Origin of the sequence: Pseudomonas sp. TR47 (assembly GCF_044143025.1) — a bacterium.
GTDB classification, from domain to species: Bacteria; Pseudomonadota; Gammaproteobacteria; order Pseudomonadales; family Pseudomonadaceae; genus Aquipseudomonas; species Aquipseudomonas putida_E.
Map to the genome: position 1 here is coordinate 1 of NZ_JBHFCS010000008.1, position 115343 is coordinate 115343.

Genomic DNA, 115343 nt, shown 5'->3' on the forward strand with positions numbered 1-115343 from the left:
TTAGCGGAATGCGACACAATGAAGCCAGGCACCTACCCGCCGATAGCTTAACAACAATATCAGCTGGCGGGACCGCGATTAGCATCTTACGTGGATACACTTCAAAAATCGGCAGTCAAATCCATACTGATACATTCTGGGTTACATCCAAGATAATTCAAATAGGCATAAACTCTGCCCTGAAGATTGGTGAACTCTGCGCAAAACTCTTCAAGTACGACAGAACAAAAATCAATAGCTATCCTCTTTTTCCAGCCTTAAAGAAAGTCCAACAGATAACTCGAGCATATGATGGCGCACCAGTAATATCTCCTGCCTGCCATGCACGCACTCTCAAACGCTTGCTTGCGCGATGGCCCGACATGCTCGTGCGTGAATCTGATATCAGAGAACTAGAACAATTTGACGGTTTTCGGGACTGGCGTAACGATTCAGATGTGCTTTTAGCAGAGCCTTGGCCGCTTGCAACTCATCAATGCAGGCGTTCATTAGCTGTTTACTGCGCGCGATCAAAACTCGTTTCAGTGGGCTCCCTGGCTGTGCAATTTAAACAATTCACAGAAATGATGGCTTCATATTACCGGCGCGGCAGCGCTTTTGCTGTTAACTTCATCAAAACTGATGACTCGTTGCAACTGATGGATGAATTGGAAACCGAACGCCAAATGGCGCAATTCCTTGACTACGACGCTGACATAATCAACTCCAACAACCTCTTATGGGGAGGTGAGGGCAATCGAATTCAAGTCGCTAGAAACAAAGGGCGCCCTCTCATCATTACAACTGACAGAGCCGTTACTGAGCAAAAATTCAGAACTGGACTAATGGTATACAAACCAGGCCCTCTTGGCCACTGCACAAACATTGAGCCATGTGACAAGATTTCTTTTACAAATATCCTTCGCGCTTGTGCCGGATGCGAAAAATCAATTCTTGATGATCACAGTTTAAGGAAAATTAAAACAGGCATTACAACACTCAAGCGGGGGCAAAAAATGTATGAATCAGGCTCCCCACAATACATCCAATTACAAAATGAAATTGACGCCACCTACGAAAGTGTAAAGGGATATGGTCTACTGAAAAAAATGGAGGATTTATGAGCAGCAATGAAGATTATTTTTCGGCATTGAAACGAATTATCGAAGGCAAGACCCGTATTCTTCCAGCAAAATCTTCTATAAACAAGGACACCGTTGCTCTGGAAGCGGGGCGAAAGCGAGGATCCATAAAAAAAAGCAGAACCGAACATAGTTCAATAATTGCAGCGATCGAAGCTGCTGCAGCCCAATCACTTAACGCCTCCAAACAAACCCTCAACCCCGACAGCTTAAAGCAAAAAAACAAGACAAACCATGATGAAATCAAGAAACTAAAAAAAGACTATGAACAAGCCCTATGCCAAATTGTTTCACTTATACATCAGAACCACTCGCTCAGAGCAAAACTTCTAGCACTTACTGGAGATTCCAGTGAAACATAATGACTCAATCCTGACAAATGCCAAATCAGACTAACCAACCGGAGGCTTTGGCGAATGCGAAATCCCCCACCATAGGTAGGCTGCAACGGAATGCTTTTGTACTAGCGCAGATTCCCGTAGCGAGTGACCACTGCTCTGAGCGAGGCAGAGCCCCTATGGACAATTCTGTAAAAAATGTCCATATTTGAGCTAGTCCATATGGACTAGCTGTGATTTCGACGGAAACGCTGCATTTTCTAGCTTCCAGTTGCTGTCCATACTCCTCAGGCTTCCGACTGAGACGCCCACGACATCACCGATGACTGGAACCTCTCGGCGCAGTGGGAAGAAACAGCCTACGGCCATCCATTTTCGCGACGAATCATCGGCAATGCCCTGCTTGGCTACCTGCTGTGCCAGGCCTGGGGCAACGACCCGCAAGGCTGCAAGGCTATGGTCGGGCAGTGCCAGGCGCTGGCCAGCCCACAACTGGACAGCGAGCAACAGGACCATCTGATCGGTGAACTGCTGCGCTTTCAGGGCTGGCAGTTCAGCCTGCCCAGCAACCCGCCCCTGCTGGTGCTGGACACCCGCACACGCCGCTGGCGCAGCGAAAGCGACCTGGCCAAGCCTTCCGGCCTGCTCGACTGGGAGGCGTTGTGCGAACTGCAGCAAGCGTTGCTGGACCACCCTTCGGCGATCATCGTGTCACCGGCACCGATCTTCGGGGTAAAGCTGATCGAGACGGTGCAGAAAGTGTTCAGCTGGCTGGGCCACCCGCTGCTGGTAGATGCCGAGAACTGGATGGCACACCGCGGTGCCGCCCGGGTGATCCTGAATATCTTCCGCCACTCGCGCACGCCGGGGCATTACGTGATCCTGTCAGGGGACGTGCATTATTCGTTCGTGTACGAGGTGCTGATCCGCCATCGCCAGCGCAGCCCGCACCTGTGGCAGATAACCAGCAGCGGGATCAAGAACGAGTTTCCCCGCCGCTTGCTGGACGTGCTGGACCGGCTCAACCGTTGGCTTTATTCACCGCGCTCGCCGCTGAACTGGTTTACCCGGCGGCGGGAGATGGAAGTGGTGCCGCGTACGCCCAGCCACAGCAAGGCCGGGGAACGTCTGTGGAATGGGGCGGGGCTGGGGCAAGTCTTTTTCGATGAACAGGGGCGGCCGGCACGAGTGCTTCAGTTGGATGCCCAGGGGGGTGAAGCTACGGAGTTTGCGCGGCCGGATTAATCGATAGGGTTGCCGTTGCGGGCCGCTTCGCGGGTTTAACCACCAAGAGGCCCAGGGAGGCGGTAGATCAGGACCGCTCCAGCGCGTTCACCAGGTCATGGAACGCTTCACGGTTGGAGTCATTCAGGCCCATGAGGATCTTGTGCGCCTCCAGCACCTTGGAGCGCACCACCTCTTCGTTCTGGTCCTGGGATGGCAGGTCGGTCAGGCATTCCGGGCACGGCACCGGGCGATCGACGATATTGAACACCTGATCGAAGCCCATCGATTGCAGCAGGCGCGAAATATCCGGGTTGGTGGTGACCACGGTCGGCAGCAGGCCGACCTTTTGCCGCGACAGGATCGACAGCTTGGCCAGCAGGCCCAGGGTGGTGCTGTCGATGCTCTCGGTTTCGGTCAGGTCGATGACGATGGCCGAGAAATTCAGCGCGGTGAAGATTTTCTCGATCGTCGCATCCAGCGCCGAACACAAGGTCAGGCGCACTTCACCGACGAATTTCAGCACGAAGGTACCACTTTGCTCGGCGAACTGGATTCTACCGGTACTCATTGAAGGTTCCTGCTTAACACCAATAGGGCGATATCATCCGGCATCTCCCCAAGCGTAGCCAATCCAAATCGTTGGCGCAGCCCATCCAGGCTACCACCCGCTGCCTTGACGATGTCCGGCAAGGCGGCCTCTTTATCTTTGAGCGTGTCCCCTGGCAAAAGATCCAGGATGCCGTCTGACATCAGGGTCAGGCTGAACTGCGGTGGCAGTTCCATCACCAGGTCCTGGTAGGTTGCCTCATCGAACAGGCCCACCGGAAGGCCGCGGCCTTCCAGGTAGCGGGCCTGGCCTGGGGTATACAGCACCGGCAGTGGCAAGTGGCCGCCCACGGCATAAGTCAGCAGGCCGGTTTCTTCATCGATCACACCACCGACCATGGTCACGTGTTTACCCAGCTTGCAGTTGATCAGGCCACGGTTGATGTGGCTGAGCACTTCCGAAGGCTTGAATTCGCGCAGCTTGCTGCTGCGCTTGAATTCGAACATCAGCCGGGTGGTCATGAACTTCAGCAGCACGGTGACGAAAGCCGACGACGCGCCATGCCCGGAGACGTCGGCAAGGTAGAAGGCAATGCGCCGCTCATCCACGCGGAAATAGTCGGCGAAGTCGCCCGAAAGGTACAGCGACGGGATGATCTGGTGCTCGAAGGCAAACTCCCCGGCAACCCAGGGGCTCTCTGGCAGCATGTTCATCTGCACCTGGCGACCGGCAGTCTGGTCCTCCTGCAACAGCTGCAGGCTGGCCTCCAGTTCCCGGTTGGCTGCCTCGAGCTTGTCGCGGTAACGCTGGTTTTCCACCACCAGGCGCGAACGGTCAAGCGCACGGCGCACCGAATGTTCGAGCACGGCAAGGTCTTCCAGCGGCTTGATCAGGTAGTCGGCGGCGCCCAGGCGCAAGGCCTCGACTGCATCGCTCATCACGCCGGCACCCGATACCACGATCACCGGCAACTGCGGCGCGCGCTCACTGACCTGGCGGATCAATTCCAGGCCGCCCATCTGCGGCATGCGCAGATCGCAGATCACGAGGTCGGGCTGGTGTTCTTCAAAGACCTGGAGCCCCTGCTGGCCATTACCGGCCTGGAGGACGCTGAAGCCACTGTCTTCCAGATAGGCGGCGAGGCTCGCACGGACCACGTCGTCATCATCGATGATCAGCAGCGTTGCACTGATTTTCTGCATGTGGGCGAACGGCGCCGATTTGGGTTGGTGCAGGGGCGTCTGCAAGGCTGACATCCAACTGCTGGAATACTCTGTGGTAACACTCTACTTGAGTTGTAGGCCAAGAACACGGCCCAGGCAACCGGCAGAGGTACTGTGTAAGGCGCAGACGGTACTCCCATCCGCCAGGCGTTTCAAGCATGCATGGGTCGAGTCTGGTGCTCTTTACAGGCTAAATCACCGAGAGTTATAAGAATGCGACCTGTGCAACCCGATGAGAAGGATGCAGCATGCCAAACACGCCCTCCAACCACAGTGAGAAACGCGACTTCATTCGCATGCGCATCGACACCGACGCCAGCCTGCTGCATGCCGGCCAGGTGATCGCAGCGGTATGCCTGGACCTGTCCAGTAGCGGCATGCAGGTGCAGGCGCCGCAGCGCTTTCAGGTAGGCGACACCTTGGAGGTACGGATCGACTCCGACCACCCTGCCCTCAAAGGCCTGCATGCCAGCACCGAAGTGGTCTGGATCGCCGACCAACCCGGTGGGCAGCAGAAATTTGGCCTGCGCATCCTGGCCATGCATTGATCTGTTACGAAAAAGGCGACCCGAAGGTCGCCTTTTTCGTGCACGCATGAATCAAAAGTCGTCTTCGACCTCGCCATCCTTGACCTTGAACTCGCGGTTCTGCAGGTAGGCGTTGCGAATGAAGATGTACTTGTCGCCCTGAATCAGCTTTTCTGCCGACAACAGGCTGGCACGGGTATCGACCACATCCAGGGCGAAGATAGAGTTGCGGGTCGGCACATGGTCGATGTAGCGGTACGGCTTGGTGTAGCCGTCCGGGTACTTCGCCAGGCCGTCGCGCACGGTGCTCGGGCCCAGCAGCGGAATGACTACGTACGGGCCGCTGGGCAAGCCCCAGTAACCGAGCGTCTGGCCGAAGTCTTCGTCGCTGCGCTGCAGGCCCATCTTGGTGCCCACATCGAAGAAGCCGCCCAGGCCGAAGGTGGTATTGACGATCAGCCGCGCCGTATCAACACCCGCCGCATGCGGCTTGAGCTGCAGCACATTGTTGGCCAGGTTGGTGACGTCGCCCAGGTTACGGAAGATATTGTGAATACCGTCTTCGAGGAACTGGGGGGTGACAGCCTGATAGCCCTGGGCCAATGGCTTGAGGGCATAGGTGTCGAGGACATCGTTGAAGCGGAAGATCGGCCGGTTGACCGCCTCCCAGGGATCATCCTCGGTGGCAGCCTGGGTAGCCGCCACAGGTGCCAGCAGCAAGCTGGCACAGACACAGGCCTGGGTGACTCGCTCGATCACACCGGCACCGATCCTACGCATAGATGTTTCTCCATCGAATTTCTCGGCCGCTGGCGCAACGCATGCGCCGCAGGTAAGGCGGCAGTATAGAGGCTTGCGAGCTGATAAACACCTTTACACATTTTTCCTAAATATTTGTGAGCAGCTATTACAAGTCACAGAGACGTAACAATCGCCCAATAACCTGCGGTGTATTTAGGGACGCTGCCATGCATGATGCACCTGCCTTCACCGCTGTGCTGTTCGGCCTGCGCGGTTGCCTGGTCCAGGCTGCCAACGGCAGCCCCTTGCCCGCCCCCGGCGCCCTCGAAACCCTGGCCGGCCTGCGCCGCCGACAGGTGCCATGTATCTGGCTCGATGACCTTAGCAGCCCCCAGGGCAAACGCCTGGCCAGCGTGCTGCCGGAGTGGTTGCCGGGGCACACCGCCAATGGCGTGCGATTGCCCGCGCCCAACGCCTGCTGGCAGGCACTGATGGCGCTGGACAGCCAACGCCTGGACGGCTGCGTGCTGGTCAGCGGCGAGCCGCGGCTGTTGCAATCAGGCCTCAACGCCGGGCTATGGACCATCGGCCTGGCCGCCTGCAGCCCGTCCTGCGACCTCGGCTCACAGCAATGGCAAGCCATGACCCCGCAGGAGCAGGAGCTGGCACGGGGCAAGGCCACGCTGGACCTGTTTCGCCTGGGCGTGCACTCGGTGATCGACCACCTCGAAGCGCTGGACACCTGCCTGACCGACATCGCCCTGCGCCGGCGCAAAGGCGAAAAACCCTGACACAGCAGCGTTGATACGGATCATGCAAAGCAACGGCGAGTGGATTACGCTAGAAGACAGGTGCGAACCTTTGCCGCTTCGCTGAGGTCCATGCCTTGCCAAGCCATTGATGGAGAACAGCCAATGCCTGCCCGCGAATTGCAAGAGCGCCTGAACAGCTTGCGCGAGCAACTGGATCGAAACATACCGCTTACGGATGAGGAGCTGGCCGCGCTGCATGAGGAAGCCAGACAGATCGAGGCGCAACTGAAGCTTGAGGAAGCTACGCCAGACAACAACCTGGTCGATGGTGTGAACCTGGCCATAGAGCGTTTCGAGGCCGACCATCCCGACCTCACCGCCACCCTGCGCAGCATTGCCAACTCGCTGCACAGTATGGGTATTTAGTAATAGCTGGGGCCGCTTCGCGCCCCTTTCGCGACACAAGGCCGCTCCTACAGAAGCGCGAGTCCTGTTGGAGCGGCCTTGTGTCGCGAAAGGGGCGCGAAGCGGCCCCAATCACTCGAACCTTACTGACGCACCAGCCGCACGTTTTCAGGGCTGATCGCCCCAGTACTACGGTACGGATTGATATCCAGCCCACCCCGGCGCACATAACGCGCGTACACGGTCAGATGCTCCGGCTGCAGCAGGCTCTTCAAATCCAGGTAGATCCGCTCCACGCACTGCTCATGAAAGTCTGCATGCTGGCGGAAGCTGATCAGGTAGGTCAGCAGGCTGGCATGGTCCAACGCCCTACCCTTGTACTCAACCACAACACTGCCCCAGTCCGGCTGGCCGGTCACCGGGCAGTTCGACTTGAGCAGGTGACTGTGCAGGGTTTCCTCCAACACCCGCTCGGGGTTGCAGCGCAGCAACTCTGGCTGCGGCTGCTCGTAGTTGCTGATGGTCACATCCAATGCATCAATGCACTGCCCCGGCAGCGCAACCACACCTTGCGCCTCCACTTCTGCCAACGTGCGCACCTGCACGCTCACAGGCTTGCCAGCGGCAGCCGACAGGTCTTTCTCAAGGCATGCCTGCAACTCGCAGATGGTGGCGAACACCGTCTGGTTCAGTGAGTTCAGGTAGAGCTTGAACGACTTCGACTCGATGATGTTCGGCGAATCGGCAGGGATGGCGAACTCCCCTATCGCCACCACAGGTTTGCCGGACGGCAACAGCCAGGACAGCTCGAAGCAGTTCCAGTAATCCACGCCGTACCAAGGCAGGGTCTGGGCGGTCACACCCAGTTCGGCCCACTTGGCCGTGCGCGGGATGGGGAATAGCAACGAAGGCGTGTAGGTGGCAATGTATTCGCTGGATTTGCCCAGCGGGGAATGTTCGGCGGCGGGATGCATGGAAACTGACCTGAAGGTTCGGAAATACCCTTAGTCTACCGGTTTTACATCCCGCCTTGGAGCGCCAGTCACTCGATGGTCAATGCCCCGACCATGCCAGCCTGGTAGTGCCCAGGTACGTTGCAGGCGAATTCGATGGGCGCCGACTGGCGGAAGGTCCAGGTCAGCTCGGCGCGCTGGCCGGGCTGCAACAGCACCGTATTGCCAGCATCATGGCCATGGGCACCGTGGTCCATCTGGCCATGGCCCATACCCTCGTGGCTCATGCCGGCGGTGAACAGCTTGCCTTGCATGGCGATCATTTCTTTCTGGTGCTGGGCGTGCATGGCCTTGTCACCCAGGTTGAACTCATGGGGCAGCTTGCCTTCGTTGATCAGGACAAACCGTACGGTCTCGCCCGCCTTGACCTGCAGGTTCCCGGGCTCGAAGGCGATGTCCTTGAGCACGACCTCGACAGTGCGCGTGGCCTTGGCCGCCGGGGCCGGCTCGCCGAAAGCGAAGCTTTTGCCGGTGCCCGCGAGGGTGGGCAGGCTCAACAGGGCAAGCGTAGCGGCGACGAACAGGTGTTTCATGATGACTCCAGTACTTGCAACGGATATGAGGCCACTTTAGAAAGGGCTGACTGGCAGCTACCTGACGGCAAGATTACAACTTTGTCAGCTTGGGTGGAGGCCGGGATAGTCACGTATCATTTCAGCCATTACAGCGCCCATTCTGGACACCGCATGAAACTGCTGATCGTCGAAGACCAGGCCCGCACTGGCCAGTACCTGAGCCAAGGCCTCAGCGAGGCCGGCTTCGCCACTGAGCTGGTCGCTGATGGCGAAACCGGCCAGCACCTGGCCCTGAGCGGCGATCACGACCTGCTGATCCTTGATGTGATGCTCCCAGGCCGCGACGGCTGGCAGATCCTCCAGGCGGTGCGCCAGGCCGGCCTGGACACGCCGGTACTGTTCCTCACTGCTCGCGATGCAGTGGAGGACCGCGTGCGCGGCCTGGAATTGGGTGCCGACGATTACCTGGTCAAGCCTTTCGCCTTTTCCGAACTGCTGGCCCGGGTGCGCAGCCTGCTACGCCGCGGTGCCAGCCCCAGCCAAGAGACGCAGCTGGCCTTGGCCGACCTGCGCCTGGACTTGTTCCGCCGCCGGGCAGAGCGTGCAGGCCAACGCATCGACCTGACCGCCAAGGAGTTCGCCCTGCTTGAATTGCTGCTGCGCCGCCAAGGCGAAGTGTTGCCAAAATCGTTGATCGCCTCGCAGGTTTGGGACATGAATTTCGACAGCGACACCAACGTCATCGAGGTCGCCATCCGCCGCCTGCGCCTGAAAATCGACGACCCGCACCGCAACAAGCTGATTCACACCGTGCGCGGCATGGGCTATGTGCTCGAGGAGCGCCACGACTGATGCGCAGGCTTTCCCTTGGCAGCCGCCTGGCCCTGTTGTTCGCCGCATGTACCGCTGCCGTTTCGCTGGGGGCGGGGCTGCTGTTCAACCGCGCCAGCGAGCAACATTTCGTCGAGCTGGACCAGCAACTGCTCGAATCACGCGTGTCGCTTTTACGCACCCGGCTTTGCGGCCTGCAACGCCCTGCCGACCTGCAAGCACAGCTGGCAGCCCTGCGCAACGAGCTCAGCCACCAGGCCGACCTGGCCTTGCGCATCAATGGCAGCGATGGCAGCCCTTGGTACGCCAGCCGCTACGCGCTGCCAGACGCGCCGGCCGGCCCAGGACTGGCAACGGTGCATGCCGACGGTGTCGATTACCGCAGCCTGGCCGTGCAACTGAACGACAGCGCCCGACTGACGCTGTTTCTCGACATCACCCATCACCAGCACTTTCTGCAGGGCATGCAACGCCTCATCTGGCTCACCGTCGGCCTGTCCGCGCTGGCCACGGCACTGCTCGGCGCCTGGGCCGCGCGCCGTGGGCTAAAGCCGTTACGGCAGATGGGCCAGGTGGCCGCCAGCGTGTCGGCGCGCTCGCTGACCACCCGCCTGCCGGTGGCGCAGCTGCCGGAAGAACTGGCGGAACTGGGCAGCACCGTGAACGCCATGCTGCAGCGCCTGGATGACGCCTTCCAGCGCCTGTCGGCGTTCTCGGCCGATATCGCCCACGAGCTGCGCACGCCGCTGTCAAACCTGCTGACCCACACCCAGGTCACCCTCACCCGCCCCCGTAGCCTCGAGGAATACCGCGAAGCACTGCACGGCAACCTTGAGGAGCTGCAGTGGATGGCACAGATGATCAACGACATGCTTTTCCTGGCCAAGGCCGACCATGGGCTGCTGGCACCAGGGCAGGCGATGCTGGCGTTGCATGAAGAGGTGGACGCGCTGCTGGAGTATTACGCTCCCCTCGCCGAGGACAACGAAGTGCAGCTGCTGCGTGAGGGTGAGGCGACGTTGAAGGGCGACCGGCATATGCTGCGCCGGGCACTGTCCAACCTGCTCGACAATGCACTGCGGTTTACGCCGGCAGGCGGGCAAATACGCGTGACGCTGGAGCCTGGGGGGAAGGTTTGCGTGGCCAATACCGGCAAGCCGATCGAAGCTGCTTCATTGCCTAGGCTGTTTGACCGGTTTTATCGGGTGGACCCGGCGCGGCGCGAGGGCAGTAGCGAACATGCGGGGCTGGGCCTGGCAATCACCCGGTCGATCATCCAGGCCCATGGCGGGAGCATCCGGGCACAGTGCAAGGACGGCTGGACGCGGTTTGTAATCGAGTTCAGCGAGCCGCTTTAGATCGCGTGGGCTGATTTGCAGCCCCTTCGCGACACAAGGCCGCTCACAAAGCTGACGTGATCGCGGTAGGAGCGGCCTTGTGTCGCGAAAGGGGCGCAAAGCGCCCCCACAGTGCAATCAACCAGCCAGCCCGATCGCCGGCTGCACCTGCGAAGCGCGGTATGCCGGGTAGATGGTCGCCAGGAAGCTCATCACCAGCCCGGCGGTGCAGATGATCGCCACATCACCCCACTGCAGCTCGGACGGCAAACTGCTGATGAAGTAAACATCCGAGGTAAAGATGTGCTGCCCGCTCACCCGCTCCAGCCAGCCGACGATCTGGCTGACATTGAACGCAGCAATCACACCGAGCACGCCACCGATCAATGTGCCGACGATACCGATCAGGCTGCCCTGGACCATGAAGGTGCCCATGATCTGTGCCGGGGTGGCGCCCAGGGTACGCAGGATGGCGATGTCCGGCCCCTTGTCGTTCACCACCATCACCAGGGTGGCGATGATGTTGAACGCCGCCACGGCGATGATCATCAGCAGCAGCAGGCCGATCATGGTCTTTTCCATCTTCATGGCACTGAACAGGCTGCCCTGGGTGTGCGACCAGTCATCGGCGCGGTAGGCATCGCCCAGGCTGGCAGCAATGGCCTTGGACACCTGCGGTGCGGCATACAGGTCGTGCAGTTTCAGGCGCACGCCCTGCACCTGGCCTGGCGCCCAGCGCTGCATCTCGCCGGCATCGGCCACGTGCATGTAAGCCTGCGAACCGTCCAGCTCGGCACCCACCTTGAAGATGCCGACCACCGTCAGGCGCTGCATGCTCGGGGTGATGCCGCCCGGCTCCTTGCTGATTTCCGGCACGATCAGGGTCAGTTTGTCGCCGGTATTGAGGCGGAACCGGCGCGCAGTCAGCTCGCCGATCACCACGCCGTACTCACCCGGCTGCAGGGCCTGCAGGCGCCCCTGCACGATGTGCTGGCCGACGATCGAGACCTTGCCCTCTTCGGCCGGGTCGATACCGCTGACCTGGATGGGCTGCATCGCACCTTTGTAGGAGAGCATGCCCTCCATCTCGGTGATCGGCGCAGCGGCCATCACTGCCGGGTTCTGCAGTGCCGCGTCGGCAGCCTTGCGCCAGTCGTCCAGCGGCTGCACGCCGAGGATGCTGGCGTGTGGCACCAGGCCGAGGATGCGCGAGCTCATTTCGCGCTGGAAGCCATTCATCACCGACAGCACCACGATCATCGCCAGCACACCCAGGGACAGGCCGATCATCGAAGTCATCGAGATGAACGAGATGAAATGGTTGCGGCGCTTGGCACGGGTGTAGCGCGCACCGATGAACAAGGGCAAGGGTCTGAACATGTAAAACACCCACTGAAAAAGTTGCGGGGTGGCTCAGGCCACCCCGTGCAAGCGGCTCAGATTGCCACCAGATGACCGTCGTCGAGTTTCAGCACGCGGTCCATCTGGCGCGCCAGGTTGAGGTCGTGGGTCACCACCAGGAATGCCGTGCGCGATGCGCTGGACAGTTCCTGCATCAATTCCTGGATGCCTTGGGCGGTGTGGTGGTCGAGGTTGCCGGTCGGCTCATCGAGCATCACCAGGCCCGGCCGGTTTACCAGCGCCCGGGCAATGGCCACCCGCTGACGCTCACCACCGGACAGCTCGGCCGGCTTGTGGTGCAGGCGGTGGCCCAGGCCGACACGCTTGAGCAGTGCCTCGGCGCGCTCACGCGCCTCGGGGATCGCGGTGCGGCCGATCAGCAGCGGCATGCACACGTTCTCCATGGCGGTGAACTCGGGCAGCAGGTGGTGGAACTGATAGACAAAGCCCAGCTCGCGATTGCGCAGCAGGCCGCGGGCGCGCTCGCCAAGCGCCGACAGCTCTTCGCCGGCCAGCCAGACGCTGCCCTGGGTCGGCCGATCGAGGCCGCCCAGCAGGTTGAGCAAGGTGCTCTTGCCCGAACCCGAACTGCCGACAATGGCCACCCGCTCCCCGGCGTGCAGTTCGAGGTTGAGCCCGGCCAACACTTGTACCGACTCCGGGCCCTCGTCGTAGGACTTGCCCAGGTTGCGGCAACTCAGAACGGCTTTATCACTCATGCGCGAATCACTCATAACGTAGCGCCTCTGCAGGCTGGGTGCGGGCCGCACGCCAGGCCGGGTACAGGGTGGCGAAGAAACTCAGGACCAGCGCCGCACCGCAGACCATGTACACGTCCTGGGCCTGGATCTGCGAGGGCAGGTAATCGATGAAATACACGTCAGCGTTGAGGAACTTGTGCCCGATCAGTTTCTCGATGCCGGCGATCGCCGCGCTGACGTTGAGCGCAGCGAGGATACCAACCACTGCACCGATCAGGGTGCCAATCACCCCGATCACCGTACCCTGGACCATGAAAATGGCCATGATCTGCCCGGGCGTGGTGCCCAGGGTACGGAGGATGGCGATGTCACCGCGCTTGTCGTTGACCACCATCACCAGGGTGGAAATGATGTTGAACGCCGCCACCGCAACGATCAGCAACAGCAGCAGGCCGATCATGGCTTTTTCCATGCGGATCGCCTGGTACAGGTTGCCGTGGGTACGGGTCCAGTCGCGGCTGTAGTACTCCTGCTCACCCAAATGCTGGGCGATGCTCCAGGCCACGCGTGGTGCCTGGAACAGGTCGTCGAACTTCAGGCGCAGGCCCTGCACCTGGTCCGGCTTCCAGCGGTGCAGGCGTGACAGGTCAGCGATGTTGGTCAGGCCCAGGTAACCGTCGATCTCGCCGGCACCGACGTGGAAGGTGCCGACCACGGTGAAGCGCTTCATGCGCGGGAACATGCCGGCCGGCGTCACGCTGACCTCAGGGGCGACGAAGGTCAGCTTGTCGCCGATGGCCACCCCTAGCTTGGCGGCCGCCTTGTCACCGATCATGATGCCCCACTCGCCCGGCGCCAGCTGGTCGAGGCGCCCTTGCTGAATGAAGTTGTCGATGATCGACACCTCACGCTCGCGGCCTGGGTCGATACCGTTGAGCAGCACCTTCTGCACCTTGCCATCATGGGTCAGCAGGCCCTGCATCTGGGTATAGGGCGCAACGGCCAGCACCTGCGGATTCTGCTTTACTTGTTGGGCAAGGGCAGGCCAGTCGTTGATCGGCTGGCCGCTCTCGAGCGTGGCGTGAGGGACCATGCCCAGCACGCGGGTACGCATCTCGTGGTCGAAACCGTTCATTACCGAGAGCACCACGATCATCACTACCACGCCCAGGGCGAGGCCGATCATCGAGGTCAGGGAAATGAACGAGACGAAGTGATTACGGCGCTTGGCACGGGTGTAGCGCGTACCAATGAATGCGAAAAGAGGTCTGAACATGTCGGGGCTTGTTCGGATGAAAGGGAACGTCCTTGTGGCGAGGCGCCTGCGGCGGCTTTACACTCGGACCACCGCCGCTACCATGGGTTCGCCATGACGACATTAGACGAAGAAGATCGCCGCGAATACTACCGCATCGAAGATCGGATCGCACTGGAAATCAGCCCCCTGAGCGCGGCCGAAGCCCTTGAGCCAGAACTGTTGCAGGATGATTCACCACTGTTCAACCTGCTCAGCGAGCTGCACCTGTCCGACTTCGAGTCCCAGCACCTGTTGCGTCAGCTGAGCGAAAAGGACCGCACCCTGGCGGCATTCCTGCGGGCGCAGAACAAGCGCCTGGACCTGCTCAGCGCGGTGGTCGCGCAAACCCTGATCGGCGAAATCGGCCAGCCCCAGCGGGTGATCATCTCCGAAGGCGGCATTGAATTCGCCCAAACTCAGCAAATCGCCCCGGGCACCCGGGTCAAAGTGAAGATGGTGTTGATGCCCCGCGCCCACGGCCTGCTGCTGCGCGGCAAGGTTACCCACTGCGACCCGTGTGCCGATGGCAGCTTCGAACTCGGCACCGAATTCACCGACATGACCGATGCCCAGCGCCAGTTGCTGGCCCGCTACATCCTGCAGCGCCAACAGCAGCAGCGGCGCCAGCAGCTGGAACAGGGCGACCCTGCCTCCTGAGCCTTTTCATTTTTGACCTGAAGGAACGAACGTGACCCTCATCTATGGCCACCGCGGCGCCAAGGGCGAAGCGCCCGAGAACACTCTGCACAGCTTCCGTCAGTGCCTGTCCCACGGCGTGACCCGCTGCGAACTGGACCTGCACCTGTCGGCCGACAATGAGCTGATGGTCATCCACGACCCTACCCTCAAGCGCACAACAGGCCGGCGCGGCAAGGTGGTCGAACACCCGGCAGCCGACCTGGTCACCTACGACGCACGCAAGGGCGGCCCGGGCCATGTGCAGCCCTGCCCTATCCCACGGCTGGAAGAACTGTTCGAAAAATGCCCCTTCGAGCACTGGCAACTGGAGGTCAAGAGCGCCTCGCGGACCCGTGCCGCCACCACGGTGCTGGCGATTCGGGAACTGGCACAGCAGTACGGCCTGCTGGACAAGGTGACCATCACCTCGAGCTCGCGGGAAGTACTGGGTGCTGCGCTGGAACTGGTACCTGACGTGAAGCGCGGCCTGGTCGCCGAGTACGCCTGGCTCGACCCGCTGAAGGTCGCGCAGAACTATGGCTGCGATCTGCTGGCATTGAACTGGACACTGTGCACTCCCGAGCGCCTGCTCAAAGCACAGGGCCAGGGTTTGCATGTGTCGGTGTGGACGGTCAACGAGCCGGCACTGATGCGCCGGCTCGCTGATTTTGGCGTGGACAGCCTGATTACAGACTTTCCCGGTTTGGCCAAGACCACCCTCGGGTAGGGCTGAAATCGGTCTCCCCGACCGGCTCAGGCCACCGGCCGGAGCCGCTCAAAAAAGCCGGTTCAGGCCGTCATAGGCAGCTACCCGATAGGCTTCGGCCATGGTCGGGTAGTTGAACGTGGTGTTGACGAAGTACTTCAGGTTATTCAGTTCGCCCGGCTGGTTCATCACCGCCTGGCCGATGTGGACGATTTCCGAAGCCTGGTAGCCGAAGCAATGCACGCCGAGGATTTCCAGGGTCTCGCGGTGGAACAGGATCTTCAGCATGCCTTGCGGCTCGCCGGCGATCTGTGCACGCGCCATGCTCTTGAAGAACGCCTTGCCCACTTCGTACGGCACCTTGGCCTGGGTCAGCTCCTGCTCGTTCTTGCCGATCGAGCTGATCTCCGGAATGGTGTAGATGCCGGTCGGCACGTCGTTGACGAAACGCCAGCTGCCGTTGTCGACGATACTGCCTGCCGCCGAGCGGCCCTGGTCATGGGCGGCACTGGCCAGGCTCGGCCAGCCGATCACGTCACCGGCACCGTAGATGTTCGGCACGCTGGTGCGGTAAGCCTCGTCGACTTCGATCTGGCCACGGCTGTTGACCTTGATGCCGATGTTCTCAAGGCCCAGCTTGTCGGTATTGCCGGTGCGGCCGTTGCACCACAGCAAGGCGTCGGCCTTGATCTTCTTGCCAGACTTCAGGTGCAGGATCACACCATTGTCCAGGCCCTCGACCCGCTCGTAATCTTCGTTGTGGCGCACGGTGATATTGTTGTTGCTGAAGTGGTAGCTCAGCGCCTGGGAAATTTCCGAATCCAGGAAGCTCAGCAACTGGCCGCGGTTGTCGACCAGTTCGACCAGCACGCCCAGGCCACTGAAGATCGAGGCGTATTCGCAGCCAATTACGCCGGCGCCGTAAACGATGAGTTTGCGCGGGGTGTGGCTGAGGCTCAGGATGGTGTCACTGTCATAGACACGCGGGTGATGGAAGTCGATGTCGGCCGGGCGATACGGACGCGAGCCGGTGGCGATGATGATGTGCTTGGCGTTGAGCTTTTCCACCACGCCATTGGGGCAGACCACTTCGACGGTCTGCTCATCGGCGAAGCTGCCGGTACCGAAGAACAGGTCGACGCGGTTGCGGGCATAGTAGCCGGTACGCGAAGCGACCTGCTTGGAAATCACCTTCTCGGCGCTCTTGAGCACGTCCGGGAAGGAGAACCAGCGCGGCTCACCGATGGCTCGGAACATCGGGTTGGTGTTGAACTGCATGATCTGCCGCACCGAGTGACGCAGTGCCTTGGACGGGATGGTGCCCAGGTGGGTGCAGTTGCCACCGACCTGGCGACGGCTGTCGACCATCGCCACCTTGCGCCCTGCTTTGGCGGCGTTCATTGCCGCACCTTCTCCGGCCGGGCCGGAACCCAACACCACTACGTCGTAGTTGTAGACAGCCATGCGTACTCCTTCAGAACTGGCCCGCTGGCCACGGTCGCCGCGGGACTCGATCATGCCGCCGGGGCGCCATGAGAAAATTCGGGTGCAGTCTAATCAAGCGTGAACGCCGCGCACATTAACCCTTGGTCGCGTCGTAGGCCAATTTTGCCTGCACTACATGTGCATCCACCGATTCCCTGGCAGCTACCGTCCCTGCTTGCGCTTTCACTTGCCTGTGAGCGCCCGCTCGAAAGCGGGCGTAGCTCGGGAGACGAAGCCACCCTCTGCCCGAGTCACCAATACCGCCGCCAGGTCATGAGCGATGGCAAAATCCCAGCCGCGCTCAGGCCCAAGGATCAGCAACAGGGTCGAGTAGCCGTCGGCCTGCAGCGCCGAGGCATCGAGCACGGTGACGGCAGCCAGGTCATGATCGACCGGGCGCCCGAGACGGGCATCGAAGGTGTGCGAATAGCGCCGGCCATTCTGCTCGAAATAGTGCCGATAGTCACCCGAGGTCGACACACCCAGGCCGTTGACCGGTATTACCTGGCGGGCGATCTGACGGTCTTCGCGGGGCAATTCCAGGGCGATGCGCCATGGGCTGCCATCGGGTTTGCCGCCCACCGCCTTGAGCTCGCCGGTAACTTCGGCAATGAAGCTGGCGATACCCATGGCACGCAGGCGTGCAGCAATCAGGTCCACGGCGTGGCCAGCGGCGATGCTGTTGAAGTCCAGTTGCACCGGGGCGTCCTTGCACAATGCCTGGCCCTCGATGCGCAAGTGCTGGTAGCCCACACGCAGGCGGGCATTGGCCAGCGCCTGCGGTTCTGGCACCTGCTCATGGCGGGCCTGGGGGCCGAAACCCCAGAGGTCGAGCAGCGGCTCGACAGTGAGGTCAAAGGCACCATCGCTCTGTTCGGCGAAGTGCTGGCCGAAGGTGACCAGTTCGAGCATGTCTGACGGCAAGGCCAGGCACTGGTTGCCGGGGAGCTGATTGAACAGGCTCACCGCAGAGTCGCCGCGGTAGGTCGAGTAGTGCTGATCTATGCCCTGCAGGATCGTTTCCACCGCCGCCTGTACCTGGACAGGCGCCGGCCCGCCTGGCTCGCGGACGTACTGGATGCTGTAGCTGCTACCCATGGCAGGGCCACCGAGGCGCTCCAGGGTGGGGCCTTGGTTGCAGGCGGTCAGCAGCATGAGGATGAACAGGAGGGCTGTGCGCAAAAGTTGAGTTCTCGGTTGCCAGCACCGGCCTCATCGCCGGCAAGCCGACTCCCACAGGGTCACCACATACCTTGGAGCCACTGTTTCACCTGTGGGGGCCGGCTTGCCGGCGATGAGGCCATTACAGACACAGTAGCGGCCAGATCGGTTCATCAGACCATAAAAAACGGGAACCCGAAGGTTCCCGTTTTTTCATTGCCTTACAAGCGAATTAGCGTGGAAACGCTGGCGGGTTCACACCGGCCATGTCTTCCATCACGCGAACCACCTGGCAGCTGTAACCGAATTCGTTGTCGTACCAGACGTACAGGACAACGCGGTTATCGTTGGCGATGGTCGCTTCGGCGTCAACCACACCCGCGTGGCGCGAGCCTACGAAGTCGGTGGAAACCACTTCCTGCGAGCTGACGTAATCGATCTGCTTGTGCAGCTCCGAGTGCATGGCGGTCTGGCGCAGGTACTCGTTGATTTCTTCGCGGTTGGTGGCCTTTTCCAGGTTCAGGTTCAGGATGGCCATCGACACGTTCGGCGTCGGTACGCGAATGGCGTTGCCGGTCAGCTTGCCCTTGAGCACCGGCAGCGCCTTGGCGGCAGCAGTGGCAGCACCGGTTTCGGTGATGACCATGTTCAGCGGCGCGGCGCGACCACGACGGCTGCCCTTGTGGAAGTTGTCGATCAGGTTCTGGTCGTTGGTGAACGAGTGAACGGTTTCGACGTGACCATTGACGATGCCGTACTGGTCGTTGATGGCCTTGAGCACCGGCACGATGGCGTTGGTGGTGCACGAAGCTGCCGAGATGATCTTGTCCTCGGCGGTGATGTCACCGTGGTTGATGCCGTGCACGATGTTCTTCAGCGCGCCCTTGCCAGGTGCGGTGAGGATCACGCGGGCAGCGCCCGGGCAGACCAGGTGCTGGCCCAGGCCGTCGGCATCACGCCATACGCCGGTGTTGTCGACGATCAGGGCGTTGTCGATGCCGTACTGGGTGTAGTCGACTTCGCTCGGGCTCTTGGCGTAGATGATCTGGATCAGGTTGCCGTTGGCAGTGATGGTGTTGTTGGCTTCGTCGATGGTGATGGTGCCATCGAACGGGCCGTGCACCGAGTCACGGCGCAGCAGGCTGGCGCGCTTGACCAGGTCGTTTTCGGCACCCTTGCGCACAACGATTGCACGCAGGCGCAGGCCGTCGCCACCACCGGTCTTCTCGATCAGGATACGCGCCAGCAGGCGGCCGATGCGGCCGAAACCGTACAGGACAACGTCGGTGCCCTTGCGCGCCGAAGCGTTCTGCTGGCCAACCACGTCGGCCAGTTCTTCACGCACGAACTGCTCGGCGGTCTTGCCGTTGCCTTCCTGCTTGAACTTGTTGGCCAGCTTGCCCAGGTCGACCGAAGCGGCGCCCAGTTTCAGCTCGCTCATGGCTTTGAGCAGGGGGAATGTCTCGTGGACGGACAGTTCGGTTTCGTCGGTCTGACGGTGACGCGCAAAGCGGTGGGCCTTGAGGATCGAGATAACCGAACGGTTGATCAGGCTGCGGCCATAGATCGAGCTCACCACGTTGTTGTTGCGGTAGAGCTGACCGATAAGCGGGATCATCGCTTCAGCCAGAGCTTCACGATCGATCCACTCACCAAGACACTGGTCGGGCTTCTGAGTCACGGGAACCTTCCACATGTAGGGGGAGAAAAAAGGGGCTACATTATGACGCCCCAACGCGTAACCGGCAATGAGCGCCTGTCGTGGGAGCCAAAGCCCGTGCTCATGCCCTTTCCGAGCCTGACAGCACGCACCGGCACCGGTACAATCGGTCTCTTTGCCGCAACGCTTGGAGTGCAATCTCCCGTGTCAGTTCTGCGCCTACCGCAAATGTCGGCCACGGCCGGCAAACAAACCTGGGGCAACCTGCCCGGTGCCGCCCTCAGCCTTGCCATCGCCGAGGCCGCCAGCAGTGCTGGCCGCTTCACCCTGCTGCTGACCGCCGACAGCCAGGCTGCCGACCGTCTGGAGCAGGAGCTGCGCTTCTTCGCCCCCGGCCTTCCGGTGCTGCCGTTCCCAGACTGGGAAACCCTGCCCTACGACCTGTTCTCGCCACACCAGGACATCATTTCCCAGCGCATCGCCAGCCTCTACCGGCTGCCGGAATTGAGCCATGGCATCCTCGTGGTGCCGATCACCACGGCCCTGCACCGCCTGGCCCCCACGCGCTTTATGCTCGGCAGCAGCCTGGTGCTGGACGTCGGCCAGACCATCGACGTAGAGCAGATGCGCTCACGCCTGGAGGCCACTGGCTACCGCTGCGTCGACACGGTCTACGAACATGGCGAGTTCGCCGTACGCGGCGCGCTGATCGACCTGTTCCCGATGGGCAGCAAGCTGCCCTACCGCATCGACCTGTTCGACGACGAGATCGAGACCCTGCGCACCTTCGACCCGGAGACCCAGCGCTCGATCGACAAGGTCGACTCGATCCGCCTGCTGCCGGCACGCGAATTCCCCATGCAGAAAGAGGAAGTGACGCGCTTCAAGGCACGCTTCCGTGAGCGTTTCGATGTCGACTTCCGCCGCAGCGCGATCTTCCAGGACCTGGCCAGCGGCATCATCCCCGCCGGCATCGAGTACTACCTGCCGCTGTTCTTCGAAGAAACCTCGACCCTGTTCGACTACCTGCCAAGCGACACCCAGGTGTTCTCGCTGCCGGGCGTCGAGCAGGCTGCCGAGCACTTCTGGAACGACGTGCGCGGGCGCTACGAAGACCGCCGCGGCGACTTGAGCCGCCCATTGCTGCCGCCTTCTGAACTGTTCCTGCCGGTGGAAGACTGCTTCGCCCAGCTCAAGCAGTGGCCGCGCGTGGTGGTCAGTGCCGATGATGTCGAGCCTGGTACCGGCCGTGAGCGCTTCCCCGCCCGCACCCTGCCCAACCTGGCCATCGAAGCCAAGGCCAACCAGCCGCTGGCGGCATTGTCCGACTTCCTCGACCAGTTCAGCGGCCGGGTGTTGTTCACCGCCGAATCGGCGGGCCGTCGCGAGGTGCTGCTGGAGTTGCTCGAGCGCCTCAAGCTGAGGCCGCAGACAGTCGAGGGCTGGGCTGACTTCATCACTGGCAGCCAGCGCCTTGCGATCACCATCGCCCCGCTGGACGAAGGCCTGCTGCTCGAAGACCCTGCCATCGCCCTGGTTGCCGAAAGCCCGCTGTTCGGCCAGCGCGTGATGCAGCGCCGGCGCCGCGACAAGCGCGGCGAGGCCGCCAATGATGCGGTGATCAAGAACCTTACCGAGCTGCGCGAAGGTGCCCCGGTGGTGCACATCGACCATGGCGTGGGCCGCTACCTGGGCCTGGCCACGCTGGAGATCGACGGCCAGGCCGCCGAGTTCCTGACCCTGGAGTACGCCGAGGGCGCCAAGCTCTACGTCCCAGTGGCCAACCTGCACCTGATTGCCCGCTACACCGGCAGCGATGACGCCCTGGCGCCGTTGCACCGGCTGGGCTCGGAAGCCTGGCAGAAGGCCAAGCGCAAAGCCGCCGAACAGGTACGCGACGTGGCCGCCGAGCTGCTCGACATCTACGCCCGCCGCGCCGCCCGCAAAGGGTACGCCTTCGCCGACCCGGCCGCCGACTATGCCACCTTCAGCGCAGGCTTCCCCTTCGAGGAAACCCCCGACCAGCAGAATGCCATCGAAGCGGTACGCGCCGACATGCTCGCCGCCAAGCCGATGGACCGCCTGGTGTGCGGCGACGTCGGCTTCGGCAAGACCGAGGTCGCCATGCGCGCAGCCTTCATCGCCGTGCACAGTGGCCGCCAGGTAGCGGTGCTGGTGCCTACCACCCTGCTTGCACAGCAGCACTACAACAGCTTCCGCGACCGCTTCGCAGACTGGCCGGTGACGGTCGAGGTGATGAGCCGTTTCAAATCGGCCAAGGAAGTGGCCAGCGCTGCAGCGGACCTGGCCGAAGGCAAGATTGACATCCTGATCGGCACGCACAAGCTGCTGCAGGACGATGTGCGCTTCAAGGACCTGGGCCTGGTAGTGATCGACGAAGAGCACCGCTTTGGCGTACGCCAGAAGGAACAGCTCAAGGCCCTGCGCAGCGAGGTGGACATCCTCACCCTGACCGCGACACCGATTCCGCGAACGCTGAACATGGCCGTAGCCGGCATGCGCGACCTGTCCATCATCGCCACGCCGCCGGCTCGGCGCCTGTCGGTGCGCACCTTCGTCATGGAGCACAACAACAGCACGGTGAAAGAAGCGCTGCTGCGTGAACTGCTGCGCGGCGGCCAGGTGTACTACCTGCACAACGATGTGAAAACCATCGAAAAATGCGCCGCCGACCTTGCCGAACTGGTCCCCGAAGCGCGTATCGGCATCGGCCACGGGCAGATGCGCGAGCGCGAGCTGGAACAGGTGATGAGCGACTTCTACCACAAGCGCTTCAACGTGCTGATCGCCTCGACCATCATCGAGACCGGCATCGACGTGCCCAGCGCCAACACCATCGTCATCGAGCGCGCCGACAAGTTCGGCCTGGCCCAGCTGCACCAGTTGCGTGGCCGGGTCGGCCGCAGCCACCACCAGGCCTACGCCTACCTGCTGACACCGGCGCGGCAAAAAGTGAGCGCCGACGCCGAGAAACGCCTGGAAGCCATTGCCAACACCCAGGACCTGGGCGCCGGCTTCGTGCTGGCCACCAACGACCTGGAAATCCGCGGCGCCGGCGAGCTGCTGGGCGAAGGCCAGAGCGGGCAGATCCAGGCCGTGGGCTTTACCCTTTACATGGAAATGCTCGAACGGGCGGTCAAGGCCATTCGCAAGGGCACCCAGCCGAACCTGGAACAGCCGCTGGGCGGCGGCCCGGAAATCAACCTGCGCCTGCCGGCACTGATCCCCGAGGACTACTTGCCCGACGTGCATGCGCGGCTGATCCTCTACAAGCGCATCGCCTCGGCGGCTGACGAAGAGGGCCTCAAGGACCTGCAGGTGGAGATGATCGACCGCTTCGGCCTGCTGCCCGAGCCGACCAAGAACCTGATGCGCCTGACCCAGCTCAAGCTGCAGGCGGAAAAGCTCGGCATCAAGAAAGTCGATGCCGGCCCGAACGGCGGCAAGCTCGAGTTCGAGGCCGAAACCCCAGTCGACCCGCTGACCCTGATCAAGCTGATCCAGGGCCAACCCAAACGCTACAAGTTCGAAGGCGCAACCCAGTTCCGCTTCCTGGTACCGATGGAACGGCCCGACGAACGCTTCAACACTCTGGAGGCGCTGTTCGAGCGCCTGACCCCACAGACAGCCTAAGGAAGATCCATGCGTGCCATCCGTTGCCTGACCTTGTTGCTTGCGCTGTTCGCGCCGGCCGCCTTCGCTGAAGGTCTTTATCAGGTGGAAATGATCCTTGTGCGGCAGAACAGCGTGCCGGCCTTCACCAGCCCGTACGCCCCTGAGGACTGGAGCGCCGGCGCCCTGCGCCTGGAAAAGAGCGCCGAACGCCCACTGGCGCTGGAAGATGAAGCCACCCGCCTGCAAGCCACGGCCGACTACACCGTGCTGCTGCACAAGGCCTGGCAGCAGCAGGTCGGCAGCACGCCAAGCCGCATCGCCCTGGGTGATGGCCAGGAGCAGTTCGGCCACTTCCCGATCGAAGGCAACCTGAGCATCACCGAAGGGCGCTTCATTGCCGTGGAGGCCAATTTCTGGGTCAACCAGCTCGACAGCAACGGCAATGTGCTCAAGAGCGAGCAGTTCAAACAGAGCAACAGCACCATCAAGGGCGGCCAGCTGACCTTCCTCGATGGCGGCCACCTGGCGGTGCTGCTGAAGGTCACCCCGCCAGGTACACGGAAGATGCCGGTGATGGACCCGGAGATGATGGAGCAGTGATGTGACTGAGGGCGACGCACGGCAACTGCTCAGAGCCCATCCGGACTGGGTCGATTTTATCGACGCGGGCGCACTGGCCCGAGGCCGTAAATATGCAGCACAGGAACGAACGCGCATCCTTTCGCTGCAGGGCCATTCCATCGAGGCGAGGTGCGAGGGCTCGGCGGGCCAGATTTACCATCAGGATATCAAGCTGGTATTGAATTACGGCGACCTGCGCGTCTTTGGGAGCTGCTCCTGCCCGGTAGGATTGAATTGCAAGCACTGCGTCGCTGCGTTGCTGCAACTGGAGCTCGAAGGTGGAAACCTTGAGGCAGCCGCAACTCAGGAGCAAGCCGCGCTGTCGCTGCCGCCCGACCTGAACCTGTGGGTGCAGGGGCTCGAATCGCCCTCCAAGGCTGCAGCCAGTAGCGAACCGGCACGCAAAGGTCCGGCCATCTACTACCGCATTCACAGCGATAGCGAACACTTTCAGCTCGAGCCAATCAAGGGCACGCTACAAACCGACGGTACGCTGAAAATCGGCCGCATCACCTCAATGCCGGAGATGATCTACTACACCCCACGTTACGTTACGGAAGATGACGCTCGGCTGTTGCGCCTGATCGATGCCCGCAGCAAAACGCTGACGCCCGTGGCGCAGCTGGAAGGCAAGCAAGGGGCGGAGCTTTTGAGCTACGCCTTGGCGACCGGGCGCCTGCTGTATGAAGACGACCCCACGCCTTTGCATGCCGGGCCGCAACTGCATGCCGAGTTCCGCTGGGTCAGGCTGGACAACGGCAGCTACAGGGGCGCCTGGCACCATGACCAGCACCTGCAGCTGCAGGTCCTGCCCATCGAGCCTTTGCACTACATCGACCGGCATTCGCATCAGACCGGCGAGCTGCAGCATGATCTCGACCCCTTCATCGCCAGCCAGCTCGCACGCGCGCCAACCGTACCTGAACACCTGGTAGTACCTTTGAGTCATCGACTGAACGCCTTGAACCGGCAAGTCCCGACCCCTACCGCCGTGGTCACCGAGCAGGTCGAAAACATCCAGCCCAAGGGCCGGCTGATCCTTGGCAGTCTCGAATTCAGCGCCTACATGCCCAAGACCGGGCGTATGCAGCGCCAGATGCAACACCGCGCCGCCCTTTCCTTCGACTACGATGGGCTGCGCGCCAGTGGCAGCGACGACAAGCCATTGACCCGACTGGTGGACACCACCAGCCAGCGCATCCGCCGCCAGCCCCCGGCCGAGCAGGCACTGCGCAAGGCACTGCGCGAACTGGGTTTCAAGCCCGCCACCCGGCAGAGCAAGGCGCTGCCAGACAGCGCGGGCGAGATGCTTCAGCTGCCCGACGACGAAGCCTGGCTACGTTTCGCCCGCGACGGCCTGCCGCGCCTGCGCGAGGCAGGTTGGGAAGTCGACATCCACCGCGACTTCGCCTTCAACCTGCATGAGGTGGACGACTGGTACGCCAGCATCGAGGAAGCACCAGGCCATGAATGGTTCGACCTGGAGCTGGGCATCGTCGTCGAAGGCCAGCGCCATAGCCTGCTGCCCATCGTGCTGCAGCTGTTGCGCAGCAACCCCGAGCTGCTGCGGCCCAGCGAGCTGGCCCGGCGCAGCGACGACGAACACCTGCTGATCGACCTCAACCGCGGCCGGCTGGACGCCCCCGCGCTGCGCGTCGCCCTGCCCTACGGGCGAATCAAGTCGGTCATGGGCACCCTGGGTGAACTGTACCTGCACGAGGACAACGTCGGCCCCACCCTGCGCATGGACCGCGCCGACGCGGCACGCCTGAACGACATCGAACATTTGCCCCTGCACTGGGAAGGTGGCGCCCATGTGCGCGACCTGGGCCGGCGCCTGCGCGATGCACGCGACCTGCAGGTCGCGCCGCCCGCAGCGCTCAACGCCACCCTGCGCCCCTATCAGCAGCAGGGCCTGAACTGGTTGCAGGCCCTGCGCGAAATGGGCACCGGCGGCATCCTTGGCGACGACATGGGCCTGGGCAAGACCTTGCAGGCCCTGGCCCACCTGCTGCTGGAAAAGCAGAACGGGCGCCTCGCCCACCCTGCCCTGGCAGTGATGCCGACCAGCCTGGTGCCAAACTGGCTCGACGAAGCCCAACGCTTCGCCCCCGACCTGCGCGTCCTGGCCCTGCACGGCCCCGGCCGCAGCAAGCATTTCGCCAAGCTGCACGAATACGACCTGGTACTGACCACCTACGCCCTGGTGCCGCGCGACCTCGAGCACCTGCGCGCGCAGCAGTGGAGCGTACTGGTGCTGGACGAGGCGCAGAACATCAAGAGCAGCACCAGCAAGGCCGCCCAGGCTGTCTGCGAGCTGCAGGCCAACCAGCGTCTGTGCCTGACCGGCACGCCAATGGAGAACAACCTGGGCGAGCTGTGGTCGATCTTCCACTTTCTCATGCCCGGCTGGCTGGGCGAGCTCAAACGCTTCAATCAGGATTACCGTACGCCTATCGAACGCCATGGCGACGCGGAACGTCTGGCGCACCTGGTCACCCGCATCCGCCCGTTCCTGCTGCGCCGCACCAAGGAGCAGGTAGCGACCGAATTGCCTCCCAAGACCGAAATGGTCCATTGGGTCGAGCTCAGCGACGCCCAGCGTGATACCTACGAGGCCGTACGCGTGGCGATGGACAAGAAAGTGCGCGACGAAATCGCGCGCAATGGCACGGCACGCAGCCAGATCGTGATCCTCGATGCCCTGCTCAAGCTGCGCCAGGTATGTTGCGATTTACGCCTGGTCAAAGGGGTCGAGACCAAGGGCAATCAGGCTGACAAGGGCAAGCTCGGCGCGCTGCTGGACATGCTCGAAGAACTGCTCAGTGAAGGGCGCCGGGTGCTGTTGTTCTCGCAGTTCACCTCGATGCTGGCATTGATCGAACAAGAGCTGGAAAAGCGCAAGATCCGCTACAGCCTGCTCACCGGCGACACCCGTGACCGGCGCACACCGGTGCAGCAGTTCCAGCAGGGCGAGAGCGAAGTGTTTCTGATCAGCCTCAAGGCCGGCGGCGTGGGGCTGAACCTGACGGCTGCCGACACCGTGATTCACTTCGACCCGTGGTGGAACCCGGCCAGCGAGAACCAGGCCACCGACCGCGCGTACCGCATCGGCCAGGACAAGCCGGTGTTCGTGTTCAAGCTGATCACGCGCGGTACCGTTGAAGAGAAGATTCAGCAGCTGCAGCAGGAAAAAGCAGCGCTGGCAGCAAGCTTGCTCGACGGGGCAGAGGCTGGGCAGTGGCGTCTGGGGGATGAGGAAATCGAAGCGTTGTTTGCTCCGCTACCCGGAAAGCGGGCGCGCTAGCAGTCAGTCCCGGCTACTTCGCTGGCAAGCCCCCACAGGACTTTCACTGCCTTGGACAGCAGCGAGATACCTGTGGGGGCCGGCACAGTCAATCGACCAATTGCGCCTCGCGCAACGCCCCTAGCGCCTCCAGCCAACGCGGCTGCTGGCGATAATCGGTCCGCGCAAAACCCTGCCCGCGCATGCGTGCAATCCGCGGCGATGGCTTTACCTTCAGCCGCTGCGCCGCGCTCAAAGCCAGCTCTGCTGCCGCCCGGTCATTGCACACCAGGCCCATGTCACAACCCGCACTCAGCGCCGCCTCGATCCGATTGGCCGCATCGCCGACCACATGCGCACCGGCCATCGACAGGTCGTCACTGAAGATCACCCCGTCAAAGCCCAGTTCGCCACGCAGGATGTCCTGCAACCAACGGCGCGAGAACCCGGCCGGCTGGTTGTCTACCTGCGGATAGATGACATGCGCCGGCATCACTGCCGCCAGCTGCCCGCTGAGGCGGGAGAACGGCACCAGATCTGCCTGGCGCAGTTGCTCGAGGCTGCGCTCGTCCGTCGGAATGGCCACGTGGGAGTCCGCCTCCGCCCAGCCATGCCCCGGGAAATGCTTGCCACAGGCAGCCATGCCCGCTGCATTCATCCCGCGGATGAAGGCGCCGGCCAGCTGCGTGGCACGTTGCGGGTCGCCTTCGAACGCGCGGCTGCCGACCACAGCGCTACGCTGGTGATCCAGGTCGAGCACAGGGGCGAAGCTCAGGTCCAGGCCAACCGCCAGCACCTCAGTGGCCATCAACCAACCGCACTGCTCGGCGAGGTACTCGGCATTGGCGTTATCGGCGATCGCGCGCATGGCTGGCAGGCGCACGAAGCCCTGACGCAAACGCTGCACACGCCCACCTTCCTGGTCGACGGCCAGAATCAGATCGGGACGAATGGCGCGAATGGACGCGCACAGTTCACGCACCTGGCGCGGGCTGTCGATGTTGCGGGCAAAGATGATCAGGCCAGCCACTTCCGGCTGGCGCAGGAGCTGGCGGTCTTCGGCGGCCAGCCATTTACCGGCGATATCCACCATCAGGGAGCCTTGCAGGCTGACGGTCATAGGCAATCCTTCATTACAGACTTAAAGAAGCCCACTGGGGGCATGCGGCCTCCTCGATACGCACCGGGCAATGCGCCGGTACGCGCTCGAACAGGCCAAGCAGATCGGTGTTGCGCAGGCGAATACAGCCATGGGACAGCGGTATGCCCAAGGGTTCCGTGTCGGGCGTGCCATGCAGATAGATATAGCGGCGGAACGTGTCCACGGCGCCCAGACGGTTGACCCCGGCCTCGCAACCGCTGAGCCAGAGGATGCGGGTAAGCACCCAGTCACGCCCGGGATGCTGTGCGTGCAACGCCGGCGACCAGACCTCACCGGTCCAGCGCCGGCCACGCAGCACGGCATTGAGCGGCAAGCCCGCCCCGATCCTCGCTCGCACCTGGTGCAGGCCGCGTGGCGTGCAGCCGGAGCCATTGCGCTCACCGGCGCCATTGCGGGCAGTCGACACCGCCAGGCGCAGGCACAACTGCCCATTGGCAAAGCCATAGAGGCGCTGGTCAGCGAGGGAAATGTGCAGGAGATCGAGGTCGGGCATGGGCGCTAGCTTAGCCCAAGCGCCCTGCCCCGCCCAGCCTTCAGGCCTTGGCGGTGGTGCTGGCGGTTTTACTGCGCGGGCGCAACTGTGCGGTGGCCATCGCCTCGTCGGTGACACCGCTGTCGGCGCGCATGCCAGCGGCCAGGAACGGCACCATCAGGCGCATGACCTGCTCTATGGAGGTGTTGATACCAAAGTCGGTTTCGGCAATGGCGCGCAATGCCTTGATGCCGGACATGCTGAACGCCGCGGCACCGAGCATGAAGTGCACGCGCCAGAACAGTTCGAGGGGAGGGATGCGTGGCGCGGCTTCATTGACCAGCAACATGTAGCGGCGGAACACCTTGCCATACATGTCTTCCAGGTAGCGCCGCAGGTGCCCTTGGCTCTGGCTGAAGGCCAGGCCCAGCAGGCGCATGAAGATCGACAGGTCGTTGTTGCTGCGTGGCTGCACCACCAGTGCCTGTTCCACGAGCATTTCCAGCAGTTCTTCGAGGCTGGGCTTTTGTTCCGGCTTGGCCTGGCGACGCTCCAGCTCACGTTCGAGGCTGGCGCAGAACGGCCCGAGGAAACGGGAAAAGACCGCCTGGATCAGCGCCTTCTTGGAGCCGAAATGGTAATTGACCGCCGCCAGGTTGACCCCGGCCTTGCTGGTAATCAGCCGCAACGAGGTTTCCGCGAACCCCCTTTCCGCGAACAGTTGCTCGGCAGCATCGAGAATGCGTTCAACGGTTTCCGATTGGGCCATGACTACTCCGCCAGACAGACAAACAGGTGTTTGAAACATACGTTTCAGGCCTGCGGATGTCAAGGCTCGGTGACTGTGCGGTCGCCATTAGAAAGCCCCGAGCTGCAAGCTGCAAGCCGCAAGAGGGGTGCGCGCCGCTTTTTCTTGTCGCGTGGAGCTTGCAGCTCATCCAGTACTGTATATAATCCCAGTCACTGTATAAAAAGACAGAGCGCCCGCCATGTTGAAACTGACGCCCCGCCAAGCCGAAATCCTGGCCTTCATCAAACGTTGCCTTGAAGACAACGGCTTCCCGCCGACGCGCGCAGAGATCGCTCAGGAGCTGGGCTTCAAGTCGCCCAACGCCGCCGAGGAGCACCTCAAGGCCCTCGCGCGCAAAGGCGCGATCGAGATGACCCCAGGCGCATCCCGCGGCATCCGCATCCCCGGCTTTGAAGCCAAGGCCGAAGAAAACGGCCTGCCGATCATCGGCCGGGTAGCAGCCGGTGCACCGATCCTTGCCGAGCAGCACATCGAACAATCTTGCAACATCAATCCATCCTTCTTCCACCCCCGCGCCGACTACCTGCTGCGCGTACACGGCATGAGCATGAAGGACGTCGGCATCTTCGACGGCGACCTGCTGGCCGTGCACACCTGCCGCGAGGCCCGTAACGGGCAGATCGTCGTCGCCCGTATCGGCGACGAAGTGACCGTCAAACGTTTCAAACGCGAAGGCAGCAAGGTCTGGCTGATCGCCGAAAACCCCGATTTCGCCCCCATCGAAGTCGACCTGAAAGAGCAGGAAATGGTGATCGAAGGTTTGAGTGTCGGCGTAATTCGCCGCTGAACCAGGAGGCGTCATGCAACAGTTCGTCCAAGCACAACAGCAGGTACAGCTTCCTTTGTTCGAAGCCTTCCTCGCCCAACCTGTACTGCCAGGCCTGAAGGCCAGCGAGCAGGCACGCAAGAGCAGCGAACCGGACCTGTTCAGTGAACTGTCCCTGCGTGGCGCACCCGAACATTGCCAGACCTTGCTGGCACCGGTACTACGCGAACTGAGCGAAGAGCAAGAGGCCCGCTGGCTGACGCTTATCGCACCGCCGGGCAGCCTGACCCAGGCCTGGTTGCGCGATGCCGGCCTCAACCGCGAGCGCATTCTGCTGCTGCAGCCGCGCGGCAATCAGAGCGCACTGCAACTGGCCTGTAACGCCCTGCGCCTTGGCCGTAGCCACACGGTTGTCAGCTGGCTTGGCAGCGTAAATGCCACCGCGCGACAGCAACTGTTGCGTGCAGCCAGTGCCGGAAACGCACAAAGCCTGAACATCCGCCTCGGCTGATGTTCAGGCTTTGCCTGTAACCCGAAACAACCTGGGTGTCAGTGAAGTACGCGCGGCCCTTCGTCGCGCTCGAGTTCGCCATCCATGAGGCGCCCCGCCATCTGCACGCCCACGCTCAGCATGGCCTTGGCAACCTCAACGTGTTGCCCCTGCAGGAATACCTTGGCGTCTTCCGAAAAATCCAGGGTTACCAGGGAGCCTTCGTCCTCGGCACGACGCAGTTCGATTCGGCCATCAGGCAACTCGACAATTTCCAGAAAAGACGTAGACATAAAGGGCTGTTCTCCGCGAAAGGCCAGCATTGTACCAGCCAAGGCGAAGATCAGCACTCACTCAACGCGTCACGGAATCGTCTCACCAGGCCTTTGAGGTTGTTGCGCCAGCTTTCCAGCTCTTCACGCGACAGCGCAGCCTGCTCGGGTTCGTCGAGGTTGACGGCCTGGATGAGTGGCTGAGTGACATCGGTTTTCGCGGTTTTTTTCGCGACCGGTGGTCGGAACAAATCGGCATAAGCGGTGAGCAATTGTGCCAGCCAGGTTTCCCGCTGCCTGGCCAGTTCCAGCAACTCAGCCACCTCGGGAATGGCGATGTCATTCAGGGCGTCATCGGTGAGCAATTGCTCGACACTGGGCGCGGCCGGCAGGCGGTAGAAGCCGCCAATCTCGTGACACAAGCCCAGTAGCGCGCCATACAGGTGGAACAGCGCAGATTCGCGCTCGGCCTGCACCAGGCCTTGTGCATTCATGGCCTGACTGTCGACAGCCTTGGCCATGGACTCAAGGGCAAGGCCGGCGAAGAAGAGCTTCTGGTTGGTGCGGGTGTAGAGTTCCTGGGCCATCTTGAGTGACCTCCCTAAGGCTGCAAGGCGAATACCTGCAGTTTCAGGGATCGGCGTGTACTTGTCACCAATGAATTGGGGCCGCTAAGCGGCCCCAATTACATCACTGAAACGATCAGCGCTTGTCTTCAACCTTCCAGGCATTACCGTCGTAGAACGCCTTCCACCCGGTAGGCTTGCCATCGACCTCGGACTGCACGTATTGCTCTTTGGTCTTGCGGCTGTAGCGGATCACTGCCGGGCGACCCTCGGGGTCTTTCTGCGGCGCATCGCACAGGAAGTGGTACTTGGGGTCGATCTCATGCTTGTGCGGCACGATCTCCAGCACCAGCGGCGCACGGGTCTCGCGATTCTTGGGGAACTGGCTGGCTGCCAGGAACAACCCAGAAGCACCGTCACGCAGCACGTAGGTGTCGTCGACCTTCTCGCACTTGAGCTCTGGCATGTCCACCTTGTCCATCTTCGGTGGTGCCGCCTCGCCACTCTTGAGCAGCTTGCGGGTGTTCTTGCACGCAGGGTTGGTGCAACCGAAGAACTTGCCGAACCGGCCGGTCTTGAGCTGCATCTCGCTGCCGCACTTGTCACACTCCAGGCTCGGCCCTTCGTAACCCTTGATGCGGTAACTGCCCTCTTCGATCTCGTAGCCGACGCAATCAGGGTTGTTACCGCAGATATGCAGCTTGTGCTTCTCGTCGAGCAGGTAGGCATCCATGGCCGTGGCGCAGATCGGGCAGCGGTGCTTGCCCAACAGCACGCGCGACTCCGATTCACCTTCGTCGTCCGCAGCGATTTCATCGCCCGGCACCAGGTTGACCGTGGCCTTGCAGCGCTCTTTGGGCGGCAGGCTGTAACCCGAGCAACCCAGGAACACGCCGGTGGAGGCCGTCCGGATCATCATCGGCCGCCCACATTCCTTGCACGGAATGTTGGTCATGGTCGGCTGGTTGGCACGCATGCCGCCTTCGGCTGATTCTGCCGTCAGCAGTTTCTTGCTGAAGTCGCCGTAGAACTCGTCCAGAACGTTCTTCCAGTCACGCTCGCCCTGCGCCACGTCATCCAGGCTCTCCTCCATGACGGCGGTGAAACCGTAGTCCATCAGGTTGGCGAAGCTTTCCGACAAGCGCTCGGTAACGATGTCGCCCATCTTCTCGGAGTAGAAGCGGCGATTGTGCAGTGTTACGTAACCGCGATCCTGGATGGTGGAAATGATGGCTGCGTAGGTCGACGGGCGGCCAATACCGCGCTTTTCCATTTCCTTGACCAGGCTGGCTTCGGTAAAGCGCGCAGGTGGCTTGGTGAAGTGCTGACTGGGGTCGATCTGGATCAGCTTGAGCGCTTCACCCTGGACCATCTCCGGCAACACGTCATCTTCGCCCGGCTTGCTCTGCTGGGGCAGCACACGGGTATAACCGTCGAACTTGAGGATGCGACCTTTGGCACGCAGCTCGAAATCACCGGCAGCCACGGTCACACTGGTGGACAGGTACTGGGCAGGCGGCATCTGGCAGGCGAGGAACTGGCGCCAGATCAGCTCGTACAGGCGCTCGGCGTCACGCTCCATGCCGCTGAGCTTGGTTGGGTGCGTGTTGACGTCGGAAGGACGAATCGCTTCGTGGGCCTCCTGAGCGCCTTCTTTGCTGCCGTACACCAGCGGTGCTTCGGGCAGGTACTGCTTGCCGAACTCACGCTCGATGTAGCTGCGCGCCATGTCCAGCGCGTCGACCGACAGGTTGGTCGAGTCGGTACGCATGTAGGTGATGTAGCCCGCTTCGTATAGCCGCTGAGCCATCATCATGGTCTTCTTCACGCCGAAGCCCAGGCGGTTGCTTGCAGCCTGTTGCAGGGTGGAGGTGATGAACGGTGCCGACGGCTTGCTGCTGGTCGGGCGGTCTTCACGCTTGAGCACGCTGTAGCTGGACGCCTTGAGCTTGCTCAGTGCAGCCATGGCCTGCGCTTCGTTCAGCGGCTTGAAGGCCTCGCCTTTCTCGCGGGTCACCTCGAAACGCACCTTGGCGTCCTTGGCAGTGCCAAGGTCGGCGTGCACCTCCCAGTACTCTTCGGGGATGAAGGCACGGATCTCGCGCTCACGCTCGACCACCAGCTTCACGGCCACCGACTGAACACGCCCGGCCGACAGGCCACGGGCGATCTTGGCCCACAGCAGTGGCGAGACCATGTAGCCCACCACGCGGTCAAGGAAACGGCGCGCCTGCTGGGCATTGACACGATCGATATCCAGCTCGCCGGGCTTCGAGAACGCATCCTGGATGGCTTTTTTGGTGATTTCGTTGAACACCACACGCTTGTAGCGGGTGTCGTCGCCACCGATGGCCTCGCGCAGGTGCCAGGCGATGGCTTCCCCTTCGCGGTCCAAGTCGGTCGCGAGATAGATGGTGTCAGCATCCTTGGCCAGGCGGCGCAACTCTTCGATCACCTTTTCCTTGCCAGGCAGGATCTCGTACTTGGCCTTCCAGCCGTGCTCGGGGTCGACGCCCATGCGCGCCACCAGCTGGCGACGGGCCTTCTCTTTCGGCGACAGGGCCGGCGCCTCACCCGCAGCCTTGCCACGCTTGGCGGCCGGCTCTTTGCTGGCGCTGGCCGAACCGCTGGTGGGGAGGTCACGGATGTGGCCGATACTCGACTTCACCACGTACTGGTTGCCCAGGTACTTGTTGATGGTCTTGGCCTTGGCCGGGGATTCCACAATGACCAGCGATTTGCCCATGGATCGGAGTATTCCTGAATCTGAAGATGAAAAACGCGTCAGGTGCCGGACGCGGCACCGCTATATATAGTGGCAATAGAGTGAGGTCAAGCGCGGTCGTTCACTCGTGCGCCTTGCCAAGCAGTTCAGGCAACCCTTCTTCGGCCTTGACCAAAGCAAAGCGTGGCACCTGCTCGCCGTCAACCTCGACCGACTCCTGGAACATCGAAAGTGGTCGTACCCAGAAGCTGTGGTCACCATACAGGCATTGGTAGAAAACCATCCACTCTTCGCTTTCGGAGTGCCGTGCGACACTGAAGACACGGTACTCAGGCCCTTTGTAATGCCGGTATACGCCTGGTTGTATCTGCATGTCGCCTTCCCTCTTGAAACAAATTCTGTAAAAAACAAAAGCCGGGGCACAAGGCCCCGGCTGCTGTCCCGCTACGCGATCAGACGCGTTCGAAGACAGTGGTGATGCCCTGACCGAGGCCGACGCACATGGTGGCCACGCCCAACGTACCGCCATTTTGCTTCATGACGTTGAGCAGGGTGCCGGAAATGCGTGCCCCGGAGCAACCGAACGGGTGGCCCAAGGCAATGGCGCCGCCGTGCAGGTTAACCTTCTCATCCATCTTGTCGAGCACTTTCAAATCTTTGAGCACTGGCAGGGCCTGTGCAGCAAAGGCTTCATTGAGCTCGATGAAGTCGATATCGGCCATGGACAGCCCGGCACGCTTCAGGGCTTTCTGGGTCGACGGTACAGGGCCGTAGCCCATGATTGCCGGGTCCACACCAGCCACTGCCATGGAGCGGATCACCGCCAACGGCTGGATACCGAGGTCCATCGCACGCTGGCCAGACATGACGATCATGCACGAAGCGCCATCGGTAATCTGCGACGAAGTACCGGCTGTTACCGTACCACCTTTGGGGTTGAACGCAGGCTTGAGCGATGCCAGGCCTTCAAGGGTGGTTTCCGGGCGAATGGTCTCGTCGAAGTCGAAGACCTTCAGGAAACCGTTCTCGTCATAGCCCTGCATCGGGATGATCTCGTCCTTGAACTTGCCTTCGACCGTCGCCTTGTGTGCGAGCTGGTGCGAACGCAGGCCGAACAGGTCCTGTTGCTCACGGGTGATGCCGTGCATCTTGCCGAGCATCTCGGCAGTCAGGCCCATCATCCCGGAAGCCTTGGCAGCGTGCAAGGACAGGTGCGGGTTGGGGTCCACGCCATGCATCATGCTGACGTGCCCCATGTGCTCGACACCACCGACCACGAACACGTCGCCGTTGCCGGTCATGATCGCCTGGGCGGCGGTGTGCAGCGCGCTCATCGACGAGCCGCACAGGCGGCTGACGGTCTGGGCGGCCGAGGTGTGCGGGATCTGGGTCATCAGCGACGCCATGCGGGCGATGTTCCAGCCCTGCTCCAGGGTCTGGTTGACGCAGCCCCAGATCACGTCCTCGACTTCTTTGGGGTCGACCTTGCCGTTGCGCTCCAGCAGCTTGCTGATCAGGTGCGCAGACATGTCTTCAGCACGGGTGTTGCGGTGCATGCCACCCTTGGAGCGGCCCATCGGGGTGCGACCGAAGTCGACAATCACCACGTCTCTTGGATTGAGGCTCATATCAATAATCTCGCTCTACTCTCTCAAAGGCGTTGGCTGCTCAGCTGAAGAAGCGCTGGCCGTTCTTGGCCATTTCGCGCAGCTTCGCGGTCGGGTGGTACAGCGGCCCCAGATCGGCGTACCGATCAGCCAGGGCAACGAATTCGGCCACACCGATCGAATCGATGTAACGCAGCGCACCACCACGGAACGGAGGGAAACCAATGCCGTATACCAGGCCCATGTCCGCTTCGGCAGCGGTTTCGACGATGCCGTCTTCCAGGCAGCGCACGGTCTCCAGGCACAGCGGGACCATCATCCAGTTGATGATGTCTTCGTCGGTGACTTCACGCTGCTCGAAGACGATCGGCTTGAGCACATCGAGCACGGTGGCGTCGAAGACCTTCTTCGGCTTGCCACGCTTGTCGGTTTCGTAGGCATAGAAACCCTTGCCGTTCTTCTGGCCCAGGCGATTGGCCTCATACAGGGCGTCGACGGCCGAGCGGCGCTCGTCCTTCATGCGGTCCGGGAAGCCTTCGGCCATCACATCGCGGCCGTGGTGGCCGGTGTCGATGCCGACCACGTCCATCAGGTAGGCCGGGCCCATAGGCCAGCCGAACTTCTCCATGACCTTGTCGATGCGCACGAAGTCGACACCAGCGCTGACCAGCTTGGCGAAGCCGCCGAAGTACGGGAACAGCACGCGGTTGACCAAGAAGCCCGGGCAATCGTTGACCACGATCGGGTTCTTGCCCATCTTCTTGGCGTAGGCCACGGTGGTGGCGACCGCCACTTCACTGGACTTCTCGCCACGGATGACTTCGACCAGCGGCATCATGTGCACCGGGTTGAAGAAGTGCATGCCGACGAAGTTCTCGGGGCGCTTGAGCGCCTTGGCCAGCAGGTTGATGGAGATGGTCGAGGTGTTGGACGCAAGGATCGCATCCTCTTTCACCTGGCCTTCCACTTCAGCCAGCACTGCCTGCTTGACCTTCGGGTTCTCGACCACGGCTTCGACGACGATGTCGACGTTGGCGAAATCACCGTAGGACAGTGTCGGGCGAATGGCATTGAGTGCCTCGGCCATTTTCGCCGGAGTCAGGCGGCCTTTTTCGACGCGGTTGCCGAGCAGCTTGGACGCCTCGTTCAGGCCCAGCTGGATGGCTTCCTCGCGGATGTCCTTCATCAGGATCGGGGTGCCCTTGACCGCCGACTGGTAAGCGATGCCGCCACCCATGATGCCGGCGCCGAGCACGGCAGCCTGCTTCACATCGTGAGCGATTTCGTCATGGGCCTTGGCTTTGCGCTTGAGCTCCTGATCATTCAGGAACAGGCCGATCAGGCTTTGGGCAACCGAAGTCTTGGCCAGCTTGGCAAAGCCTGCTGCCTCCACTTCCAACGCCTTGTCGCGACCGAAGTTGGCGGCCTTCTGGATCGACTTGATGGCTTCGACCGGCGCCGGATAGTTCGGGCCGGCCTGGCCAGCGACGAAGCCCTTGGCAGTCTCGAAGGCCATCATTTGCTCGATGGCATTGAGCTTGAGCTTTTCCAGCTTGGGCTGGCGCTTGGCCTTGTAGTCCAGCTCACCGCTGATGGCGCGCTTGACCAGGTCGAGGGCACCGGCCTGCAGCAGTTCAGGGGCGACGACGGCGTCGACCGCACCGACTTTCAGGGCGTCTTCAGCGCGGTTTTCCTTGCCGGCGGCAATCCACTCGATGGCGTTGTCCGAGCCGATCAGACGCGGCAGGCGCACGGTACCGCCGAAGCCTGGGTAGATACCCAGCTTGACTTCCGGCAAGCCGATCTTGGCAGAGGTGGACATGACCCGATAGTCGGCCGCCAGGCACATTTCCAGGCCGCCGCCCAGGGCGATGCCGTTGATCGCGGCAACGGTCGGCACGTCGAGATCTTCGAACGCGTTGAAGATGCGGTTGGCTTCCAGATTGCCGGCAACCAGTTCGGCCTCGGGCAGCTTGAAGTTGTCGACGAACTCGGTGATGTCGGCGCCGACGATGAACACGTCCTTGCCACTGCTGACGATCACGCCCTTCACCGAGGCGTCGGCCTTTATGGCATCGACGGCCTGGCGCAGCTCGTCCAGGGTCAGGCGATTGAACTTGTTGACGGACTCACCCTTGAGGTCGAACTTCAGTTCGACGATGCCGCTTTCAAGAGCCTTAACCGTGATGGCTTTACCTTCGTAAATCATCAACTGATCTCCACGATATGGAAGCTGAACTGTACACGCCGATCGCTGGTGGAAAAGCAGCGCTTCGCTGCTCTTGCCCAGGCACACCCGTCAGCGCGCTAGTCGGGATTCTGGATGAGCGCTGTGACATACAAACGCTCAATTCATACGCCCGTTTGATTTGGGTATGCACACATTCTCCGAAAAGGTCGGCGTTGTCAAATGCTCACAGGCATGGTGAAAACGCGACTTTCCGGTCATTTTCTAGCGTCTGGGTATAAATCATGATGACAGTGATTGCTGATCATTCATGTCAGCGATTGACCACAAGAAGTAGACCGCAGCATTTTTCGATGCACACCGCTGCAGGTTGGCTACACTGCGACTGGCTTCAAGAATTTCCCGGCCTGCCTGGCCTTTTCTGCTCTGCAGAAACGACAAAGCGGCAACGTGGCATCTGCCCCTGATGGGGTCCTGCCACGTTGCCGCTTTGTCGTTGAAACGATGTCAGGCGAGGGTTTCGAAGGCGTAGGCAATATCCTGCAACACAGATTTGTCACCCCGCTCGCTCCAGTACAGCGCGAGCATGCGCTTGTCGGCTTCGACCTTGTAAACAGTCCCCGGCAGCCGTGAGAAAACATCATTCAGGCGCGGTTCCTCACACACTTCACGCCATTGGTTCCACCACACACCGGGGCTGACCTGCCAGTAGCACCAGCTGTCTTCACGCCCACGCCGGCGCGCCCGGTGGTACTGCGGGCAGGGGCTGGGCGGCTCTTTTTCCAGCCAGTGAGGCCACTGCTGCGGTGCCAGTTGCATGGCCAGCCCCATGCGCCGCGCCTCCAGGCGCAGGCTCATCTGCTCGCCTTGCTTGCGCGACTGGCGCAGCCAGGCAAACGGGCTGAGAATCAGCGCAAGGATTGACACCACCAGCAATACCGTCATATCTGTAGATCCCATAAAGCGTTGCAAATGAGCGGGTTACTCGGTTTCACGCAAGACCCGCCCGAAGCGACCATACTTCTACTATCGCGATTGTCAGGAGTACAGCTCATGCCTTACGAACATCTTCTGGTCGCCGTCGACCTCACCGAAGAGTGCGACCCGGTGATCAAGCGAGCCATGAAGCTCGCCGAGCCCACAGGCGCCAAGGTCTCGCTGGTGCATATCGTCGAACCCATGGCCATGGCATTTGGCGGTGACGTGCCAATGGACCTGTCGCAACTGCAACAGCAACAGTTCGACCAAGCCAAGGAGCGCATGGAACGCCTGTTCAACAAATACCCCGAGATCAACCGCGGTGATTCTCACCTGACCTATGGCCAACCGCGCCAGGAAATCCACCAGCTGGCCAAGGAGCAGAACTGCGACCTGATCGTGGTTGGCAGCCATGGCCGCCATGGCCTGGCGTTGCTGCTGGGTTCAACGGCCAATGACGTGTTGCATGGCGCGCCGTGCGATGTACTGGCGGTGCGGTTGCAGAAGAAAGAATGATCCAGGCTGCCCGGCCTCATCGCCGGCAAGTCGGCTCCCACAGAGATCCTGGGGGAGCCGACTTGCCGGCGATGAGGCCAGGACTGACTTAGCCTTCCAGCTCGGCCCAGCGCTCTACCAAGGCATCCAGCTCGCCCTGCATCTGCTCCAGCTTGGCCAGCACCGCCGAGGTCTCTTCGATCGGCCGCTGATAGAAGCCCGGCGCGTTGACCTCTTCCTGGGCCGCCGCCATACGCTGCTCGACCGCATCGATCTGCCCAGGCAGCATCTCCAGCTCGCGCTGCAGTTTGTAGCTGAGCTTCTTCTTCGAGGCATCCGCTGCGGCTGCGGCTGGCGCCGGCGCCACCTGCTCGTCCTGCTTCTCCACCACCGCACTGTTGAGCTCGGATTTGCCGCCCTTGCTCTCGGTCACGCCCAACAGCTTCGGCGAACCGCCCTGGCGGATCCAGTCCTCGTAGCCGCCAACATATTCACGCACCTTGCCCTCGCCCTCGAACACCAGCGTGCTGGTGACAACGTTGTCGAGGAAGGCCCGGTCGTGGCTGACCATCAGCACGGTGCCCTTGTAATTGCACAGCACCTCTTCAAGCAGCTCGAGGGTTTCGACGTCCAGGTCGTTGGTCGGTTCGTCCAGCACCAGCAGGTTGGCCGGTTTGCTGAACAGCTTGGCCAGCAGCAGGCGCGCACGCTCACCGCCCGACAACGCCTTGACCGGCGTGCGCGCACGCTGGGGGCTGAACAGGAAATCGCCCAGGTAGCTGAGCACGTGACGGTTCTGGCCGTCGATTTCAATGAAATCGCGGCCCTCGGCCAGGTTGTCGATCACGGTTTTTTCCAGATCGAGCTGGTGGCGCATCTGATCGAAATAGGCGACTTCCAGTTTGGTGCCGCGCTCGACCTTGCCCGAGGTAGGCTCCAGGTCACCGAGCATCAGCTTGAGCAGCGTGGTCTTGCCGGTACCGTTGGCGCCCAGCAGGCCGATGCGGTCCTGACGCTGCAGGACCATGGAGAAGTCCTTGACCAGCATCGGCCCTCCAGCGTGGTGGAAGCTGACATTCTCCAGCACCATCACCTGCTTGCCGGATTTCTCGGCGGCCTCGATCTGGATGTTCGCCTTGCCCTGGCGATCCCGCCGCTCGCTGCGCTCGACACGCAAGGCCTTGAGTGCGCGCACGCGGCCTTCGTTACGGGTACGGCGGGCCTTGATGCCCTGGCGAATCCACACTTCTTCCTGGGCAAGACGCTTGTCAAACAGCGCGTTGGCCGTCTCTTCGGCGGCCAGCGCCGCTTCCTTGTGCACCAGGAAACTGGCGTAGTCACCGTTCCAGTCGATCAGCCCGCCGCGATCCAGCTCAAGGATGCGGGTTGCCAGGTTCTGCAGGAAGGAACGGTCGTGGGTAATGAACAGCACCGCCCCGTTGAAACCGCGCAGGGCCTCTTCGAGCCAGGCGATGGCACCGATGTCCAGGTGGTTGGTCGGCTCGTCGAGCAACAGCAGATCGGGTTCTGACACCAGCGCCTGCGCCAGCAGCACGCGGCGGCGCCAGCCACCGGACAGCTCGGCCAGGGTTTTGTCGGCAGGCAGTTGCAGGCGGCTCAAGGTGCTCTCCACCACCTGCTGCAGGCGCCAGCCGTCACGGGCTTCGAGCTCGTGCTGAACATGCATGAGTTTTTCCAGGTCATCGTCGCCCTGGATGTTCTGGCTCAGGTGGTGGAATTGGGCAAGCAGTTCGCCAACGCCATCCAGGCCTGCGGCCACCACGTCGAACACTGTCCGCTCGTCAGCCACTGGCAGTTCTTGCGGCAGTTCGCCGATCTTCAGGCCAGGTGCGCGCCAGATCTCTCCGTCGTCGCCCTTCTGCTCGCCCTTGACCAGGCGCAGCATGCTCGACTTGCCGGTGCCGTTACGGCCGATGATGCACACCCGCTCGCCACGGGCGATCTGCCAGGACACTTTGTCCAGCAGCGGCATCGCGCCGAATGCGAGGGACACATCGCTGAATTTGAGCAGGGTCATGTTCGTCTCCAGAAAGCGGGCGCGCATTCTACCTGAGTTGGCCCGTTCCGGCATTAAGTTGACCGCGCTGCCAGGGCATTGCGACATCCGGTCGAACTTAATGCCTTGATACAAGCACAGCGCTTTCACCCGCTGCCGGCAAACAGCTAAGCTAGAACAATAGCTTCCAACAGTGCTGGCTCCGCCGTCACTTTCCCATGGTTCAACTGCCCGGACGTATCATGCGCAGCCGCCTGTTACAGATTGCTTCCTGCCTGCTGCTTACCGCCGCCACCGCCAGCGCGGCGCAGGCCATCGACCTCTCCCAGCAGCGTCAGTACTACGACGAGGCCAAGCGTGCATTGGCCAAGGGCGACAAGGGCCCGTACCTGCGCTATGCCCAGGCCCTGCGCGACTACCCGCTGACGCCCTACCTGGCCTACGACGAACTGACCGCTCGGCTGAAAAGCGCCAGCAACCAGGAAATCGAAGCGTTCCTGGCCAAACATGGCGACCTTCCCCAGGCCAACTGGATGAAACTGCGCTGGTTGCGCTGGCTGGCCGAACGCGGCGAGTGGAACACCTTCGTCAAATATTATGACCCCAAGCTCAACTTCACCGAACTGGACTGCCTCAACGGCCAGTACCAGCTGAGCCATGGCCTGCGCGCCGAAGGTTATGCCAGCGCCGAAAAGCTGTGGAATGTGGGCAAGTCGCAACCGGCCGCCTGCGACACCCTGTTCGGCATGTGGGCCGCCGAAGGTCAGCTGACCGAGGCCAAGCGCTGGAACCGCGCCAAACTGGCAGCCCAGGCGCGTAACTACTCCCTGGCCAACAGCCTGGTCAAATCGCTGACCACGCTTGGCCCGCAAGGCCGCCTGTTAATCGATGTGGCGCAAAAGCCCGAACTGCTCAACCAGCCGTCGCGCTTCACACCAGTCAACGAGGCCATGTCCGATGTCGTCAGCCTGGGCCTGCGCCGCCTGGCTCGCCAGGACCCACAGCGTGCCATGGCGCTGCTCGACGACTATGCACAGCGCATGCACTTTTCCTCGGACGAAAAAGTCGCGATCGCCCGCGAAATCGGTTTGACACTGGCACGCCGCTACGACCCACGTGCCCTTGACCTGATGACGCGCTACGACCCGCAACTGCGGGACAATACGGTCAGCGAATGGCGTCTGCGCCTGCTGCTGCGCCTGGGCCGCTGGGAAGATGCCTACGAACTGACCAAGCGCCTGCCGCAGGACCTGGCCAGTACCAGCCGCTGGCAATACTGGCAAGCACGCAGCCTGGAACTGGCCCAGCCAAACAACCCGCAAAGCCTTCTGCTGTACAGGAACGTGGCACGCGAACGGGACTTCTATGGCTTTCTCGCCGCCGACCGGGCGCAAACGCCCTACCAGCTCAACAACCGGCCACTGGTGCTGAGCCCGCAACTGGTCAGCAAGGTGCGTAACACTCCTGGAATCCAGCGTGCCCTGGAATTCCATGCCCGCGGCCAGATCGTCGACGGTCGCCGCGAGTGGTATCACGTCAGCCGACACTTCAGCCGCGACGAAATGGTTGCCCAGGCGCGCCTGGCCTATGACCTGCGCTGGTATTTCCCGGCCATTCGCACCATCAGCCTGGCCAAGTACTGGGACGACCTCGATATCCGCTTCCCGATGGCCCACCGCGACACGCTGGTGCGTGAAGCCAAGGTGCGTGGGTTGCATTCAAGCTGGGTGTTCGCAATCACACGCCAGGAGAGTGCCTTCATGGAGGATGCGCGCTCCAGTGTAGGTGCCAGCGGCCTCATGCAGTTGATGCCGGCTACAGCCAAGGAAACCGCGCGCAAGTTCAGCATTCCGCTGGCGTCACCGCGCCAGGTGCTCAACCCGGACACGAACATTCGGCTGGGCGCAGCCTATCTGAGCCAGGTACACGGCCAGTTCAACGGCAATCGGGTGCTGGCGTCGGCGGCGTACAACGCCGGCCCCGGGCGCGTGCGCCAATGGCTCAAAGGTGCCAAGCACCTGAGCTTTGACGTGTGGGTGGAGTCGATTCCGTTCGACGAGACGCGTCAGTATGTACAGAACGTGCTGTCTTACTCGGTGATCTACGGGCAGAAGCTCAATGCACCCCAGCCGCTGGTAGATTGGCACGAGCGGTATTTCGACGACATGTGAAGCAATGCCGCCTCTTCGCGGGCCAGCTCGCGAAGAGGCAGGTACTTGCTACCACTACTCCAGCACTTCGACTTCCATCCCCACCTCAAGCCGACCACGGCCATCCACCGCCAGGTTCTGCCCGAACAGGATGTCACCTTCGCGCTCGCGAAAGGTCTTGAGCGTGGCCAACGGCTCCCGGTCCGGGCTGCGCTCTCCGGTTTCAGGGTCCAGCGTGGTGAAGATGCACCGCACGCTCGGCTTGAGCACGCGAAACTCAAGCCCGCCAATACGAATGCGCTTCCAGCCATCTTCGGCAAACGGCTCTGCACCCTGCACCACCAGGTTCGGTCGAAAACGCAGCATCTCCATGGGCCGGCCAATGCGCCGGTTCAACTCCTGCAGCGACCCCTGGCCAATCAGCAATAACGGGAAACCATCGGGGAAAGCCGCCCTGTCGCTGTTCAAGCCATAGCCGCTGGGCAGGTAGCGCGCCCGATGCTCAGGGCAGTGGACCAGTCGCACTGGCTTGCCGAGCAATTGCGATAGCCAGGCTGCGGCCTCATCGCCGGCATCCGGCACACGCAACGTGTCACGCCAGATGGTCACACCGCACAGGCCGTCATCTGCAGGCGGCACCGCCACCTGTAGAGCTGGCAGGCCCGGGGCCTCCAGCAGCAGCGTACCTGCCGCCCCTTCGCCAGCCTTGAGCTGGCTGAGCTGCGGCCAGGCGCGCTGGGTGAGAAAGCGTCCGTTGTCTTGCTCGACCACCAGCCAGCGCCGGTCACCCGACAAACCCAGATTATCGACCAGTGAAGACTGCAGACATTGCGCCTGCCCCGACTTCACCGGATACCGATACAGCTCGCTCAGAAACATCCCTGCCTGCCTCGTGCCATGCCAAATGCCAGATTATACCCGGCAGCCGCAAGGATCACGCAGTGGTCGAATCCAGTAGCAAACGCTGCTTGACCACTTCGACCAAACGATCAGGCTGGAACTTGGAAAGGAAATTGTCGCAGCCGACTTTCTTGACCATGGATTCGTTGAAGCTGCCTGACAGCGAGGTGTGCAACACCACGTACAGCTTGCGCAGGCGCGCATCACTGCGGATTTCGGTGGTCAGCCGATAACCGTCCATTTCAGGCATTTCCGCGTCAGTGAACACCATCAGCAGTTTTTCGCACACATCTTCGCCTGCATCGGCCCAGCCCTTGAGCATGCGCAAGGCCTTCAGGCCGTCGCTGGCAACATGCAGTTTCATCCCCAGTTGCGAAAGGGTGTCACGCAGCTGCGCCAGCGCCACGCTGGAATCATCCACCAGTAGCACTTCGCGGCCACGGGCGCGAGCCAATATCGGGTCAGCGAGCTTGTCGTTGGAGACCTTCGCGTTGTAAGGCACGATCTCGGCCAGCACCTTCTCGACGTCAATGACCTCCACCAGCTTTTCGTCCACCTTGGTGATCGCCGTCAGGTAATGCTGACGGCCGGCACTGGAAGGCGGCGGCATGATGGCCTCCCAGTTCATATTGACGATGCGATCGACCCCACCCACCAGGAACGCCTGCACCGAGCGGTTGTACTCGGTGACGATGATGGTGCTGTCTGGCCCCGGCTGCAGCGGGCGCATGCCGATTGCCTGGGACAGGTCGATGACCGGCAAGGTCTGCCCACGCAGGTTGACCACGCCACAGACAAACGCGTGGCGCTGCGGCATCAAGGTCAACTTGGGCAATTGCAGCACTTCCTGCACCTTGAACACGTTGATGGCGAACAACTGGCGCCCGGCCAGGCGGAACATCAGGATTTCCAGGCGGTTCTCACCCACCAGTTGCGTTCGTTGGTCTACCGTGTCGAGAATGCCAGCCATTGGAAAACCCCCAGGCTCAAGTCGGAATAATGTGAGTTCATCCACCCTATATCGGCGGCTGCGTACGCAGCTTGACCCTTGAGCGAAAATGCTTCGCGGGCCAATTGATATCACATTAACATCATGCTTTACTGCAGCCAGTCAGCCTTGGGCCCGTTGCCTGGAGCAGCTGTCGCCCCCTAGAGCAATATCAGGGAAACCCTTAGCGTCAACCGGGTGCAACCTGATGTTCGCGCTATCCTTTAGCCATTAATGTGACGCCATTCTCACTGCATGAATGGAGTCAGGCTTTTGCTAGCGAACGACACGGCTTGGCCATCACCCGCTCCCGCGCTGCGGCCCGGGACCTCATGATGGACAGTTCAGCTTTCGACAGCAGCGCCCTGCAGGACTTTCTGCTGGATGCACAAGTGTTGCTGACTCAGTCCCAGGAGTGCCTTCAGCACCTGGAACTGATCGCCAATGACCCCGACGCCTGCCATTGCCTCATCAACACCCTCGATACTCTTGCCCGGCGCGCCAGCGGCCTGGGGCTGCTTGAAGTCGCCCAATACGCCTCTGCCTTGCAGCAACTGCTCGCTCCAGCCTGCAGGCAGTTGCACCTGCACAATCATGCTTTGCCTGCATTGGCGGCCTGCCTGACCCTGCTGGCTTGGCAACTGGAGCTTGTCGATGCGCACACCGGGCGGCTCGCCCTTGATGCCAGCGAACAAACCAACTTGCTTGCCGAACTGGCAAACGCACTGGGCCAGCCATTGCCGCAAACGTGTGCGCCTTGACAGGAAACCCGTAGCGAATGTGCTGGCACGCACCAGGCCGGCCCCATGGCCAGTCGCCCAACTTGCGCAGATAAACGCACTAGCAGTCATTGACGGTTTGCAACTAAGGCGACGGTGCTTTACCGAATCAGGATCCAACTTGTGAAGGGCTGAAAGTTGCCACACCCTGTTCTACCGGGATTCGCGCAAGTTGAACCGAGCAGGCCAATCGATGGTGGCTATTTGCTGCTCGAATCAGGCATCGCTCCCCCCTGATCGCCCCGCAAACCTTGAGGTTTCAAAGCATTCCCCGCTCGCGACCAAACCGGCCTGAAGTGATACCATGCGCACTAACAAATACCGGTCACCCGTATATGGATCGCCTCAACGCGCACTTGGCAAATATTGAAAGCACCACGCCAAAGCCTGCGGCAAGACATGCGCAAGGCCTCCATCAGCAAGGTTACAGTGGCTTCCCCTCTATGCTCCCACGCTTGAAGAATGCTCTGCGTTGCCGCTCCCTCGCCACTGTGCTGCGCTGGGCGACTGCATTGCTGTGCGTGGCGTCGCTGTTTGCCAACCTGCTGCTGTTCACCGGCGGCCATGCCATACCGGCCAGCCTGATGCTGTTGCAGCTGATAGCAATGTTCGGGGTCGGCTGGCACCTGAGCCAGGGTGCCAGGTCTATCAGCTTGCGCCCGGCAGAACTGGCCGATCGCATGCTCAAAGTCCAGGAAAGCGAACGCCAGCACCTTAGCCGCGAACTGCATGACGACATCGGCCAACTGCTGACCGCTGCCAAATTGCAGCTGGAGTGGTTGCAGCGGCGGCTGCCAAGCGATTTGCAGACGCAATGCGGCGCCCTGCACAGCACACTCGATGACACCCTGAGCAAGGTGCGTGACGTCTCTGCCATCCTCAATCCCCGGCAGTTGGTCAGCCTTGGCCTGGAAGCCAGCCTGCGTGCCCATCTGGTGCGCACGCTAGGCAGCACCGACATGCATTGGAGCCTGGAATGCCATCAAAGGCTGGGTGGCATTTGCGAGGAGGTGACCATGGCTGCTTTTCGCATCGCGCAAGAGGCGGTCACCAACATATTGCGCCATGCCAAGGCGCGCAACCTGACCATCCGCCTGCAGCGCAGCCCCACCGGCCTGAGCTTGTCGATAGAGGACGATGGCCAAGGCTTCATCCCCGCCGCCAATCCGGCTGAGGCAGGCCAGCGCGGCATGGCTGGCATGCAGGAGCGTGCCACAGCGCTCCAGGGCACACTGAAAATTACCAGCCAGCTTGGCCTCGGCACCCGGATCGAGGTCTTGTTCCCATGGCCACCACGCACCCATGAACGCGCCAGGACACCTGCTATCCGATGACCTGTAGACTGCTGCTGGTCGATGACCATTCGCTGATTCGAGCCGGGGTCCGTGCCCTGGTGTCTGACATACCCGGCTACACCGTGGTCGGCGAAGCCGACGATGGCGGCCAACTGCTCGAGCAAGCCCAGCAACTGGCGCCCGACATCGTGCTGCTCGACATTTCCATGCGCTCGACCAGCGGCCTTGATGCCCTCACCCTGCTGCGCGCCTCTGGCAGCACCTGCAAAGTACTGATCCTGTCCATGCACACCGACCCGGACCTGATCATGCGCGCCCTGGAAAGCGGCGCCCACGGCTACCTGCTCAAAGACGCCACCGCAAAGGAGCTGGAGCAGGCACTGGCCGCACTACGCAGTGGCGAGCGCTACCTCAGCCCGGCCATCGCCCACACGGTGATCAACCAGGCGCTGATGCGTGCGCAGCAGGGCAAGCAGCCAAACATCGACCGCCATAACCTCACTGCACGGCAACTGGAAATCCTGCGCCTGATCGTACGGGGCAAATCCACTCGCGAAATCGCTGCCGGGCTTGCCCTTTCGATCAAAACGGTGGAAACCCATCGCTCGCAGATCATGAAACGCCTGCAGATCTACGATGTCGCCGGGCTGGTACTGTTTGCCGTGCGCGAGAAAATCATCAGCCTGGATGACTGAGCAGCGGCGAGTTTGGCGGCAGATGCAGGCGCAGCGCCGCAGGCAGGGCCTCGAAGCGCAGGCTGTCAGCCTGTAACGGCTCACCATCGAGGTTGATGTCCAGGCCTTGGGAGCTCTTGATCTCTACCCAGGGCAAGCGCGCACGAACGAACAGCCCTTCGCCGGCCAGCAGCTCACGCAACGCCCCCACCACTTCTTGCGGTGCCGGCAGGATAGCGATGTCGAGCAGGCCGTCATCCACCAGGGCATCGGCGCACAATACCTGACCGCCACCTGCCTGGCGGCCATTGCCGATGCCCAGCGCCAGCAAGTCACCCTGCCAGTGGAAGTCCGGGCCTTTCAGCTCCACCGACGCGGCCTGCAACTCACTGAAGCGCGACAGCCCGGTGAACAGGTAGGCCGCTGCGCCCAGCACTTTTTTGAGGTCCTCGGAGGTGTTTGCCGTGACCTGACTGCCAAACCCGCCCGTGGCCATGTTCAGAAACATCTGGTCGCCAACCTTGCCCAAGTCGATTGGCCGTGCCGGCATATCCAGCAGCGCCAGCGCCTCAGCCGGCTGCAATGACACACCAGCGGCTTTGGCGAAATCATTGGCGGTACCCAAAGGCAGCAATGCCAGGCTGGCCTGAGTATTTGCCTGCCCCATGGCTTCGGCCACATCGCGCAAAGTACCGTCGCCGCCTCCTGCGACCACATGGGTGTAGCCAGCCGCCAGCGCCTCGGCAACCAGCCGCTGGGCATCACCTGCTTCCCAGGTCACCCGCACATCCAGCGTCCAGCCCCGCTCACGCTGGGCGAGGACGGCCTTGCGCACATCTTCGTTCATCGCCTGCTTGCCGTGCAGGATCACCATTGCCTTACCCATCACGCTTCTCCCAAGGGACCGCTCATTGCAGATCTCGACCACAGGCGCAGGCAGATTGCTGCATGCACCGGCTGATCATGCGCCAACGCCAGACACCCATGTGAACAAAAACCGGTCAGGCCCACATCAACAGGATTGAAAGCTTCAGCCATCAGGCGCATGATCGACAAATATTTGGCCAAAACCGATAAGGCACAATAAAAAGTCGGTTTTTTGACTTTTTGCCGCCAGAGCCTTGGCAGTTCGCAAGCTGCCCATTAGCGCTACGTGCAGCGCCCGAGTCGAGACTGTGAAATGAGCGTTCTCATCCCCTGCATGATCGACACAAGCAAGTACCTGGGCGAAGACGATAGCGTGGGCTTTACTCAAATGTATGGACGCGTCCCGGTTGCAGCCATCGGCTGACTGCCCACGGGCGCGTTTTTTGTCTGCAGCCTTTAGCGAGGATTGTGGTTCATGCGCATACTCTGGACGCTGCCCTACCTACCCTGGCCAACCACCAGCGGCAGCAAGACCCGGCAATACCACCTGCTGCGTGCCCTTGCGCAGCACGGGCACCGGATCACCTTGCTGGTGCAGTCGAAAGTCCCGCTGAACGATGCCACCCGCGAAGCGCTGGAGCCACTGGTCGAACGGCTGATCGTGCTACCCCGCCGGGCGCTGCACAGCCCGCTCAACCTGCTGGCCTCACCGATCATCGACTACCCCATGCGGGCAATCATCAATGGCTTGGCGCCCTGCCTGCGCCACCGCTTCGAGCAGTTGCTGGACGAGCCCTGGGATGTCATCCAGATCGAGCACAGCTACGGCTTCCAACCCTTCGAAAAAGCCCTGCAGGCCCGCGGCCTGCCCTACATGCTCAGCGAACACACACTCGAATCGGTGATGGGCGGCGCCTGCCATGATCGCCTGCCACTTTGGCTGCGCCCGCTCAATGCGTTCGACCGTTGGCGCTATCGTCGCTGGGAGCAACGCGTACTCTGCCAGCCCACCGAAGTGGTTGCGGTGAGCACCCATGACGCCGAACTGATAAGCCAGATCAGCGGGCGCCCAGTGAACGTAGTGGTCAACGGTGTGGATTGTGAGTATTACCAACAGGTATGTCCCGCACTGCACAGTCAGCGACTGCTGTTCGTCGGCAACTTCGAATACGGTGCGAACCTTGAGGCCATCGAATGGGCGCTGGAAGAAATCCTGCCGCAGGTGTGGATGAGCAACCCTGCGGTGCGCCTGGCCATAGCCGGGCATGCCATGCCGGCCTCATGGAAGCTGCACTGGAACGATCCCCGCATCGAATGGCTGGGTTATCGCCCTGACCTTCGCGAACTGCAGCGGCGCTCGGCGCTGTTCTTCGCCCCTCTGCGATACGCCGGCGGCTCCAAAGTCAAGATCCTCGAAGCCATGGCTGCCGGGCTGCCGGTGATCACCACCAGCAAGGGCGTTTCAGGCCTTGCCGTGAACAACGGCGAGCATTACCTGGGCAGCGATGACGGTGACCAGTTGGCACTGCTGATTACCCAACTGCTCAACCAACCCTGGCGCATGTGCCAACTGAGCGAGGCCGGCCGCCAGTTTGCCCGGCATCGTCATGACTGGAGCGTGGCGGCGCAGCAACTGGAGAACGTGCACATGCGCCTGACCCAGTCAGCGCCTGCCACCGCCCCGCAACCTACAGACCCGTGGCTAGGGCGATCAACCAAGTAGTTCGCTCAACGGTATGAACGGTACGCTGTCACCCTGCTGCGGCGTGCTGCCTTCGCGCACCTCCACCAAGCCCTCAGCCCAGGCGGCGCTGCGCAACACGCCTGAGCTCTGGTTCTTGTAGATGCGCACCCGGCCGTTGTCGATCCGCGCCCGCAGGTATTCGCGACGGGTTCCGGCCTTGGGCCAATCGAAACCCGCAGGTACGTCGAAACGTAGCGGAGTGACTTCGGCAACCCCTTGGCGGCGCAGCAAGTAAGGGCGCGTGAGCAGGCCGAAGGTCACCAGCGTCGACGCAGGGTTGCCTGGCAGACCGATCACCGGCACACCTTGATAATGCCCGAATGTCAGCGGCTTGCCTGGCTTGATCGCCAGCTTCCACAAGGCCAGCTCGCCCGCCTCACGCAGCGCCGCGCCCAGGTAATCGGCCTCGCCCACGGAAACTCCCCCGGTGGACAGGATCAGGTCGACATCACCCAGGCTGGCCAGGCACTGGCGAGTCCGCACCAGGTCATCAGGCAGGATGCCCATGTCGCGCACTTCACAGCCCAGGCGTTGCAACCAACTGACCAGCAGGCGGCGGTTGCTGTTGTAGATCTGCCCTGGGCCCAGTGGCAAACCTGGCTCGACCAGCTCGTCGCCGGTGGACAACACTGCCACCCGTACCCGACGCACCACCTGCAGTTGAGCATGCCCCAAGGTTGCGGCCAACCCCAGTTCGATCGGGCCCAGGCGCGTTCCTGCGACCATCACCTGTTCGCCCTGGCGTGTTTCCTGGCCTTGGGGACGGACATTCTGCTCAGGCTTGATCGGTTCGAGGAAACGCACCCGGCCATCCTCCAGCACCTCGGTGTTTTCCTGCATCTCGACGCAGTCGGCACCGGCCGGCAGCGGGGCGCCGGTGAAGATCCGCGCGCACGTGCCGGGCTGCAACGGCTCGGGCGCGTGCCCGGCAAAAATGCGCTGGCTGACGGGCAACGGCTGGCCTTGGCAATCGGCCAGGCGCAGTGCGTAGCCATCCATGGCACTGTTGGGCCAGGGCGGCAGGTCGAGCGAGGCAACCAGGTCGGTCGCCAGCACCCGGCCTTCGGCCTCGGCCAGCGGGACGGTTTCGGTGTCCTTGATCGGCGCGGCCTCGGCCAAGGCCAGCAGGCGCTCCAGCGCTTCTTCCACCGGCATCAATGGCCGGGCCTGCGGCGCCTCAGCCACGGCTTTCACAAGCCGCTGCCTGCTTCAGGTGCGCAACGAAATTGCACGGGCGATGGCGGGCATCGAGCTGCTCGGCAAGGATACCGTCCCAGCCAGTGCGCACAGCATTGGTCGAGCCCGGCAGGCAGCACACCAGCGTGCCGTTGGCCAGGCCGGCCAAGGCGCGCGACTGAACGGTCGACGTGCCGATGTCGGCAACGGAGATCTGCCGGAACAGCTCGCCGAAGCCTTCCACTTGCTTGTCCAGCAGGCAGGCCACGGCCTCAGGCGTACTGTCGCGCCCCGTGAAGCCGGTGCCACCGGTAATCAACACGACCTGCACGCGGTCATCGGCGATCCAGGTGGCAACCTGGGCGCGGATCTTGTAGAGGTCGTCCTTGAGCAGCTTACGCTCAGCCAGCTGGTGGCCCGCCGCAGTCAGGCGGTCGACGAACATCTGCCCGGAGGTGTCGGTTTCAAAGGTACGGGTGTCGCTGACCGTCAGCACGGCAATATTCAGGGCCACGAAGGGGGTATCTGCCTTGGCTTTCATGAGTGTTCATCGCAGGGGAAAGGGATGGCCGCATTTATATCACAGGCTGCCCTGCGGCAACCTTGACAGACCCAGGTCAATACTCAGCGATTGGCGCTATGCTGCACTCTAGAAGGAACTTGCGCAGACGCCTTGCGTCTTAACGTCATCTAGCACCATCGCACTGGAGAAACACGATGATTAAACGGACCCTTCCCGCCTTTCTGCTCGCCCTGGGCCTGGGCGCCCTCGCTGGCTGCGCCTCGCCAACCGTGATCACCCTGAACGACGGTCGTGAGATCCAGGCTGTGGACACTCCGTCCTTTGACGAGGACTCTGGCTTCTACGAGTTCGAGCAACTTGATGGCAAGCGTACGCGCCTGAACAAAGACCAGGTTCGTACCGTCAAGGAGCTCTGACCGAGCGCCCTGTTTTGAGCCTAAGCCCTTTTAACAACAAGGGCTTGCGTTCGAAAAAACCATGCAGTAGGATTTCGTTCATCGGAGTGTAGCGCAGCCAGGTAGCGCGTCTCGTTCGGGACGAGAAGGCCGCAGGTTCGAATCCTGTCTCTCCGACCAAATCCTTCAAAAAGCCCGCCATTGTGCGGGCTTTTTGTCATGCGCGATAAGCACTACGCGGTAAGCCGCGAAGTGACCTCACCCAACTGCCCCGACAGCCCATGCAGGCGCTGGCCTGCCTGCTCGGTGTGCTGCACTGCCTCCTGGTTGGCTGTGGCGATGCGGGTAATCTCGACCAGGTTGCGCGAGATGTCCTCGGCCACGCTGGTCTGCTCTTCAGCGGCCGTGGCGATCTGCCGGTTCATGTCACGGATGGCCTCAACCGCCGTGGTGATGCGCTGCAGCATCTGCCCAGCCTGCTGCACCTGCTCGGCCCCCTCCTCGCTGCGCTGCTGCCCGCTTTCGATGGCCTTGACCGCGTCCACGGCACCAGACTGTACCGCCTCGATGATCTGATGGATTTCGGCGATCGACGCCGCCGTGCGCTGAGCCAGGCTGCGCACCTCGTCGGCGACCACCGCAAAGCCGCGCCCGGCCTCACCCGCACGGGCTGCTTCAATGGCCGCATTGAGCGCCAGCAGGTTGGTCTGCTCGGCGATACCACGGATCACTTCCAGCACCTTGCCGATGCGCGAACTGTCAGTTTCAAGATCGCGGATTACCGCCGCAGTACCTGCGATCTCCCGGTTGACCACGCCAATGATGTCGATGGTCTGCTGCATTACCCGCTCGCCAGCCTGGGCACTGTGGTCGGCTTCATCGGCCGCGCGCGCGGCTTCGGCGGCGTGACGGGCAACCTCTTGGGCAGTGGCGGACATCTCGTGCATCGCCGTGGCCACCTGATCGGTGCGCTGGAACTGGTCATGGGTACCGCGCGCCATGTCACCGGCGATGCTGCGCAGCTGGCCACTGGCGCCTTCCAGCTCTTGGGCATTGTCCTTGAGCCGGCCAACGGTTTCGGCAAGGAAATCACGCAAGGTATTGGCCGCCCGCGCAAGGCGGCCCAGTTCATCCTCGCGACGGCTGTCGACCCGAGCGCCAAAGCGGCCCTGGCTCAATTGCGCTACGTACTCGATCAACTGGCTGATCGGCTCGATCAGGCTACGGTTGACCCGCCACAGGCTGAGCAAACCGACCAGCAGTGCCGACCCGAGCATCACCAGCATACCCAGCCATACCGTGCGCTCGGCCCTGGCATTGATGCTGGCGGCGCGTTCACGGGCGTCGGCGCGCAACTGCTCGACCAACGCGCTCATCTGCTCGCTGGCAGCACGGTCGACACCTTTGACCGCCAGATCGCCGGCAACCGGGTCACCACCTGCGGCCAGAAACGCCTGGCGCCCCTGCGCGTAGGCCACACCCAATTGCCGATGGCTGTCACGCAGTTGCTGCAAAGGCTCCTTGAGCTTCTGATCACTGCTGTCGATCAGTTGCCCAAGCAACTGCTGAACCTGCTGCTCCCGGGCCTGGAACTGCTGCCAGTACTTCTCCAGTTCGGCCGGCTGGCGGCCGCGCAGCAGCACGTTCTTCCACTCCTGCACCTGGATCTTGAACTGCAGGTTGGCTTCGTCGATCGATTGCGAGGCCTGCAGTGGTCCATCGACCAGCGTGGCATAACTGCGCACGCTGGAGGACAGAAACTGGAAGCACACCAAGGCAATCAGCAGCATCGCCGCCAGGCTGCCGCCGAGCAGGGTAAGAATTTGTACTCTGAGGGATTTACGCAACATCGCAGATCTCGGGAACAAGGAATGAGGAAACAACGCGCCGCTGGCAGCGCCGCCACAGACATCCATGTCCTCGTTCGCAGGCCAAAAAAAAGCTGCCATCAATCGATAGCAGCCAGGTCGAGCACTTACGCAACAGTTGAAGGGATAGTCTCAAGCAATTGCTACAAAAATGTTACAAGCCTTCGATGCGTCAACCTGCGTTGAACTGCAGCGAGGCCAGCCTGGCGTACAGCGGGCTCTTTTCGATCAGTTCACGGTGGGTGCCCACCGCCACCAGGCGCCCCTTGTCGATGACCGCGATGCGGTCGGCATGCTGCACCGTGGCCAGGCGATGGGCGATGACCAGCGTAGTGCGGCCCGCCATCAGGCTCGGCAGCGCCTGCTGGATCAAGTGCTCGCTCTGCGCATCGAGGGCGCTGGTGGCTTCGTCGAGCAGCAGGATCGGCGCATCCACCAGCAACGCCCGCGCAATCGCCAGACGTTGCCGCTGCCCGCCCGACAGGCCAATACCACCCTCGCCCAGCGGTGTCTGGTAACCCTGCGGCAGTTGCCGGATGAACTCATCGGCATGTGCGCCACGCGCCGCCGCTTCGACCTCGGCCAGGCTCGCCTGCGGGCGCCCATAGCGGATATTGGCCTCGACCGTACCGCGAAACAGTGAGGGGTTCTGCGCTACCAGGGCGAACTGGCGGCGTAGTTCGCCCAACGCCAGGCTGGTGATTGGCTGGTTATCCAGAAGGATGCCCCCCTGCTGGGGGTCGTAGAAGCGCAGCAGCAAGTCGAACAATGTCGATTTGCCCGCGCCGGATGGCCCCACCAGCGCCACGGTCTGGCCTGGTTCGATGACCAGGTTCAGGTTGTCGATGGCGGCAACCGATGGCCTGGAAGGGTAAGCAAATACCAGGTTCTTCAGCTCGATACGCCCAACAGCGCGCTGGCGATGCAGCGCAAACGGCTGCTCGGTCTCTAGAATGCTGCTACGCGCCGCCAGCAGTTCGGCGATACGCTCGGCCGCGCCGGCGGCGCGCTGTAGTTCGCCGATGACTTCGCTCAAAGTACCGAAGGCACTACCGACGATCAGGCTGTAGAACACGAAGGCTGCCAGTTCGCCTGCGGAGATGCGCCCGGCGATCACATCCATGCCGCCGACCCACAACATCACCCCCACCGCGCCCAGCACCAGCACGATGACCAGAGTGATCAACCAGGCCCGCTGCGCGATACGCTGGCGCGCCACGGCGAAGGCCGCCTCTACCGTTCCAGCGAACAGCTGGCGGTCTAATGCCTGGTGGTTGTAGGCTTGCACGGTCTTGATCTGCCCCAGCGTCTCGGCCACATAGCTGCCCACATCCGCCACCCGGTCCTGGCTCTGCCGCGACAGGCTGCGCACGCGCCGGCCAAACAGCAGGATCGGCGCCAGTACCAAAGGCAGGGCCACCACGACGATACTGGTGAGTTTGGGGTTGGTGATGAAAAGCAGCACGACACCGCCGATCACCATCAGGGCGTTGCGCAGGAACATCGACAGTGATGAGCCGATGACCGCCTGCAGCAATGTGGTATCGGCGGTCAGCCGGGACTGGATTTCCGAGCTGCGGTTGTCTTCGAAAAAGCCAGGGTGCAGCCCTATCAGGTGATCGAACACAGCGCGGCGAATATCGGCCACGCACCGCTCACCGATCCAGGAAACCAGATAGAAGCGGCTGAATGTGCCTACCGCCAACGCCAGCACCAACAGCAGGAACAGGCCGATGGTCTGATTGAGCTGGTGCGCCGAACGGGTCATGAACCCCTGGTCCACCAACAGGCGAATGCCTTGCCCCATGGACAGTGTAATGCCGGCGGTCACTACCAGAGCCAGCAACGCCAACAGCGCTTGGCGACGGTATGGGCGCATGAATTGCCAGCAGAGAAACAAGGCGCGACGCTGACGTGAAGAAACCGGTTCGGGCATGGCGATGGACCACAATGACAGTGAAACAGCAGCCTACCATTCATCCCGCCTGGCAGTGGCTATAGCCCATCGTTCTAAAACGCCTCTGGAGGTTTGCCGCACTTTCTGGTGGACTGTAGCTGTCGTGACCTCCAAGAGCCGCTGTCACAGGCCAGTCACGGCACAGGTTTACCTTGATATTGGACCTGATGAGGAGACTGTAGATGAGCTTGCAGCATGGCAGCGACACCCAGAAGCCCCAGAGCACCCCACAACCGAAGGTCTGCGGATCGATCATCGATGCCCAGGGCCGTGAAGTACCGATCACCGAGCAAATGATCCAGCAGGCCTGCAAGGACCTCGAGGACAGCCGGGTGAAGAAGGTGCGCAAGGGCTGAGTGAAGAATTGCTTGAAACCCGGCGCTGGCGCCGGGTTTTTATTTGCCCGGAATGTTCTGCCTGCTCGTCAAACGACCACTGCACCCAAGGCATTGACCATCTGCACCAACTGCGGAGCCTCGCCCCGCAACCGCACCGCTAACCCTTCGATTTCACGGCGTGGCGGATACTGTTTGCGCAACAGGTCGAACGCCGCGCGCTGCTCGGCCGCATCGTCGCTCAGGCTGCGACGGAAATCGGCATCGTCGCGGCGCGGGTCGTACACCGCCCGGCACAACGTCGCCAAGGCCCAGCCAAGGTCAGCTTCGCCATCGAACTCGATCTGCGCCAGTGGCGGTTTGGGCAGAAGATCCTGCAACTGCACGCGCTCGGCCTCACCCAGGAAGCGGCACAACGCCTGGTAGATCTGCGCCGTGCCGCGCTGGCGGCCATCCAGGCTGTAGCCGGCGATGTGCGGCGTAGCCAGGGTGCAGAGGTCGGCCAGTTGCAGGTCGACCTGCGGCTCGCCCTCCCATACATCGAGCACAGCGTGCACGTCTTCACGGTCCAACAGCAACTCACGCAGGGCGACGTTATCCACTACCGGCCCACGGCTGGCGTTGATCAGCCATGCGCCAGGGCGCAGCTGTGCGAGCTGCGCTTGGCCCAGCAGGTGCCAGGTCGGGTGCTCGCCGCCACGCTGCAATGGGGTATGCAGGCTGATCACATCGCATTGTTCGAGCACAGTTTGCAGGCTGACGAAATCGCCCCCCTCAGCCGCCTGGCGCAACGGGTCGCAGACCAGCACCTTCCAGCCCATGCCGTGCAACACGCGCACCAGCCGGCCACCGACCTCCCCTGCACCCACCACGCCGTAGGTGCGCTGGGGCAGCGCTGCACCGTCCAGGTCGGCGAGGGTCAGCAGGCTGCCCAGCACGTAGTCGACCACACCGCGGGCGTTGCAGCCCGGCGCGCTGCTCCAGTGGATGCCGGCTTCGGCAAAGTAATCCAGGTCCAGGTGATCGGTGCCGATGGTGCAGGTGCCGACAAAGCGCACCTTGCTGCCTTCGAGCAATTGCCGGTCGACCTTGGTCACCGAGCGCACCAGCAGCACATCGGCCTCTTTGACGCTGGCGGCGTCCATGCTCCTGCCAGGGTAACGGCGGATCTCGCCGAAACCTTCGAAGAAGGCATCGAGCAGCGGGATATTCTCGTCGGCAACTATCAGCATGGCGCTCTCCTGTCTGGGGAACGCAGTGTAGGTGCTATGCCCGGCACGATCCAGCGTGGATCAGTCGGCTTTCTTGCGAATCCAGTACAGGTAGGTACCGGCCTCTTCCTGCTGCTGCAGCAGTTCGTGGCCGAGGAAGTTGCAGAACTTGGGAATGTCGCGCCGGGTCGAGGGATCCGTAGCGATGACCTTGAGCAGGCCGCCGGCGGCCAGATTGCGCACGTGGGTGTGCAGCATCATCACCGGTTCTGGGCAGTTCAGGCCGGTGGCATCAAGAATGGCGTCGGGGGTGAAATCAGTCATGGGGTGCTCCGCAAATGATCGCTATTGTGGCGCATAGCGTGGCGCGGACCAATAGTCACCTGCACGCCCTGCGCCGCAAGCACAGCTTGCTTTGCCTTTGCTTTTGCTTCTAAGTGCGCGGTATGCCAGGCACCGCCGATTGCGACTTCAGGAGGCCGAGCGCAGGTCTTGCGAAGGGAGGTGACGGGCATGGATGCCCGTCAAGCGCTTCGGCCCATGGATGGGCCGTGAGCGCGGTCCTCCCGGGAGCAAGGCCGGAGCGAGGGAACCCCGAAGCGTAGCGTAGGGGCCGGATGATAGGAGCCAGCCTTTTTTGGTTACTTTTTGGGGCGTTTGCCAAAAAGTGACCCGCCGTAAGGGCGGAAAGGTGGGTGAGCGTCGCTACAGCAAATGGATATGCCCGGATGAATGAACCCCCCCGCATGAGCTTTGGCTTCTGGCTTCTGGCTTCTGGCTTCTGGCTTCTGGCTTCTGGCTTTCAGCTAGCGTGAATATCCATTTGCCGTGGCGGCGCTCACTCACCTTTCCGCCCTTACGGCGGGTCCCTTTTTGTCTTGGCAAAAAGGAACCAAAAACCGCCCGCTCCCATCATCCGGCCCCTACGCTACGCTCCGGGGTTCCCTCGCTCCGGCCTTGCTCCCGGGAGGACCGCGCTGACGGCCCATCCATGGGCCGCAGCGCTTGACGGGCATCCATGCCCGTCACCTCCCTTCGCAAGACCTGCGCTCGGCCTCCTGAAGTCGCAATCTGCGGCGTCTGAACTATCGCGCGCTTAAAAGCAAGGCAACGGCAACGGCAACGGCAACGGCAACGGCTTACTTTCGTGGTTTCAGGTCCAGCCTGCGCAGATGGCACGTCACTTCCTCGCGGTCGTGATACAGCTGCTTGCAGGCAATCGACACCTTGACCTTGCGCGCCTTGAAGGTCGCCTCCATGCGGTCCAGCAAGCGACGCACCTCGGCATATCGCTGCTTCATCGGCAACTTAAGGTTGACCACCGCCTCCCGGCACAAGCCCTCCCCCAACCAAGTCTCGATCAACGAAGTGGTGCGCGCCGGCTTCTCGACGATATCGCAGACCATCCAGTCCACCGGTTGCTTGGGCTGCCAAGTGAAGCCGTCGGCCATCAGGTGCTGAACCAGCCCGGTGTCCATCAAACTCTCTGCCATCGGCCCATTGTCGATAGCAGTGACCAGCATGCCACGGCGCACCAGTTGGTACGTCCACCCCCCCGGTGAAGCCCCGAGGTCCACCCCGGTCATGTCATCGCCCAGCCGCTGCTCCCACTGCTCCCGTGGAATGAACTGGTGCCAGGCCTCTTCAAGCTTCAAGGTCGAGCGGCTCGGCGCTTCACGCGGGAATTTCAAGCGAGGAATTCCCATCGGCCACAGCGCACTGTTGTTCGCCTCGGCAACGCCAACGAATACCCGACGACCACTGATGAAGGTCAGCAACAGGCGAGGCAGGCTGGCGTTATCGACCAAGCGGCCGGCTTTTTCCAAAGCCTTGCGCAGCGGCACCTCGAACTTGCGACAGAACGTCGACAGCTCCTTGCCGTCGTTGCTGTCCAGCACCTCCAGCCACAGGCTGCCAAACACCGGCAGTGTTGCCAGATGCTCGAGCAACACGCTGATCCGATCGGTCTCAGGCAGTTCGATGTAGCCGCCACGCGCCCACTGGCGCGGGAAGATCAGTTGGGCAAAGCGCAGCTGCGCCATCAACCGTTCGGCACCTTCGGCTTCGGCGCAGACAAACTCGGCGCAGGCGCTCTGCGGCTTGCCTTTGGCATAACCGGCAACCCCCAGGCGGGCAGCGTGTTCGCTGATCTCGGCGCAGACCTCGCCCTCGAACCCGGGCCGGCAATGCATGAACAGGGTATTCATCTCTCACTCCACTACGGCTGGCGCACCACAGGCGCCGGCAGGGCGGCGATGATAAAGGAAGATCGGAACCTGCGACATGCCCCGCCGGTCCAGAATAGGGTCAGGGCAGACAAACCGGTCTAACCTGACTCTTCAGCCAGGTCCGTACCGTGCGGGCCGAAACAGAGCGGTGACACCGGCATCATCCAGCCAATGCCGGGCACCGGTGCATAAGGAGTTGGCAATGCCCTCGCTCGATAGCCTGAAAACCCTCAAAACCCTCAAGGTGGCCGACCAGACCTACCATTACTTCAGCCTCACCGAGGCTGCACGACAACTAGGCGACCTGCAGCGCCTGCCCATGTCGCTCAAGGTACTGCTGGAAAACCTGCTGCGCTGGGAAGATGGCGAGACGGTCAGCAGCGACGACCTGCGCGCCCTCGCCGACTGGCTGCAAGACCGTCGTTCCGATCGCGAGATCCAATACCGCCCGGCGCGGGTATTGATGCAGGATTTCACCGGCGTACCGGCTGTAGTCGACCTGGCGGCCATGCGCGCTGCCATGGCCAAGGCCGGGGGCGACCCCCAGCGGATCAACCCGCTGTCGCCCGTGGACCTGGTGATCGACCACTCGGTGATGGTCGACCGCTACGCCACCCCCCAGGCGTTCGGTGAAAACGTCGACATCGAAATGCAGCGTAATGGCGAACGATATGCCTTCCTGCGCTGGGGCCAGAGCGCGTTCGACAACTTCCGCGTAGTGCCACCGGGCACCGGCATCTGCCACCAGGTCAACCTGGAGTACCTGGGCCGCACGGTATGGACCCGTGAGGCCGATGGGCGCACCTATGCGTTCCCCGACACCTTGGTCGGCACCGATTCGCACACCACCATGATCAACGGCCTGGGCGTGCTCGGCTGGGGCGTTGGCGGGATCGAAGCGGAAGCTGCCATGCTCGGCCAGCCTGTGTCGATGCTGATCCCGGAAGTGATCGGCTTCAAGCTTACCGGCAAGCTGCGCGAAGGCATCACCGCCACCGACCTGGTGCTGACCGTGACACAGATGCTGCGCAAGAAAGGCGTGGTCGGCAAGTTCGTCGAGTTCTACGGTGACGGCCTGGCCGACCTGCCCTTGGCCGACCGTGCCACCATTGCCAACATGGCACCTGAATACGGCGCGACCTGTGGCTTCTTCCCGGTCGATGAGGTCACATTGGACTACTTGCGCCTTTCGGGCAGACCGCAGCAGACGGTGCAACTGGTCGAACAGTACTGCAAGGCACAGGGCCTGTGGCGCCTGCCTGGGCAGGAACCGCTGTTCAGCGATACCCTGGCCTTGGACATGGGCGAAGTCGAAGCTAGCCTGGCCGGGCCAAAACGCCCCCAGGACCGCGTTGCGCTCGGCCAGGTCAGCCAGGCGTTCGACCACTTCATCGAACTGCAGCCCAAACCCCTGGCCAAAGAGGTCGGCCGCCTGGAAAGCGAAGGCGGTGGTGGGGTGGCAGTGGGCAATGCCGACCAGGCCGGCGAGATCGACTACAGCCACCAAGGCCAGACCTATACCCTGCGCGATGGTGCCGTGGTAATCGCCGCAATTACCTCCTGCACCAACACCTCCAACCCCAGTGTGATGATGGCGGCCGGCCTGGTGGCGAAAAAGGCCCTGGAGAAAGGGCTGCAGCGCAAGCCATGGGTAAAAAGCTCGCTGGCGCCCGGCTCCAAAGTGGTCACCGATTATTACAATGCCGCCGGGCTCACTCCTTACCTCGACCAACTGGGTTTCGACCTGGTCGGCTACGGCTGTACCACCTGCATCGGCAACTCCGGTCCACTGGACGAAGCCATCGAGACCGCCATCGGCAGCGCCGACCTGACCGTCGCCTCGGTACTGTCAGGCAACCGCAACTTCGAAGGCCGGGTGCACCCGCTGGTCAAGACCAACTGGCTGGCCTCCCCGCCACTGGTGGTGGCCTACGCCCTGGCCGGCAGCGTTCGCCTGGACCTTACCCGTGACCCGCTGGGCACCGGCAAGGACGGCCAGCCGGTGTACCTGCGCGACATCTGGCCCAGCCAGCAGGAAATCGCCGACGCCGTGGCCAAGGTCGACACGGCGATGTTCCACAAGGAGTACGCCGAGGTATTCGCCGGTGACGCCCAGTGGCAAGCCATCGAAGTCCCGCAGGCGGCCACTTACGTGTGGCAGGACGACTCCACCTACATCCAGCACCCTCCCTTCTTCGACGGCATTGGCGGCCCACTGCCGGTGATCGAGAACATCCAGGGTGCGCGCATTCTCGCCCTGCTTGGCGATTCGGTGACTACCGACCACATTTCCCCGGCCGGCAACATCAAGGCCGACAGCCCGGCCGGGTGCTACCTGCGCGAAAAAGGCGTCGAACCTCACGACTTCAACTCATACGGTTCACGGCGGGGCAACCATGAGGTGATGATGCGTGGCACCTTCGCCAACATCCGCATCCGTAACGAGATGCTCGCCGGTGAAGAAGGCGGCAACACGTTGTACGTGCCCACTGGGGAAAAGCTCTCGATCTACGACGCGGCCATGCGCTACCAGGCTGAAGGCACGCCGCTGGTGGTGATCGCCGGCCAGGAATATGGCACCGGCTCCAGCCGCGACTGGGCAGCCAAAGGCACCAACCTGCTGGGGGTCAAGGCGGTACTGGCGGAGAGTTTCGAGCGCATCCACCGCTCCAACCTGGTCGGCATGGGCGTACTGCCATTGCAGTTCAAAGCCGGGCACGATCGCAAGCAACTGGGGCTCACCGGCAAAGAGCGAATCGACGTACTGGGGTTGGCCGGGGTTCAGTTGAAGCCAGGCATGAGCCTGCAACTGCGCATCACCCGTGAGGACGGGCAGCAGCAAGACATTGAGGTACTGTGCCGGATCGATACGGTCAATGAAGTGGAATACTTCAAAGCCGGCGGGATTTTGCACTATGTGTTGAGGCAGTTGATCGCCAGCTGAAAGCCAGCTGACCGGGGCGCAAAAGCGCCCCTTTTTTGTGCCGGAGGCTGGCTCTTGGCCAGCCAATGAGTCATGATTTGACCTGCACGTCACTCCCTGCAATAAACCTGCAATAGTGACGCCATCTTTCGCGAACGTGCGGGCCTGCTAGCGTAATCCCCGCAGTCCGTTCCTGCGCCAGATCAACGAAGTTAAATATCCATTCAATAAAAGTACTGGCTTGCCGATATCTGTCGAAAGCCTTGCGGATTACTCAGCCCATGCGGAACAACCAGCCGATTACCCAACGGGAAAGGACTTTCCCTGCCCAACAACGCTTGATCTCGACCACCAATGCCAAGGGTGTGATCACCTATTGCAACGATGCGTTCGTCGAGATCAGCGGCTTCACGCGCGAGGAGCTGATCGGCGCACCGCACAACCTGGTACGCCACCCTGATGTGCCGCCTGCGGTGTTCGCCCACATGTGGCAGACCCTCAAGCAAGGCCAGCCCTGGATGGGCATCGTCAAGAACCGCTGCAAGTCGGGTGACCATTACTGGGTCAACGCCTACGTCACGCCGATCTTCGACAACAACCAGGTGACCGGTTTCGAGTCGGTGCGGGTCAAGCCCACCGCCGAGCAGATCCGCCGCGCCGAAGCCCTGTACCAGCGCCTGAATCAGGGCAAGCCCGCCGTTCCGCGCCGTGACAAGTGGCTGCCAGTGCTGCAGGACTGGCTGCCCTTCATCCTGGTCAGCCAGATCGGTTTCCTGATCGGCAACTGGCTCGGGCATTCCTGGGGCTTCGCCCTGGCCGCCGGCCTGTCGGTGCCGCTCGGCCTGCTCGGCCTTAGCTGGCAACAACGCGGCCTCAAGCGCCTGCTGCGCCTGGCCGAACAGACCACTTCCGACCCACTGATCGCGCAGATGTACACCGACAGCCGAGGCGTGCAGGCACGCCTGGAAATGGCCCTGCTCAGCCAGGATGCGCGCATGAAAACCTGCCTGACCCGCCTGCAGGACAGCGCCGAACACCTCAGCGACCAGGCACGCCAGTCCGACGTCCTGGCCCACCAGAGCTCTTCGGGGCTGGAGCGCCAACGGGTCGAGACCGAGCAGGTTGCCGCCGCCGTCAACCAGATGGCCGCCACAACCCAGGAAGTGGCCAACCATGTACAGCGCACCGCCGATGCCACACAGGAAGCCAATCGCCTGACCAGCCAGGGCCGGCAGATCGCCGGTGAAACCCGCGACGCCATCGAGCGCCTGTCGGCGGCCGTGGGTGAAACCGGCCAGACCGTGACGCAACTGGCCAAGGACAGCGACGAAATCGGTGGCGTGGTCGATGTGATCAAGGGCATTGCAGACCAGACCAACCTGCTGGCCCTGAACGCCGCCATTGAAGCAGCCCGCGCTGGCGAAATGGGCCGTGGCTTTGCCGTGGTGGCCGACGAAGTGCGCCAGCTGGCCCAGCGTACCGCTGAGTCCACAGGGCAGATCCATGGCCTGATTGCCAAGCTGCAACAGACAGCCAACAACGCCGTGCTCACCATGGAATCTGGCCATCGCCAGGCTCAGGAAGGTGTAGAACGAGTGATGCAGGCTGACCAGGCATTGATGGGGATCAGCGAGGCGGTGGCCAACATTACCGACATGGCGACCCAGATCGCTGCCGCCACTGAAGAGCAGACAGCCGTGGCTGACGAGATCAGCCGCAACATCAGCACGATCGCCGAACTGGCCGACCAGACAGCCGAGCAGGCGCAGCATTCGGCGCTGCTCAGCGAAGCATTGACCACCACCGCCGGTGGCCAGTACTCACTGGTGGAGCGGTTCAACCGCTGACAACACTGCGCCCCTTCGCGACCTTGCCCGCGAAGGGGCACTACCAACCGAGGGTCAGACGACTCTCGAAATAGCGCTCCTCCCCCGTCAACGGGTCAGCAAAGCGCAAGCTGTGTGCCAGCAGCTTCAATGGCCGCTGGTAATCATCTTCTACCTTGAGCAACTCAGGATAGAACGGATCGTTACAGATCCCCGCGCCCAGTGCCGCCATGTGCACCCGCAGTTGATGCGTCTTGCCGGTCACCGGTGAAAGGCCGTAGCGCCATAGCTCACCCTGCTTCTCCAGCACCTCGGCCAGGGTTTCGCTGTTATCGTCGCCCGGTACCTCATGCATGCGGAAAAACGGCTCGCCATGCACCAGACGGCTTTTATGCACCAGCGGAAAATCACGCTGGGGCAAGGCCGGGGCGATGGCGTGGTAGCGTTTGTCGATGCGGCGCTCGGGGAACAGCCTTTGGTACGCGCTGCGGGTTTGCGGGTTGGCCGAGAACAACACCAACCCTGCGGTATGCCGGTCGATGCGGTGCAACGGCACCAGGTGAGGGTTATCCAGGCGCCGGATCAAACGGCGCAGCAAGGTCTGTTCGACATACTCGCCGGTTGGCGTAACCGGCAGAAAATGCGGTTTGTCGGCCACCACCAGATGCTCATCCACATGCAGGATGGCTTCCTCTACCGGGATCGGCCGCTCGTTGGGCACCTCACGAAAATAGTGCAGGCGCATGCCGCGGCGGTAAGGCAGGTCGGCAGCGATCGCCTGGCCTTCGGCGTTGAGCACCCGGCCACGAGCAAAGCGGTCAAGCCACTGCGCACGCTCGATTGCCTTGAAATGGTCGCACAGGCAATCAAGTACCGTCGCCCAGTTGCCAGGTGGCAGGCAGACCGTGCTGGCTTGCTGGCGGGCGGGGTCGAAAGGCGTGGTCATGGCGAGACTCGGGGCAGGCAGGGCCGGGCATTATCCCCCAACCCCGCCAGCTCAACCAGCCTGAACCATGGCCTCGCTGCGCGCCTTCAGCCAGCGCAGAACCTGCACGGGCTCCCAGCGGCCGGGATCATAGAGCGCATACAGCAAGCCCTGGTAACCCACCACATCCAACCCTCGATGGTAGCCGGCCCGCTGGAACAGCGCCTCGATCTCGGCGAAGCAGGTATTGAAATGAACCTTGCCGAACGGCGTACGGTCATCGGTGACCAAGCCTTCGAGGCGCAGTTCCAGCACGGCGTCACATACCCGCTCCACCGGCATGCGGTTGACGCTGTACTTGAGTTGCTCGACATTGAGCATGGGCTTACCTCGATACTGTATTTATATACAGCATACGAACTTGCACACCCCGCCGTCAATTCATCCCCTGCTCACTGCAAACCTGGCAGGTAGCCTGTACCCCTGCGGATGGTCAGCACTTCACGGCGCGGGACGCTCGGCGTTACCGACAGGTGGACCCAACTGTCGAACTCGAGAATCATCTGGTCGAAATTCACTGCGCTCGCGCTCACCCGGCGGACCACTTCCCGGTTACTGATGCCGAATATCTCGAAGTCCGCGGCCAAGCCGAGCAGGTGCTGGCTGCGCGGGGAGCCGCCTATACGCTTGTTCAACGCGGGGGACCGGTAGCCACTGCTGATGATTACCGGCAGGCCAAACAGGGCCCGCACCTGCTCAAGGGCTTCACACAGCAGGTGCAGGTTGCTGATGACTTGCTGCGAGGGCGTATTGTCCAGCCCTTCCCGAGCGGCGACCTGCGAGACAATCATCTCTTCCAGGGTAAAATTTGGTGTGATGAACATGACTGCATTCTCGACGATGATGAGGTTCCGGCGTGTGTCGCCGGCACGGCATCTTCGGGTAACAGCTCAGCTCATGCAGGCAGGCGATGCTTCCCCTGCCGTTGTCATTGCGCGAGAAAGGCTACAACCTGTTCAGGATCGAACGGCCAGTGCAGTTCGGCCGAGGTATCGCAACGACGCAGCACGGGAATGATAAGCCCGTAACGCTCGAACAGCGCCTCGCTCTCGGCGATATCGACCAGTTCGACCAGCAGGCCATGATCGACGAAAGGCATGAGAACGGCTTCGGCGACTTCACACAAGTGGCACCCGACGGTGCCGAAGAGTTGGCATTCAGGCAGCATGGGGCGGGACCCGGTTTGGCATGGATGAGAAGCCTATTCTAGGTCGCTACCGCCCCATGTGCACCTGACCTCGTTCAATCCTGGCTGGTGGCACCGATGCGGTGCAGCGACAAGTCGGCGCCCTGAAACTCCTGTTCATGGCTCAGGCGCAGGCCGAGTACCGCGCGGATCAGCCCGTACACGACAAAGCCCCCAAGCAGCGCGATCAGCACCCCTGCCAGGCTCCCGATCAACTGGCTGGTCAGGCTGACGCCTCCCATACCGCCAAGGCTTGCCTGGCCGAAGATGCCACAGGCTATCCCGCCCCATAGGCCGCATAGCCCATGCAATGGCCACACGCCCAGCACATCGTCGATCTTCCAGCGGTTTTGCGCGGCGGTGAAGCTCCACACGAACAGAACACCGGCCACCAGGCCAGTAGCCAGTGCACCGATCGGATGCATCAGGTCCGAACCTGCACAGATCGCCACCAGGCCCGCCAGCGGCCCGTTGTGCAAAAATCCAGGGTCGTTACGCCCGGCCAACAACGCTGCCAGGGTGCCGCCTACCATGGCCAGCAGCGAATTGATCGCCACCAGGCCACTGACGCCTTGCAAGGTCTGCGCGCTCATGACATTGAAGCCGAACCAGCCGATGATCAGGATCCACGAGCCCAGTGCCAGGAACGGAATGCTCGACGGAGCGAAGGCCACCAGCCGACCATCACGGTACCGCCCACGCCGTGCACCCAGCAGCAGCACTGCCACCAGTGCCAGCCAGCCGCCCATCGCATGCACCACCACAGACCCTGCAAAGTCATGGAAAGGCGCACCAAAACGCGCCTGCAGCCATGCCTGTGCGCCGAAGTTGCCATTCCATACCACGCCCTCGAAGAACGGATAAATGAAGGCTACGATCAACGCTGTGGCACACAGCTGAGGCACGAACCGCGCACGCTCGGCGATACCCCCGGAGATGATTGCCGGTATCGCTGCCGCGAACGTCAGCAGGAAAAAGCATTTGACCAGGGCATAGCCGTGGTCGGCGGCCAGCTGGGATGCCGGGTGCAGAAAACTCACACCATAGGCAACCCAGTAACCGATGAAGAAGTACACCAGCGCCGAGATGGCGAAGTCGCTGAGTATCTTCGACAAGGCATTGACCTGGTTCTTGTGGCGCACGGTGCCCACTTCGAGAAACGCGAAGCCCGCGTGCATGGCAAGCACCAGAATGGCGCCCATGAGGATGAAGAGCGTGTTGGAACCGTGGACCAGGGAGTCCATGGCGCTGTGCATGTTGTCCATGAAAAGGCAGACCTACTGAAAAAAGGCACCAGGACAGTTCAAGAACCTGCATCCATGCACCGGATCGGTGCCAGCCCATTGCCCGGGTACGGTGGACCGAGCGAAGCCTGCGTGGTTTTTTCTTGGGTTTGTCGTGGATTGGGTTAAGGTTTATCGGTATCTGCCGGGGTCGACGCCCAGTATCGGCGCATCGCTCCGGTCTACGCCCCGCGTTGTGGCAATCTTCATTAGCAAGGCCCATACCAGCGACGAAGTGAACCTTCAGCGCACAGCGAAACTCGAATTACCTACACACCTACACAGGGAGAGCACCATGGCCAGCAAATCGGCAAAGACTGCACAAGAGATATTGATGGCGGACTTCCAGGCTTTGGTCCGTGATACCGAGAAGCTTCTGGCCGACACCGCCAATCTGGCGGGCGACCAGGCCGATGAGCTGCGTGAGCAGATCCACGAGCGCCTCACGCAGGCCCGCGAAACATTGCAACTGACTCAGGAATCGGTGCGTGAGCGTGGCCAGGCGGCCTTGGGTAGTGCCGAGCACTACGTTCAGGAAAACCCTTGGCAGGCCATCGGCATTGCCGCAGGTGTCGGCCTGCTGATCGGCCTGTTGGCCAATCGGCGCTAAGGAGCCTCCATGGAGAATGACGCCATTGGCACCGGTGCCTCGGGCAGGCGCCTGGGCGCCGCGATACTGGGGCTGCTGCACAGCCATATCGAACTGTTCGGTATCGAACTGCAGGAGCAGAAAGGACGCACCCTGAGCCTTTTGCTGTTCGCTGGCCTCGCGCTGGTGTTCGCACTGCTGCTGCTGACAGCCTTGTCGGGCCTGCTGCTGGTGTTGCTGTGGGACAGCTACCGCCTGACAGGGATCATCGGCCTGTGTGTGTTTTATGGTGTGGCTGCGCTGTATTGCGGCCTACGGCTGAGGGCGGCGGTATTCGACGAGTCCTCGCCGTTTGGCGCCACCCTCGAAGAACTCGCCAAGGACCGGGAGCGCCTGCTGCCATGAGCCTGCCTGAACTACCCAATACGCGTAACCCACGGGAGCTGCGCAAAGCCCTGCTGCGCCTGCGCATGGAAATGCATCGCCAGCAGATCCGCCAGGAGTCCGGGCAAATGCTGCAGCCACTGCACCGCCTGCGTGGCATGGGCGGCTCATTGCAAGATGGCCTGGGCATCAAACACGCTCCCCTATGGGGCATTGGTGCGGTGGTTGCGCTGGGCTTTCTGACCGGCAAGGGGGTGCGCAGCGGCAACCTGTCACGCCTGGTGCGCCTGGGCACTACGCTGCTGCCGCTGCTGAAGGTGTATCTGCAAGGCTCGCGGCGCTCCTGAGCCACCTCCAGAGTCTTCACTCGCAGGTGACCCACGCGTTTCAAGCGTGGCAAGCACCTGTGAGAGACGGCTTGCCGACGATCAGGCCGGTATCGATTTTCCGCTTGCATAGCCCTGCGCGACACCGGAAGCTACGCCATTCGACCTACAGGAGAGCGAGCCTTGGACTGGCACACCCTGCTCACCCGCGAGCGCCTGGGCAAAGCCCTGTACAGCCCCGATGAACTGGGGCGCAGCCCCTTCCACAAAGACCACGACCGGATCATCTTCTCAGGCGCGTTCCGCCGCCTGGGGCGCAAGACCCAGGTCCACCCCGTCTCCAGCAACGATCATATTCACACGCGCCTGACCCATTCCCTCGAGGTAAGTTGCGTAGGGCGCTCATTGGGCATGCGCGTCGGCGAAACGCTGCGCGACAGCCTGCCAGACTGGTGTGAACCCAGTGATCTGGGCATGATCGTGCAGTCCGCCTGCCTGGCCCACGACATCGGCAACCCGCCGTTCGGCCACTCAGGCGAAGATGCCATCCGCCACTGGTTCCAGCAGGCTGCAGGGCGCGGCTGGCTGGATGACATGACAGATGACGAGCGCGGCGACTTCCTCAACTTCGAAGGCAACGCCCAAGGGTTTCGCGTGCTCACCCAGCTTGAGTATCACCAGTTCGACGGCGGTACCCGGCTGACCTACGCGACCCTCGGTACTTATCTCAAATACCCTTGGACCGCCCGGCACGCTGATGCCCTGGGGTACAAGAAGCATAAGTTCGGCTGCTACCAGAGCGAGCTGCCGCTGCTCGAACAGATCGCGCACAAGCTCGGCCTGCCGTTACTTGAGGAGCAGCGCTGGGCGCGCCATCCACTGGTCTACCTGATGGAGGCAGCCGATGACATCTGCTACGGCCTGATCGACCTGGAAGACGGCCTGGAGATGGAGTTGCTGCAGTACGCCGAAGTGGAGGCGCTGCTGCTCGACCTGGTGGGCGATGACTTGCCAGAAACGTATCGCCAGCTTGGCCCTGCAGATTCGCGGCGACGCAAGCTGGCCATCTTGCGTGGCAAAGCCATCGAGCACCTGACCAACGCCGCCGCGAGCGCCTTCGTCGAGCAACAGCAGGCATTGCTTGCCGGGCAGTTGAGTGGCGACCTGGTCGAGCACATGCACGGCCCGGCCAAGCGCTGCGTGCTTCAGGCCAAGGACATGGCACGCAACAAGATATTCCAGGACAAGCGCAAGACGCTGCACGAAATCGGTGCCTACACCACCCTGGAAATCCTCCTCAACACGTTCTGTGCTGCGGCCCTTGAGCAGCATGGCGGGCGCACCCCCTCCTTCAAGAGCCGCCGCGTACTCGATCTGATTGGTAACAACGCCCCACACCCGCATGATTCTTTGCACAAAGCCTACCTGCGCATGATCGATTTCATCGCCGGCATGACCGACAGCTATGCCAGCGAAATGGCCCGCGAGATGACCGGGCGGTCCAGCCCGACCTGAACCTGGGTACTGCCGCATGCCTTTGCGCATGCGGCCCATTATATTGAGGGATATTTCCTACAACTGCCGCCACTTGTTAAACAGAACGAATATTTACAAAACAAAAAGTTACCAAGAGTCCTTTGACACTGATTCAAATCATTACACTTCGTAGCTCTAATTGCTTTCTGCTGTAAGCCATTTCCCATATACGTTTAATCGCCACACTTCACACCCCATGTCAGATGCAACTGGGTTAATGTGCCCCCTGCCTCGTCATCCGCCGCAGGGAAGTTGAACATGCACTCCGTATTTATTGTCGATGACCACCCGGTCATCCGCCTGGCTGTCCGTATGCTGCTTGAAAACCAGAACTACAAAGTCGTAGGCGAATCGGACAATGGCGTGGACGCCATGCAGATGATCCGCGAAACAATGCCCGACCTGGTGATTCTGGATATCAGCATCCCCAAGCTTGATGGCCTCGAGGTCCTCTCGCGCTTTCAAACCATGGCCTTGCCGCTGAAGGTGCTGATCCTGACCGCGCAATCGCCTGCGCTGTTCGCCGTGCGCTGCATGCACTCAGGTGCGGCAGGCTATGTATGCAAACAGGAAGACCTGAGCGAACTGCTCAGCGCTATCAAGGCGGTACTGGCCGGATACAACTACTTTCCCAGCCAGGCCATCCACACGGGCCACGAAACAGCAGACACCGATCTCAGGCTTTTCCGGCAGGTCAACGATCGTGAACTGATGGTGCTGCAACTTTTCGCCCAAGGGCGCAGCAACAAGGAAATTGCCAAAGGCATGTTTCTCAGCAACAAAACCGTCAGCACTTACAAGAAGCGCCTGATGCAGAAACTCCAGGTCGACACCTTGGTCGACCTTATCGAGATGGCCAAACGCAACGCGCTGGTCTGAGGTGTCAAATGGCGCAACTCCTTGCCTGGCTGGCCCTTGCACTGTCATTGGCCTGCTGCGCAGCGCAGGCTTCTCAGCTTGAGGCGGTACCGTATTCCCTTCTTGCCCGCTCCTCTGCCTCACCGGTAACGCCGCCACTGACCGCGCCACAGAGGGAATGGCTGATGGGCCGGCAATACCTGAAGCTGGGCACGTCAGCACCGGATTACCCGCCCTTCGACATAACCAGTGGCGGGCGCGACTATCAAGGACTCACCGCCGAATATGCCAGCCTGATCGGCAAGGTACTGCAAGTGCCGATTCGAGTGTTGCGCTATCCCAATCGGCAAGCTGCAGTAGAGGCGCTCAAGAAGGGGGATATCGACTTGCTCGGCAGCGCCAATGGCTATGAAGCAGCGAGCGAAGGCCTGGCGCTTTCGCACCCTTATGCCGTCGACCAGCCGGTGCTGGTGACCCGCGAAGACGAACGCCGCACGCTCAATCGCGGCATGGACGGCATGCGTCTGGGCATGTTGTATCACTACCTGCCCCGAGAAGAAGTCAGCACTTTATATCCCCAAGCCGAACTGCTGGCCTTCGGCTCGTCTTCCCAAGCCCTCAATGCCGTCGCGTTCGGGCAGGCTGACGTGTTCATCGGCGATACCATATCCACTCACTATCAGCTCAACCGCGGTCACCTGCCGCGCCTGCGCATGGCAAGCTTCGGCAAACATGAGAGCGTCGGTTTCAGTTTTGCAATGCGCGCCCAGGATACCCATCTCAAGGACCTGGTGAACCTGGCCCTGGAGCGCCAGCCAGCCGCCGTGCGCGCCAGCATCTTCAAACGCTGGAGTGCCGGCAGCGACCTGCTGTTGAGCGACCGGAAGCTGCAGCTCACGACCGAAGAGGAGCAGTGGTTGCGCCGCCATCCTGTGATGCAGGTGGCTATCGACGAGACGGCCGCACCGCTGTCCTATTTCGACGGCAATGGCCATTTCCGCGGGATTACCGCCGACCTGCTGGATCTGATCCGCCTGCGCACAGGGCTGCGCTTCGACGTTCAGCGTGCCAACGGCATTGCCGAGATGATCGCGCGGCTTGAGGACGGGCGCGTGAACATGATCGCAGCGCTTGCCGTGGATGACATGAGCGAGGAGCACTTGCACCTCAGCCGACCTTACCTGGAAAGCACCTATGTGCTGGTGACACGCACCGAAACGCCCCAGTACACCTCATTGGAACAACTGCAGGGCCGGCGCATCGCCATTACCCGCTACAGCGAGATGTCCGAACTGCTGGCAACCCGGTATCCGCAGACCGGCTGGATCGAGACCGAAAGCCCCTACTATTCCATGGCACTGTTGAGCAGTGGCGCAGTCGATGCCGTCATCACGACCTTGATCGATGCCAACCACGCCATAGCAGGTAACGCCAAACTGGTCATCCGCAGCACGGTCGGTACCGATCCTGCGAGCTTCGCCATGGCCACCTCGGCGCAGGCAACAGAGTTGGCATCGATTCTGGACAAGGCCCTGCTGAGCATTTCGCCGGAAGAACTGGGGGTGATCAACAACCGCTGGAGTGGTTACAGCCAGCATGATGACAGCAATTGGCTAGGCTTCAGGCGCCTTGCCTTGAAAGTGTTGCTGGGGACCGCTTTGCTCCTGCTGGCGGCGCTGCTGTGGAACGCCCGGTTGCGCCGCCAGATCAAACAGCGCCAGCACGCCGAGCGCGCCCTGAACGATCAGCTGGAGTTCATGGGCGCACTGCTCAATGGCACCCCGCACCCCATGTACGTGCGGGACAGGGCGGGCTGCCTGCAAAGCTGCAATGCCAGTTATCTGGAAGCGGTGCAGGCGACCCACGACGAGGTCATAGGCAGGCGCCTGGAAGACAGCCTGTTCGCGGGTTCGGAAAGTACCCGGCAGATCCATGCCGATTATCTGCAGGTGATGGCGGCCGGGGTTCCGCTGATCATCGACCGCCCCTTGCGGCTCAAGGATCGCGAAATCACGATCTACCACTGGATACTGCCGTACCGTGATTCACTCGGTGAAGTCCAGGGCATCATCGGTGGCTGGATCGACATCAGCGAGCGGCGCAAGCTGGTGCAGGAGCTGCGCGAGGCCAAGCAACTGGCTGATGATGCCAACCGCGCCAAGAGTACCTTCCTGGCTACTATCAGCCATGAGATTCGCACCCCGATGAACGCGGTCATCGGCATGCTCGAACTGGCGGTCAAGCGTGCCCATCAAGGGCAGATCGATCGCACCTCGCTGGAAGTCGCCCACCATTCGGCAAAGGACCTGCTGGGCCTGATCGGTGACATCCTGGATATCGTGCGTATCGAGTCCGGCCACCTGTCCCTTGCGCCCGAGCCTGTCGACCTTGCGGCGCTGGTCGAATCGGTGAGCCGCGTGTTCGATGGCCAGGCACGGCAAAAAGGCCTGGCCTTCGACGTCGTCATCGACTCCAGCGCACGCTGCCACGTCCTGCTCGACCCACTGCGTTTCAAGCAGATCCTGTCCAACCTGATCAGCAATGCCATCAAGTTCACCGGGCAGGGCCAGGTGCGCATCAGCCTCAGCCTGCGCGAAGAAGCCCCGTCAGCGCCCCCAAGCCTTGACCTGGAAGTGCGTGACACCGGCATTGGCATTCACGACGATGACCTGCAACGCCTGTTCAACCCCTTCGTTCAGGCCAACCCGCATAGCCAAGGGGCTCGCGCAGGCACGGGCCTGGGCTTGGCCATCTGCCGTAGCCTGTGCGAAATGATGGGCGCAAGCCTGAGTATCAAGAGCGTGCCGGATTTCGGCACGCAGGTTCGCTTCAGCGTACCGCTGCAACGTGTCGACGCACTGCCGCCGCAGGTGCTGGAAGCCGATGACATGGATGTACCCGATGCCCGGTTGAAGGTGCTGGTGATCGACGACCACCCGGCCAACCTGATGCTGATGGCGCAACAGCTGGGGTACCTGGGCCTGAGCCAGGCCACTGCCAGCGATGGCCGCGAAGGCCTGGAAAAATGGCGTGAAGGGCAATTCGACGTGATCGTCCTCGATTGCAACATGCCGCACATGAACGGCTATCAGCTCGCGGCCGCCGTGCGCGCAGAAGAACGCCAGAACGGGCGCCCTCACTGCGTGATCCTGGGCTATACCGCCAACGCCCAGCCCGAAGTCAGGCAAAAATGCCTCAGTGTCGGCATGGACGACTGCCTGCTCAAACCCATCAGCCTGCGCACACTCAGCCAACGCCTGGCGAATATCGCTCCCAAACGGGAGCAGGCCGCAACGAAGGTACCGTTCAATATCAAAGGTCTGAACAGTATCGTTGGCGACAACCCCAACGACCGTGAACTGTTTCTCAAGGCCTTGCTGATGAGCCTGCAGCAGGACCTGGCAACGCTCATGGGCCTGGACCCTGACGTCGAACCCGAGGCCGTCGGCGAGCAGGCACACAAGATCCTCAGCGCGGCGCGGATGCTGGAAGCGCAGCACTTGATGGCGGCCTGTGAGGCCCTTGAACAAAGCGGGTTGCCCGCATCACAGCTGAAACTGCGGCGACAGGCTTTGGCACGGCACATGCGCCGCGTAGAGAAAGCCTTGGCCAGAGAACTGACCAAGCCTTGATGAAGCGGCCGCCCGAGCGGGCGCCGCTTCAGCCATGCATCAGGAAGCCGGGTTGATCGGCTTTTCCGGATACCAGGCGTCCAAGAGCGGGCTGACTTCGATGGAGGTCAGTTCGCTACGGCCTTTGAGCCAGGCTTCGACAGTGGCGCGTTGCTCTTCGCTGACCGAGCCACGCTCTGCCAGGCAGACCAGGCCGAAATCATCACCACCGACATAGTCCAGGCCGTTGGCGTCCATGGCTTCTGCCAGGAAGGCGTCGAGGAAGGCATCGATGGCTTCGTCGGACAGGTCTTCCTTGAAACCCAGGTTCAATTCAAAACCCAGCTCCTGGAATTCATCAACGCACAGCTTCTTGCGCAGACGACGGGAACGGTTGGTAGCCATGAAACAATCCTCTTGATTAATAACGCGCGGCACTTTAACAGTTTCCGCAGTACAACGGCGCTTTTCCGTCGAACGTGGCGCATGAGCGCGGCGCTTGGGGCATAATGCGCACTATATTTCGTAGAGGGGCGATCATCTCATACAGCCCCTATGTCTTTTTCCCTCGTCCGCAGGGTATGAATCTCATATGATCAAATCGCTCCGCCCCCTCGTTCTCGCCGGCATGCTCCTGCCGTTCGCCCTGCCCAGCCAGGCCGCAGCCGTCAACACCACGCTGCCCCCCAAGGTTCAGCAGGCGCTCAAAGCCAGCAAACTGCAGGACACAGCACTGTCGCTGGTGATGCTGCCGCTCAATGGCCCCGGCACGCCGACCGTGTTCAACGCTGATGTCTCGGTCAACCCGGCCTCGACCATGAAGCTGGTCACCACCTATGCAGCCCTCGAACTGCTCGGCCCGACTTTCCAGTGGAAGACCGAGTTCTACACCGATGGCACCCTGAGCAACGGCGTGCTCAACGGCAACCTGTACCTCAAGGGCGGCGGTGACCCGAAGCTGAACATGGAGAAGCTATGGCTGCTGATGCGTGACCTGCGCGCCAACGGCGTTCGCACCATTACCGGTGACCTGGTGCTGGACCGCAGCCACTTCGTACAGCCCAACCTGCCGCACTTCAATGATGACGGCGGTGACGTGAACAAGCCCTTCCTGGTCAAGCCCGACTCCTTGCTGGTCAACCTCAAGGCCCTGCGCTTCGTCGCCCGCAACGATGGCGGCAAGGTGACCGTCGCCGTCGAGCCACCCATTGCGAGCATTCGCATCGACAATCAGGTCAAGGCAGTTGCCTCCAGAAAATGCACTGGCGATGTACGCTACAACCCGGTGCCTCAAGCCGATGGCATGAATGTCGTGGTCAGCGGCCAGCTGGGCGATGGCTGCAACTCGCAGACGTACCTCGCGCTGCTCGATCACCCAACCTACGCCGCCGGTGCCGTGCGCGCGATCTGGAACGAACTGGGGGGCAGCATTCAGGGCCGTGACCGCATCGAAAACGTACCCAAGGGCGCTCGCCTGCTGGCACGGGCCTTCTCGCCCGACCTGGTGGAGGTGATCCGTGACATCAACAAATACAGCAACAACACGATGGCCCAGCAGCTGTTCCTGAGCCTCGGCGCACAGTTCCGTACCGATGCCGATGGCGACGATGCCCGCGCAGCCCAGCGCGTGGTTCGCCAGTGGATGGCCAAGAAAGGTATCACCGCGCCCCACCTGGTGATGGAAAACGGCTCTGGCCTGTCGCGCGCTGAACGGGTAAGCACGCGCGAAATGGCCGCACTGCTGCAGGCGGCGTGGAATAGCCCCTACTCCGCCGAATTCATCAGTTCAATGCCGTTGGTGGGCATGGACGGCACCATGCGCAAGCGCCTCAAGCGTACCGCCTTGGCCGGTGAAGGCCACATCAAGACCGGCACCCTGAATACCGTACGCGCCATTGCCGGCTTCAGCCGTGACAGCAACGGCAATACCTGGGCAGTGGCGGCGATTCTCAACGACCCGAAACCCTGGGGAGCATCGCAGGTACTCGACCAGGTACTGCTGGACCTGTATCGCCAGCCCAAAGCCGCTAACCGGACGGTAGGCGTCAACCCATGATCTGACTTGGGCAAATACCAACTTCATCGCCGGCAAGCCGGCGATGAGGCCCGCACTGCCCGCTCAGCTCAACTCTGCCTCGACACGGTCCCTGCCTGCCTGCTTGGCCGCATAGACGCCGGCATCAGCCCGCAGCAACAAGGCATCGGCCCCCTCCCCCGGGCGCCATCCGGCCACGCCAAAGCTTGCAGTCACTTTGCCAACCCCGTCGACAGGCACATTGCGCACCCCTTGCCACAGCTCCATCGCCAGGAGCCGCGCCTGTTCAGCATTGCTACCAGGGCAAAGCACCATGAACTCTTCACCGCCAAGCCGGCAGAATACGTCCGTACGCCGCAGACGCTGGCCGATACGCTGACAGAGGCTGCGCAACACATGATCCCCCACGGCATGACCGTACTGGTCGTTGATCCTCTTGAAATGGTCGATGTCGAGCATGATCACTGCCAGTTCCTGATCATCACGCTGGGCGCGGTCCAGTTCGGCCTTCAGCCGCTCCTGGAAGTAGCGGCGGTTGTGGATACCGGTCAGGGCATCGGTCACCGATAAGGTCCGCAAGTCCTCCTCCACGCCCTTGAGGTCGGAAATATCGGTCAGGTAGCCATGCCAAAGCGTGCAACCGTCTTCACCGACTTCCGGCGTCGCCTCCCCGCGCACCCAGCGCAACCCGGCCCTGGGCAGGCACACACGGTACTCTTCACGCCAAGGGGACAGGTGTTCGGCCGAGTAGCGCACGGAGCGCTGAACGCGCTCCAGGTCATCGGCATGGATGCGCTCGAACACCACTGTGGCGTCCTCGCGCAGCAACTGCAGGTCGACCTCGTAGATATCGAACAGGCCCTGACTGGCATAGGGGAAACACGAATTGCCATTAGCGTCGAGGCGATACTGATAAATGCCGCCCGGCACCTCGGCACTGAGCTTCTCCAGCAGCCGATCACGCATTGCCAACGCCTCGTGCACTCGACGGCGCTCGGTGACATCGATGCAAATCGCCAGGTAACCTACCCATAGCCCCTGCTCGTCAAGCACCGCGGTCACCAGCATGTTGGCCAACAACTGGCTGCCATCCTTGCGCACCAAAGTCCACTCGCCTGGCTGCGCGCCACCCTCTTGTATGGTCTCGGCGAACATCGCCTGGCCACCATCGATGTGGCGCCCGTAGCGCAGGCCCAAGGCATGGGCGCGAAGGCTGAGCTCCTCTGGCAGAAGCAAGTCTTCCAGTTGCAGTTTCCCGACCGCTTCGCTGGCCGCGTAGCCAAGCATGCGTTCGGCACCGGCATTGAAGGTACTGACCACACCCTTCAGGCTGGTCGCGATGATAGCGACCTGGGTAGCGGCATCGAGCACACTGCGCAGCTGATTATGCGTCTCGCGCAACGACTGCTCACTGACGCGCAACTCAGCGGTGCGCTGCTCCACCAGCTTGAGCGCACGTTGCCGCTGGCTGAACAGGTTGTACAGCAAGGCACTGAGCAACAGGCTTAGCAGGCCACCGAGCAAGCCCACCGCCAGCGCCGCAGAGGAGCGGTTGGCCTGCATGAACACCTGGCTTGGGCGGATATCAAGCTGGAAATGATGGTCGGCCAGGTGCAACAGCTGCGTGCTGACCAACGCCAACGGCGCGGCCGGGTTCTGCGAGTCGAACAACAGCTCATGGCCATTGCGCCCACTTGGATCGACGATCCGCACCACCAGGTTGTCCTGGGCAATGGCCGGCAAGCCGTCCGTGATCAGTTGCCGCACGTTCAGCAGCGCCATGACATACCCTGCGGGGTTGCCGGCCTGCGCGCTGTAGAACACCGGCGCTACCATCAACAGCCCGCGGGCGTAGCCCGGTGCCACACTTATCATGTCCAGCGGCGCGGACACTGCCATGCTGCCGGGTTCCAAGGCACGCATCAGGGCCTGGTCACGTACCGCCTGGCCGCGCAGGTCCAGCCCGTAGGGTTGCCCCTGCATCTGGGTTGCCTGGGTGTAAAGCACCGGGAAGTAGTGATCACGCGGCGGCGCCGGGTGCCAATTACCGCGCTCGTCCAGGTCACGGATCAGGTAGGCCTGCCCCAAGGCGGCACTGGCCTTGCGCTCGAAGTCGCGCCGCTGCGCGCCCTCGACCCGCGGCGCCCAGGAGTAAGCCTGGGTGCGCCGCAGCAGGGGGCGGGCGAAGCCGTCGAATTCACGTGGAGTGATGTCGTTGGAGAAGCTGAAAAAGCGCCGCAAGCTGTCCAGGCGCTGTTCCTGGTCGTCGAAGCGCTCGGCGATACGGCTATAGCGCTCGCTGGCCAGCAGCTCGAAGCGCTGGCGCAGCTGCTGCTTGTAAAACGCATGCGTGGCCAGCGCCAGGGCAATCGACAGCAAGCTGCCGGCCACCAACGCCACCAATGCCACTGCCCAGGCAGCCATCGCCTCGCTGCACAGGCCCAGCACCTTCGCACGCACGCCATACTTCGACATAGATCGATCTCGTCACGTCAGCGTCCTGCGAAAATCATGGCCCTGTGCTGAGTTATAGCTATTGGCCATTAGCGACGCAATGTTGCCTGTCGCTTTAGCGCAATTGCAGGCGCCAGGCGCGGTGGATACGGTTGTTGCGGGCGAAGTCCGGGTCCAGTGTCTGCGCAGTGATTTCCTCTACCACGTAGCGCGCAGCCAGATGCTCGTCGAGCTGGAACTTGCGGAAGTTGTTGGAGAAGTACAACACACCACCGGGCGCCAGGCGCGCCATGGCCAGGTCGAGCAGTTGCACGTGGTCACGCTGCACGTCGAACACGCCTTCCATACGTTTGGAGTTGGAGAAGGTCGGCGGGTCGATGAAGATCAGGTCGTAAGTGTCGCGATTGGCTTCCAGCCAGGCCATGACATCACCCTGCTCCAGGCGGTTGCGCTCGGAGAAGCCGTTCAGCGACAGGTTACGCCGCGCCCAGTCCAGGTAGGTCTTGGACAGGTCGACGCTGGTGGTACTGCGCGCACCGCCCTTGGCGGCATGCACGCTGGCCGTAGCGGTGTAACAGAACAGGTTGAGGAAGCGCTTGTCGGCCGCCTCGCGCTGAATGCGCATGCGCATTGGGCGGTGGTCGAGGAACAGCCCAGTGTCGAGGTAGTCGGTGAGGTTGACCAGCAGCTTGACGCCACCTTCACTGACCTCATGGAAGCGCCCTTCGGTGGCCTGGCGCTCATACTGGCGGGTGCCGCTCTGCCGCTCACGGCGCTTGAGCACCACGCGCTGCGGGTCGACGCCCAGCGCCTGGGGGATCGCCGACAAGGCATCGAGCAGGCGCGCCTGGGCCTTTTCCGGGTCGATCGAGCGCGGCGCAGCGTACTCCTGTACGTGTACCCAATCCTGATAGAGGTCGACCGCCAAGGCATATTCAGGCATATCGGCATCGTATACGCGGTAGCAGCCGATCTGTTCCTTGCGGGCCCACTTGCCCAGTTGCTTGAGGTTCTTGTGCAGGCGGTTGGCGAACATCTGAGCGCCTTCGGACAGGCGTGCAGGCTCACTGGCTACCGGCAGCGGTCGGCGGGTATCACCGCTATCGGCCTGGGCCTCGCGACGTTCACCGGTGACGAACTGGTCAGGCTGCACCTTGAACAGCAGCAGCTTGCACGGCAGCGCGCCGTTCCAGAACGCATATTGCTTGTGGCTACGGATGCCCATGCGCTTGCCCAGCTCCGGCGCACCGGTGAACACTGCAGCTTCCCAGCCCATGCACGCCTGGCGCAGGCGCTCGCCGAGGTTCTGGTAGAGGTACAGCAAGCTGGCTTCGTCACCCAGGCGTTCGCCGTAGGGCGGGTTGCTGATGACCAGGCCCTTCTGGTTCTGATCCGGGCGCGGCTCGAAGCTGGCGACTTCTCCCTGGTAGATCTTGACCCACTCACTCAGGCCTGCGCGTTCGACGTTGTTGCGCCCCGGCTGGATCAGCCGCGGGTCCGCCTCGTAGCCGCGAATCCACAGCGGCGGTTTGGCCAGGCCGGCCTGTGCACGGGCCTGAGCCTCTTCGTGAACCTTGCGCCAGGTGGCCGGCACATGGCCAAGCCAGGCGCTGAAGCCCCAGCGCTCGCGCTTGAGGTTAGGTGCCATATCGGCGGCGATCATCGCCGCTTCGACCAGGAAGGTGCCTACACCGCACATCGGGTCGGCCAGGGCGCCACCCTCGGCGGCGATGCGTGGCCAGCCGGCACGGATCAGCACCGCCGCGGCCAGGTTTTCCTTGAGCGGCGCGGCACCTTGCTGCAGGCGATACCCGCGCTGGTGCAGGCTGTGGCCGGAGAGGTCGAGCGAAAGAATCGCCTCGCCCCGGTCCAGACGCAGGTGAACACGCACGTCCGGGTCGACTTTTTCTACCGATGGGCGCAGACCTTCACGATTGCGCAGTTTGTCGACGATGGCATCCTTGACCTTCAGCGCGCCAAAGTGGGTGTTGTCGATGCCCGAGCCATGGCCGCTGAACTCGACCGCCAGGGTACCGTCGGCCGCCAGGTGATCGGCCCAGTCGACAGCGTTCACGCCATCGTAAAGGTCGTCGGCATTTTTCATGTTGAAGCGCTTGAGCACCAGCAGCACGCGGTTGGCCAGACGCGACCAGAGGCACAGGCGGTAGGCGGTTTCCATGTCGGCCGCGCCGCGGATGGCCGAGGTGTGCTCGCGCACATCGTCAAGGCCCAGGCCCTTGGCCTCTTCGGCAAGCAGGCCTTCCAGGCCTTTGGGGCAGGTGAGATAAAGTTCGAAACGGTCCGACATGTGTATTCCAGAGCCTTGGGCTATTTGAGTGACGAAGCGACGCATCGCCCCGCCGATGTTTGCCCGAACGCGCTTCCAGCAAGCGTCCGAGTGGCCTTGATCTGCGCAGTATGCAGCAGCTGATGGGCCGGGCCGCCTGATCGATCTGCTCTCGCCAGTGGCAGAGACAGCTTAGATCATCAGGCAGTACAAAAAATTTCTGTCGACTTCAGGGTCGATGTGACCCTTCGTCGCATTACCAAATATTTCTTTCATCGCAGCGCAACGCTGGCGAAATGACGTCAAGGTTCAGCAAACCCCGGCCATAGCGGGCTCAACGCCAAACAAGGTTGAGTCGCATTTATTTACTTATCCCTTCACCCTTGGAAACGTTACGTGCTTATGACAAATCGATCATTCCCTCGGTGACTCGCATTCGTTAGAACTGGTCTCAGGCCGCTTCGCAACGAAGTGGCACTTTCAGCCCGCCACGCCGGCAGCGGGCGCAAACCGGCAGAAAGACTCTGCCCGGCCTCGGAGAGGCCGACGGGACATTACAGTCAACAAGTGAGGGCAACACCCTATGAGAAGACTTAAGCGTGATCCGTTGGAAAGAGCATATTCACGTGGCTACCAATATGGGGTCACCGGCAAATCCCGCGAACTTTGCCCCTTCAATCTTCCTTCTGTTCGCCAAGCCTGGATCAACGGCTGGCGTGAAGGTCGCGGTGATAACTGGGACGGAATGACTGGCACCGCTGGCATCCATAGACTCAACGAAAATCACGCCGTTGGCTGAACGAGGACACTGAATTCGAGTCACCATGCACGCCCCATCCGGGCGGCGGGCTAAGGCCCAGGGGCCCCTTGACGGGGCCCTTTTTTATGCCTGCGTGATCATGCCCGCGGCATTGCGGCGATCGCGTCCACTGCCTCACGGATCAGCGCCGGCCCTTTATAGATGAAGCCTGAGTAGATCTGCACCAGGCTCGCGCCAGCGGCAATCTTCTCTGCGGCATGCCGGCCTTCGGTGATACCCCCAGCAGCAATAATCGGCATCTTGCCGCCCAGCTCGGCCGACAGCACCTTGACGATATGGGTGCTCTTTTCCAGTACCGGTGCACCGGAAAGGCCGCCCGCCTCCCCCCCATACGGCAGGTTTTCCACACCTTCACGGCCCATGGTGGTGTTGGTAGCGATCACCGCATCCATGCCCGATTCCATCAGCGTTGCCGCCACCAGCGCAGTTTCTTCATCACTCATGTCCGGCGCGATCTTGATCGCCAGCGGCACACGCTTGCCATGCTCGCCGGCCAGCTGTTCGCGGCGCTCGGCCAGGGCATCGAGCAGCTGCTTGAGCGAATCGCCGAACTGCAGGCTGCGAAGGCCTGGGGTATTGGGCGAGCTGATGTTCACGGTGATGTAGCTGGCGTGGCCATACACCTTGTTCAGGCAGATCAGGTAATCGTCGACCGCGCGCTCTACCGGGGTGTCGAAGTTCTTGCCGATGTTGATGCCCAGCACACCGTCATAACGCGCGGCGCGCACCCGCTCGAGCAAGTGATCGACGCCCAGGTTGTTGAAGCCCATGCGGTTGATGATTGCCGTGGCCTCTGGCAGGCGGAACAAGCGCGGCTTCGGGTTGCCCGGCTGCGCTCGCGGGGTCACGGTGCCGATCTCGACAAAACCGAAGCCCAGCTGGGCAAAGCCATCGATGGCCGCGCCATTCTTGTCCAGGCCTGCCGCCAGGCCGACCGGATTGGCGAAGTTCAAGCCCATCACCGACACCGGCAATGCCGCCGGCTGCTTGCACAGCGCGCCGTTGAGCCCGAGGCGGCCACCGGCGCCGATCAGGTCCAGGGACAGGTCATGGGAGGTTTCCGGGGAAAGCTTGAACAGCAGCTGGCGGGCCAGGGTATACATGGGCGGGCAAGGCTCAGGGGTGAGTGAGGTTGCGATTATAGCCAGCGTGCGGCCGGCATGACAGCGCCTTGGCACATGCGTTGCTACATCGCCTGCACACAGCCTATTCAGTACAGGCGAGGATCTACGTGAATACATCACCCCTGGCATGGGTCAACGGCAGCGATGCGCCAGAAAAACCCAGCCTCGATATCGGTTTCATGGCCCTGACCGATTGTGCTTCGGTTGTGGTAGCGGCCACCCAGGGCTTCGCCCAGCAACACGGCCTGACACTCAACCTCAAACGCCAGGGCTCATGGGCCGGCCTGCGCGACAAACTGGCCAGCGGTGAACTGGATGCCGCTCATTGCCTCTATGGCCTGGTCTATGCCGTGCACCTGGGCATCGGCGGGGTGCCGGCCAGCGACATGGCGGTGCTCATGGGGCTGAACCAGAATGCCCAGGCCATCAACCTCTCCCCCGCCCTTCAGCGCAAGGCTGTGACCACACCTGAAGCACTGGCACGTCACGTGCACCAGCAGGGTGCAAAACTGACCTTCGCCCAGACATTCCCCACTGGCACCCATGCCATGTGGCTGTATTACTGGCTGGCGAGCCAAGGCATTCACCCCCTGCACGACGTCAATAGCGTGGTGGTGCCACCGGCGCAAATGATGGCGCACATCCAGGCTGGCCGGATCGATGGCTTCTGCGTCGGCGAACCCTGGGCAGGCGCCGCCGTAGCGCAGGGCCAGGGCTTTACCCTGGCTACCAGCCAGTCGATCTGGCCCGACCACCCGGAAAAGGTCCTGGCCTGCGCCCGCACCTTTGCCGAGCAGTACCCAAACAGCGCCCGGGCGCTGGTCAAAGCGATCCTCGCCGCCAGCCGCTTCATCGAACAAAGCCAGGAAAATCGCCACGGCACCGCGCAACTGCTCAGCGGCAGCGCCTACCTGGATACGCCCATTGAAAACATCGAACCGCGGCTGCTCGGGGTGTATCAGGACGGCCTTGGCAACCACTGGCAGGACCATCATGCCCTGCGCCTGTTCGATCAGGGGCGGGCCAATGTGCCTTACCTGTCCGACGGCATGTGGTTCATGACCCAGTTCCGTCGCTGGGGGCTGCTGCGCGATGATCCCGACTACCTCGGCGTGGCGCGCCAGGTCCAGCAGTTGGCGCTTTACCAAGAAGCCGCCGATGCGCTGGGCGTGGCTTGCCCTGGCACGCCCATGCGCAGCAGCCTGCTGATCGACGGTATCCGCTGGGATGGCAGCGACCCATACGGCTACGCCCGCAGCTTCAGCCTGCACGCCTTGGGCGATACGCCCGATGCCCGTATCGGTCTGTGAGGGTCACCAACATGCTGCGCATCCTGCTGATCGACGATACCCAGAACAAGCTCGGCCGCCTCAAGGCTGCACTGCGCGAAGCCGGCTTCGAGGTGATCGAGGCGCCAGACCTGACCATCGACCTGCCCGCCTGCGTCGAGATGGTGCACCCGGACGTGGTATTGATCGATACCGACTCACCCGACCGTGACGTGATGGAACAGGTGGTGATGGTGAGCCGCGACCAGCCGCGGCCGATCGTGCTGTTCACCGACGAGCATGACCCCGGGGTGATGCGCCAGGCGATCCAGGCCGGGGTCAGCGCGTACATCGTCGAGGGCATCCACGCCGCCCGCTTGCAGCCAATCCTGGACGTGGCCATGGCCCGCTTCGAGAGCGACCAGGCGCTCAAGGCCCAGCTGCAGGCCCGCGACCAGCAACTGGCCGAGCGCAAGCGCATCGAGCAGGCCAAAGGCCTGCTGATGAAAATGAAAGACTGCAACGAAGAACAGGCGTACACCCTGATGCGCCGGCAGGCCATGAGCCGCCAGCAGAAGCTGATCCAGGTGGCCGAGCAGATCATCGCCATGCACGAGATGCTGGGGTAAGCAGGCGCCCGTACAATGTTGGCCCAGCTCTTGCTGAAGATATCGCACCGGTAGCCAACGGCGGTTGCCCACAAACCCCGACAAAGACGTCGCTCACCCCTCCATGCCAGTGGACCGGGTAGCGGCGTCTTTTCGTTTCCGTTGCATTGCCGAGTGAGGTGTTCGATGAGTACCAGCTTCTGGAAATCCGGGCATGTGCCCACGCTGTTCGCTGCGTTCCTGTATTTCGACCTGAGCTTCATGGTGTGGTACCTGCTCGGCCCGCTGGCCGTACAGATCGCCACCGACCTGCAACTGAGTGCACAGCAACGGGGCCTGATGGTCGCAACACCCATCCTCGCCGGTGCCGTGCTGCGTTTTGTCATGGGCCTGCTGGTCGACCGCCTCTCACCGAAAACCGCCGGGCTGATCGGCCAGGTCATCGTGATTGTCGCCCTGGCCTGTGCCTGGTACCTGGGCGTGCACACCTACGAGCAAGCCCTGCTGCTCGGTGTGTTTCTCGGTGTTGCCGGCGCCTCGTTCGCCGTGTCGCTGCCGCTGGCCTCGCAATGGTATCCGCCGCAACATCAGGGCAAGGCGATGGGCATCGCTGGCGCGGGCAACTCCGGCACCGTCTTCGCCGCGTTGCTGGCCCCGGTACTGGCCGCAGGCTTTGGCTGGAACAACGTGTTCGGTTTCGCCGTGATCCCGCTGCTGGTGACGGTCGTGGTGTTCGCCCTGCTCGCGCGCAATGCACCACAACGGCCCAAGCCAAAGGCCATGGCCGACTACCTCAAGGCGCTGGGTGATCGCGACAGCTGGTGGTTCATGTTCTTCTACAGCGTCACCTTCGGCGGCTTCATCGGCCTGGCCAGCGCCCTGCCCGGCTATTTCAGCGACCAGTACGGCCTCAGCCCGATCACGGCAGGCTACTACACCGCCGCCTGCGTGTTCGCCGGCAGCCTGATGCGCCCGCTGGGCGGCGCCCTGGCCGACCGTTTCGGCGGTATCCGCACCCTGCTTGGCATGTACAGCGTGGCCGCCATCTGCATCGCTGCCGTCGGCTTCAACCTGCCCAGCGCCACAGCGGCCCTGGCGTTGTTCGTCAGCGCCATGCTCGGCCTGGGCGCGGGCAACGGTGCGGTGTTCCAGCTGGTCCCCCAACGCTTCCGCCAGGAGATCGGCGTGATGACCGGGCTGATCGGCATGGCCGGCGGCATCGGCGGCTTCCTGCTGGCAGCCGGGCTCGGCACCATCAAGCAGCACACCGGTGACTACCAGATGGGCCTGTGGCTGTTTGCCAGCCTGGGCCTGCTGGCCTGGTTCGGGCTGCACGGGGTCAAGCAGCGCTGGCGCACCACCTGGGGTTCTGCAGCGGTCACCGCAGCGCGGGTCTGAGGCGAACCGATGAGCCTGCAACTGAGTTTCGCCCAGGCCAGCGCCACGGGGCCGCGCGAGGAGAACCAGGACGCCTTGCGCCTGGTCACCCCGGCGCCGGAGCTTGCCGCCAGCAAGGGTTACCTGTTCGCCCTTGCCGACGGCGTCAGCCAATGTGCTGACGGCGGCCTTGCAGCACGTGCCAGCTTGCAGGCCCTGGCCATGGATTACTACGCCACCCCCGCCACCTGGGGCGTGGCGCAGGCACTGGACCGCCTGCTGTCGGCACAGAACCGCTGGCTGCGCGCTCAGGGCAGCCAGCCGCTCCTGACCACGCTCAGCGCGCTGGTGCTGCGCGGGCGCCGCTTCACCCTGGCACACGTCGGCGACTGCCGCGCCTATCGCTGGCACGACGGCCGCCTGCAGTGCCTGAGTGAAGACCATGTGTGGGACCAACCCGGCATGCAGCATGTGCTCAAACGCGCACTGGGCCTGGACCAGCACCTGCTGGTGGACTACCTGGACGGTGAGCTGCAGCCCGGCGAGTGCTACCTGTTGCTCAGTGACGGCGTCTGGGCCAGCCTGGGTGACCAGCACATCCAGGCCGTACTGCGCGAGCAGCCCGACCTGCAACTGGCCGCCGATACACTGGTCGCCAGCGCCCACCACAATGGCAGCCAGGACAATGCCAGCGCCCTGCTGGTACGGGTCGAGCGCGTGGGCACGGCCAACCTTGGCGATACCCTGGTCCAACTGCAGCAATGGCCCTTACCCCGCGAACTGCGCGAAGGCCAGGCAATCGATGGCTGGCAGATCGAGGCGCGCCTGGCACAAAGCCGCCAATCGCTGTTGTACCGCGTGCGCGACAGCCAGGGCCAGCCGTGGCTACTGAAAACCTTGCCCGCGGAACGCGAACAAGAGCCGGGCGCTGCCCAGGCGCTGTTGCTTGAGGAATGGTTCCTGCGCCGCGTAGCCGGCCGCCATTTCCCCGAACTGCACGCCGCCAGCCAGCGCCAGCACCTGTATTACGTGATGCGCGAGCACAGCGGCCGAACCCTAGCCGCCCAGCTGGCCGAGCAGGGCCCGTTGCCACTGGCACAGTGGCTGGAAGTGGCCCGCCAGTTACTGCAGGCCGTTGGTGTGCTGCACCGACGCAACTTGCTGCACCGTGACATCAAGCCCGACAACCTGCACCTGGGCGAAGACGGCCAACTGCGCCTGCTGGACTTCGGCCTGGCGTACTGCCCAGGGCTGTCCGAGGACCCGCGCCACGAACTCCCCGGCACGCCTTCGTACATCGCCCCGGAAGCCTTCGACGGCCAGCCGCCGAGCCCGCGCCAAGACCTGTACGCAGTGGGTGTGACGCTCTACCACCTGTTGACCGGGCATTACCCCTATGGCGAGGTCGAAGCTTTCCAGCGCCCGCGCTTTGGCCAACCGGTCAATGCCGCGCGCTATCGCCCCGACTTGCCGGAATGGCTGCAGCACAACCTGCAGCAAGCCGTGGCCACGGACCCGGCGCAGCGCTTCGAAACCGCTGAACAATGGTTGCTGCTGCTCGAACGGGGTGACCGCCAGGCGCTCAACAGCCATCCACGTCCACTGCTTGAACGGGAGCCACTGAAGGTCTGGCGCACCCTGGCCCTGCTGTCCCTGCTGCTCAACCTGATACTGCTGTTCAGCCTGTTCAAGGGCTGAGCACGCCTTGCCGATGAGGAAACCCTGATGAATGCGAAAGTCTGGCTGGTCGGTGCCGGCCCTGGTGACCCCGAACTGCTCACCCTGAAAGCCGTGCGTGCGCTGCAACAGGCCCATGTAGTGATGATCGACGACCTGGTCAACCCGGCCGTGCTGGAACACTGCCCGCAGGCACGGGTGATCGCCGTGGGCAAACGGGGTGGCTGCCGCTCCACGCCCCAGGCGTTCATTCAGCGCCTGATGCTGCGCCACGCACGGCAGGGCCGCTGCGTTGTGCGGCTCAAAGGCGGCGACCCGTGCATTTTTGGCCGTGGCGGCGAGGAGGCCTTGTGGCTGCAAGGGCATGGCATCGAGGTGGAAGTGGTAAACGGTATTACTGCAGGCCTGGCAGGCGCGACCCAGTGTGGCATTTCGCTTACCTCACGCGGGATCAGCCGTGGCGTGACACTGGTGACCGCGCACACCCAGGATGACAGCGAGCTGAACTGGACGGCGCTGGCACAGGGTGGCACGACCCTGGTGGTGTACATGGGGGTAGCGAGGCTGGAGCAGATTCGCCAGGGCTTGCTGGACGGCGGCATGGCGCCGGGGATGCCGGTGGCGATGATCGAGAATGCGTCACTGCCCGGGCAGCGCGAGTGCCGCAGCGACTTGCGGGGGATGCTGGAGGATGCGCGGGCGTTCGGCTTGCGCAGCCCGGCAATCCTGGTGATTGGCGAGGTGGCAGGGAACCTGGAGGCCCATCAGCGGATGGCGGCAGCCGGATGACGCGGTGTTCATCGGCTTAATGCCTTGCCTGGAAACCACATGCTCCAGACACGAAAAACCCGGCCGAGGCCGGGTTTTTCAGTGAAGCTTCAACCAATTACTTGGCTTGGGCTTCTACCTGAGCTTCAACGCGACGGTTGACAGCACGGCCTTCTTCGGTGGCGTTGTCGGCAACCGGACGGGTTTCGCCGTAGCCAACCGAGTCAACACGAGTCGACTCAACACCGTACTGCTGGGTCAGCACGTCTTTGACGGCGTTGGCACGACGCTCGGACAGCTTCTGGTTGTAAGCGTCTGGGCCCACGGAGTCAGTGTGACCTTCAACCACGGTGGTGGTCTGTGGGTACTGCTTCATGAAGTCAGCCAGGTTCTTGATGTCGCCGTAGCTGTTAGGCTTGACGACCGACTTGTCGAAGTCGAACTTGACGTCCAGCTCAACGCGAACGACTTCGGCAACAGCCGGGCAGCCATCAGCGTCAACGGTAACGTTGGCTGGGGTGTCCGGGCACTTGTCGACGTTGTCGCAAACGCCATCGTTGTCGCTGTCGGAGCAGACTTCAGCAACTGGAGCAGGAGCCGGGGCAACTTTGCCACCGCTGCCACCGAAGTTCAGACCCACACCAACGGACGGGCCCCACTCGGTGTTGCCGTTGTCGATGTTGTACATGGCTTCAACGCCGGCACGGGCGAAGAACATGTCGGTGATGTACCACTTGGCGCCAGCGCCAACGTTGGCGAAGGTGGAGTGGTCACGGCCGCTACGAGTGGCCTGGCCCAGGCTTTCGTGAGCGAAACCAGCGGAAACGTACGGACGCAGCGCGTCGCCTACGGTACCGAAGTGGTAGGTAGCGTCGAGCTTGGCTTTGGAACCTTTGATGTCTTTGTTGAAGACTTCGCCACGAGCGTTGTGGGTCTCGTTGTAGCCCAGGTCCAGGGAGACGTCGTCGGTCAGGAAGTAACCGAGGCGAACACCAGGGTTGGTGCCGTCGTTCTGGAAGTTGCGCTCGCTGTCGTAGTACTGCTTGGTCACGTTGCCTTCGATTTCGACAGCGCCTTGGCCTTGTGCCAGAACGCCGAACGAAGTAGCAGCAACGAGCGAGCCAATGGCCAAGCCCAAGGTGTTTTTCAATTTCATCCGTTAAATCCCCATCTGGTGATAGTTAAGCAGTCCCACCAAAATCCGGCGGACAACTCGACGGCAAGTCTAGCAGAACTTGCCGATTCGTTAGAGATATTCGCAAGGGGCTAAGTTTCATCCATACCTGCAAATTTCTCTCTAAGCTTGTCCAGCGCACGCTTGTAGCGCATTTTCGTTGCGCTCAGGCCCATGTGCATGATATCGGCGATCTCCTGAAATTCCAGTTCCGCAACAAATCGCAGCACCAGAATTTCCCGGTCGATCGGGTTCACGTACACAAGCCATTTGTCCAGGCCACCCTTTTCTTCGGGTTTGGGTGCCTTGTCTTCAGACGCCTCTTCAACAGGGTCAAGACTCAAGGCATCCATCAACCGACGTTTGCGGCGCTCCTTGCGGTACTGGGTAATGCACTCGTTATAGGTAATGCTGTAGAGCCAGGTCTTGAACTTGGATTTACCCTCGAAGTTCTTCAGACCGTAAAGCACCTTGAGCATCACCTCCTGACAGACATCGTCAGCATCCCGGTCGTTCCCCAAATAACGCGCGCACACGTTGAACAGGGTCCGCTGGTAGCGCCGCATGAGCTCTTCATAGGCGCGGGTAACGTGATACAGCTCCTCATGCGAACGCGCCACCAACTCCTCGTCGGTGAGCTCGCGCGGGTCGTAACGCATGGGCGGCGAATGAACTTTATTCAAAACGGATCTGGCCGACAGTCAGGTCAATGTCGCCGCTCGGCCACGTGGGCGGATTTCTGCGGCGGCATACATTAACAGCTTTTGGACAATTAGCGGCTATTGACGCGTTGCTCGAGCAGCACACGATTAGACAACGACACCAGTTCGCCATCATCGGTCAGCAACGTCGTCTTTACCGTGCCGATCTCCTCGATCTGCCCCTCGACCTCTCCAATCCGCACCTGCTGGCCGACCTGGTAAAGCTCACGCACATAGATACCAGCCAGAATCTGCCCGGCGATTTCGCGACTGCCGAGCCCCATCGCAAGCGCAACGGCCAGACCAACGGTAATCAGCCCGATCACGATCACGTGGTTGAGCAGGTCGGTCTTGACCTCGAGCTGGCTGATCGCCACCGAAATACTGATGATGATCACCAGGCCTTGGGTAATGCGCCCAAGGCCTGCGGAATACTCAAGGCCGATACCTTCGGCAGCGCCACGCACCAGGCCATTGGCCACTTGCGCCAGCAGCACGCCAACCAGCAACACCAAGGCCGCACCAAATACCTTTGGCAGGTAGAGGGCAAGCATGTCGAGGGTTGCGGAGACGCGCTCGAGGCCCAGCGATTCGGCAGCAGAGACCAGGAAAATCAGCAGTACGAACCAATAGACGATCTTGCCGATCAAAGTCGAGATCGGCACCTGAATGCCGCCACGGCTGAGCATTTTGGTCAAGCCGGTACCGGCCATCAGGCGATCCAGACCAAACTTGGCCAGCAGCTTGGACAACAGCGTATCGAGCAGCTTGGCCACCACGAAACCGAGCAGCACCACGACCAGCGCGCCGAACAGGTTGGGGATGAAGTTCGCCACCTTGGTCCATAGGGCGGTCATGGCAGTGACCAGGCTCTGGGTCCAGAGATCGAGTTCCATATTCAATCGGCCTTATCAGCTTTGCTGCCGTCGGCAGCGTTACGGGCAGAAGAGCGGCGCACCGGCGCGACATGCGCCGAGCCATTGTTCACGGCGATCAGCAGCGCCTGGCTCCAGCGGCCAAGCAGGCTGAACAGGTCACCGGCGCCAACCTGGCGGTTGGCGGTTTTCAGCACGCGACCCAGGCACGCAGCGTCGTCACGGTCCTCACCGGACGGCGACGCGTTGAGCAGGTCACGCAGGGATTGTTCAAACGGATCGTGCATGTGCACCTCGCGCAATGTCAGTCAGAGACGAGAGCGACAGACGCCGGGTCACACTTCGGCTCATGTGGCGGCCGGCTTGCCAGCGACAAGGCCGGTACATTCCAATAAGCATTCAAACCCACCGCAGCCGTCGGAACAGCCACCACTGCCCCACCGCAAGCCCGAGCACGACAATACAGGCAAACAGGAAACCATAGGGGTTTTCCGCCCCCGGAATGCCGCCGACATTGATCCCCAGCAACCCGGTGACGAAGCTCATAGGCAGGAAAATGCAGGTGATGATGCCAAAGCGATACATGGTCCGGTTCATCCGCTCGCTGCGCCGCCGGTCCTCGCTTTCCAGCACCAGCGCGGCCCGCTCACGGGCCAGCTCCAGCTCTTCCAGGTAGCGGATCAGGCTGTTGTTCAGCTCGTTCCAGTAGTCTGCGTCCGCATCGGCGAACCAGCTCCAGCGGCTGCGCGACAGCTGGGCATAGATCTCCCGCTGCGGGGCGAGAAAACGCCGCAGGCCGGCGGCTCGGCGACGAATCTGCTGCAAGCTGCCGTGCTCAGGGCTGTACCGTTCGTCGGATTCAACCTTTTCTTCCTCCAGATCGACCAGCTCCGACAGATCGTTGACCAAACCCTGCACTTTCTCGGTGAGCAATTCGCCCATCAGCAGCAGCAACTCGGACGCCGATCTGGGCCCCCTGCCCTCGTCCAGCAGACGGAGAATTTCGTCACTGGCGCGCAAAGGCCGCAAGCGCAGCGAAATGACCCGCCGCGCCTGGGCGAAAATACGTACCGATACCATGTCTTCAGGCTCGGCGCCCGGGTTGAGGTTCACCCCACGCAAGAACAACAGCAGCTGTTCATCGGCCAGCGGCAACAGGCGCGGACGGGTGTTTTCCTCCAGCAGCAGGTCGCAGGCGAACTCACTCAGGCCGCTCTCTTGCTGCAGCCAGGTACGGGTCTGGGGATGACTGCGATCCCAGTGCAGCCACAGGCTTTGCTGTGGCTGCAACTGCAGATCGTCCAGCTCGGTCCGGGGGATCGAGCGCGCGCCGCCTTTACCATCGAGCACCAGGGCGTGCACCAGCCCCCACTGCGCGTTGTCTTCCTCGAACATCAAAGCTCCATCAGCGCGTGCGGCGCATCACTGCGGCATTTCCAGCGGGCTTGGCGAGACGATCACACCATTGTTGTCGGCATACACATACTCGCCAGGGCGGAACGTCACGCCGGCAAAGGTCACAGCCACATTGAGGTCGCCGATACCGCGCTTGTCGGTCTTCATCGGATGGCTGGCCAGCGCCTGCACACCGACGCTGGTCTGGATCAGCACATCGACGTCACGCACGCAGCCATAGATCACCAGGCCTTCCCAGCCGTTCTTGGCAGCCTTTTCGGCAAGCATGTCACCGAGCAATGCACAGCGCAGCGAACCACCGCCATCGACCACCAGAACCTTGCCCTTGCCGTCGAGCTCAACCTGCTCTTTGACCCGCGAATTGTCCTCGAAGCACTTGATGGTAACGATCTGGCCACCAAATGAATCGCGGCCACCGAAGTTGCTGAACATCGGCTCCAGCACCTGGACCAGGTCCGGGTAGGCGTCGCACAGGTCGGGCGTTACGTAATGCTGCATGGGAAGCTCCTGTCAGTCACAACGAAAGCGGGTGTCTGCCAAGGCTACACCGGGGAGGCAGTCGCAGTCATCCGGGACTGCTCGGTCATCTGTATTTCGCCTGTCGTAGCCCAAGCGGGCCACGACACCCAGCAGAAAATCAGCTGACCGTGACTGGCTCCGTAACCACGGTCGCCCCATGCACCGGCAGCAACGGCTGGCGCAACCAGCGTTGCACCAATGGCCACACCTGCGCCTGCGCCGCCTTGCTCACCAGCATGTCGACATGCCCGAACGCCTCGAAGCCTTCCTCGCGTCCCAGCCTGAGGAACTGCTTGCGCTCGCCACCCAACTGATCGAACAGCTTGCGACAAGCCCACACCGGGTCCTGGAAGTCTCCCGCGCCAGCCACTGCCAGCACCGGCACATCCACCTCGGCAAGCCCCGCCCACCAGTCACTGTCCTCGTCACCAAAACGGCCAAACAGGCCGTGCCAACGCATGCTTTCCAGCGCCAGGCCTATCGGCTCATCCTCAGGCCCGCGCTTGAAGCGCGGGCCGGAAATCTGCCCCCAACGCCTGAGCAGCAGCTTTGCGCCCCAGGTCAGGGGTGGCACCTTCAACGGCCAGTACACCCGGCTGATCTGGGTACCGAAAAACGCGGCACTGGCGACCTGCCCGGACTGCAGAAAACCACCGCCAAGCGCTGCCGCCAAGGTGGTACCGCCAAGCGAATGGCCTATCCAGTGGGGGGCTGAACCGGACTGTTCTTCAACGAAGGCCGCGATCAGCGGCAAGTCATAGCGGGCATAATCAGCGACCCGGTTGTGCCGCCACTTGTGGTTGCGCGGCGACAACCCGTGGCCACGCATTTCCGGGATCCAGACATCGAAGCCCGCACGTGCCAGGTAAGCCCCCAGGCCAATGCCCTTGGGCGAATACCAGAAACGCCGATTGGAGAAACTGCCATGCAGGAGAATAACCGGCACGCCTTGGGCGCCACCCTGGTCGGCCAGCCCCAGGCGGGTCACGGCCAGTTCGACGCTGGGGTCAGGGCTGTTGCCGGCCTTGATCCGGTAGACGTCTTCACTGAGATCACCGCGGCGCTCGGCACTGAGCAAGGCCACGGGGAATAGAACACTGCTGCTTTGCATAAGGTTGCTTGATGCACAAAAAAGGGCGGGATCCATCACTGGAACTCGCCCTGGAAAAAACCAGGCGGGGGCACGCCAGACGCGCCCCCGCATTTCATCTATCAGACCGCGCCCTGGCCCTCGGCCAGGAAGAACCAGGTCTCGAGTACCGAGTCGGGGTTCAGCGACACGCTTTCGATGCCTTGCTCCATCAGCCACTTGGCGAGGTCCGGGTGGTCCGACGGGCCCTGACCGCAAATACCGATGTACTTGCCAGCCTTGTTGCACGCCTGGATGGCATTGGCCAACAGCTTCTTCACCGCCGGGTTACGCTCGTCGAACAGGTGGGCGATGATACCCGAGTCGCGGTCCAGGCCCAGGGTCAGCTGGGTGAGGTCGTTGGAGCCGATGGAGAAGCCGTCGAAGTACTCGAGGAATTCTTCAGCCAGGATGGCGTTGGACGGCAGCTCGCACATCATGATCACGCGCAGGCCATTGTCACCACGGGCCAGGCCGTTTTCGGCCAGCAGGTCGACCACCTGGCTGGCTTCGCCCAAGGTGCGCACGAACGGCACCATGATCTCGACGTTGGTCAGGCCCATCTCGTTACGCACGCGCTTCAGTGCACGGCATTCGAGCTCGAAGCAGTCACGGAACGACTCGCTGATATAGCGCGAAGCACCGCGGAAGCCCAGCATCGGGTTTTCTTCTTCCGGCTCGTACAGTTTGCCGCCGATCAGGTTGGCGTACTCGTTGGACTTGAAGTCCGACAGGCGCACGATGACCTTTTTCGGGTAGAAGGCCGCCGCCAGGGTGCTGATGCCCTCGACCAGCTTCTCGACATAGAAGCCGACCGGGTCGTTGTAGCCGGCGATGCGCTTGTCGACGCTTTCTTTGAGCTCCGGCGGCAGGCCGGCGTAGTTCAGCAGCGCCTTGGGGTGCACGCCGATCATGCGGTTGATGATGAACTCAAGGCGCGCCAGGCCGACACCGGCGTTGGGCAACTGGGCGAAATCGAAGGCGCGGTCCGGGTTGCCGACGTTCATCATGATCTTGAACGGCAGGTCGGGCATGGCATCGACCGAGTTCTGCTTGACGTCAAAGCCCAGTTCACCTTCAAAAATGAAGCCGGTATCGCCTTCGGCGCAGGACACGGTCACGCCCTGGCCATCCTTGAGCAGCTGGGTGGCGTTGCCACAACCTACCACTGCCGGAATACCCAGCTCGCGGGCGATGATCGCCGCGTGGCAGGTACGCCCACCGCGGTTGGTGACGATGGCGCTGGCGCGCTTCATCACCGGCTCCCAATCCGGGTCGGTCATGTCGGAGACCAGCACGTCGCCCGGCTGCACCTTGTCCATCTCGGACACGTCCTTGATCACGCGGACCTTGCCCGCGCCGATGCGCTGGCCGATCGCGCGGCCTTCAACCAGTACGGTGCCCTTCTCCTTGAGCAGGTAACGCTCCATGACGTTGGCGCTGGCGCGGCTTTTCACGGTTTCAGGGCGGGCCTGCACGATGTAGAGCTTGCCGTCGTCACCGTCCTTGGCCCATTCGATGTCCATCGGGCGCTGGTAGTGCTGCTCGATGATCATGGCCTGCTTGGCCAGCTCGCTGACCTCGGCGTCGGTCAGGCAGAAGCGCGCACGTTCGGCACGGTCGACTTCGACGGTCTTGACCGAGCGACCGGCCTTGGCCTCGTCGCCGTAGATCATCTTGATCGCCTTGCTGCCCAGGTTGCGGCGCAGGATGGCCGGGCGGCCGGCCTGCAGGGTGTTCTTGTGTACGTAGAACTCGTCAGGGTTGACCGCACCCTGCACCACGGTTTCGCCCAGGCCGTAGGCGCCGGTAATGAATACCACATCGCGGAAACCCGACTCGGTGTCGAGGGTGAACATGACACCGGCGGTGCCGGTTTCAGAGCGGACCATGCGCTGCACGCCGGCCGACAGGGCCACCAGCTTGTGGTCGAAGCCCTGGTGCACGCGGTAGGCGATGGCGCGGTCGTTGAACAGCGAGGCGAACACTTCCTTGGCCGCGCGGATCACGTTATCGACGCCACGGATGTTGAGGAAGGTTTCCTGCTGGCCGGCAAAAGAGGCATCCGGCAGGTCTTCAGCGGTGGCCGAGGAACGCACGGCGACGGCCATGTTGTCGTTGCCAGCGGCCATCTCGGCGAAGGCCGTACGGATTTCCGAATCCAGTCGAGCCGGGAACTCGGCCTCCATGACCCACTGGCGAATCTGCGCGCCGGTCTTGGTCAGGGCATTGATGTCATCGACATCCAGCGCGTCGAGCGCGGCGTGAATGCGGTCGTTCAGCCCGCTTTGCTCGAGAAAATCACGGTACGCCTGAGCCGTAGTGGCAAAGCCGCCCGGCACCGACACGCCGGCACCGGCGAGGTTACTGATCATCTCGCCCAGGGATGCGTTCTTGCCCCCCACATGCTCCACATCATGGACGCCGAGCTTATCGAGGGAAACTACGTACTCTACCAAGGTGATCTCTCCACTAACTGTATTGGAAAAGCTCAAGGGCGCCCGCCTGCCTTTTGACTGGGCCGGACGCTTGTGGCCTGTACCTGGAAAATAAGTGAGAATGCCGACAGCCGCATTCGGCAAACCGAACTTATCATATCCAAGAAACGTCATCAGCTTAAGGCCCAGATCGCAAATGAAACGAACCGCGTTCTTCATCTCCGATGGCACCGGCATCACTGCCGAAACCCTGGGCCAAAGCCTGCTCGCGCAATTCGATAGCATTCCATTCAACAAATTCACCCGTCCGTACATCGACACGCCGGACAAGGCGCGCACGATGGTGCAGCAAATCAATGCCGCCGCCGAGCGCGACGGCATGCGCCCGATCATCTTCGACACCATCGTCAATCAGGACATCCGTGAGATCCTGGCGACGTCGAACGGCTTCATGATCGACATCTTTTCGACGTTTTTATCCCCGCTCGAGCAGGAATTGACTGCCCATTCGTCGTATTCCGTCGGCAAGTCCCACTCCATTGGCGGTAATTCCAACTACATGGAGCGCATCGAAGCGGTGAATTTCGCGCTCGACAACGACGACGGCGCGCGCACCCATTATTACGACAAGGCCGACCTGATCCTGGTCGGCGTATCGCGTTGCGGCAAGACCCCGACCTGCCTGTACATGGCGATGCAGTTCGGCATTCGCGCGGCCAACTACCCGCTCACCGAAGACGACATGGAGCGCCTGCAGCTGCCGGCGGTGCTCAAGAAGCATCACAACAAGCTGTTCGGCCTGACCATCGACCCCGACCGCCTGACCGCCATCCGCCACGAGCGCAAGCCCAACAGCCGGTATTCGAGTTTTGCCCAGTGCGAGTTCGAGGTACGCGAGGTCGAGAGCCTGTTCCGGCGGGAGAACATCCCCAACATCAACTCCACGCATTTTTCGGTGGAGGAGATATCGGCAAAAATCCTGGTGGAAAAAGGCGTGGAGCGGCGGTTCAAATAACACAAGGCCGCTCCTACCTGGGGGCCGATCATCCGTAAGGCGGGCGCCAGCATGAAAAAGCCCCGGCATCACTGCCGGGGCTTTTTCATTTCAGCGACCGATCAGGACGGCACCGCCACCGCCTGCCCGCTCATCGCCAGGTCGACCAGCTCGCGGTTGGCCACCGCGTACATCGCATAGTCGGTACCCGTCGCATTGCGCAGGTCGTCGAGCATGGCACGCCAGCGCTCGACCATTACCCGATGTTGCTCGGCCCACAGCGCCACGCGGGCATCCATGTCTTGCGGGGCATCGACCATCTGCAGCACCGAGATGGTGATGGCCCGTTGCTGCAGGTCGATATCGTCGCGGAACGCCTCGCGGGCCAGGGCCTGCCAGTTGTTCTCCACCGGCAGGTTGCTGATTTCCTGCAAGTACCAGGTCAAGTCCAGCGCACTGCCCACGGCGAAGAACGCCTTGGCCACCTGGGCCGGCTCATGCCCGGTCACGTCTGCCGCCTCGATGATCGGCAGCAACGTGTACAGGTGGCTGGTGCCTGCCACCATGCGTGCGAGCAACTCCGGCACGCCGGCATCGACGAAGCTCTGATAGCGGACCATCCAGCGTTCGCGGGTCGGGCCCTCCAGCAGTTCGTCGAGCTTGAGCCCCAACTGGGCGATTTTCGGCCCGAAGTGCGCGGTATCGCGCCCGGCATCCTGCTCGTTGCGCCGGCTGCGCAGGAACCAGCGGGTCGCGCGGCGCCCCAGACGCATCAGCTCGTCCATCAGGGTCAGCTGGATTTCCGCCGGCACCTGGTAGTCCAACGCCTCTATCTGGCGGAACCAGTGCGGCAGATGGAAGATGTCACGCACGATCACATAGGCCCCGGCAACATTGGCCGGGCTCATGCCGGTCGACTCTTTCAGCCGCTGGACGAAGGTGATGCCCATGTTGTTGACCAGGTCGTTGGCGATCTGGGTACTGACGATCTCGCGCTTGAGGCGGTGGCGGCGCATGGCTTCGCCGAACTTGCTGACCAGCGACGGCGGGAAGGCGGTTTCCATGTCGCGGGTCAGGTAGTCATCGTCCGGCACCAGCGACTTGAGCAACTGCTCCTTGAGGTCGATCTTGCTGTAGGAAATCAGCACTGACAGCTCGGCACGGGTCAGGCCCTGGCCGGCCGCCAGGCGATCGGCCAACTGCTCCTCGGTCGGCAGGAACTCGATGGCACGGTCCAGCTTGCCACGGCTCTCGAGGTCGGCCATCAGGCGCTTGTACTCGGCGATCCGCTCGCGGGCGCGACGCGCCGCCAACGAAAGCGCCTGGGTCTGCTTGTAGTTGTTGCCAAGCACCAGCCCGCCCACTTCATCGGTCATGCTGCCAAGCAGCTGGTTGCGCTGCTTCTCGGTCATGTCGCCACCCTGCACCACTTCGTTGAGCAGGATCTTGATGTTGACCTCGTGGTCGGAGCAGTCCACCCCACCGGCGTTGTCGATGAAGTCGGTATTGGTGGCACCGCCGTTGAGGCCGAACTCGACACGGCCGAGCTGGGTCATGCCGAGGTTGCCGCCCTCGCCCACCACCTTGCAGCGCAGTTCGTTGCCGTTGACCCGCAACGCGTCATTGGCCTTGTCGCCGACATCGGCGTGGCTTTCGCTGCTGGCCTTGACGTAGGTACCGATGCCCCCGTTCCACAGCAGGTCTACCGGCGCCTTGAGCAATGCATGCAGCAGCTCGGTCGGTGTCAGCCGGTCGGCCTCGATGGCGAAGCGTTCCTTCATTTGCGGCGTGATGGCGATGCTCTTGGCACTGCGCGGGAAGATCCCGCCGCCTTCGGACATGATGCTGGTGTCGTAATCGCTCCAGGCCGAACGCGGCAAGTCGAACAGCCGCTGGCGCTCGGCGAAGCTGCTGGCCGGGTCCGGGTTCGGGTCGATGAAGATGTGCAGGTGGTTGAACGCCGCTACCAGTTGCAGCTTGTCGGACATCAGCAGGCCGTTGCCGAACACGTCACCGGCCATGTCACCGACGCCGATGACGGTGATCGGGTCCTGCTGCACATTGATGCCGCGCTCGCGGAAGTGGCGCTGCACGCCTACCCAGGCACCACGGGCGGTAATGCCCATCTTCTTGTGGTCGTAGCCGGCAGAGCCACCCGAGGCGAAGGCATCGCCCAGCCAGAAGCCGTAATCGATGGCGATGCCGTTGGCGATGTCGGAGAAGGTCGCGGTGCCCTTGTCGGCCGCCACCACCAGGTACGGGTCATCGTCATCGTGACGCACCACGTTGGCCGGTGGCACCACGCCGCCGTCCTTGAGGTTGTCGGTAATGTCGAGCAGGCCCGAGATGAATATGCGGTAGCAGGCCACGCCTTCGGCGGCGATTTCGTCACGCGTGCCGCCCAGCGGCAAACGCCGTGGCAGGAAGCCGCCCTTGGCACCGACGGGCACGATCACCGAGTTCTTCACCTGCTGGGCTTTGACCAGCCCAAGCACCTCGGTACGGAAGTCCTCTTCACGGTCCGACCAGCGCAGGCCACCGCGTGCCACATTGCCGAAGCGCAGGTGCACACCCTCGACCCGTGGCGAATAGACGAAGATCTCGAACTTGGGTACCGGTTTGGGCAGCTCGGGGATCAGCTTGGGGTTGAACTTGAAGCTGAAGTACGACTTGCTCTGGCCGTTGGCATCAGGCTGGTAGAAGTTGGTGCGCAGGGTGGCCTTAATCAGGTCCAGGTAGCGGCGCAGGATGCGGTCCTCGTTGAGCACCTGGACATCGTCCAGGGCGCTGAGGATGGCTTGTTCCAGGCGTTGCTGCTTGTCGTCCAGGTCATCGGCAGTGAGCTTGCGCGCCAGGTAGAAGCGGGTCTTGAACAACCGGGTCAGCTCACGGGCGATGTCGGTGTGGTTGTTCAGCGTGCTGGCGATGTAGCCAAGGTCGAAGCCCAGGCGGATCTGCTTGAGGTAGCGGGCATAGGCGCGCAGCAGCGCCACGTCGCGCCATGGCAGGCCGGCGGTGAGCACCAGGCGGTTGAACGCGTCATTCTCGGCATCGCCCTGGACGATATGGATGAACGCGTCCTGGAGCACATCGTTGAGTTGCTGGATGTCCAGGCTCAAGCCTTCGCTGTAAGTGAAGGCGAAATCGTGGATCCAGTATTCACGACCACTGGCGTGGCGCAAGCGATAGGGGAACTCGCCCAGCACACGCAGGCCAAGGTTTTCCAGGATCGGCAGCACGTCCGACAACGCCAATGGCGTGTCCGCGTGGTACAGCTTGCAGTGCAGCAAGCGTTCGCCCAGACGCGTCAGCGGCTGGTAGAAGCTCATCGCCAGCGGCTTGCTTTCGGACAGGGCCAGCACATGTTGCAGGTCGACCACCGCAGAATGGGCGGCAAAGCGCTCACGGTAGCCGGCCGGGAAACCTTTGGGGAAATCGGCGAGAATATTGGTGCCCTGGGCTTCACCGAAGTTCTCCACCACCAGCGCGGCGTAGTCGTCATGCCACGAGCGGCAGGCCTGGATCACTTCGTTTTCCAGTTGCTGCGGGTCGATGGCGATACGGTTCTTCGGATCGACGCGCAGAATCAGCTGCACGCGTGCCAGCACCGATTCAGAGAAGAACGTCCAGAACTCGCAGTCGCTGGCCTTCAGGCGCTCCATCAGCACCTGCTGGATCTTCTGCCGCACTTCGGTGGAGTAGATTTCCCGTGGCACGTAGGCCAGGCAATAGCAGAAGCGCCCGTACGGGTCCTTGCGCAGGAACACACGGATCTTGTTGCGCTCCTGGATCTGCACGATCGACATCACCGTGCTGAACAGCTCGTCGACCGGGGTCTGGAACAGATCGTCGCGTGGCAGCACTTCGAGTACCTGGGCCAGCTCCTTGCCCAGGTGTGCCTTGGCGTCGAAGCCGGAGCGGCGCTCGACCTCGGCGACCTTGACCCGGATGTATGGAATGGCGTGCACGCTCTCGCCGTACACCGACGAGGTGTAAAGGCCCATGAAGCGGTGTTCCTTGAGCACCTTGCCATCGGCGTCCAGCTGGCGGATCGAGACGTAATCCGGGTAGGCCGGGCGGTGGACCCGGCTGGGCAGTGCAGCCTTGGCGAACGACAACAGCAGCGGCTCTGCAAGGTAAGCCACCGCGTAGTCTTCGATACGCAGCTCTTCAGGCGTCAGGCCCACACGCAGGCGGCGCGGCAAGCCCAGGAACGACTGCTCGTCGTAGACCATCTGGCCGCCGGCGCTGTCGGCCTGCACGGTGAATTCTTCATAACCGAGGAAGGTGAAGTGGTTGTCCAGCAGCCACTCGAGGAACGCCTTGACCTCACCCTTTTCGTGGTGCGCTGGCGCAAACGCGGTTTGCTCCACCTGCGCCATGACTTCCTGCAGCTTGGCTTTCATCGGCTCGAAATCGGCCACCGCCACCCGCACCTCGGCCAGCACCTGCTCGATTTCGCGGGTGAGCACCGTCAATTCGGCAGCGTTGGCGCAGCGGTCGATCTCCAGGTACATCAGCGATTCATGGCACACACCCTCGCCCTGGGTACCCTTGGGCAGCAGCTCGAGCAGATTGCCCTTGGCGTCACGACGCACGCTCAGCACCGTGGTCTGCAGCGTGTGAATGCTATAGCCGCGGCGGTTGAGCTCGGTACGTACCGAATCCACCAAGAACGGCAGGTCATCGTGCAGCACCTCGACCACGGTGTGGGTCGACTGCCAGCCATTGCGCTCGTAATCGGGGTTGTACACCCGCACCTGCGGATGCGCGGGGTCGAAGCGCTCGATGATGCGCCAGGCGGAAAGGGTACAGCCGGCCAGGTCCGACAGCCTGCGCTGGGTGAGTTCGTCCATGGAAATGATGCCGAAGAACTGTTCGGCGAACAGCGCCACTTGTGGCAGTGACTGCTCGCTGATGTGCTGCGCCAGGGCCGCTTGCAGTTGATGCTGGAAGTCGGCTTTGCTGGCTGCGGTGAAGAACGCCATCTGTGGTACTCCGCTTGGGCTTTGTAATAATTGAAGCGTCGCGTACATCCGACGATCACGGATCAACGATAGCCAACCCGTGGCAAGCCGGACGGTAATGTTCAGGGCTCGCGGAAGCTTAACGACTGATCGGTCATTACCGCTTGCAGCGCTGCGACAATTTCGGTCAAGGGGGGGAAACTTTACGTTTATCGATGCCCCCAAGGCTGTCAGAATTCACTTTCGTTTCCATTGACCCGAGCCGCCTTCATGCGAATCAACACCGCCCTGCTGTTCGCCACCCCTTGCGATGACGAGGAAGACAACATGGCGACCTTGTGCTGCCACAGCGACAAGGGGCAGATGTTCCTGCTCACCCGCTACCCGGATGAGGACACCGTGGACCTGACCCTGGACGATGAACCGTCGACGCTCGATGGCCTGAAGGTGACCCTGAGCGCAAAGCGCCTGCTGATCGAAGTGGCGGCCGGGGATCGAGATGCGTTGAAAGGTGACGAAACGCTGGAGATCGTGCTGACATCGGCAGGGACTGACCTGGAAGAGGTCGAACTGACCTTGCGCAACATTCTGGAGGGGACAGGGACCTTCGTCAGCGAGCTTTGATAGCCAATGTGCGCGTCGGCCCCCGGCGCGTGTCGGCGCATCGAAGCGCCCTTGATATCTTCAGCCCATGGCAAGGCCGGTACCTGCTTCAATCTACCGGGTTCTTGTGCAGCACCCTGCCCGCCTTGCCCGGCCGGTCGATGTAAAACGCGTCCAGCGCACTGTTATCCAGCCCTTTCACTGCGTTCCAATGCGCCGATGTGTGCACATACTTTGCCTGCAGCAACGCTCGTTCCTGGGGCGTCAGGCGCAGTTGCGCACATTGCCCGAGGGCAAACTCATGCAGTTTGCGGCTGACAGGCAGCAACTCTGCCGGCAGGTGATGCGCATCGTCACTGCCCAAGGGAGCGAACGGTACGCCACCGCGCACGGCCAGTTCACGCATGATGCTGAGGTAGACACGTGACAGATGGCCACTGACTTCACGTTCTCGGTACACAGCGGCATACACCTGCTTTTCCGGGTCATCACGCCTGGCTCGGCTGCCTTCGATCGGCACCTCCCAGCTGAGCAGCGTTGGCCGCGGATCGATCAGGCCGGCAAAAGTCGAGGTCAGCAGCCCATTGACCGCCGCATGGGCGCTTGTGCATTCGGCCGGCGTCGTCCGCGCGACCCGGCTCGACTGCGGTTTGCACAAAAGAACCTGCTCACGCATGCGCTCCCGATAACCGCCACCGATATTCGAGTGCACACCCGGCACGACAATGTCGTTGTCGCTGCGCACCAGCGGGAAGTTGTGGCGCCGTTCATCACCTGCCACCAGTTGCACCACTTGCCGGGCGATAAGCGTGTCCAGCCCGAGACGCAAACCGCCGTAGTGATCGCTGGCAGGGTCGAAGCTGCCTTGCAAAGGTGCAACGATGGCCGCCACCGTATCGAACAGACCCATGAAGTTGATCGCCCGGAGCCCGTGCAGCTCGGCCGGCAAGCCCACCTCATCCTTGCCCAGCCGGTTGGCCAGGTGCCTGGCCGCCGCAGCACCGCGACTGAAACCGAACAGGTCGAATTCGATGCACCCGGGTACAACCTGAGGATGCTCGGCCCGATAATCGCGCAGTTGCCTGCCAACCTCCGCCAGTGCCTGCTCTACCCGGGCCTCCACCCCCGCGCTTCCGCGACCAGTCGCCTGGGCGAAGGATGAGTCAGGCGCACCGTGCGTTGTACCGATACCTTCCACATAAACGCTGAAATGGACCTGCCCTTGCACCGGCCCGAAGGGATAAAGCGCGTGCAGCAAGGCAATGTTGCTGCGGGCATTGGCATAACTACCCCCTGCGCAACCGTGGCTGGTGGAGACCAAGGGTGCAGCGTTGCCCTGATTGTTGCCGGTGCCGTCGAAAAAAATGCCCACCCGCAGGGTTACCGGGGCAGGTATACCGGAGTGCTTGCTCATCATCATGCTCCTTCATGATTCGAAGGGCACAAGCAAGCGACAGATCTGCGCCACCGGAAATCGGAGAACACCTGAAACGCACGCGGATATTCCACCGCTTCAATGCGCATAAAAAACCGGGGCGTATTTGGTCGCCACCCCCCGGATAGATTAAAGTATCCACCCCTGCCAGGTCGGTCGCGCTCCGCTCCCGCCCTGGCCCAATCCCAGGAACCGCCGCCGATGGAACACCGTGAAGCGCTGATCGCGCTACGCACCTTTCTTTCCTCCCAGATCCTAGGCCAGGAAAAACTGGTCGAGCGGCTGTTGATCGTGCTGCTGGCCGACGGCCACATGCTGGTCGAGGGCGCCCCGGGCCTGGCCAAGACCAAGGCCATCAAAGAGCTGGCCGAAGGTGTCGAAGCGCAGTTCCATCGCATCCAGTTCACCCCTGATCTGCTCCCGGCCGACATCACCGGCACAGAAATCTACCGCCCGGAAACCGGCAGCTTCGTATTCCAGCAGGGGCCGATCTTCCACAACCTGGTGCTGGCCGACGAAATCAACCGGGCACCGGCCAAGGTGCAGTCGGCGTTACTCGAGGCAATGGCCGAACGCCAGGTCAGTGTCGGGCGCAGTACCTATGACCTGTCACCGCTGTTTCTGGTCATGGCCACGCAGAACCCGATCGAACAGGAAGGCACCTACCCGCTGCCGGAGGCCCAGCTCGACCGGTTCCTGATGCACGTGAAGATCGGCTTCCCCGATGCGGCGGTGGAGCGGCGCATTCTTGCCCAGGCCCGCGGTGAAGCGCTGGGTGGCGAAGTCAAGCCTGAACGGCGGGTCAGCCAGCAGGCCATCTTTGCCGCACGCAAGGAAATCCTTGGCCTGTACATGGCCGACGCGGTGGAGGAATACCTGGTGCAACTGGTCATGGCCACGCGCACACCGGCCAAGTTCGATACCGAGCTGGCCGACTGGATCGCCTATGGCGCCAGCCCACGCGGCTCCATCGCCCTGGATCGTTGTGCGCGGGCGCATGCCTGGCTGGCCGGGCGCGACTTCGTCAGCCCCGAGGACATCCAGGCCGTGCTGTTCGACGTGCTGCGCCACCGCATCATCCTCTCCTTCGAAGCCGAAGCGGCAGGGATCGACCAGGACCGCGTGGTCCAGCGCATCCTTGACGTCGTCGCCGTTGCCTGAGCCGATGCCCACCGCTCAGCAGGCCGAACCCGGCATCCGCATCGGCCTCGCCGAGCTCATCGACATGCGCCACCGGGTGCGCGAGATCCAGTTGTTCTCCCGGCCTGGCCAGCGCAGCCCGCTGGTCGGTCTGCACCACTCAAAACTGCGCGGGCGCGGCGTGGACTTCGACCAGGTGCGCGTCTACCAGGCCGGTGACGACGTACGCAACATCGACTGGCGGGTCACCGCACGCACCCAAGAGCCGCATACCAAGCTGTTCCATGAAGAACGCGAGCGGCCGATCTTCATCCTCGTCGAGCAAAGCCAGCGACTGTTCTTCGGCTCGGGGCTGATGTTCAAGTCAGTGCTCGCGGCCCAGGCTGCGGCGCTGTTCGGTTGGGCTGCGCTGGGCCACAACGACCGTATCGGCGGGTTGGTGTTCGGCGATGATGAGCACCACGAAATCAAGCCGCGGCGCAGCAAGCAAAGCCTGCTGCAGTTGCTCAACCGTATGGCGAAGGTCAACCAGGCGCTGCACACCGAAGCCGCGCCCCACGCTGACAGCCTGGGCCTGGCTTTGCGCCGCGCACGTGAAGTACTGCGCCCAGGCAGCCTGGCCATCGTCATTTGCGACGAGCGCTCGCTCAGCGCCCAGGCTGAACAGCACCTGGCGATGCTCTCGCGCCATTGCGACCTGCTGCTGATGCCGGTCTCCGACCCGCTCGACCATGCCTTGCCTGCTGCTGGCCTGCTGCGTTTTTCCCAGCGCGGTGCGCAGCTGGAGCTAGACACGCTGGACACCAACCTGCGCCAGGCCTACCGTCAGCAGGCCGAAGCGCGTATCGAACGCTGGGACTTGATGGCGCAAAAGCTGCGCGTGGTGCTGATGCCACTGAGCACCCAAAGCGAAATGATCGAACAGTTGCGCGAATACCTCAATGCCCAGCGCCCAGGGAGCAGTAAATGAATCCGCTGGATCAGCTGCAGCCGCTGATCGCACCCTCGGCGATTGGCCTGTGGCCACCGGCACCAGGCTGGTGGCTGCTGCTCGCCTTGCTGCCACTGCTGGCCTGGGGCCTTTGGCGGCTGCGGCGCTGGCGCCCGGGCAAGCGCCGGGTGGTGCGTGCCGAACAGCCGCTCGACCCGGTGCGCCTAGAGGCGCTGGCCGAACTTGCCCGCCTACCCCGCCCCTACGACGGCGCGCCGGCCGGGGCCTGGTTGCAGCAGATCAACGCCTTGCTCAAACGCCTGTGCCGCAACCATTACCCCGGGGCCAACAGCCATACGCTCAACGGCCGCCAGTGGCTGGCGTTCCTCGACAACCGCTGCCCGGCCGCCGGCCTGACCCGCTGGATGGTATTGGTCGAGGGCGCGTACAAGCCCGAGTGCAAGCTCGACGACAAGGCCATCGTCGGGCTCAGCCAGGCCGTCGAAACCTGGATTCGCAAACATGTTTGAACTGGCCTGGCCGTGGATCTTCGTGCTGCTGCCGCTGCCGTGGCTGGCGCGCCTGGTGCTGCCCGCCGCTGACAGCGGCGAGCCGGTGCTCAAGGTGGGCTTTCTCCACGAGCTGGAAGGCCTGGCCGGCCGGCGTGCGCGCCTGAACCTGCCAACCTGGCGCCAGCAGGCGCCGTTCGTGGTGATCTGGCTGCTGCTGTTGCTCGCCGCTGCCCGCCCGCAATGGCTGGGCGACCCGTTACCGGTGGCCGCCAGTGGCCGTGACCTGATGGTTGCAGTGGATGTGTCCGGCTCCATGGACTTCCCCGACATGCAGTGGAAGGACGACGAAGTCAGCCGCCTCGACCTGGTCAAGGCATTGATGGGCGACTTCCTGCAGGACCGCGAAGGCGACCGCGTCGGCCTGATTCTGTTTGGCAGCCAGGCCTACCTGCAGGCACCGCTGACCTTTGACCGGCGCACTGTGCGTACCTTCCTCGACGAAGCGCAAATCGGCATAGCTGGCAAAAACACCGCCATCGGTGACGCCATTGGCCTTGCGGTCAAACGCCTGCGCCAGCGCCCTGCACAAAGCCGCGTGCTGGTGCTGATTACCGACGGCGCCAACAATGGCGGGCAGATCCACCCATTGACCGCCGCCCGCCTGGCCGCCCAGGAAGGCGTGCGCATCTACACCATCGGCATCGGCGCCAACCCCGAGGCCAGCGGTACACCTGGCCTGCTCGGGCTCAACCCAAGCCTGGACCTGGACGAAGCCTCGCTCAAGGAAATCGCCGAGCTGACCCGCGGCGCGTACTTCCGCGCCCACGACGGTGCCGAACTGGACGCCATCGGCGATACCCTGGATCAGCTAGAACCCGTCGCCCAGCAGCCGACCCAGGCGCGCACGGCCAAGGCCCTGTATGCCTGGCCATTGGCCCTGGCCTTACTGCTCAGCGTGCTGCTGGTGGCGGCGGTGCAATGGCCAAACAACCTGCTGCAACGGGGCCTGCGCAAACCGCGCTTCCTGCAGCCCCACCCGCAATGGCGTGAGCGCCTTAAACGGCTGCGCTTGAGGAAGCGGCGATGATCGATCTGTGGCCGCAATGGTTGCGCCCCCTCTGGCTGCTGGTAGTGCCGCTGCTCGCCTGGCTGCTGTTCAAGCTGTGGCACCGGCGCAAGCGCGCCGGGCGCTGGCAGATGATCCTGCCCAAGGCATTTCACCCGGTGCTGCTCGGTGGCGGCAGTGGCAGCAACAGCAAACTGCCCTGGGTGGCCCTCGGCCTTGCCTGGTTGCTGGTCGTTCTGGCGCTGCTCGGGCCGAGCTGGCAGCGTGTGGAGGAATCCCGCCAACGCCCGGCCGACCCGCTGGTGATCCTGCTCGAACTGACGCCGCAGATGCTTGCCGAGGACACCCCGCCCAACCGGCTGCAGCAGGCTCGGCGCAAGGTCCTGGACCTGCTCGAACACCGCCGCGACAGCCAGACCGCCCTGATCGTCTACGCAGGCAGCGCACACACCTTGGTGCCGCTGTCCGACGACCTGAGCACCACGCGCAACCTGCTCGAGGCCATCGACCCTTCGATCATGCCGCAGCCCGGCCAACGCGCCGACCTGGCCGTGCAAAAAGGCCTGGCCCTGCTGGCGCAGAGCGGCCTGGGCCAAGGCCGCCTGTTGCTGATCGGTTCGGCATTGAGCGGCCCGGAACGCCAAGGCATCGTCCAGGCCCTGGGCCGCCAGGGCCCGAGCCTGTTGATGCTCGGAGTCGGCACCAGCGACGGGGCTCCGGTGCGCCAGGCCAACGGCGAGTTCCTCAAGGACGAGCAAGGCGCCATTCTGGTACCGCGCCTGGACAGCGGCGGCCTCAGGGCGTTTATCAACAGCACCGGCGGACGCTACCGTCATGCCCGCATCGACGACCTCGACCTGCGTGGCCTGGGCCTGTACGACAACCCGCGGATCCTGCGCAATGACGGCCAGAACGTGCAACTCGACAGCTGGGCCGACCAAGGCTACTGGCTGTTGATCCCCCTGTTACTGCTGGCCGCCTGCGCGGGTCGGCGCGGCTGGCTGTTCTGCCTGCCGCTGCTGCTGGCCCTGCCGCAGCCAAGCCAGGCCTTGGAGTTCAATGACCTGTGGTTGCGCCCCGACCAGCAGGGCCAGCGCCTGCTTGAACAGAACCGCCCGGCGGAGGCCGCCCGGCACTTCCAGGACCCGCAATGGCGCGGCATGGCGCTGTACCAGGCCGGCGACTACGCCGCGGCCGCCAAGGCCTTTGCCCAAGGCAATACGACAGCGGCCCACTACAATCGAGGCAATGCCCTGGCCCGCAGCGGCGAGTTGGAAGCCGCCCTGGATGCCTATGAGCAAGCCCTCGAGCGCCAGCCCGATTTCAAGCCGGCGCTGGATAACCAGGCACTGATCCAGCAGCTGTTGCAGCAACGCGAAGCACAGGCCGAGGAACAACCGGCCAAAGACGATGCCCAAGGCACACCCGGCAGCGAGACCGAGGGCAACAGCAGCTCGGCCAGCAGCCCGGCGCAGGGCACGCCCGGCAACGATGAACCGGCCAACGCCGAACAGCCCGGCCAAGACAGCAACAACAGCCAGGCCACTCCCGGAAACCAGGGTGGCGACGATGACAGCATCACCCAGCCGCCCAAGCGGCCGGTTTCCACCAGCCTGGACGCCGAGCAACGCCAGGCCCTGGAACAATGGCTGCGGGAAATCCCCGACAACCCGGCGCAGCTGCTACGCCGCAAATTCTGGTATGAACAGCAATTGCATCAGGAAACCCCACGATGAGTCGCCTCGGCGTCTTTCTCTTCAGCCTCTTCTGGGCCCTTCTGGCCCAGGCCGAGCCGACCCTGCAGGCCAGCGTCGATCGCACTCGCCTGGGCGCCGGCGAAACTTTGGAACTGACCCTAGAAAGCCAGGATGTGACCCAGTTCGGCAAGCCCGACCTGCGCGCCCTGGACGGCGACTTCGAAGTGCGCGGCACGCGCCAGTTGAATAGCCTGCATACCCTCGACGGCGAGACCCGCGCCAGCACCCGCTGGATCATTACCCTACTGCCAAGGCGTAGCGGCAGCCTGCGTATTCCTGAGCTGCGACTGGGCCAGTCACACAGCCAGGCCATCGATCTGCAGGTGCTGCAGGCCGACGCCAGCCGCCCGGACACTGCGTCCCAGATATTCGTCGAAGCCACGCTGGACAGCAACGAGGTCTATGTCCAGGCCCAGGCCGTGCTGACCCTGCGCATCTACCATTCGGTGTCGCTGTACGATGACAGCAGCCTGAGCCCGCTGCAGCTGGAAAACGCCAAGGTCGAGCCGCTGGGTGACTCACGCACCTATGAGAAGGACATCAACGGCGTACGCCACGGGGTGATCGAGACACGCTACGCACTCTATCCGCAGCACAGCGGCACCCTGGAAATCGCGCCGCTCACGTTCACCGCCACCGCCGCCGATAACGCTCAGCAGCCTGAGGGCGCTGCACGCACCGCTCGCCAGGTACAGGTCAGGTCGCTGCCGCTGCGCCTGACCGTACGCCCGATCCCCGCCGCCTGGCCCGCGGCCGAACCGTGGTTGCCAGCCCGCAGCCTGACCCTGGAGGAACACTGGAACCCCGACCCAGGCAGGCAGCAAACCCAGATAGGCGATTCGCTGACCCGCAGCATCACGCTGCGCGCCGAAGGGCTGTCCAGCACCCAGTTGCCGCAATTGCCCGCCACAGAAATCGCCGGGCTGCGCCGCTACCCGGACCAACCGCTGCTGCGCAACGAAATCAGCGAGCGCGGCATGACCGCCAACCGCGAGGAACGCGAAGCGCTGGTGCCGACCCACAGCGGCGAACTTGCCCTGCCGGCGCTGGAAGTCACCTGGTGGAATACCCGCGAGGACCATCTGGAGCACAGCAGCCTGCCGGCGCGTAACCTGAACGTGCAGGACAACCCTGCCCTGAGCGCCGACACCCCGGTAGGCGATGCCGGCAGCGCCAGCCATCTGCTCTGGCCTTGGCAACTCTGCACCGTGATTTTCGCCCTCACCACGGCGCTCGGTTTTACCCTGTGGTGGCGCGCCCGCTCGCAACCAGCGGTACTGCGCGCCGCGCAGACCGGCCCAAGCCCACGCACCCTGCTGGACGACCTCAAGCGCGCCTGCCAGGCCAACGACCCACAGGCCACCCGCCAGGCACTCGACGCCTGGGCGCGGCAGCAGCCGGAGACCTTGGCGGAGATGGCGGCGCGGTTCGTGCCGCTGTCGGATGCGCTGGATGGGTTGAACGGGGCGCTTTACAGCGAGAGTGGGCAGTATTGGCAGGGGGAGGATTTGTGGCGGGCGATTGGCACGATTCCACCGGCGGAACAGGTGTTGTTGCCTTCGGGTGAGCCGGGGAGCTTGCCGCCGCTTTATCCGAAGTGATTGGGAGAGGGGCGCAGCACTAAAGACAGGCCCCTCTCAGCCCGGATGCAATCCTGACCCCTCCCCCGCTGATCACCGGCAGCGATCAGATGAACCGATGCCCCTGAAACGGGTTCCAGCCCTGCTCCCCTTTGGTCTGTTTCAGGTAATAGGCATAATTGGTCAACATGCCATACAGCACGGCAAAGGCCACACTGATGCCCTGGTCCAGCGCCCGAGGCACCGCATTACCCGTGGCAGCCTCGTAAACACCTTCAAGCAGCCCGATGCCCATAATGATGGCCAGCATGACCAGGTTCTTCTTCCACATGCCCAGGACGAACCAGTAGATCGGGCCAAAGAAGAATCCGAGGAAATTGTTGTTGATCAACAATTTCTTGCGAAACGGCAAGGCGCGAAAAGCAGCTTTGTAACTCGTTTCACGTGGCCCGCCATGCTGATCGAAGAAAGCGAAACGCTCCTGCCATTTAGGCTTGAGGTTGGCGTAATCGGCCTGGATTTGTGGCGTGCTTTGCATAAAAATTCCTTTTCAAATTGGTTCCGGTAGCCCACACCAGCAGCATCGCAAGCGCCGCGGCCGGGGCGAAGATTAGATCATCGGCGATGGCCGGCAACAAGCGAGCAAATGGCCACTATGTCGACCCGTTCGCATAATGGAATGTCCCTGTAGCGCACTGCCCTCCCTTTCAACGCATCGAACACTGCCCGGCTCCAGACAATCGCCAAGCCACTTGAGTTACCATAACACCCTCCCTCGAGGGCTACCTTGGCGCTGTCATGACGCCAGATGCCGAAGCCTTCATGTCCCAATCCAACAGGTCATCCATGCGTCTGTTTCACACCTCCGACTGGCACCTGGGCCAAAGCCTGCACGGCCAAGAACGCGACTTCGAACACGCCTGCTTCCTCGACTGGCTGCTCGGCCAGCTGCGCTTGCGCCAGCCCGATGCGCTGCTGATCGCCGGTGATATCTTCGACACGGTCAACCCACCGGTCAAAGCCCAGGAGCGGCTTTACGACTTCATCGTCCAGGCCCACGAGCAACAGCCGAAGCTGGATATCGTGATGATCGCCGGCAACCATGACTCCGGCTCGCGCATCGAGCTGCCCGCCGCGCTCATGCGCCGCCTGCGCACCCACGCGCTGGGCCGTGTGCACTGGCTCGACGAAGGCCAGCTGGATGCCGAACGCCTGCTGATCCCGCTCACCAACAGCCGCGGCAAAGTGGCGGCCTGGTGCCTGGCCCTGCCCTTCCTGCGCCCGGCCGAGGTCACCGGCCCGCAGTTGGGCGACGACTACCTGCAGGGCATCA

General features: G+C 62.4%; 97 protein-coding genes, 1 tRNA gene and 3 pseudogenes (1 of these 101 running past the window's edge). 48 read left to right on the plus strand and 53 right to left on the minus strand.

The genetic code is table 11. The annotated features are described in order from the left end of the window. From ACEWE8_RS10795 to ACEWE8_RS10805, 3 genes and pseudogenes are all read left to right on the plus strand, one after another. Positions 1-1103 (plus strand): annotated as a pseudogene (locus ACEWE8_RS10795) (hypothetical protein); the annotation flags it as partial. Beyond that, entirely contained in the window at positions 1100-1483 is a 384-nt protein-coding gene (locus tag ACEWE8_RS10800) for a hypothetical protein (RefSeq protein ID WP_075044227.1), read from the plus strand. The pseudogene ACEWE8_RS10795 and the gene ACEWE8_RS10800, both read left to right, overlap by 4 nt. Positions 1484-1762: 279 nt before the next feature. Beyond that, a pseudogene (locus ACEWE8_RS10805) lies at positions 1763-2704 on the plus strand (alkaline phosphatase family protein); the annotation flags it as partial. 67 nt (positions 2705-2771) lie between these two features. Here ACEWE8_RS10805 and rssC read toward each other — a convergent pair. Both rssC and rssB read right to left on the minus strand, forming a co-directional pair. After that, positions 2772-3254 (minus strand): anti-sigma factor antagonist RssC, encoded by a 483-nt coding sequence (rssC, locus tag ACEWE8_RS10810; RefSeq protein ID WP_039602918.1) that lies wholly within the window; start codon positions 3252-3254, stop codon positions 2772-2774. Continuing rightward, the gene (gene rssB / locus ACEWE8_RS10815; protein WP_046786691.1) at positions 3251-4435 is read right to left on the minus strand and encodes a two-component system response regulator RssB; all 1185 of its coding nucleotides are present in this window, start codon (positions 4433-4435) and stop codon (positions 3251-3253) included. The genes rssC and rssB overlap by 4 nt, the downstream gene beginning before the upstream one ends. 269 nt (positions 4436-4704) lie before the next feature. Between rssB and ACEWE8_RS10820 the strand changes: the two genes are divergently transcribed. After that, the gene (locus ACEWE8_RS10820; protein ID WP_046786444.1) at positions 4705-5004 is read left to right on the plus strand and encodes a PilZ domain-containing protein; all 300 of its coding nucleotides are present in this window, start codon (positions 4705-4707) and stop codon (positions 5002-5004) included. Positions 5005-5055: 51 nt separating this feature from the next. Here ACEWE8_RS10820 and ACEWE8_RS10825 read toward each other — a convergent pair whose 3' ends face one another. After that, positions 5056-5763: a VacJ family lipoprotein gene (locus ACEWE8_RS10825; RefSeq protein ID WP_012313585.1), complete on the minus strand. Its 708-nt coding sequence runs from the start codon at positions 5761-5763 to the stop codon at positions 5056-5058. Positions 5764-5951: 188 nt separating this feature from the next. On the opposite strand from ACEWE8_RS10825, the gene ACEWE8_RS10830 reads away from it, so the two are divergent. Further along, positions 5952-6515: a hypothetical protein gene (locus ACEWE8_RS10830; protein WP_046786445.1), complete on the plus strand. Its 564-nt coding sequence runs from the start codon at positions 5952-5954 to the stop codon at positions 6513-6515. 123 nt (positions 6516-6638) lie between these two features. Next, positions 6639-6902 (plus strand): DUF4404 family protein, encoded by a 264-nt coding sequence (locus tag ACEWE8_RS10835; protein ID WP_012313583.1) that lies wholly within the window; start codon positions 6639-6641, stop codon positions 6900-6902. 122 nt (positions 6903-7024) lie between these two features. Here ACEWE8_RS10835 and queF read toward each other — a convergent pair whose 3' ends face one another. Continuing rightward, entirely contained in the window at positions 7025-7855 is an 831-nt protein-coding gene (gene queF, locus ACEWE8_RS10840; protein WP_046786446.1) for an NADPH-dependent 7-cyano-7-deazaguanine reductase QueF, read from the minus strand. Positions 7856-7923: 68 nt separating this feature from the next. Further along, positions 7924-8427, minus strand: coding sequence for a plastocyanin/azurin family copper-binding protein (locus ACEWE8_RS10845; protein WP_046786447.1), 504 nt, complete (start codon positions 8425-8427; stop codon positions 7924-7926). Positions 8428-8580: 153 nt separating this feature from the next. On the opposite strand from ACEWE8_RS10845, the gene cinR reads away from it, so the two are divergent. Together cinR and ACEWE8_RS10855 are read left to right on the plus strand one after the other, a co-directional pair. Further along, the gene (cinR, locus tag ACEWE8_RS10850) at positions 8581-9261 is read left to right on the plus strand and encodes a two-component system response regulator CinR (protein WP_012313580.1); all 681 of its coding nucleotides are present in this window, start codon (positions 8581-8583) and stop codon (positions 9259-9261) included. Continuing rightward, positions 9261-10598, plus strand: a complete 1338-nt coding sequence (locus ACEWE8_RS10855; RefSeq protein ID WP_177011278.1) for a heavy metal sensor histidine kinase — start codon at positions 9261-9263, stop codon at positions 10596-10598. Before cinR ends, ACEWE8_RS10855 begins: the two co-directional genes overlap by 1 nt. Before the next feature lie 117 nt (positions 10599-10715). On the opposite strand, the gene ACEWE8_RS10860 is transcribed toward ACEWE8_RS10855, so the two are convergent. Genes ACEWE8_RS10860 through ACEWE8_RS10870 form a run of 3 tightly spaced genes read right to left on the minus strand, consistent with a single transcriptional unit; the run spans position 10716 to position 13955 of the window. Next, the gene (locus tag ACEWE8_RS10860; protein ID WP_046786448.1) at positions 10716-11957 is read right to left on the minus strand and encodes a lipoprotein-releasing ABC transporter permease subunit; all 1242 of its coding nucleotides are present in this window, start codon (positions 11955-11957) and stop codon (positions 10716-10718) included. Between the two features lie 56 nt (positions 11958-12013). Then, the gene (gene lolD, locus ACEWE8_RS10865) at positions 12014-12697 is read right to left on the minus strand and encodes a lipoprotein-releasing ABC transporter ATP-binding protein LolD (protein ID WP_172655298.1); all 684 of its coding nucleotides are present in this window, start codon (positions 12695-12697) and stop codon (positions 12014-12016) included. A 7-nt stretch (positions 12698-12704) separates the two neighbouring features. Further along, positions 12705-13955, minus strand: a complete 1251-nt coding sequence (locus ACEWE8_RS10870; RefSeq protein WP_046786449.1) for a lipoprotein-releasing ABC transporter permease subunit — start codon at positions 13953-13955, stop codon at positions 12705-12707. Between the two features lie 93 nt (positions 13956-14048). On the opposite strand from ACEWE8_RS10870, the gene ACEWE8_RS10875 reads away from it, so the two are divergent. Beyond that, positions 14049-14633: a PilZ domain-containing protein gene (locus ACEWE8_RS10875; protein ID WP_046786450.1), complete on the plus strand. Its 585-nt coding sequence runs from the start codon at positions 14049-14051 to the stop codon at positions 14631-14633. A gap of 31 nt (positions 14634-14664) precedes the next feature. Further along, complete coding sequence (locus ACEWE8_RS10880; protein ID WP_046786451.1) at positions 14665-15381, plus strand: glycerophosphodiester phosphodiesterase; 717 nt, start codon at positions 14665-14667, stop codon at positions 15379-15381. Between the two features lie 48 nt (positions 15382-15429). Here the strand turns inward: ACEWE8_RS10880 and sthA are convergent, their stop codons facing one another. From sthA to ACEWE8_RS10895, 3 genes are all read right to left on the minus strand, one after another. After that, positions 15430-16824 (minus strand): Si-specific NAD(P)(+) transhydrogenase, encoded by a 1395-nt coding sequence (sthA, locus tag ACEWE8_RS10885; protein WP_012313573.1) that lies wholly within the window; start codon positions 16822-16824, stop codon positions 15430-15432. Positions 16825-17028: 204 nt separating this feature from the next. Then, entirely contained in the window at positions 17029-18027 is a 999-nt protein-coding gene (locus tag ACEWE8_RS10890) for an FAD:protein FMN transferase (protein WP_046786452.1), read from the minus strand. A 211-nt stretch (positions 18028-18238) separates the two neighbouring features. Next, complete coding sequence (locus ACEWE8_RS10895) at positions 18239-19702, minus strand: glyceraldehyde-3-phosphate dehydrogenase (RefSeq protein WP_046786453.1); 1464 nt, start codon at positions 19700-19702, stop codon at positions 18239-18241. Positions 19703-19870: 168 nt separating this feature from the next. Here ACEWE8_RS10895 and mfd point away from each other — a divergent pair, with 168 nt between their 5' ends. From mfd to ACEWE8_RS10910, 3 genes are read left to right on the plus strand one after another with little or no spacing between them, the layout of a single operon-like run. Next, on the plus strand, positions 19871-23320 hold the full coding sequence (mfd, locus tag ACEWE8_RS10900; protein WP_046786454.1) for a transcription-repair coupling factor: 3450 nt from the start codon (positions 19871-19873) through the stop codon (positions 23318-23320). 9 nt (positions 23321-23329) lie between these two features. Further along, positions 23330-23902: a CsiV family protein gene (locus ACEWE8_RS10905; RefSeq protein WP_046786455.1), complete on the plus strand. Its 573-nt coding sequence runs from the start codon at positions 23330-23332 to the stop codon at positions 23900-23902. Between the two features lies 1 nt (position 23903). Beyond that, positions 23904-27230 carry a DEAD/DEAH box helicase gene (locus ACEWE8_RS10910; RefSeq protein WP_080952125.1) on the plus strand — a complete coding sequence of 1109 codons (3327 nt, stop codon included), beginning with the start codon at positions 23904-23906 and terminating at the stop codon, positions 27228-27230. 88 nt (positions 27231-27318) lie between these two features. Here ACEWE8_RS10910 and nagZ read toward each other — a convergent pair whose 3' ends face one another. From nagZ to ACEWE8_RS10925, 3 genes are read right to left on the minus strand one after another with little or no spacing between them, the layout of a single operon-like run. Continuing rightward, the gene (gene nagZ / locus ACEWE8_RS10915; protein WP_189339968.1) at positions 27319-28317 is read right to left on the minus strand and encodes a beta-N-acetylhexosaminidase; all 999 of its coding nucleotides are present in this window, start codon (positions 28315-28317) and stop codon (positions 27319-27321) included. Between the two features lie 25 nt (positions 28318-28342). Then, complete coding sequence (locus ACEWE8_RS10920; RefSeq protein ID WP_046786457.1) at positions 28343-28864, minus strand: L,D-transpeptidase; 522 nt, start codon at positions 28862-28864, stop codon at positions 28343-28345. 40 nt (positions 28865-28904) lie between these two features. Further along, a complete protein-coding gene (locus ACEWE8_RS10925) occupies positions 28905-29612 on the minus strand; it encodes a TetR/AcrR family transcriptional regulator (protein WP_046786458.1) in 708 nt (235 codons plus the stop codon). A gap of 220 nt (positions 29613-29832) precedes the next feature. Between ACEWE8_RS10925 and lexA the strand changes: the two genes are divergently transcribed. Continuing rightward, a complete protein-coding gene (gene lexA, locus ACEWE8_RS10930) occupies positions 29833-30441 on the plus strand; it encodes a transcriptional repressor LexA (RefSeq protein WP_012313564.1) in 609 nt (202 codons plus the stop codon). Positions 30442-30454: 13 nt separating this feature from the next. After that, entirely contained in the window at positions 30455-30931 is a 477-nt protein-coding gene (sulA, locus tag ACEWE8_RS10935) for an SOS-induced cell division inhibitor SulA (RefSeq protein WP_046786459.1), read from the plus strand. Between the two features lie 38 nt (positions 30932-30969). On the opposite strand, the gene ACEWE8_RS10940 is transcribed toward sulA, so the two are convergent. The 7 genes from ACEWE8_RS10940 to ACEWE8_RS10970 all read right to left on the minus strand — a co-directional run bounded on the left by ACEWE8_RS10940 (position 30970) and on the right by ACEWE8_RS10970 (position 39213). Beyond that, complete coding sequence (locus tag ACEWE8_RS10940) at positions 30970-31203, minus strand: hypothetical protein (RefSeq protein ID WP_003248777.1); 234 nt, start codon at positions 31201-31203, stop codon at positions 30970-30972. 50 nt (positions 31204-31253) lie between these two features. Further along, entirely contained in the window at positions 31254-31769 is a 516-nt protein-coding gene (locus tag ACEWE8_RS10945) for a DUF6586 family protein (RefSeq protein WP_046786460.1), read from the minus strand. A gap of 115 nt (positions 31770-31884) precedes the next feature. Then, positions 31885-34494 (minus strand): type I DNA topoisomerase, encoded by a 2610-nt coding sequence (topA, locus tag ACEWE8_RS10950; protein ID WP_046786461.1) that lies wholly within the window; start codon positions 34492-34494, stop codon positions 31885-31887. A gap of 100 nt (positions 34495-34594) precedes the next feature. Then, positions 34595-34846, minus strand: a complete 252-nt coding sequence (locus ACEWE8_RS10955) for a DUF1653 domain-containing protein (RefSeq protein ID WP_046786462.1) — start codon at positions 34844-34846, stop codon at positions 34595-34597. Between the two features lie 79 nt (positions 34847-34925). Continuing rightward, positions 34926-36101 carry an acetyl-CoA C-acyltransferase FadA gene (gene fadA, locus ACEWE8_RS10960; protein ID WP_046786463.1) on the minus strand — a complete coding sequence of 392 codons (1176 nt, stop codon included), beginning with the start codon at positions 36099-36101 and terminating at the stop codon, positions 34926-34928. Positions 36102-36141: 40 nt separating this feature from the next. Next, the gene (fadB, locus tag ACEWE8_RS10965; protein ID WP_046786464.1) at positions 36142-38289 is read right to left on the minus strand and encodes a fatty acid oxidation complex subunit alpha FadB; all 2148 of its coding nucleotides are present in this window, start codon (positions 38287-38289) and stop codon (positions 36142-36144) included. A gap of 486 nt (positions 38290-38775) precedes the next feature. After that, a complete protein-coding gene (locus ACEWE8_RS10970) occupies positions 38776-39213 on the minus strand; it encodes a hypothetical protein (protein ID WP_039601787.1) in 438 nt (145 codons plus the stop codon). 108 nt (positions 39214-39321) lie between these two features. On the opposite strand from ACEWE8_RS10970, the gene ACEWE8_RS10975 reads away from it, so the two are divergent. Next, on the plus strand, positions 39322-39762 hold the full coding sequence (locus ACEWE8_RS10975; RefSeq protein WP_012313557.1) for a universal stress protein: 441 nt from the start codon (positions 39322-39324) through the stop codon (positions 39760-39762). Between the two features lie 88 nt (positions 39763-39850). Here the strand turns inward: ACEWE8_RS10975 and ACEWE8_RS10980 are convergent, their stop codons facing one another. Continuing rightward, a complete protein-coding gene (locus ACEWE8_RS10980; protein ID WP_046786465.1) occupies positions 39851-41779 on the minus strand; it encodes an ATP-binding cassette domain-containing protein in 1929 nt (642 codons plus the stop codon). A gap of 221 nt (positions 41780-42000) precedes the next feature. On the opposite strand from ACEWE8_RS10980, the gene ACEWE8_RS10985 reads away from it, so the two are divergent. Then, on the plus strand, positions 42001-43929 hold the full coding sequence (locus ACEWE8_RS10985; RefSeq protein ID WP_046786466.1) for a transglycosylase SLT domain-containing protein: 1929 nt from the start codon (positions 42001-42003) through the stop codon (positions 43927-43929). Between the two features lie 54 nt (positions 43930-43983). Here the strand turns inward: ACEWE8_RS10985 and ACEWE8_RS10990 are convergent, their stop codons facing one another. Together ACEWE8_RS10990 and ACEWE8_RS10995 are read right to left on the minus strand one after the other, a co-directional pair. Further along, on the minus strand, positions 43984-44787 hold the full coding sequence (locus ACEWE8_RS10990) for an MOSC domain-containing protein (RefSeq protein WP_046786467.1): 804 nt from the start codon (positions 44785-44787) through the stop codon (positions 43984-43986). 55 nt (positions 44788-44842) lie between these two features. Then, complete coding sequence (locus tag ACEWE8_RS10995) at positions 44843-45778, minus strand: chemotaxis protein CheV (RefSeq protein WP_046786468.1); 936 nt, start codon at positions 45776-45778, stop codon at positions 44843-44845. Positions 45779-46131: 353 nt separating this feature from the next. Here ACEWE8_RS10995 and ACEWE8_RS11000 point away from each other — a divergent pair, with 353 nt between their 5' ends. The 3 genes from ACEWE8_RS11000 (at position 46132) to ACEWE8_RS11010 (ending at position 48565) form a co-directional block, all read left to right on the plus strand. Next, entirely contained in the window at positions 46132-46557 is a 426-nt protein-coding gene (locus ACEWE8_RS11000; RefSeq protein ID WP_046786694.1) for a hypothetical protein, read from the plus strand. 461 nt (positions 46558-47018) lie between these two features. Continuing rightward, the gene (locus ACEWE8_RS11005; protein WP_046786469.1) at positions 47019-47909 is read left to right on the plus strand and encodes a sensor histidine kinase; all 891 of its coding nucleotides are present in this window, start codon (positions 47019-47021) and stop codon (positions 47907-47909) included. Next, positions 47906-48565: a response regulator transcription factor gene (locus ACEWE8_RS11010; protein WP_046786470.1), complete on the plus strand. Its 660-nt coding sequence runs from the start codon at positions 47906-47908 to the stop codon at positions 48563-48565. Before ACEWE8_RS11005 ends, ACEWE8_RS11010 begins: the two co-directional genes overlap by 4 nt. On the opposite strand, the gene yegS is transcribed toward ACEWE8_RS11010, so the two are convergent. After that, a complete protein-coding gene (gene yegS, locus ACEWE8_RS11015) occupies positions 48549-49430 on the minus strand; it encodes a lipid kinase YegS (RefSeq protein WP_217433355.1) in 882 nt (293 codons plus the stop codon). The two genes, ACEWE8_RS11010 and yegS, sit on opposite strands and share 17 nt — an antisense overlap. Before the next feature lie 456 nt (positions 49431-49886). On the opposite strand from yegS, the gene ACEWE8_RS11020 reads away from it, so the two are divergent. Next, positions 49887-51134, plus strand: a complete 1248-nt coding sequence (locus ACEWE8_RS11020) for a glycosyltransferase family 4 protein (RefSeq protein WP_046786472.1) — start codon at positions 49887-49889, stop codon at positions 51132-51134. Here ACEWE8_RS11020 and glp read toward each other — a convergent pair. Together glp and moaB are read right to left on the minus strand one after the other, a co-directional pair. Then, the gene (gene glp, locus ACEWE8_RS11025) at positions 51123-52349 is read right to left on the minus strand and encodes a gephyrin-like molybdotransferase Glp (protein ID WP_080952126.1); all 1227 of its coding nucleotides are present in this window, start codon (positions 52347-52349) and stop codon (positions 51123-51125) included. The two genes, ACEWE8_RS11020 and glp, sit on opposite strands and share 12 nt — an antisense overlap. Further along, the gene (gene moaB / locus ACEWE8_RS11030) at positions 52333-52872 is read right to left on the minus strand and encodes a molybdenum cofactor biosynthesis protein B (protein WP_039604205.1); all 540 of its coding nucleotides are present in this window, start codon (positions 52870-52872) and stop codon (positions 52333-52335) included. Before moaB ends, glp begins: the two co-directional genes overlap by 17 nt. Before the next feature lie 176 nt (positions 52873-53048). Here moaB and ACEWE8_RS11035 point away from each other — a divergent pair, with 176 nt between their 5' ends. Beyond that, on the plus strand, positions 53049-53270 hold the full coding sequence (locus ACEWE8_RS11035) for a YgdI/YgdR family lipoprotein (protein WP_046786473.1): 222 nt from the start codon (positions 53049-53051) through the stop codon (positions 53268-53270). Between the two features lie 82 nt (positions 53271-53352). Next, a tRNA-Pro gene (locus tag ACEWE8_RS11040) sits at positions 53353-53429 on the plus strand. 53 nt (positions 53430-53482) lie between these two features. On the opposite strand, the gene ACEWE8_RS11045 is transcribed toward ACEWE8_RS11040, so the two are convergent. The 3 genes and pseudogenes from ACEWE8_RS11045 to ACEWE8_RS11055 all read right to left on the minus strand — a co-directional run bounded on the left by ACEWE8_RS11045 (position 53483) and on the right by ACEWE8_RS11055 (position 57053). Beyond that, complete coding sequence (locus ACEWE8_RS11045) at positions 53483-54250, minus strand: methyl-accepting chemotaxis protein (protein WP_371316837.1); 768 nt, start codon at positions 54248-54250, stop codon at positions 53483-53485. A 117-nt stretch (positions 54251-54367) separates the two neighbouring features. Further along, positions 54368-55198 (minus strand): annotated as a pseudogene (locus ACEWE8_RS11050) (methyl-accepting chemotaxis protein); the annotation flags it as partial. A gap of 91 nt (positions 55199-55289) precedes the next feature. Next, on the minus strand, positions 55290-57053 hold the full coding sequence (locus ACEWE8_RS11055) for an ABC transporter transmembrane domain-containing protein (protein ID WP_046786475.1): 1764 nt from the start codon (positions 57051-57053) through the stop codon (positions 55290-55292). 203 nt (positions 57054-57256) lie between these two features. Here ACEWE8_RS11055 and ACEWE8_RS11060 point away from each other — a divergent pair, with 203 nt between their 5' ends. Continuing rightward, a complete protein-coding gene (locus tag ACEWE8_RS11060; RefSeq protein ID WP_168216562.1) occupies positions 57257-57430 on the plus strand; it encodes a PA1571 family protein in 174 nt (57 codons plus the stop codon). 68 nt (positions 57431-57498) lie between these two features. On the opposite strand, the gene pdxB is transcribed toward ACEWE8_RS11060, so the two are convergent. The 3 genes from pdxB to rlmM form a co-directional block, all read right to left on the minus strand. Beyond that, entirely contained in the window at positions 57499-58641 is a 1143-nt protein-coding gene (pdxB, locus tag ACEWE8_RS11065; protein WP_046786476.1) for a 4-phosphoerythronate dehydrogenase PdxB, read from the minus strand. A 60-nt stretch (positions 58642-58701) separates the two neighbouring features. Beyond that, positions 58702-58944, minus strand: coding sequence for a sulfurtransferase TusA (gene tusA / locus ACEWE8_RS11070; RefSeq protein WP_012313540.1), 243 nt, complete (start codon positions 58942-58944; stop codon positions 58702-58704). Positions 58945-59759: 815 nt separating this feature from the next. Beyond that, a complete protein-coding gene (gene rlmM, locus ACEWE8_RS11075) occupies positions 59760-60827 on the minus strand; it encodes a 23S rRNA (cytidine(2498)-2'-O)-methyltransferase RlmM (RefSeq protein WP_046786477.1) in 1068 nt (355 codons plus the stop codon). 223 nt (positions 60828-61050) lie between these two features. Between rlmM and acnA the strand changes: the two genes are divergently transcribed. Both acnA and ACEWE8_RS11085 read left to right on the plus strand, forming a co-directional pair. After that, positions 61051-63792: an aconitate hydratase AcnA gene (acnA, locus tag ACEWE8_RS11080; protein ID WP_395589306.1), complete on the plus strand. Its 2742-nt coding sequence runs from the start codon at positions 61051-61053 to the stop codon at positions 63790-63792. Positions 63793-64052: 260 nt separating this feature from the next. Beyond that, positions 64053-65618, plus strand: coding sequence for a PAS domain-containing methyl-accepting chemotaxis protein (locus ACEWE8_RS11085; RefSeq protein WP_046786479.1), 1566 nt, complete (start codon positions 64053-64055; stop codon positions 65616-65618). A gap of 40 nt (positions 65619-65658) precedes the next feature. On the opposite strand, the gene ACEWE8_RS11090 is transcribed toward ACEWE8_RS11085, so the two are convergent. From ACEWE8_RS11090 to ACEWE8_RS11110, 5 genes are all read right to left on the minus strand, one after another. Further along, positions 65659-66543: a pseudouridine synthase gene (locus tag ACEWE8_RS11090; protein ID WP_046786480.1), complete on the minus strand. Its 885-nt coding sequence runs from the start codon at positions 66541-66543 to the stop codon at positions 65659-65661. A gap of 51 nt (positions 66544-66594) precedes the next feature. Then, positions 66595-66903, minus strand: coding sequence for a hypothetical protein (locus ACEWE8_RS11095; protein WP_039603809.1), 309 nt, complete (start codon positions 66901-66903; stop codon positions 66595-66597). A 71-nt stretch (positions 66904-66974) separates the two neighbouring features. Beyond that, positions 66975-67406 carry a D-Ala-D-Ala carboxypeptidase family metallohydrolase gene (locus ACEWE8_RS11100; protein ID WP_046786481.1) on the minus strand — a complete coding sequence of 144 codons (432 nt, stop codon included), beginning with the start codon at positions 67404-67406 and terminating at the stop codon, positions 66975-66977. Positions 67407-67510: 104 nt separating this feature from the next. Further along, positions 67511-67750, minus strand: a complete 240-nt coding sequence (locus ACEWE8_RS11105; protein WP_039603811.1) for a glutaredoxin family protein — start codon at positions 67748-67750, stop codon at positions 67511-67513. 74 nt (positions 67751-67824) lie between these two features. Next, positions 67825-69033 carry an ammonium transporter gene (locus ACEWE8_RS11110; RefSeq protein ID WP_046786482.1) on the minus strand — a complete coding sequence of 403 codons (1209 nt, stop codon included), beginning with the start codon at positions 69031-69033 and terminating at the stop codon, positions 67825-67827. A 313-nt stretch (positions 69034-69346) separates the two neighbouring features. Between ACEWE8_RS11110 and ACEWE8_RS11115 the strand changes: the two genes are divergently transcribed. From ACEWE8_RS11115 to ACEWE8_RS11140, 6 genes are all read left to right on the plus strand, one after another. Next, complete coding sequence (locus ACEWE8_RS11115) at positions 69347-69661, plus strand: YqjD family protein (protein WP_012313531.1); 315 nt, start codon at positions 69347-69349, stop codon at positions 69659-69661. Positions 69662-69670: 9 nt separating this feature from the next. Continuing rightward, positions 69671-70045 (plus strand): phage holin family protein, encoded by a 375-nt coding sequence (locus ACEWE8_RS11120; RefSeq protein WP_046786483.1) that lies wholly within the window; start codon positions 69671-69673, stop codon positions 70043-70045. Beyond that, positions 70042-70371, plus strand: a complete 330-nt coding sequence (locus tag ACEWE8_RS11125) for a hypothetical protein (RefSeq protein ID WP_046786484.1) — start codon at positions 70042-70044, stop codon at positions 70369-70371. The genes ACEWE8_RS11120 and ACEWE8_RS11125 overlap by 4 nt, the downstream gene beginning before the upstream one ends. Before the next feature lie 162 nt (positions 70372-70533). Further along, positions 70534-71865, plus strand: coding sequence for a deoxyguanosinetriphosphate triphosphohydrolase (locus ACEWE8_RS11130; RefSeq protein WP_046786485.1), 1332 nt, complete (start codon positions 70534-70536; stop codon positions 71863-71865). A 279-nt stretch (positions 71866-72144) separates the two neighbouring features. Further along, positions 72145-72765: a response regulator transcription factor gene (locus ACEWE8_RS11135; protein WP_046786486.1), complete on the plus strand. Its 621-nt coding sequence runs from the start codon at positions 72145-72147 to the stop codon at positions 72763-72765. Positions 72766-72773: 8 nt separating this feature from the next. Next, positions 72774-76376, plus strand: coding sequence for a transporter substrate-binding domain-containing protein (locus ACEWE8_RS11140; protein ID WP_046786487.1), 3603 nt, complete (start codon positions 72774-72776; stop codon positions 76374-76376). A gap of 39 nt (positions 76377-76415) precedes the next feature. Here the strand turns inward: ACEWE8_RS11140 and ACEWE8_RS11145 are convergent, their stop codons facing one another. Next, positions 76416-76760, minus strand: coding sequence for a YggL family protein (locus ACEWE8_RS11145; protein ID WP_012313525.1), 345 nt, complete (start codon positions 76758-76760; stop codon positions 76416-76418). Between the two features lie 187 nt (positions 76761-76947). On the opposite strand from ACEWE8_RS11145, the gene dacB reads away from it, so the two are divergent. Further along, positions 76948-78411 (plus strand): D-alanyl-D-alanine carboxypeptidase/D-alanyl-D-alanine-endopeptidase, encoded by a 1464-nt coding sequence (gene dacB / locus ACEWE8_RS11150; protein WP_046786488.1) that lies wholly within the window; start codon positions 76948-76950, stop codon positions 78409-78411. A 63-nt stretch (positions 78412-78474) separates the two neighbouring features. Here the strand turns inward: dacB and ACEWE8_RS11155 are convergent, their stop codons facing one another. Both ACEWE8_RS11155 and rlmKL read right to left on the minus strand, forming a co-directional pair. Next, a complete protein-coding gene (locus tag ACEWE8_RS11155) occupies positions 78475-80865 on the minus strand; it encodes a diguanylate cyclase (RefSeq protein ID WP_046786489.1) in 2391 nt (796 codons plus the stop codon). Between the two features lie 94 nt (positions 80866-80959). Further along, the gene (rlmKL, locus tag ACEWE8_RS11160; RefSeq protein WP_046786490.1) at positions 80960-83152 is read right to left on the minus strand and encodes a bifunctional 23S rRNA (guanine(2069)-N(7))-methyltransferase RlmK/23S rRNA (guanine(2445)-N(2))-methyltransferase RlmL; all 2193 of its coding nucleotides are present in this window, start codon (positions 83150-83152) and stop codon (positions 80960-80962) included. A gap of 562 nt (positions 83153-83714) precedes the next feature. Between rlmKL and rmf the strand changes: the two genes are divergently transcribed. Further along, the gene (gene rmf, locus ACEWE8_RS11165) at positions 83715-83930 is read left to right on the plus strand and encodes a ribosome modulation factor (protein WP_003248687.1); all 216 of its coding nucleotides are present in this window, start codon (positions 83715-83717) and stop codon (positions 83928-83930) included. 98 nt (positions 83931-84028) lie between these two features. On the opposite strand, the gene ACEWE8_RS11170 is transcribed toward rmf, so the two are convergent. Then, entirely contained in the window at positions 84029-85054 is a 1026-nt protein-coding gene (locus ACEWE8_RS11170) for a quinone-dependent dihydroorotate dehydrogenase (protein WP_046786491.1), read from the minus strand. Between the two features lie 128 nt (positions 85055-85182). Here ACEWE8_RS11170 and ACEWE8_RS11175 point away from each other — a divergent pair, with 128 nt between their 5' ends. The 5 genes from ACEWE8_RS11175 to cobA all read left to right on the plus strand — a co-directional run bounded on the left by ACEWE8_RS11175 (position 85183) and on the right by cobA (position 90794). After that, entirely contained in the window at positions 85183-86385 is a 1203-nt protein-coding gene (locus ACEWE8_RS11175) for a CmpA/NrtA family ABC transporter substrate-binding protein (RefSeq protein ID WP_046786492.1), read from the plus strand. 11 nt (positions 86386-86396) lie between these two features. Further along, positions 86397-86972 (plus strand): ANTAR domain-containing response regulator, encoded by a 576-nt coding sequence (locus ACEWE8_RS11180; protein WP_039602393.1) that lies wholly within the window; start codon positions 86397-86399, stop codon positions 86970-86972. Between the two features lie 165 nt (positions 86973-87137). Next, positions 87138-88349, plus strand: coding sequence for a NarK/NasA family nitrate transporter (locus ACEWE8_RS11185; protein WP_046786493.1), 1212 nt, complete (start codon positions 87138-87140; stop codon positions 88347-88349). 9 nt (positions 88350-88358) lie between these two features. Continuing rightward, the gene (locus tag ACEWE8_RS11190) at positions 88359-90026 is read left to right on the plus strand and encodes a bifunctional protein-serine/threonine kinase/phosphatase (protein ID WP_046786494.1); all 1668 of its coding nucleotides are present in this window, start codon (positions 88359-88361) and stop codon (positions 90024-90026) included. Between the two features lie 27 nt (positions 90027-90053). Further along, positions 90054-90794 (plus strand): uroporphyrinogen-III C-methyltransferase, encoded by a 741-nt coding sequence (gene cobA, locus ACEWE8_RS11195; RefSeq protein ID WP_115275428.1) that lies wholly within the window; start codon positions 90054-90056, stop codon positions 90792-90794. A gap of 97 nt (positions 90795-90891) precedes the next feature. Here the strand turns inward: cobA and ACEWE8_RS11200 are convergent, their stop codons facing one another. The 8 genes from ACEWE8_RS11200 to ppsA all read right to left on the minus strand — a co-directional run bounded on the left by ACEWE8_RS11200 (position 90892) and on the right by ppsA (position 99046). Continuing rightward, positions 90892-91929 carry an OmpA family protein gene (locus ACEWE8_RS11200; RefSeq protein WP_046786495.1) on the minus strand — a complete coding sequence of 346 codons (1038 nt, stop codon included), beginning with the start codon at positions 91927-91929 and terminating at the stop codon, positions 90892-90894. A 110-nt stretch (positions 91930-92039) separates the two neighbouring features. Then, positions 92040-92606 (minus strand): RNA polymerase sigma factor SigX, encoded by a 567-nt coding sequence (gene sigX, locus ACEWE8_RS11205; protein ID WP_039603739.1) that lies wholly within the window; start codon positions 92604-92606, stop codon positions 92040-92042. Positions 92607-92719: 113 nt separating this feature from the next. Beyond that, on the minus strand, positions 92720-93544 hold the full coding sequence (locus ACEWE8_RS11210) for a mechanosensitive ion channel domain-containing protein (RefSeq protein ID WP_012313513.1): 825 nt from the start codon (positions 93542-93544) through the stop codon (positions 92720-92722). Positions 93545-93546: 2 nt separating this feature from the next. Further along, positions 93547-93810: a hypothetical protein gene (locus ACEWE8_RS11215; RefSeq protein ID WP_046786496.1), complete on the minus strand. Its 264-nt coding sequence runs from the start codon at positions 93808-93810 to the stop codon at positions 93547-93549. Between the two features lie 112 nt (positions 93811-93922). Next, positions 93923-94918 (minus strand): zinc transporter ZntB, encoded by a 996-nt coding sequence (locus ACEWE8_RS11220; protein ID WP_046786497.1) that lies wholly within the window; start codon positions 94916-94918, stop codon positions 93923-93925. Positions 94919-94945: 27 nt separating this feature from the next. After that, positions 94946-95437, minus strand: a complete 492-nt coding sequence (gene rraA / locus ACEWE8_RS11225; RefSeq protein WP_012313510.1) for a ribonuclease E activity regulator RraA — start codon at positions 95435-95437, stop codon at positions 94946-94948. A gap of 139 nt (positions 95438-95576) precedes the next feature. After that, the gene (locus tag ACEWE8_RS11230; protein WP_223255122.1) at positions 95577-96569 is read right to left on the minus strand and encodes an alpha/beta fold hydrolase; all 993 of its coding nucleotides are present in this window, start codon (positions 96567-96569) and stop codon (positions 95577-95579) included. A gap of 101 nt (positions 96570-96670) precedes the next feature. After that, the gene (gene ppsA / locus ACEWE8_RS11235; RefSeq protein WP_012313508.1) at positions 96671-99046 is read right to left on the minus strand and encodes a phosphoenolpyruvate synthase; all 2376 of its coding nucleotides are present in this window, start codon (positions 99044-99046) and stop codon (positions 96671-96673) included. A gap of 175 nt (positions 99047-99221) precedes the next feature. On the opposite strand from ppsA, the gene ACEWE8_RS11240 reads away from it, so the two are divergent. Next, a complete protein-coding gene (locus ACEWE8_RS11240; RefSeq protein ID WP_012313507.1) occupies positions 99222-100040 on the plus strand; it encodes a pyruvate, water dikinase regulatory protein in 819 nt (272 codons plus the stop codon). A gap of 101 nt (positions 100041-100141) precedes the next feature. On the opposite strand, the gene ACEWE8_RS11245 is transcribed toward ACEWE8_RS11240, so the two are convergent. Beyond that, on the minus strand, positions 100142-105007 hold the full coding sequence (locus ACEWE8_RS11245) for an NAD-glutamate dehydrogenase (protein WP_046786499.1): 4866 nt from the start codon (positions 105005-105007) through the stop codon (positions 100142-100144). Positions 105008-105256: 249 nt separating this feature from the next. Between ACEWE8_RS11245 and ACEWE8_RS11250 the strand changes: the two genes are divergently transcribed. Next, the gene (locus ACEWE8_RS11250) at positions 105257-105610 is read left to right on the plus strand and encodes a hypothetical protein (protein ID WP_046786500.1); all 354 of its coding nucleotides are present in this window, start codon (positions 105257-105259) and stop codon (positions 105608-105610) included. Between the two features lie 88 nt (positions 105611-105698). Here the strand turns inward: ACEWE8_RS11250 and ACEWE8_RS11255 are convergent, their stop codons facing one another. Further along, a complete protein-coding gene (locus ACEWE8_RS11255; protein WP_046786501.1) occupies positions 105699-107009 on the minus strand; it encodes a DUF2235 domain-containing protein in 1311 nt (436 codons plus the stop codon). A gap of 216 nt (positions 107010-107225) precedes the next feature. On the opposite strand from ACEWE8_RS11255, the gene ACEWE8_RS11260 reads away from it, so the two are divergent. Genes ACEWE8_RS11260 through ACEWE8_RS11285 form a run of 6 tightly spaced genes read left to right on the plus strand, consistent with a single transcriptional unit; the run spans position 107226 to position 114031 of the window. Continuing rightward, complete coding sequence (locus ACEWE8_RS11260) at positions 107226-108185, plus strand: MoxR family ATPase (protein ID WP_012313500.1); 960 nt, start codon at positions 107226-107228, stop codon at positions 108183-108185. A 4-nt stretch (positions 108186-108189) separates the two neighbouring features. Then, entirely contained in the window at positions 108190-109134 is a 945-nt protein-coding gene (locus ACEWE8_RS11265; RefSeq protein ID WP_046786502.1) for a DUF58 domain-containing protein, read from the plus strand. Beyond that, positions 109131-109625, plus strand: a complete 495-nt coding sequence (locus tag ACEWE8_RS11270; RefSeq protein ID WP_046786503.1) for a DUF4381 domain-containing protein — start codon at positions 109131-109133, stop codon at positions 109623-109625. The genes ACEWE8_RS11265 and ACEWE8_RS11270 overlap by 4 nt, the downstream gene beginning before the upstream one ends. After that, positions 109618-110694, plus strand: coding sequence for a VWA domain-containing protein (locus ACEWE8_RS11275; RefSeq protein WP_046786504.1), 1077 nt, complete (start codon positions 109618-109620; stop codon positions 110692-110694). The genes ACEWE8_RS11270 and ACEWE8_RS11275 overlap by 8 nt, the downstream gene beginning before the upstream one ends. Beyond that, positions 110691-112409 carry a tetratricopeptide repeat protein gene (locus tag ACEWE8_RS11280; protein ID WP_046786505.1) on the plus strand — a complete coding sequence of 573 codons (1719 nt, stop codon included), beginning with the start codon at positions 110691-110693 and terminating at the stop codon, positions 112407-112409. Before ACEWE8_RS11275 ends, ACEWE8_RS11280 begins: the two co-directional genes overlap by 4 nt. Next, positions 112406-114031, plus strand: coding sequence for a BatD family protein (locus tag ACEWE8_RS11285; RefSeq protein WP_046786506.1), 1626 nt, complete (start codon positions 112406-112408; stop codon positions 114029-114031). The genes ACEWE8_RS11280 and ACEWE8_RS11285 overlap by 4 nt, the downstream gene beginning before the upstream one ends. Positions 114032-114116: 85 nt before the next feature. On the opposite strand, the gene ACEWE8_RS11290 is transcribed toward ACEWE8_RS11285, so the two are convergent. Next, the gene (locus tag ACEWE8_RS11290) at positions 114117-114548 is read right to left on the minus strand and encodes a DUF2628 domain-containing protein (RefSeq protein ID WP_046786507.1); all 432 of its coding nucleotides are present in this window, start codon (positions 114546-114548) and stop codon (positions 114117-114119) included. Between the two features lie 308 nt (positions 114549-114856). Between ACEWE8_RS11290 and ACEWE8_RS11295 the strand changes: the two genes are divergently transcribed. Next, positions 114857-115343, plus strand: partial view of an exonuclease SbcCD subunit D C-terminal domain-containing protein gene (locus ACEWE8_RS11295; protein ID WP_046786696.1) — the start only. 752 nt of this gene lie beyond the right edge of the window; the window shows 487 of its 1239 coding nt (coding positions 1-487); the start codon lies at positions 114857-114859; its stop codon lies off the right edge, out of view.

Coding starts and splice junctions, on each gene's coding strand:
- ACEWE8_RS10800 (WP_075044227.1), top strand. CDS start 1,100: ATGAGCAGCAATGAAGATTATTTTTCGGCATTGAAACGAATTATCGAA.
- rssC (WP_039602918.1), bottom strand. CDS start 3,254: ATGAGTACCGGTAGAATCCAGTTCGCCGAGCAAAGTGGTACCTTCGTG.
- rssB (WP_046786691.1), bottom strand. CDS start 4,435: ATGCAGAAAATCAGTGCAACGCTGCTGATCATCGATGATGACGACGTG.
- ACEWE8_RS10820 (WP_046786444.1), top strand. CDS start 4,705: ATGCCAAACACGCCCTCCAACCACAGTGAGAAACGCGACTTCATTCGC.
- ACEWE8_RS10825 (WP_012313585.1), bottom strand. CDS start 5,763: ATGCGTAGGATCGGTGCCGGTGTGATCGAGCGAGTCACCCAGGCCTGT.
- ACEWE8_RS10830 (WP_046786445.1), top strand. CDS start 5,952: ATGCATGATGCACCTGCCTTCACCGCTGTGCTGTTCGGCCTGCGCGGT.
- ACEWE8_RS10835 (WP_012313583.1), top strand. CDS start 6,639: ATGCCTGCCCGCGAATTGCAAGAGCGCCTGAACAGCTTGCGCGAGCAA.
- queF (WP_046786446.1), bottom strand. CDS start 7,855: ATGCATCCCGCCGCCGAACATTCCCCGCTGGGCAAATCCAGCGAATAC.
- ACEWE8_RS10845 (WP_046786447.1), bottom strand. CDS start 8,427: ATGAAACACCTGTTCGTCGCCGCTACGCTTGCCCTGTTGAGCCTGCCC.
- cinR (WP_012313580.1), top strand. CDS start 8,581: ATGAAACTGCTGATCGTCGAAGACCAGGCCCGCACTGGCCAGTACCTG.
- ACEWE8_RS10855 (WP_177011278.1), top strand. CDS start 9,261: ATGCGCAGGCTTTCCCTTGGCAGCCGCCTGGCCCTGTTGTTCGCCGCA.
- ACEWE8_RS10860 (WP_046786448.1), bottom strand. CDS start 11,957: ATGTTCAGACCCTTGCCCTTGTTCATCGGTGCGCGCTACACCCGTGCC.
- lolD (WP_172655298.1), bottom strand. CDS start 12,697: ATGAGTGATAAAGCCGTTCTGAGTTGCCGCAACCTGGGCAAGTCCTAC.
- ACEWE8_RS10870 (WP_046786449.1), bottom strand. CDS start 13,955: ATGTTCAGACCTCTTTTCGCATTCATTGGTACGCGCTACACCCGTGCC.
- ACEWE8_RS10875 (WP_046786450.1), top strand. CDS start 14,049: ATGACGACATTAGACGAAGAAGATCGCCGCGAATACTACCGCATCGAA.
- sthA (WP_012313573.1), bottom strand. CDS start 16,824: ATGGCTGTCTACAACTACGACGTAGTGGTGTTGGGTTCCGGCCCGGCC.
- ACEWE8_RS10895 (WP_046786453.1), bottom strand. CDS start 19,702: ATGTGGAAGGTTCCCGTGACTCAGAAGCCCGACCAGTGTCTTGGTGAG.
- ACEWE8_RS10905 (WP_046786455.1), top strand. CDS start 23,330: ATGCGTGCCATCCGTTGCCTGACCTTGTTGCTTGCGCTGTTCGCGCCG.
- ACEWE8_RS10920 (WP_046786457.1), bottom strand. CDS start 28,864: ATGCCCGACCTCGATCTCCTGCACATTTCCCTCGCTGACCAGCGCCTC.
- ACEWE8_RS10925 (WP_046786458.1), bottom strand. CDS start 29,612: ATGGCCCAATCGGAAACCGTTGAACGCATTCTCGATGCTGCCGAGCAA.
- lexA (WP_012313564.1), top strand. CDS start 29,833: ATGTTGAAACTGACGCCCCGCCAAGCCGAAATCCTGGCCTTCATCAAA.
- sulA (WP_046786459.1), top strand. CDS start 30,455: ATGCAACAGTTCGTCCAAGCACAACAGCAGGTACAGCTTCCTTTGTTC.
- ACEWE8_RS10940 (WP_003248777.1), bottom strand. CDS start 31,203: ATGTCTACGTCTTTTCTGGAAATTGTCGAGTTGCCTGATGGCCGAATC.
- ACEWE8_RS10945 (WP_046786460.1), bottom strand. CDS start 31,769: ATGGCCCAGGAACTCTACACCCGCACCAACCAGAAGCTCTTCTTCGCC.
- topA (WP_046786461.1), bottom strand. CDS start 34,494: ATGGGCAAATCGCTGGTCATTGTGGAATCCCCGGCCAAGGCCAAGACC.
- ACEWE8_RS10955 (WP_046786462.1), bottom strand. CDS start 34,846: ATGCAGATACAACCAGGCGTATACCGGCATTACAAAGGGCCTGAGTAC.
- fadA (WP_046786463.1), bottom strand. CDS start 36,101: ATGAGCCTCAATCCAAGAGACGTGGTGATTGTCGACTTCGGTCGCACC.
- fadB (WP_046786464.1), bottom strand. CDS start 38,289: ATGATTTACGAAGGTAAAGCCATCACGGTTAAGGCTCTTGAAAGCGGC.
- ACEWE8_RS10970 (WP_039601787.1), bottom strand. CDS start 39,213: ATGACGGTATTGCTGGTGGTGTCAATCCTTGCGCTGATTCTCAGCCCG.
- ACEWE8_RS10975 (WP_012313557.1), top strand. CDS start 39,322: ATGCCTTACGAACATCTTCTGGTCGCCGTCGACCTCACCGAAGAGTGC.
- ACEWE8_RS10980 (WP_046786465.1), bottom strand. CDS start 41,779: ATGACCCTGCTCAAATTCAGCGATGTGTCCCTCGCATTCGGCGCGATG.
- ACEWE8_RS10985 (WP_046786466.1), top strand. CDS start 42,001: ATGCGCAGCCGCCTGTTACAGATTGCTTCCTGCCTGCTGCTTACCGCC.
- ACEWE8_RS10990 (WP_046786467.1), bottom strand. CDS start 44,787: ATGTTTCTGAGCGAGCTGTATCGGTATCCGGTGAAGTCGGGGCAGGCG.
- ACEWE8_RS10995 (WP_046786468.1), bottom strand. CDS start 45,778: ATGGCTGGCATTCTCGACACGGTAGACCAACGAACGCAACTGGTGGGT.
- ACEWE8_RS11000 (WP_046786694.1), top strand. CDS start 46,132: ATGGACAGTTCAGCTTTCGACAGCAGCGCCCTGCAGGACTTTCTGCTG.
- ACEWE8_RS11005 (WP_046786469.1), top strand. CDS start 47,019: ATGCTCCCACGCTTGAAGAATGCTCTGCGTTGCCGCTCCCTCGCCACT.
- ACEWE8_RS11010 (WP_046786470.1), top strand. CDS start 47,906: ATGACCTGTAGACTGCTGCTGGTCGATGACCATTCGCTGATTCGAGCC.
- yegS (WP_217433355.1), bottom strand. CDS start 49,430: ATGGGTAAGGCAATGGTGATCCTGCACGGCAAGCAGGCGATGAACGAA.
- ACEWE8_RS11020 (WP_046786472.1), top strand. CDS start 49,887: ATGCGCATACTCTGGACGCTGCCCTACCTACCCTGGCCAACCACCAGC.
- moaB (WP_039604205.1), bottom strand. CDS start 52,872: ATGAAAGCCAAGGCAGATACCCCCTTCGTGGCCCTGAATATTGCCGTG.
- ACEWE8_RS11035 (WP_046786473.1), top strand. CDS start 53,049: ATGATTAAACGGACCCTTCCCGCCTTTCTGCTCGCCCTGGGCCTGGGC.
- ACEWE8_RS11045 (WP_371316837.1), bottom strand. CDS start 54,250: ATGGCGCGCGGTACCCATGACCAGTTCCAGCGCACCGATCAGGTGGCC.
- ACEWE8_RS11055 (WP_046786475.1), bottom strand. CDS start 57,053: ATGCCCGAACCGGTTTCTTCACGTCAGCGTCGCGCCTTGTTTCTCTGC.
- ACEWE8_RS11060 (WP_168216562.1), top strand. CDS start 57,257: ATGAGCTTGCAGCATGGCAGCGACACCCAGAAGCCCCAGAGCACCCCA.
- pdxB (WP_046786476.1), bottom strand. CDS start 58,641: ATGCTGATAGTTGCCGACGAGAATATCCCGCTGCTCGATGCCTTCTTC.
- tusA (WP_012313540.1), bottom strand. CDS start 58,944: ATGACTGATTTCACCCCCGACGCCATTCTTGATGCCACCGGCCTGAAC.
- rlmM (WP_046786477.1), bottom strand. CDS start 60,827: ATGAATACCCTGTTCATGCATTGCCGGCCCGGGTTCGAGGGCGAGGTC.
- acnA (WP_395589306.1), top strand. CDS start 61,051: ATGCCCTCGCTCGATAGCCTGAAAACCCTCAAAACCCTCAAGGTGGCC.
- ACEWE8_RS11085 (WP_046786479.1), top strand. CDS start 64,053: ATGCGGAACAACCAGCCGATTACCCAACGGGAAAGGACTTTCCCTGCC.
- ACEWE8_RS11090 (WP_046786480.1), bottom strand. CDS start 66,543: ATGACCACGCCTTTCGACCCCGCCCGCCAGCAAGCCAGCACGGTCTGC.
- ACEWE8_RS11095 (WP_039603809.1), bottom strand. CDS start 66,903: ATGCTCAATGTCGAGCAACTCAAGTACAGCGTCAACCGCATGCCGGTG.
- ACEWE8_RS11100 (WP_046786481.1), bottom strand. CDS start 67,406: ATGTTCATCACACCAAATTTTACCCTGGAAGAGATGATTGTCTCGCAG.
- ACEWE8_RS11105 (WP_039603811.1), bottom strand. CDS start 67,750: ATGCTGCCTGAATGCCAACTCTTCGGCACCGTCGGGTGCCACTTGTGT.
- ACEWE8_RS11110 (WP_046786482.1), bottom strand. CDS start 69,033: ATGGACAACATGCACAGCGCCATGGACTCCCTGGTCCACGGTTCCAAC.
- ACEWE8_RS11115 (WP_012313531.1), top strand. CDS start 69,347: ATGGCCAGCAAATCGGCAAAGACTGCACAAGAGATATTGATGGCGGAC.
- ACEWE8_RS11120 (WP_046786483.1), top strand. CDS start 69,671: ATGGAGAATGACGCCATTGGCACCGGTGCCTCGGGCAGGCGCCTGGGC.
- ACEWE8_RS11125 (WP_046786484.1), top strand. CDS start 70,042: ATGAGCCTGCCTGAACTACCCAATACGCGTAACCCACGGGAGCTGCGC.
- ACEWE8_RS11135 (WP_046786486.1), top strand. CDS start 72,145: ATGCACTCCGTATTTATTGTCGATGACCACCCGGTCATCCGCCTGGCT.
- ACEWE8_RS11140 (WP_046786487.1), top strand. CDS start 72,774: ATGGCGCAACTCCTTGCCTGGCTGGCCCTTGCACTGTCATTGGCCTGC.
- ACEWE8_RS11145 (WP_012313525.1), bottom strand. CDS start 76,760: ATGGCTACCAACCGTTCCCGTCGTCTGCGCAAGAAGCTGTGCGTTGAT.
- dacB (WP_046786488.1), top strand. CDS start 76,948: ATGATCAAATCGCTCCGCCCCCTCGTTCTCGCCGGCATGCTCCTGCCG.
- ACEWE8_RS11155 (WP_046786489.1), bottom strand. CDS start 80,865: ATGTCGAAGTATGGCGTGCGTGCGAAGGTGCTGGGCCTGTGCAGCGAG.
- rlmKL (WP_046786490.1), bottom strand. CDS start 83,152: ATGTCGGACCGTTTCGAACTTTATCTCACCTGCCCCAAAGGCCTGGAA.
- rmf (WP_003248687.1), top strand. CDS start 83,715: ATGAGAAGACTTAAGCGTGATCCGTTGGAAAGAGCATATTCACGTGGC.
- ACEWE8_RS11170 (WP_046786491.1), bottom strand. CDS start 85,054: ATGTATACCCTGGCCCGCCAGCTGCTGTTCAAGCTTTCCCCGGAAACC.
- ACEWE8_RS11180 (WP_039602393.1), top strand. CDS start 86,397: ATGCTGCGCATCCTGCTGATCGACGATACCCAGAACAAGCTCGGCCGC.
- ACEWE8_RS11185 (WP_046786493.1), top strand. CDS start 87,138: ATGAGTACCAGCTTCTGGAAATCCGGGCATGTGCCCACGCTGTTCGCT.
- ACEWE8_RS11190 (WP_046786494.1), top strand. CDS start 88,359: ATGAGCCTGCAACTGAGTTTCGCCCAGGCCAGCGCCACGGGGCCGCGC.
- cobA (WP_115275428.1), top strand. CDS start 90,054: ATGAATGCGAAAGTCTGGCTGGTCGGTGCCGGCCCTGGTGACCCCGAA.
- ACEWE8_RS11200 (WP_046786495.1), bottom strand. CDS start 91,929: ATGAAATTGAAAAACACCTTGGGCTTGGCCATTGGCTCGCTCGTTGCT.
- sigX (WP_039603739.1), bottom strand. CDS start 92,606: ATGCGTTACGACCCGCGCGAGCTCACCGACGAGGAGTTGGTGGCGCGT.
- ACEWE8_RS11210 (WP_012313513.1), bottom strand. CDS start 93,544: ATGGAACTCGATCTCTGGACCCAGAGCCTGGTCACTGCCATGACCGCC.
- ACEWE8_RS11215 (WP_046786496.1), bottom strand. CDS start 93,810: ATGCACGATCCGTTTGAACAATCCCTGCGTGACCTGCTCAACGCGTCG.
- ACEWE8_RS11220 (WP_046786497.1), bottom strand. CDS start 94,918: ATGTTCGAGGAAGACAACGCGCAGTGGGGGCTGGTGCACGCCCTGGTG.
- rraA (WP_012313510.1), bottom strand. CDS start 95,437: ATGCAGCATTACGTAACGCCCGACCTGTGCGACGCCTACCCGGACCTG.
- ACEWE8_RS11230 (WP_223255122.1), bottom strand. CDS start 96,569: ATGCAAAGCAGCAGTGTTCTATTCCCCGTGGCCTTGCTCAGTGCCGAG.
- ACEWE8_RS11240 (WP_012313507.1), top strand. CDS start 99,222: ATGAAACGAACCGCGTTCTTCATCTCCGATGGCACCGGCATCACTGCC.
- ACEWE8_RS11245 (WP_046786499.1), bottom strand. CDS start 105,007: ATGGCGTTCTTCACCGCAGCCAGCAAAGCCGACTTCCAGCATCAACTG.
- ACEWE8_RS11250 (WP_046786500.1), top strand. CDS start 105,257: ATGCGAATCAACACCGCCCTGCTGTTCGCCACCCCTTGCGATGACGAG.
- ACEWE8_RS11255 (WP_046786501.1), bottom strand. CDS start 107,009: ATGATGATGAGCAAGCACTCCGGTATACCTGCCCCGGTAACCCTGCGG.
- ACEWE8_RS11260 (WP_012313500.1), top strand. CDS start 107,226: ATGGAACACCGTGAAGCGCTGATCGCGCTACGCACCTTTCTTTCCTCC.
- ACEWE8_RS11265 (WP_046786502.1), top strand. CDS start 108,190: ATGCCCACCGCTCAGCAGGCCGAACCCGGCATCCGCATCGGCCTCGCC.
- ACEWE8_RS11270 (WP_046786503.1), top strand. CDS start 109,131: ATGAATCCGCTGGATCAGCTGCAGCCGCTGATCGCACCCTCGGCGATT.
- ACEWE8_RS11275 (WP_046786504.1), top strand. CDS start 109,618: ATGTTTGAACTGGCCTGGCCGTGGATCTTCGTGCTGCTGCCGCTGCCG.
- ACEWE8_RS11280 (WP_046786505.1), top strand. CDS start 110,691: ATGATCGATCTGTGGCCGCAATGGTTGCGCCCCCTCTGGCTGCTGGTA.
- ACEWE8_RS11285 (WP_046786506.1), top strand. CDS start 112,406: ATGAGTCGCCTCGGCGTCTTTCTCTTCAGCCTCTTCTGGGCCCTTCTG.
- ACEWE8_RS11290 (WP_046786507.1), bottom strand. CDS start 114,548: ATGCAAAGCACGCCACAAATCCAGGCCGATTACGCCAACCTCAAGCCT.